Raw genomic sequence first — 115,343 nt, 5'->3', positions numbered from 1 at the left:
CACCTAAGTGATCTTCATCACCTAAGATGTCAGAAAGTACAACAAAGTCATCACCTTCTTTAACAAGACCCATGGCAATACCAGCAACAGAAGACTTAATTGGTACACCTGCATCCATTAACGCTAATGATGTACCACAAACAGAAGCCATTGAAGACGAACCATTTGATTCTGTGATTTCAGATACGACACGAACGGCATACGGAAATTCTTCAGCAGAAGGCATCACGGCTAACATACCGCGTTTTGCTAAACGACCATGACCAATTTCACGACGCTTAGGTGAACCAACAAAACCTGTTTCACCAACACAATATGGAGGGAAGTTATAGTGCAACATAAAGTTGTCAGTTTTCTCACCCATAATAGTATCAAGACGCTGAGCATCACGTTGTGTACCTAAAGTAGCCGTAACAAGTGCTTGGGTTTCACCACGAGTAAATACCGCGCTACCATGAGTACGAGGTAATACACCGGTCATCACATCTAATGCACGGATCATTTCAGGATCACGGCCATCAATACGTGGTGAGCCCTGTGTAATACGGCCACGAACGACTTGCTTCTCCAAATCATGGAATAAGTCTTTCGCTTCTTGCACATTAAGTTCCGCATCTGCTTCTTCTAGTTGTGCAATAACAGCATTACGAATTTCAGCAATTTTTTCATAACGCGCTGCTTTTTCAGTAATTTGATATGCTTCATTAACTTGTTCTGTCGCTAGTTCTGCAATTTTAGCGACTAAATCCGCATTTTTCTCTGGAGCCGTCCATTCCCAAGCAGGAGTAGCAACTTCAGCAGCGAACTCTTTAATCGCTGTAATAGCAGTTTGCATTTGCTCATGGCCGTATACAACAGCACCAAGCATGACTTCTTCAGATAAAACGTCGGCTTCAGATTCCACCATTAATACGGCAGAATCAGTACCTGAAACCACTAAATCTAATTGAGAAGTTTCTAACTCAGATTGTAACGGGTTAAGCACGTATTTACCGTCTGCATAACCAACACGCGCTGCACCAACCGGACCACTAAATGGCACGCCTGAAATAGCAAGTGCCGCTGAAGTACCTAATAAAGAAATAATATCTGGTGAGATTTCTGGGTTAGCAGAAACAACGGTGATAATAACCTGTACTTCGTTAGTAAACCCTTCTGGGAATAACGGACGAATTGGACGGTCAATTAAACGGGCGATTAAAGTTTCTTCTTCTGAAGGACGACCTTCACGTTTGAAGAAACCACCTGGAATTTTACCAGCCGCGTATGTACGCTCTTGATAGTTAACAGTTAATGGGAAGAAGTCTTGACCTTCAACCGCTTCTTTTTTACCTACTACTGAGACTAATACTGAGGTATCGTCCATGCTCGCCATAACAGCAGCCGTTGCTTGACGTGCGATAGCACCAGTTTCAAGCGTTACAGTATGCTTACCGAACTCAAATGTTTTTGTTACTGGATTGAACATAAAATCTGTTCCTTTAATTTCTGATTTATTCTTTATCCAATCTGTACAATTATTTACTCACTAAACCGCTAATCTATTAAAAACACATAACAATTAGCACATTTACAATAGGTAAATAATTATACAGTTTGGACCATTCATAATATGCTGCCAAATTGCAGCACGCACATTATACTGACCCTAAGCTTGATTGCTAGGTTTTATCAGTAATTAAACAAGGAAAAGTTAATTGTATATCCACAGAAAGTAACGAAGCACGAAAATATAAAAGTCGAAATGAACTTTGATCAGCAATTTAACCTCCAGTAATTCGTTCCAAAGCGCAGTGAAATATGACAGTAAAAAACAAAGCAACTTCGACATATTATGAGATCGTAGCTATTTGCTGACTTTCTAACCATTCGCTTAAATAAGCTATGATAAACATCAATCAAGTATTTTAATTAGCCCAACATTCCGTTACTGTTAATCAACAAGGAAATAAAAAACACTCGCCACAAACTGGTTTTGCAGGGGAAAATCTGAAGATGTCACAACATATCTGCTTAGTAAACATGCCTTATTCATCCGTTACCCGACCATCATTAGCATTGGGGTTATTAGAGACTTATATTAGAGAATATGATCATCAAGTTAACGCGATATACAGTAACTTAGAGTTTGCCAAAATAATTGGCCTAGCAGAATACGATGAAATAGATAACTCAAACTTTCAACATTTACTTGGCGAATGGATATTTTCACAAGCTGCTTTTCCCGATAAACCAAATACTGACGAACAATTTTTTGCATTATTTAACGATATAACTGAAGAACAAATCCAGCATATTTACCGTGTACGAGATAAAGCAGAGACTTTTATCGTTAAATTAGCAGAACGAATTGCTAAAACACCAGCAAAAATTGTCGCCTGTACCTCAACCTTCCAACAAAACTGTGCTTCTTTAGCACTGCTTAGAAAACTAAAAGAGCTCAACCCCAATATTATTACTATGATGGGAGGCGCTAACTGTGAAAGCATTATGGGGCAAACTCTTAGTGAAAACTTCACCTGGGTCGATTATGTGTTTTCGGGTGAATGCGATGCCGTCATAGGTGAATTTGTAGATAAATTAATGCGAGATGTACATATCAGCCCGCATAACCTGCCTCATGGCTTTATTGCCCAAGGCCATAGTGATTTATTGATAACCAATGCAGCAGAAAATAAAAAACCACCCCGCGGTTATGTTGAGGACATGAATCAAGTAAAAACGCCAACTTACGACACCTATTTTGAAACCCTTGAAAAACTTGGCTTAACAGAAAATATTACTCCAGGATTACTCGCAGAAACATCACGAGGCTGCTGGTGGGGTGCGAAAAAACATTGCACTTTTTGCGGTTTAAATGGTGTTAGTATGGAGCATAGATGCAAGCCAGCCGATAAGGTTATAGAAGAGTTTAAGCAACAATCAGAAAAGTTTAATATTCAAAATTTTGAGATTGTCGACAATATTTTTCCGCAGGAGTATATGAAAACTTTGCTTCCTGAGTTAAGTGAAGAACGTAAATATAACCTGTTTTTTGAAACCAAATCCAACTTAAGAAAAGAGCATGTAGAGCAATACGCTAAGGCGGGGATTAACTGGGTGCAGCCAGGCTTTGAAAGCCTTCATGATGACTTTTTAAAATTAGTAGGTAAAGGCGTTACCGGCATTCAAAATATCTCTGCTTTAAAATGGTTAAGAAATTACGGCATCCATGTGTTCTGGAATATATTATGTGGTGCTCCCGGCGAAAAAGAAGAGTGGTTTGATGAAATGGCGGAAATTATTCCGCTTATCACTCATCTACAACCGCCTTTTAAGCACCTTTTAAAAATTCTTTTCCCTCGTTTTAGCCCTTACCATAAAACTCCTGAAAAATTTGATCTTACTTTAGAACCTTTTAAAAGCTACCAGCATATTTACCCACTACGCGGCCAGGCATTATTGAATATTGCTTACTTTTTCGATCATCGTTCGGCAAGAAATGAAAAAGTATTTACCTTGAATGGCAATATTATTTTTGAAGTTGAATCACACAACAAAGTACAAGCTCAAGTCGATACATGGTTACAACAATGGAGTGGTTCTTCATTTCCACTGCTTTATATGAGTGACCAAGAGAATAAAGTTGTTATTATCGATACCAGAAAAGTAGCGACAAATTTCACTCATACTTTAACAGGATTAACAGCGGATATTTATCGTCTATGTGCTGAACCTGTAACCTTTCAACGATTGAAATCAAAATTAACAGCAATTCATGAAAGTGTGCTAGATAGCGAAATAAATCAGTCTCTTTCATTTTTAATTGATAATAAGTTATTACTATCATTAAGCAATTGTTATCTAGCACTGGCTTTAGTGGGAGAAACACCACCAATGCCTGATTTTAAAGATAGACCAGCAGGCGTGTTAAATTTAAATTAATGTAGGTTGTCACGAGCATAGCGAGGTACAACAAGCATAACATTATATCTTCATTGTCGAGTTTCGCTACGCTCAAATCGACCTACATATTGGCTCAATTTTGTAAGTTGACCTGAACGATATGAAGTTCAGCAAAAAACATGTAGGTTGTCACGAGCGTAGCGAGTCACAACAAGCATTTATTCATGGGTTAAACACCAATAACTAAAGGTGTTGTCTTGCTCTTCATCCCCTTGTTTGAATTTAGTACTGAAGAACTCATACGGCATATAACAATAGCCTTTATCACCAAACTCCTCGCCCCAGGAGTTTCTAACAATAAACATTTCACGTTTATCATCATAACCAACGGCTAATAGCGCGTGTCCGCCTAATCTTACATCCGTAGGACTTGGCATAGCCATAACACCATCTGCTTTAATAGCGTAGAAACTTCTTGGTACCATCATACCAAAAATAACCGGCATGCCTTTTGACAAAGCTAAACGCAGTTCAGTTAAATCATCTTCTTCATCTAACCGACAGTAGCGATTAATAATATGCTTTTGCGCTTGATCAACTGCCTGTTTAGAAGGCGTTTCTTTTATCGCTGCCTGAATTTCATCCTGATGCTCAGATAAAATACGGTTAACTTCCTGTTCTATCTGTTCAGCCGTTCCATTAGCCAGCACTTTCGTTAAGCTTGCAGGCATTGCCATTTCAGGATAGGGCCAGGATTTTTCAGAGCAAATGCCATATTTAAATAATGATTTAATACCATTACGAATAAAAACAGGTGCGTTAATATCGACCTTATCTTCGATTACCCGCTCATTGTAATAAACAAACATCTGTGAGGCATCTATATTACGGGCATTTTCATCAACGAAAGGCTGACGTTCTCGAACAAGATAAAGCTCGGACGCAACTGCAATCGCACAAGCAGAGCAGGAATTCAATAGTCCCTGATTAATAATCTCTGAGGTAAGCAATTCGCGCAAATCCACTTGCGGCTTTATTTGCTGGTAAATTTTTTCTTGTTTTTCGGTAAGGCAACTAATATTACAAAACTGAATAGCATTATGGCCATGAATATCACAAAAATGATGATCTCTTGCATCATAGGGATCAGGTAAAAGCGTTCTTCTATGCACTACTTCCATTATCTAAATTCTCATATCCTTCTAAAAAGAGCATCATAAGATGCTCTATAATTTAGTTTACTTACGCTATAGCTTTTTGAACAATAGGTGCGGTTTTACAAACATCCTCCATAACCAATGCAATATAACGATAAGTTTGAAACGCACTCATTTCTACTATCTTTAGTAGGTCTTCAGTCAATGGGAGACCATTCAATACATTAATAATGTCTTCTTTATGGTGAACATCAAGCTTAGCATGATGCATCAAACTGCTAAAACCTTCTGCTGGTAAACCAGAATTTGCAATTAGTTTTTCAACATATTCGACAGTGGGATGATGAGTTTCGGAGCAAAACAAATACCCCATAAATGCAACGGGATGAACATGGTTGATCCAATAATACTGTGAACCTATAAGTGAAGATATATTAGAGTTTGGTAATTTCGCTTTAACTTCTTCACGTGAAACACCAAGAACAGTTAAATCATCCAAAAACCACTCATCATGCCCAGCCTCTTCAGGAATATGTTTTTTCATATAACGAACTAACGGCTGTAACACTTCATTTTCATCATAACGAGCAGAGCAACGAATAACTTCTTTCATTAAAGCAACTGTTGCATTTGACACCCTATAATTCATTATTGCCTGTTCAATACAAACTTGAGGGTTAACAGATAATGCTAAAAACTTCCTATTTATTTCACACGCCCGGGCTTCCATTAAAGCCAGGCGGTGTGAAAGTTTTTCGTAATGGCTGCTCATTAAATTGCAATGCCAACTGGCTTATCTTTTCCTTTATTAGCATTTTTATTCATTGATTTTAGCTGTTCAACTTCTTCTTTTGACAAGCTATCAATCGCTTCTGTATGTTCTGCAGATAAATCGTCTTTATTCAAAACGCCTTCTTGATGCAAGTGTTCGGTATTAGTCATGCTGTTTATCCTTAAAATCAATTAGAAAGTTAATAATAGTTATTTTAAATAAATTACGCTACTTATCAAATAAGTATCCCCAGAATAGTTGTACTATAAAAAAGAAGTCAAGAAATAAATCGGGGAAATAGAGAAAAATAATTACTTGTTGTCATCCTATAATAAATTTAAGCTGTTTAGATAAAAAGCTAAAACTAGATAACCAATTTAAGAAGATAATTATATGCGCGTCATGCTTTTATTTTTTAGTGGATTATTATTTTCCCTTATTCAGTCTCCCGTTTTATCTACAGAATTTGAACACTTTTATCGGGAACAAGGACTATCCCAAGGATCCACTCAAGCATTATTATACGATAACCAAGGTTACTTATGGATAGGTACCGCGGACGGTTTAAACCGTTACGATGGCTATCAGTTTACCATTTATAAAAACGTTCCCGACAACAAGAGAGCTTTATCCAGCAATAATATTCTTGCACTATTTGAAGATCAAAATAATCAATTATGGATAGGAACAGATGGGGGCGGGTTAAATCGTTTCAATAAACAAACTAATACCTTTAAACATTATCTCAACGACCCATCAAATAGTAATAGTTTAATCAGTAACTCAATTAATGATATTATTCAAGATAGTAATGGCAATTACTGGATCGCAACCAGTAAAGGACTTGATAAGTTTGATGGACAAAACTTTACTCACTACTTAAGCAATCACAATATTAAAACAGTATTCATAGATGATACTGATATTCTATGGGTTGCAAGCAAAAAGAACGGCTTAAAACAATCAGATGTCAACAATATAGATTTTATATCTGTAAACTTCCCCCAAAATAGTCAAGCTGTAACAACAATCATTCAGGACAATAATAGCTTATGGCTAGGTAGTGAAAATGGCTTAGTATTATACGACATCAATACGCAAAAAGTGACCAGTCATGATGTGGTCACCAGCCACCTGGCAAATATCCATATCACTTCGCTATTAAAACATCACAATGACCTATGGATTGGCAGTAAAGCTAATGGCGTTTATCGTATAAGCTTAACAACAAATATCATTCAGCATTATCAAGCGGATGACCAAGACCCCACCAGTATCGGTCACAATGAAATCACCCAAATTATTGCAGATAACGCTACCAATATATGGATTGGAAATTTTGTTTGGGGTGTTGATAAGTTCAATATCTTAAACGAACAGTTTCATCATACAGTACAAAAAACAAATAAAAAAAACACTTTAAGCGGTAATACAATTATTTCCTTTTTAGAATACGATGATAAATTATTGATTGGTACTTACAATTCAGGTTTAAACGAGTATGAAAAAAGTACAGGGAAATATATTCATTACAAAAATATCCCTAATGATGCCAACAGCATTAGCTCAAATGGAATAGGAACTCTCATTTATGATGTCTCTCATGGCATCTGGATAGGTACTTTAGATAGCGGATTAAATTTATTTAATCCTGAAAACAAAACATTTACTCGCTATAGCAATGAGCCTAATAATATTAACAGCATTAGCCACAATATTGTTCTACCAATTTATCAGGAAAATAGAAATACCTTATGGCTGGGGACTTGGGGTGGCGGTTTAAACCGTTTCGATATTAAAAAACAAAAATTCACTCATTATAAGCATAATCCTAGTAGCAAAAATTCTTTATCCGATGATAATGTCTGGTCTATTCACCAAGATGAAAATGGAATACTTTGGCTTGGCACTATGAGAGGACTCAATAAATTTGATCCTGTTAATAATACCTTTAAACATTATCAAGCCACCAATAGTGAGTTAACCAACGACTGGGTGTTGGATATTCACCAAGATAAAAAAGGTAACCTATGGCTTGCTACTCAATCTGGTTTCAACAAGTTTAATCCGATAACTGAAACATTTGTTACTTATAAAGAAGAAGATGGCTTAGCAAATAATTTTATTTACGGCATTTTAGAAGATAATCAAGAAAACCTTTGGTTAAGCACAAATAATGGTATTTCAAAATTTAGCCCTACGACAGAAGCTTTTAAAAACTATGGTGAAAATGACGGTATATTAGTCAAAGAGTTTGCAACATTTTCTTTTTATAAAAATCAATCAGGTGAGTTCTACTTTGGCGGAAATAATGGTTATGTTCATTTTATTCCTGAAAATATCAAAGACGATACCACTTTACCAAACATAGTGTTAACCGACTTCAGGATCAACAATAACCACGTCAAGCTCAGCAATGAAATTGAAGACAAAAATACCTTTACCATAGACTCTGTGATTAACGAATTAGCTCGATTAACGCTAACCCATAATGAGAAACTGGTATCGTTTGATTTTGCTGCCCTGCACTTTTCCGACCCGATGAATAATCAATACGCCTATATGCTGGAAGGTTTTGATGATGAATGGATTTATACCGACGCGAGAAACCGCCGTGCTACTTATACCAATTTACCGTCAGGCCACTACACTTTAAGGGTCAAGGCCAGTAATGGTGATGGATATTGGAATGAGCAAGGTAAATCATTACCAATCACTGTACTGCCAGCGCCCTGGCTCTCCTGGTGGGCTTATACTTTATATGCCTTAACCTTCATCGGTATTATTGGTTTTATTTTATATCGTCAGAATTATCAACGGTTAAAAGAGCATGCAATCAATATTCGATTAACACGCGCAGATAGGCTAAAAGATGAATTTTTAGCCAATACCTCACACGAATTGCGTACCCCGCTTAATGGTATCATTGGACTGGCAGAGTCGCTTATCGACGGGGTTGCAGGTCAGTTACCAGATACCGCCAACCAAAACCTTGCAATGGTGGTTGCCAGTGGTAAACGATTGTCGCACCTGGTAAACGATATTCTTGATTTTTCTAAGCTTAAAAACCACAACTTAAAACTTAATACCAGTGGAGTTGAACTCCATAGCTTAACCGATGTCGTGTTAACCGTATCTACCCCGTTAATTGGTGATAAACCGCTGGTATTGAAAAATAACGTTGCCAATAACTTACCGTTAGTCAATGCCGATGAAAGCCGAGTTGAGCAAATTCTTTATAACTTAATTGGTAATGCCATTAAATTTACTGAACAAGGTGAAGTCACTGTAGATGCAGAACATATCGGTAATGTCATTAAAATATCAGTGACAGATACCGGTGTCGGTATTCCCGCTAGCAAGCATGCCATCATTTTTAACTCTTTTGAACAATTACAAGGCAGTGATGACCGTGGTCAGGGCGGCACGGGGTTGGGGCTTGCCGTAACCAAGCAATTAGTTGAATTACATGGTGGCAATATTTACCTGAGCTCAACTCCTGGCGAAGGCAGCTGTTTTAGCTTTACCTTACCGATTAACAGCGACCAGATAATCGACGCTACCAATGTGATTAAATCGACCAATCAGCAAAAACTCAACCGTTTACAATACTTAGAAAACGAAATAGAGTATGTCAGTGTTGAAGAACAAGAGGCAACACTCGACAAAGAAGCAACCATAGATCACAGTGATTTTCATATTTTGGTGGTTGATGATGATCCAATAAACCGCCAGGTGTTGATTAATCACCTAAATGTCATGGGTTATCAAATCAGTGAAGCATCCAGTGGCCCGCAAGCTCTAGCCCTCATAGATAAAGTTAATCTTAAGCATGATAATAATGACCCTGACCCGGAAAAAGAAAGTAAACGCCCATTCGATTTGATCTTGCTTGATGTGATGATGCCGAAAATGTCAGGTTATGAAGTATGTAAAAACTTGCGCAAAGCGTTCTCTATTAATGAATTACCTATCATATTCTTAACTGCCAAAAACCAAGTCATTGATTTAGTAGAAAGTTTTTCTGTTGGTGGCAATGACTATTTAAGTAAGCCAATTTCTAAGCATGAATTATTGTCTCGGGTTGAAAATCACTTAAGTTTGCTCGACATCAATCGTAATTTAGAATTTCAGGTAGCTAATCGTACCGCCGAACTGGAAAAGGCAACACAAGCGAAAAGTGAGTTTCTCGCGAAAATGAGTCATGAAATTCGCACACCGATGAATGCAATTATTGGCCTTAGTCATTTGGCGCTGAAAACCAAACTCGATAATCATCAAAAAGACTTAATTGAAAAAACTCAGGATTCGTCACAAGCCCTACTCGGATTAATCAATGACATTCTCGATTTCTCAAAAATCGAAGCGGGCAAAATGACAATAGAATCTGTGATGATGAATATCGAAGGTTTATTGAAAAAAACCGCCAACATTTGCGCCCTTAAAGCCCACAGTAAAGGGCTGGAACTGGTAGTTAAAGTTGCACCTAATGTGCCGAAACAAATCAAATCAGATCCGGTTAGACTACAACAGATCCTAGTGAACTTAGTCACTAACGCAGTGAAGTTTACCGATACCGGACATGTGCTAATCGAGGTAAAACTCAGTGAACAAGCATCAAATAAATTAGAGTTTAATGTCTCAGATACCGGTATTGGCTTGGAAGCTGAGTCAATGAACAAATTATTTAAGTCATTTAGTCAGGCAGATAGTTCAATCACCCGCAAGTTTGGCGGTACCGGACTGGGTTTATCTATATGCAAACAATTAACCACTTTAATGGATGGTGAAATTTGGGTAAATAGTACATTAGGCGAAGGTAGTACCTTCAGCTTTAACGTCACTTTTGAACAAGTAGAACAGAGTGAAATAATCGCCAGCAATACCATGATGATTGAAGGTATAAGTGTCTTGGTGGTTGATGATAATTCACTGTGTTTAAGTGTGATGGAAGACTTATTGCAACAATTTGGCTGTCAAATCACCAGTACTGACAATGCCCATGAAGCATTGGAGCTGATCAATAATGCTAACCTTGCTAATCAACCGTTTGATTTGGTGATCACCGATTGGCGCATGCCGAAAATGGACGGTATTGAGCTAGCCCATGCTATTACACAAACTGACAGCCCAAACGCTATTCCTGCAGTCTTGATGGTAACGGCATTTGATAAAAATGATGCTATGTCATTATCACGTTCAACCAGTATTGATGGTTTCTTAGAAAAGCCAGTAGATGCATCACTATTACTAGATGCGATGACCAATGCATTAAAAATTGATAGCGCTAAACCTCGTCCGCTAGTAAATAGAGGTTTATTAGATTTATCTAAAGATCATATTTTATTAGTTGAAGATAACGCTTTAAACCAACAAGTGGTCTTAGGCTTTTTAGAAGAAACTCATGTCAATATTGATGTTGCTGAAAATGGCAAAATAGCTCTGGAAAAACTCGCAAATAAACACTATGACCTGGTATTTATGGACCTACAAATGCCAGAAATGGACGGTTTAACCGCAACGACAGAGATCCGAAAACAGTCTCAATTTAAAGACCTTCCGATTATCGCAATGACCGCCCACGCGATGCAGGAAGAGTTACAACGTTGTCTGGATGTCGGTATGAACGACTACTTTACCAAACCTATCGATCCAAACGCTTTATTTACCTTAGTGTCAAAATGGCTAGATAAAAAGCCAAATAATAAATCAATGCCTATGGCTGCATTACCAGCAAAAACAGAGTCAAAGAAAAGCATTGAACCGAGGAAAAATAGCGAAGCCCCCAAGGCTCAAAGTGATGCATATATCGCGGCATTACGCCAACTTGATTGTTTAGATATCGACAGTGCGATTAAAGCCATGGGGGGTAGAAAACACATCTACCAAAAACTGGTACAAGACTTTAACAATAATTATCAACATACAGTGGATGGCCTAAGAGAGATCTATCACAATCAGCAATTTGAAGAAGCTTTTAGGATTGCCCACTCATTAAAATCAAACGCTAATTACATTGGTGCGGTTACTCTGGCAAAAAGAGCGACCCAACTGGAGGCTCAACTTAAGGAAAAACCTGAAGCTGCGAGCTTATTAGTCGCGGAAACCTGTATAGAACTAAACAATATAGTCATGGCACTTGCGACCATTCCTACCAGTGATGAAAACGTTAACGAAAGTAGCAGCGTTTCAGCTAGCAATAATAACAAGACAGACAGTTCTGAAAACAGCGCTCCTTGCGATCATAACAAGCTTACAGCGCTATTAGACTCGATGAAAATATTAGTTGAACAAGAAAACGCCGAAGCAGAAGATTTATTACCGCAACTGCTCATATTAACCAAAGGTACTAAACATAGTGCAACAGCAAAACAAATAGCGGATAATATTGAAGATATCGAATATGCTGATGCAATAAAGAAAATTAAGGCACTGGCGACGGAATTGCATTAACATATTATGGATGATAAAAATTGCCTAAGGGAAACTCCCTTTACATACCGCTATAGCGTAATAAATAAGAATACTAATAAAAGAACCATGGGACGTTTAGATCAAAAAGTTTTAATAGTTGATGATGAAAAAGCCAACAGGAAAATTCTAAAAGAGCTTTTACAAGAAGAAGCGACGATTATTTTTGCCAAAAATGGTGAGCAAGCGGTAGAACTTGCTAAAAAGCATGTCCCAGACTTAATTTTATTAGACGTCGTCATGCCTGACAAATCAGGCTTTGAAGTTATCGAAGAAATAAAAAACAACCCGATAACTATGGCTATTTCTGTCATTTTTGTCACCGGCTTAGCTAATAGTGATGACGAAGAGCGGGGCTTTGACCTTGGCGGCTGTGATTACATTTATAAACCGTTTAAAGCAAACATAGTGATCGCCCGAGTATTAATGCACTTAGAGTTGATCAGGCAAAGAAAAATGTTGGATAAGTTCGCTCACCTTGATGCCTTAACCGGCATATCCAACCGACGTAAGCTCGATATTGTCTTAAAAGATGAAATAGCAGCCAATAAGCGCGATCAAAAACAACTGGCCGTGGCCTTAATCGATGTCGATTTTTTCAAACAGTACAATGATCACTATGGTCATGGCGCTGGCGATATCGCCTTGAAAAAAGTCGCTACCACTATCAGGGAAAACTTACATCGACCCCGTGATTTTTCTGCCCGCTACGGTGGAGAAGAGTTTGTCGTACTGTTACCTGATAGTGATCTTGCCGGCGCGACGTTGGTGCTTAACAACATGCTGCAAGCAGTTGAGGACAAAGAGTTCCCACATGAGTTTTCCAAAATATCCGATCATCTGACTATCAGTATAGGGGCTGTTGTTATTGACGATAACCAGTCAAACACTCAGGAAGAAGTACTACTCAGTGCCGATAAATTGCTTTATCAGGCGAAAAAGAATGGTCGAAATCGATTAGTAATTGAATGCATTTAACGCTACAAAGCAATCCACATCGCTTTATTATCCACTGGTGCACTTTTCGGTAAATATGGGTTTTCAAGCTTTACCACCCGTTTAGATTGCCATTTAGACAATGGAAAAATGTCTGAGGTCAACGGATGATTCTCCATAAAATCGATAAAACTGCCGTCGTTAATTGCCCGATTTAATGAGTCAGTTAATAATTGGGCAAGCGCCTGATTATCTTGATGCACGAAAAAATATAGTGGAAATTTATATTCCAATATTAAATCATCAAATACCTCTAACATTGGATATTGCTGTTGAGCAACTTTCAATTCGTTATAGCCTTCAAAAATAGCTCGCGGATAGTAATCACAACGACCTTTAGCCAACATTTTAAAGATCAGATCAACACGATCAACACGTAATACATTGAAACCATTCCAAGATAAAATATCGGAATCTAGCCAATCACTGCCCTGACACGCCACTAGTTTTTTAAGCGCTAATAAACTACCTTGTTCAAACTCAGCCCGCCGTTTACCATGAATAATAAAAACCCTGTGCCCTAACAGGCCTTTCAGCAACGGAATTGGAATTGCACGCATTTCCTGTTCGTAATGCTTCTTGGTACCAGTCCAGGTCAAATCAATCAGTTTTTTCTGCAATAAGGTCAGTACCTGCTTATGAGTAGAGACATTTTCTTTCAAAGTAACAATTGAGATATCTTCACGTTCTGATTTATCGAGCAAAAAACGAAGTAATTCAACATAGTATTGGTGAGTTGGCGTTTTATCATAAGACGAGGCAAAGACAGTAATAGTTTGTGCATTAATGCGACAAGAAATACATAATGCAATAATAAAGACAAACCGATAAAAGCACATAATCATAACCTCTTATTAATCATAGCTAAGGCACTAGATTTATGCACCTTATCACCAAGCAATGATTTATTGTCTAAATGCTAAGTACTTAGGTAAATTATCGGTTAGTTTTAACCAGTCAACTTTAGATTGGGTATAGATGTGGGCCTGTGGCTCTATATGCTCTATGTTATCAAACACCGCAAGTGCCACTTCGATAGTATTTGCCTGACGATTAAATGTCGACTCAAACATTAAACTGGAACCACAGCATTGACAAAACTGCCTCACAGAGTCGTTTTCCGCACGATAAGATGACAAATACTCTTGACCACTTAACCAGTGTAAATGCTGATTTTTTACTTCGGCAAAAGTAGAAAAAGCGGCACCATGAAATTTACGGCACATAGTACAATGGCAATGGGCTACAGCAGGTAAGAATTCAGTCACAGCAAAGGTAATTTTACCGCATAAACAGCTGGCAAGGTTTTTATGTCCTGTTAGGAGTTGATTGCTTGATGTCATAACATACGCCTTTATCACTAACTGAGTTTTTATTGTTCAATTACTTTAACGGCAACTTCCATACCATCAACCGTCCACTGTGCCGTTAATTTGTTATAAATCACCCTTGCCAGCAATGACTTTTCTGAACCATCGTTATAACGAACAAACATATTGCAAAAATGATTATGAACCGCCTGGTAATCAGGAATACTAACACTAACGGGAGACAGTTCTTTACCTGTTAACTGTCGCCTCTTATACCAATCCTTTTCGATGATTTTAAATGTCATTCCTTGTTCAATCATACTGTTTAATTAGCCGTAAGTTTCTTTTGATAATATTCAGGATCATTAAACTGATTAATCATCTCCATGATCCGGTTAACGTCATAGTGCTCGGAAAATCGCTGAGAAAATCCGAGGTATGAGGATTCCTTATGATCAGATATTGCCATTATCTCAACTTGATTTTCAATCGACATAGTAGAAATAATATCATCAGCAACTAAACCATCTGCAACGACGAGATCGACTCGTTTTAGTAATAGCATATTTAGCGCATCTTCCAGCTGTGCCACTTCAGTAATAGTAATTAATGGGTTTTTCATGGCCCTATTAAAATTTTTACCAAATGACATCGCCCTGACTTTAGCGATACTCTTAGTGTCGGTAAGCTTATCAAAGCCATGAAATAAATAGCTGTCACTACTGCGTTTAACGATGACAGAGCCGTAAAAATTAATGAGCGGTGCTTGTGGATAGACCAGAGATTGTGCCCGCTCTTTGGTATATAACACCGGCATAATCGCATCTACTTGATTATTTTTCACCAGCTGCATTGCCCTAGCCCAAGGGACAATTTTTACCTGAAAATTTAAATGACTTTGTTGCTGAGCTTGTGATAATGCATCAATAAACAGGCCATCAGCCTGACCGTTAGCATTTTGATAGACCAATGGACGAAGTTCAGGAGCAACAATGTGAATGGTAAGCTCATTATCCTGTCCCCACGCAATCGCATGAGTCATAAAAAACAGTAAAAAACCACAAACTGCCCACTTCATATTAATCTATTTCTGGCGTCTCTTGCTTATCAATTTCACTGGTCGGTAACGCTTTTTTACGTCTAAGCACCGGCATGTCTCCAGCGTCCTGAGTAAATAAGGTTTGCTTTTTCACTTTCGCTTTAGTCGCTTTAGTACTTGCCTTGGCGTTAGCTGTCTTTTGTTGGGGTTGTTTATTAGCTGTTTTTACTTTTTTCGCTTTTAGCCCGTTAAATTTAGCAACTAAGCCATCCACCTGACTAAATGAAAAATGTTGCTGTAAAAACAGCTCAATATTTTTAAAACTAAGCCAGTCTTTCGGGCCAACCAAAGAGATGGCATCGCCCTTATTACCCGCTCGTCCTGTACGGCCAATACGGTGGACAAACTCTTCACTATGTTTAGGTAAATCAAAGTTAATGACATGAGAAACATTGACCAGATCCAATCCGCGCGATGCCAAATCGGTCGTGATCAAAATCTTTTGCTGTCCTTTCGCAAAACTGTCCATAATTTGATTACGCTGCCCCTGCGTTAAATCACCACTTAAAGCCGCTGTACTTAACTGCTTTTCCGCCAGCTCAGTAGCCAATCTTTGGGTATCCGCACGAGTGGCAGTAAAAATAATTAATTGTTGGTAGTTTTCATTTTCAAGAAAATGAGTCAATAACGCTTGTTTATGTGCTAAGTCATCAGCAAGATAAAAACGTTTATTAATATCTTTGTGTTCACTATGGGCTGCCCCTATTGCAATGCGTTTAGGTTTATTAAGCAATTGCATGGCAAATTCATTGACCTGAGCATGATCAAGCGTGGCAGAAAACATTAGAGTTTGACGTTTTCTATGATCAGCTTTGTTATTGATTAAACTAAGTTCTTTGGCAAACCCCAGATCTAACATACGATCGGCTTCATCTAAAATTAGTAATTCCAAGCCATTAAGATAAAAATGTCCTTTAGTTAAATGATCAGCTAAACGCCCGGGTGTTGCGACAATAAAATGCGGATCTTTTTCTAAGACTTTCACTTGATCATTAAAGTTCTCACCGCCAAGAATAAGCACTGATTTAAATTGCGTACCACCAGTAAATAATCGCAGCTGACCAAACACTTGCTTAGCTAACTCTCGAGTAGGCGTCAGGATAAGTACCCGAGGATCCCGTTTAGATAACGCCCGGTTTTTAATCAGTCTTTGCATCGCTGGTAAAATAAACGCTAAGGTTTTACCCGATCCAGTTTTAGATGATGCGATTAGATCTTGCCCTGTCATAGCAACCGGGATCGCCTGCTGTTGAATTTCCGTTGGCTCGGCAAAGCCCAAATGTTCAACCGTCGACATTAATCGTTTATCTAAACCAAAATCTTCAAATAGCAAAGTCTGCTCCTTAATAAAATATAACAACGCCGCTATTATACCCTGTTACAAAACAATTTCGTTAAACTATTTACCTACCCACAATATAATTGTAAAACATCACAATAAATATAATAACAAGGTTTATTACCGATGAAAAAAACACTGACCCTATCTTTATTAATGCTCTGCACTCTACCGAGTGTTGCTAATCAGCATCAAGCGGCAATAGCACCGATTACCAATTTATTTGATGCCATGCGGGCACACAACGGCGCTAAGTTAATCGCGCAATTTAGTGAAAACGCTAAGCTGGAACGAATCACCAAGGAAAATAACATCCATCCATCTGATTTAACCAAATTTGCCGACTTTGTTAGCCAATCAAACAAGTATTTGGATGAGCAACTCCTCGATATTCAGGTTTTACAAAGTGGTAATTTAGCCAGCGCCTGGACTCCTTTTGCCTTTTATCTCGATGGTAAATTAAGTCACTGTGGCGTAAATAGTTTTCAGCTAATTAAACAAGATAAGCAATGGAAGATCCAATACCTTATTGATAATGTCTACCAAGGAGACTGCGAGCAATTTATTAAACAATATCAAAAAGAGTAACCTCAGTACGTAAGAAATGATATAAACGCATATGTCGCCAAGTTACCATATCGGTGGCCATTGACCATATTTAGCGATGTAATTTTCGATTGGCTGACTTTTGTAGCCTGACTGATAACGCTTTTTAACACTACTATGCACATAAGTTGGGTTATCAGTTTGTCGAGGGATTTCTCGGATGCGTTTGCCTAATAATTTGTATTTCCCCTTATATTCATTATGCTGACTAGCGTGCACATTATGCTCAGCTTTTAATGCCCGCTGATGAATTAAACCATCAAAGGCTAAACCGCTATTTTCTGCTTCCGTCATTAGCCACTGCAATGGTATTTCTGATAAAAGCTGACCGTTGCTATCAGGCTTATAGCTGCCACCAACGTCAGAATGGACACCAGCAAACCACACCTGTGCCAAATCAACATTCGGCCTCGGCTGCCAAATAGTAGGTTCAAAGTCATCGCGTAATTCATCTAACGATAATGCATGACGAACAGTTTTCATATTAGAGCCAAGACTTCGATCATAAAAAAGGTGCTTATCTTTGATCAAACCAAATATACTAAATGGTAGGCCTAATGCACCAACGGTATCCCAAACACCAATAAAATGAATATTCGCTGTAGGTTCAATGGCATGCTCCGCCCGCCAATCAATAGCAAACTGACTTTTTGGGGTATGCTTTTTAGTTTTGTATATATCAAAGGCTTTTTCTACAAGATGTCCATGTGCACTTTTTAAAATACTGCAGTTATTGATAAGGCCAGCTAAACTACGTACTGTGTATGCGCCACGGCTAAAACCAAACAAATAGATTTCATCACCGATATCATAGTTATGCACCAAAAACCGATAACCATCCATGACATTTTTCTCTAATCCTGCACCAAATCCCCCTCCAGACAATTGGTCATGATAAGAACCGATCCCCCAGTCATAAAACACCACTTGCTTAATCCCGGTATTATCTTGAGGTAAAATGTGACGAGCAAACGTCAGTACATTGGTGGGATATTGCTCTTTACCCAACTGCTCTGGACGATTCCAAGTGCCGTCAGCACAGATAATAATACGTTTCACCGCTACTTCCTTGTTCGTTATCGTTGATTAAATAAACAATAGCTGAACTGGCACAGTAAAACAAACCTTAACTTAATTTTGATAACCGAGAATAAAAATATAAAAATCAAACACTTTGAGGCGTTAATTCAACCATACCGTTCGGTTTATCAGCAAAGTGCAACAAAATTAGGCATTCACTAATGCGTCTTTTAGCGCCGCTAAACACAAGGCAACATTTTCTTTACGGGCACTAAAGCCCATTAATCCAATACGCCATGCTTTGCCAGCAAATAGTCCTAAGCCGGCACCAATTTCTAAATTATAATGCTCAAGCAAGTACTGACGTACTTTCGCATCATCTGCACCTTGAGGAATATATACAGTATTTAATTGCGGTAGGCGTTCATTTGCCGGGACAACATATTCCAAGCCAAGCTCCTTCAGCCCTTGTGCCAACTGTTGATGCATCTGTTGATGGCGTTGCCAAGCGTTTTCCAGTTCTTCATTTTTTAACATCACTAACGATTCATGTAGTGCATAAAGCGAATTAACCGGCGCAGTATGATGATACACGCGCTTACCTTCACCAGACCAGTAAGCCATCACTAAAGATTGATCTAAAAACCAACTGGGCACGGGAGTCTTCCGCTGCTTAATGACTTGAACCGCCTGCTCACTAAAACTAATCGGAGAAATCCCTGGCACACAAGAGAGACACTTTTGACTGCCTGCATAAATAGCATCTATGCCCCACTCATCTACTTTTAGTTCAACGCCACCAAGAGATGTCACCGCATCAACTATGGTTAAACAATCATGGCGACGGGCGACTTCACATAATGTTTTTGCATCAGACAATGCACCTGTAGAAGTTTCAGCGTGAACAAAAGCGACAAATTTCGCCTCAGGATGCGCTAGCAACGCCTGTTGTAATTGCTGTGGATCAACGGCCCTTCCCCACTGCCTCTCAACTAGCACTAGGTTAGCCCCGATGCGTTTAACATTTTCGGCCATTCTGCTGCCAAAAACGCCATTTTGACAAACTATCACAGTATCTTCTGGGGTCACTAAATTGACAAAACACGCTTCCATTCCCGCCGAGCCGGGGGCAGATAAAGCAAGAGTAAATTCATTTTCCGTCTGAAAGGCATATTGCAGCAAAGATTTAACTTCATCCATCATACCAATAAATAACGGGTCGAGATGACCAATCGTCGGACGTGCCAACGCTGAAAGAACCTGAGCACTGACATCAGAAGGCCCTGGCCCCATTAAAGTACGCTGTGGAGGAATAAAAGAAGAAATCGTCATGGCTCACCTCAAATCAATAACTTAGCGCTACTTTATCACCTCTTAGCACATCAACTAAATTAATCAGGATTATTTTAGCTATTCATGTGAGAAATAAGTACGCAAGGACACAAAACCAGCGTAAAATAGAGTTAACGTAATTTTTGACCTTAAGCCAATGGCATTAAAATCTATTATTTATAAAGCAACCATACACTTATCCGATATGGATAGAGGTTACTACGACACTTTAAACTTAACTCTGGCACAACATCCATCAGAAACCGATCTTCGATTAATGACCCGATTAATGGCCTTTGTCTTAAACGCCAGCGACAGCTTAACCTTTGGAAAAGGTGTCAGTGACGAAGATGAAGCAGTGCTATGGCAAATTAATTACAGCGAAGAAGTCGAACTATGGATTGAACTGGGCCAGCCTGATGAAAAGCGGATAAAAAAAGCCTGCAATAAGGCACAAAAAGTGATCCTCTATGGCTATCAGTCAGCATTTGATGTCTGGTGGCAACAAAACCAAAATAAGCTTAATCAATACCCTAACCTGCAAATAGAACGTTTTGATTACGACGCATTAGCAGAGTTTGCCGAAATGCTCACTCGCACAATGGAGATCCAAGTCAGTATTCAAGATCGTCAATTATGGCTAACGGTTGGTGAACAAAGCTTGTCAATTGAACGAGAATGTTTACAACACCTCAGCCAATAGTTAGTGGCTTTCTCTGGTAAATTATTGCAAATTTGTTAATGTGCTAACTTTCACTGCGATGGATACTAACAATGACCTATAAATTGCTTAAAAAATCGAGCACTCTCGCTTTATCCCTCAGCTTGCCGCTAATTGCAGGCAGTTGTTTTGCCAATAACATTTCACTTGAGCAAGTGACAAAAGATATCAGTTATTTGGCAAGCGATGATTTAAACGGCCGGGCGAGCTTTACTCAAGACATTGATAAAGCCGCTGACTACATTAGTAATCGGTTTAAAGAAATAGGTTTGGTACCTATGGCGGGCAATAAAGATTTCAAACAGTCTTTTACTATTAGTCAAATTGCTCCAGTCACATTATCTGTGTCATTAAACGGCAAAGAAATAGCCGATAAAAACCTTGCTATGGCAAGTACCATGGCGAAATTGCACTGGCAAAGTGCCAAAGATTTTACCACACATACTGTCGGTCAAGCGGACAATATGCGTCAGGTGTTGGGGGAAATCAATCAGCAAGGTGGTCAACATTTAGTATTAGTCAATCCAGCACATGCAAAGTTATTTAACGGCTATCGCGGTTATTTCTCTAGAGGGTTAAACAAACTGGCCATCGAGCATCAAGGCGCAATCGTGATAGTGTTAACTGAGCAAGAGACAGTAAAAGATATTGATATAAGCGCAACTACTACAATAACTGAGCAGCGCTTAACCAATGTCGTAGGTGTATTACCCGGACAGCAACAAACAAACGAAATAGTACTTTATTCTGCCCATTATGATCATTTAGGTGCGACGCCATCAGATAGTGAAGACAATATATATAATGGCGCAGATGACGACGCATCAGGTACAACCGCCATTATCAATTTAGCACAGTACTTCGCTAAAGCAGGAAATAATAATCGTTCATTAATGTTTAGCGCTTTTACCGCAGAAGAAATTGGCGGCTTTGGTTCTAAATATTTTTCCCAACAGCTTAATCCTGATGATGTCATTGCTATGATCAATATTGAAATGATCGGTAAGCCTTCAAAATTTGGTCCGGGAAAAGTCTGGATGACTGGCATGGACCGCTCAAATCTTGGTCTGTTACTGAACCAAGGATTAAATAGCCAAGAGCCTGTGGTTTATCAGGACCCTTACCCTGAGCAAAATCTATTTTACCGTTCAGATAACGCTACTCTGGCACGTTTGGGAGTACCTGCACATAGCTTTAGCAGTACCCAATTAGATAAAGATCAGCATTATCATCAAACATCTGATGATTTAGCCAGTTTAAACCTCACCTCTATGCATCAGGTTATAGAGCACTTAGCTGTTGCTACACAAGGTTTAGTTGACGGTAAAATCACGCCGTCTCGGGTTGATGTTAATAATGTTAAAGGACACGGAAAAATTTATTAATTGTTAACTGATTATATCAAATAAAAAAGCCGTAATAAGCAAATTCTTATTACGGCTTTTTACTTGCTCCCAGAAGTACTCTAACTCATTCCTCCTAGTATCACAGCTCAACAAACTGTTACTAATTATTGCTTTTATGTCGAGGTTTCGACTTGTGTTTGCTAACGCTGTGTTTTGTCACTCGTGCATATTGCTTGCTTGAGTGACCTCCCTGAGCACGACGGTTACCAGATTGTGTGCTATTTTTTCTGGTAAAACTTTTATCAGCCCGAGCATAGCTTTTTACTTTATTATCTGAACGCTGTTTATGCTGAGGTGTAAACGACTTACCAGTCGACTGTTGTTGCCACTGGCGCTGAGTCTTTACTTTGCCAGTATGGGCTTTTTCTGATATTCGCTGCTTTCTGGAAATAAACTGTGCGGTTTGCTTACTCTTTTCAGGCTTTACAAAACGTTGCTTTTCCCTTGCTTTGCTGGTTAATTTTACCCGAGAATGATCCACTGGATTGACTTTAATGGCACGATTTAACGTAAGCTTTTGCTTCACTTTGTCATGCTTATTACTGGCGGATCTTGCGTTATTAGCCCGATAATGTTTGGCTGCTGGTTTTGCATTGATGCGTTGTCGCTCAATCGATGTTTGAGTTTTACTAGGGTGATGACTAACATAACGATGCTTCACTTTATTGCTGCGATAAGCGATACCTCTACGATGTTTTGGTTCATGATGCCATCGTTTTGCATGATGACTAGTCGCTATACGGCGATTTGAGTGGTAATAACGCTTTTTATGATGGTGACGTACCACATGATGATTATGCCAGTGAAAAGCACTAAAGAAAAAATCAAAGGCAATATCAACACCTGAGTGATAATAAAATGGCCCATGATAGTAATGAAATGACACAGGACGATGCCAATATACGGGCGGATAGTGCGACCAGTGCCAGTTACCATAAACGACTCGAGTATCATAATAAGGTACATAAACCACTTCAGGCTTTGCTGGCTCGATAATAATGGTTTGTTTTTCACGCACGACTTGCACATTATCCATTTGTGCTAAGTTTCCCGCCTGATCCGCTTGCGCTCTTAACGTTTGGATACTGGCTAATACTTGCGCTTCATCCTGTAAAAACGCATCGCCGAGTTTCTGCATCCACGCTAGGTCTTCACTTAGATTTGCCAATATCCGCGGAAAAGCCAATAAGGCCTTAACACTGGGATCCCAATCTATATCTTCGGCTTGAGCAAGTAATGTATGCTCACTCAGTCCCTGATGTTTTTTAACAAAGCGGTCCGCTTCAACGACTTCCAGCGGATAAGTTGCTGCAATTAAAATATGGGTTAATAACGTGTCGGGATACAAGGCAACAGGCGCTAACATTTGTGCCAGTTCTCCTTGACTAAACAGCACTTCTTGCTGATGCTCTTGCTCGGTTGTATTGGTATCTATACGGGTACCGGCAACGGCCGAAGAATTAGTGTAAAACAAGGCTGAAAACATTAGCGCCAGTATCGGTAAAGCGGCTTTATCATTACGTGTTATTATCATCTTAGTCACCTCTTTGTCAGCTATGACTGTGATATTAATAGAAGTAAACTGAATCAAGACTGAACAAGGTAAAGTTAATGCTATTGCGCAGCAGAAATGCTAGTGCGGAAAGGTTAAGGTAAACTGAGCCCCTTGTAATTTGACTGAACGGGATATCTCAAGCTTTCCCTGATAACTGTCAACCAGGTCGCGGACAATCGCTAAACCGATACCATGACCTTGTTGGTAGGTATCGGCACGAATACCTCGCTGTAAAATTTCTTCTACTTCGTTATCTGCAATACCACAGCCGTCATCTTCAATAACTATTTGCAATTGTTGTTCATGTTCGTTAATGCTAATGCTGACTGTTTCGCTCGCCGCTTTACTGGCGTTATCGAGCAGATTGCCCAAAATTTCCAACAAATCCGCTTCATCTCCCTTAAACACAGCACTAGCATTTATTTGACTGTGATATGACAGCTGTTTATCACGATAAATTTTCTCTAAACTGTTCACCAGCTTGGTTAACACCGGCTGAATTTCAACCCCTAAATGCCAGGATGACTGACCGGCACTTTGTGCGCGCTTTAATTGATGCTCAATCATAAGATTCATCACATCAATTTGTTCCTGTCCTTGTTTAACAAGTTCAAGGTTTTCTTGATTACTAACCTGACCTTGCAATACTGCCAGCGGCGTTTTCAGGCTATGGGCAAGATCGGACAATGAATTACGGTAACGTTTTCGTTGATTCTGTTCAGTAGTCAATAGCACATTAAGTTGTTCTTTTACTTGCTGTAACTCCTGAGGGTAATCTGCATTTAGTTTATTTGTCCGTCCCTGCTCAACATTTGCAATTTCTTTTTTTAGTATTGCTAATGGCTTTAAGCTCCATTTTAGCCAGATAAATTGCAGTAATAATAAAATCCCCATTAACAGCAATAATCCAAACCACAATTGACGTTTAAATTCATTCATTAGCACAATATGATCACGTTTTTGTTTAATAATATGCAACGTCATATCAAGCTGTTGTTCGACATCAAAAAAACTGACAGAAAAACTATAAATAAAATGAGAGTTCCCTTCGATATTGACACTATAAAAGCGTTTATCGCCAACTTCTGGAGCAGTTAAATGATCTGGCTCTCCCATGGCTAATAAAGATGATGAACGCCACAGCTCACGCGGCAAAGCTTCTCTCGAGGTGATCACGGCATAAAGACCTGATTCGCCGGTATTAAACCGACTTTCAGCCAAAGCTTCAGGCATCACTAACTTACCTTGCTCCACTTCTGCCACCGCTAATATTGAATAAGAATACGCGACTAATTCATTCTCGACGCTGGAGTTCATATGCTGTTGATAGGCGTTAAGAATAGTGATACCGACAATGGGGAGTAAAACAACCACCATCAGTAAGGCACTTAATAACAACCGAGATTTAAGAGAATTAAAGTAACCCGCTATCAAATGCATAACCCTAAGCTAGCTACTTTTCAGCTTCAGCAAACTGACGCAATTTATATCCTTGACCACGCAAGGTTTCTATAAATTGATATTGACCATCTGGATCGAGTTTTTTACGTAATCGGCGAATAAAGACTTCAATCACATTAGAGTCAAGATCAAAGTCTTGATCGTAAATATGTTCAGTAAGTTCAGTTTTTGATTTTACTTGTCCCTGATGCAGCATTAAATATTCAAATACCTTATATTCATAACTGCTTAAATTGACGGCTTGCTGATTAACCCGAACCTGCATACTCGCAGTATCAAGCTCAAACGGGCCATTCACCATTATCGGGCTTGCCTGACCGACACTACGACGGATCAAGGCATTTAATCTCGCTTGTAGTTCCTGATGATGAAAGGGTTTAGTCAGATAATCATCGGCGCCGGCATCTAGTCCTTCAACTTTATCCTGCCAACGATCACGTGCAGTCAACACGATAATAGGAAAGTCGATCCCCTGTTTTCTTAATGTTTGGATCAAGTCTTTACCGTCCAGTTTAGGTAAACCTAAATCAATCACCGCTGCATCATACTGATATTCAGTGCCCTGATAAAGTCCGATCTCACCGTCATCTGCAGTATCCACACTGTAATTAGCCAACTCCAACTGCTGCTTTAACTGAGTTTGTAAGCTTTTATCATCTTCAACTATTAATATACGCATTAGCTAATTTCCTGATACTTTCCCGGTTCTGGCATCAACCTTCACTGAAATCACGTGACCGTTATCCCTTAACACTTTCACTTTATAGCCTGAATTACCATTAACTTTCGTTCGCTGGACTTTAAGTACTTTCCCGCCATACTTCCCTTTCACCTTTCGCGCAGCCTGTTGCGCATTACTGACTTTATATGCCGGCGTGTTTGACCACGGTGTCGCTAATGCTCTATCAATGCTCAGCATGCAAAAACATGCTAACACCACAGATAACATCATTTGACGTACCACAACTAAAGCCTTCATTTCACCTTCCAATAACACCCAACAATTCACTGTTTCAGTGTAAAAGATCGTTTAAGTTAAACCAAGAAAAATCCCTTAGTAAGGCTATTTTACCCTTCTTAACTGAATGATCGCTGAACAATATTTAGCGTAAGTTTTAGTCATTTTGTTCAGCAATGGTTCAGGGTAATTCGCTTGTAATATGGTTAACTTTTTAAATAAGAAAGGACTTATTATGACTCACAAGTTAACGATGACCACTTTTTTAATAACGACTTTATTTACCTCTGCTCAAGTTAACGCCGATAACCTGTCACTTGGTGGTGTAAAAAATCAGTGGCAACAATCACAAGCACTTGAGCAATTAAAAACATTAACCCCAGCAGACGATAACCTAGATCAGTTCAAAGGAAAAACCAGAGAACAGGTAGCAACACTTAAAGCAACGTTAACGTCAAAACTAACCAGTGCAGTTAACAGTAAAACCAGCAGCCAAACAGCGATGGCACGCACCAACTTATATCATAATGAATTTAATATTTATCAGGGCTACGCTCAACTGATTGAAGATTATGACGGTGATAGCTTTTACCGGACCTTTAGTGTGACCTTTGATGCTGATGTTTATAGCCATGATATTATTAATGAAGCACGAGTTTATGCCGAGCTTTATTTAAGTGAAGATGGTGGTGATTGGGTCCACTATTACACCACAGATAACTTTACCATTTATGGTGAAAGTGAAGACGATGAATACGAGGTTTATACCACCTTAGATCAGGGCTATGTTCCTAACCACTACGATGTGCTCATTGATTTATATGAAGTCGGCTACAGTGATATTGTTGCCACTTATAGCTCAAACGATAGCAACGACTTATACGCACTGCCTTTAGAAAGTAGCGATTATGACCCTGAATACGTCGAACCTCATAGCAACAGCCACAGTCATGGCGGTAGTTACTCCTGGTTGATGATTGCCTTACTTAGCATCTGTTTAACACGAAAATTCAAATAGCTCACACAGTTAAGGTATTACTTAGCGGTAATATCTTAACTGCATTAAATTGAGCAAACTCACAGCCTAATGCCACCTAAACAAGGGCTATAGCGTTCCCAGCCAGACATTGTGAGTACAGCAAAAAAAGCTAAGCTGTTGATTTAGTTTGCCCTAAGCGATTACATAAACAGCGACATTATTTGCTACAATTAAAAATAAACATAAAGATAGGTGATATATGAGCGACCCGCATCAGAGGCATAGACCTAAATGGTTTTTAGTATTATCTATCCTCGCCCTGATCTGGAATATGCTAGGATTAATGGCATTTATTAGTCATGTCATGATGACACCAGAAATGATCGCCGAACTGCCAGAAGCTCAGCAGAGCTTGTATCAAGACACGCCAATTTGGGCAACATTAGCGTTTGCGCTAGCGGTATTTTCAGGGACATCCGGTTGTATATTTTTAGTATTAAAAAAAGCCTTTGCCAACGTTTTATTCGTTGCGTCTCTGATCGGAATTTTGCTACAAAACTACTATACGTTCTTCGTAATTGATTCTATTAGCGCATTAGGATTATCAAGCCTGATAATGCCACTGTTAGTGTTAACTATTGCTATTGCTTTGATTTTAATGACGTCAAAAGCTGAGCAAAAACAGTGGCTACAATAATTTAACCTTACTCTTCCTGTGCTAACCAGCGAGCAACCTCAGGAAAATGATCATCTATCGCGTATGGATGAGTAAGTATATTAATATGATCATAATCAATGGCATTCCCTGCAGATTTAGACAGTAACGAAAACGTTGCCTGAGCATTCGACTCTTCAATAAACGCCTTAACATCCTCTTTATAGCCAAGTAAATGATCAGAGGCACCAGTAATATGCCAAGTTCTTGGCCAATTGATCGACTGCGCCGCCTGATGATAATCAAAGCCGTCGACAGGATCACACCACTTACCAGGTTTCACCCATTCAATACTTTGATGTAAGAAATTTAAGCTTTCATTATCAGCACCAAATTTTAATTTAACGGCATCAATATAGCCTTTTTTTCGTGCTAACAGCGGCGCCAATCGGTTCCATAATAAATCCACCGTCCATCGTTTACTTAAAGTTTTCCGATAAATAGAGCGCTTGGTGCCAAAACAGAGGGTACTCGCTACCTGACGACAACGCTGAGGATAACGAGCTAATGTACTCGCCAGTAATACCCCTCCCCAGGAGTGGCAGATCAGATGCATTGGCTGATGGCAACGCTGTTCAATATAATCAAGAAACAGCGGAATATCTTGGGTGATCGCTTCATATTGGCCATGCCCAGCATCTTGTTTTAAGTTTGGTTTACTTTCACCTTTACCTCTAAAATCTGCGACATAAACATCAAATCCCTGCTTGGCTAAATAGCAGGCTAATCCTTTACCTGATAAGGTATAAAATATTTTGCCATTCTCTATGGTACCGTGCAGCATTAATACCGGGGTGCCGCCCTGATTCTGGTGGATATGCCTGAGGTGTAGCTGATGATGACCATCTTGAATATAGAGTGATTCTTGCTGCATATAAAAGTAAAAACCAATAAACCTTAGACTTAACATACCCAATAACAGGTCAGACCACAAGAGTATACTATTTAATTAGTTATTTTTGCTCGCTTAACAGTCATCCAAGTGCCTAAAATAGCTAACAAAGCTACGAGCAATAATCCTAAAACCCCTAGGTACTGATCTAACTGTTTATACCCAGTCCAGCGCAAATAGTGAATATCATAAATATTATTAATCAAGTCAGTGTCTTTGCCCTGCTGACGCATCGTCATTTGCGGCCAATTAACTGAAATCCTAACACCTGTTGAGGTTTCAGCCACTTGCTTATTAATACTGACAATTTCTCCATAGCGTGCTTTATCATCAGCAATCGCTTGCTCAATAAGTAACAATAATTCTGCATCAGAGAGTGCAGGTCGAGGCTTTAAAGTTTTACTATCAAGTTGATGCCAGCCGCTATCATCTCTCACTAATAAGTGTGGACCTAATACGGTTTGTAACTGCCGAACTTCTAACCACTGATGATGTTCAGGTAACGGAATAACGTGCTTAAGCGGATACAGTTTGACTGAAATAGGCTGATAAGCGGCCTGATAACCAGGTTTGAAAAAGAAAAATATCCCCGTTACCGTCCAGGCTAGAAAGGGTAACAACATGATCAAACCCAATACTTTATGAAATCTCTTCAAAATAACATCCTGCAAAAGTGACTGGTAATAAAAAAGCCTGCATAAAGCAGGCTTCTATCATTATAAAAACAGTTTAGGCCATATGCACTAACATATTCGACGGCTCTTCAAGGAAAGATTTCCACAAGTTGCTAAATCTCGCGATAGTGCCACCGTCAATAATACGGTGATCGCCAGACCAGCTTACCTGCATAATGGAGCGCGCTTCTACTTCACCTTTATCATTAAAACGAGGTAACGTCTGCAATTTACCTAACGCAACAATAGCCGCTTCTGGTTTATTGATAATTGGTGTCGCAACGGTACCACCAATCGCTCCAATATTAGAGATGGTAATAGTACCACCTTTTAAATCTTCAGTACTAACACGCCCTGAACGAGCAGCATCAGTTAATCGGCTAATATCCATCGCCAGATCAATAATCGATTTTGTTTGCACCTGCTTAACATTAGGCACTAATAAACCGACTTTTGAGTCAACCGCCATACCAATATTATGATCATCAAAATAAGTTAATTCAGTGCAATCTTCATTTGGCTGTGAATTAACCACAGGAAATTGTTTTAGCGCTAATGACATCGACTTCATAAAAAACGGCATCATCGTCAGTTTAATGTCTTGTTTAGCATAAACCTCTTTTAACTCACCACGTAGCTTAATGAGGTTAGTCATGTCGATTTCTTCACAGTAAGTAAAATGCGGAATGGTCGACACGGAATTCACCATGGCTTTCGCCATTGCCGCTTTTACGCCGCGAATTGGTTCTACACGCGTACCGCCTGCCTGAGCAACGGGAGCAGCGCTAGGCTGAGCTGCTGGTGCAGTTTCAGCATTAGTAAATGCTAATACATCTTCTTTGTAAACCCGGCCTTTTTTACCACTACCCGGTACCTGATGAATATTAACATTTAATTCACGAGCAACACGGCGCACAGCTGGGCTTGCCACCGCTTTTTCATTCAGCACTTTTTTCTGAGCTGGCGCGGTTTGGCTCGCTGGCGCAGTTTGCGTTTGCTTGGCAACTTCAGCTTTACCTTCGCTCGCCGCAGCTGTTGATGTCATAGCTGAGGGCGCAGTTCCGGCTCTTTCAAGTGCAAATAACGGCGCATGAACTTTCGCAATATCACCTTTGTTATAATAAAGTTTCACTACAGTACCTGCGTGCATTGCAGGAATTTGTACTAACGCTTTATCTGTCATTACATCAGCAATAGGTTGATCTTCTTCAATTTTATCACCTTCTGCGACTAACCATTCAACCACTTCACATTCAACAATACCTTCACCTATATCCGGTAAGATAAAATCTTCAACCATGGTGCCTGAGCTTTGTGCTGCAGTCGCTACTGGTGCGGCTTCCGCTTGCGAAGTAACGGTTTCTGATGTTTGGCTCTGTTCAACAGTAGCTGAGCCTGTTCCATCACTAGGTGTCATAGCAAATAATGGCTGATGTACTTTAGCAATGTCGCCTTTTTGGTAATAAAGTTTGTCAACGACACCAGAGTGCATTGCCGGAATTTGCACTAACGCTTTATCCGTCATCACATCAGCCACCGGCTGATCTTCTACAATCGTATCGCCTTCATTTACTAGCCATTCAACCAGTTCACATTCAACGATACCTTCGCCAATGTCTGGCAATATAAAATCAATGCTCATGTTCAATATCCTAGTAATTTACGCTCTGTTTAATCGCTTCATAAATTTTTAAATGATCGGCGACATATTCTTTTTCCAGTGCTAATGGGTATGGCGTATCCATTCCACAAACACGGGCAATCGGTGATTCTAAGTGCAAGAAGCATTCACTTTGAACTGTCGCAGCAATCTCACTGGCAAAACCTGCCGTTAACGGCGCCTCTTGCGAAATCACTAAACGTCCGGTTTTCAATACCGAGTTAGCTACAGTTTCAACATCCCAAGGTAATATGGTACGTAAATCGATAATTTCACATGAAATACCGTCATTAGCTGCTAATTCAGCAGCTTTTTCTACGATTTCTAACTGCGCCCCCCAGGCAAGTAAAGTAATATCACTGCCCTGTTGCATCACTTCAGCTTTACCTAGTGGTAATTGATAATCTTCTTCGGGTACTTCCCCAACCGAGGCACGATATAAACGCTTAGGTTCAAAAAACACTACCGGATTATCATCACGAATTGACGCCAATAATAAGCCTTTTGCCTGATAAGGATTACGTGGTACCACTAGTTTCAATCCCGGAGTATGAGCAAAATACGCTTCCGGTGATTGACTGTGATATAAACCACCTGCAATACCACCGCCATAAGGAGTACGAATAGTTAGCTGGCCTACGTTAAACTCGTTACCACTACGATATCTGAATTTCGCCGATTCATTAACGATTTGGTCAAACGCAGGGAAGATATAATCGGCAAACTGAATTTCAGCAACTGGGCGGCTGCCCTGCGCCGCTAAACCGTTAGCAAAACCAATAATGCCCTGTTCAACCAAAGGCGTATTGAAACAACGCGCTTTACCATATTTTTCTTGCAAACCACTGGTTGCGCGGAAAACCCCACCAAAATGCCCCACATCTTCACCAAAACATAAGGTGCTGTCATTTTCTGCCATGGCAATATCTAAAGCATTATTAATCGCTTGTAATAAATTCATTTGAGCCATTATTTAATTCTCCCAGCAGTAAATGGGTAAGAGTCAGGATATTTTTTAATATGAGTTTTCAAGCTGTCTAATTGTGCTTGTAAATGAGCAGGTACTTGATCGTAAACATCTGTGACTAAATCTTCGACTGGCGGCTTATCAATTTTTTCCGCGACTTTCACAGCTGCCAGTACTTGTTCACGTAAGCTTTCAAATAAGGCTGTTTCCTGTTCTTCATCCCACCAGCTTTGCGCTAGCATCCAATTTTTCATCCGTAAAATCGGATCATGCGCTTGCCATTTAGCTTCTTCTTCACGGGTACGATATCCAGAAGGGTCATCCGAAGTAGAATGCGCACCAAGACGATAAGACATAGCTTCAATAATCATAGGTTTATTTTCTTTTAATGCATATTCACGGGCAAACTGTACCGCTTTCACTACCGCTAAAATGTCATTACCATCAATACGAATAGTCTTAATGCCGTAACCTACACCACGAGAAGCAATACCATTGCCAACATATTGTTCATCTGATGGTGTTGAAATTGCGTAGCCATTGTTACGGCAAAAGAAAATTACTGGCGCCTGATGAACCGCCGCCATATTTAAACCGGCATGGAAATCACCTTCAGATGCGGCACCTTCACCAAAATAACAAATCGTCACTGCATCTTTACCTTGCAGCTTCTGGCCGTAAGCATAACCAGAGGCCTGTGGAATTTGTGTGCCAAGTGGTGATGAAATTGTCATATAATTCAATTCATTACTACCATAATGAATTGGCATTTGCCGACCTTTACCTAAGTCTTTTTCATTAGAGAACATCTGATTCATAAAGTCCTCCAACGAAAAACCACGATAAATCAATGCACCTTGCTCGCGGTATTGCGCCATGATCATATCTTGTGGTTTAAGACCTGCAGCACCACCAACGCTGGCAGCTTCTTCACCTAATGCCGCCATATAGAAACTGATACGTCCCTGACGCTGTGCCGCCACCATACGCTCGTCTAATACTCGGTGAAACGCTAATGCTTTATAGATTTTAACCGCATGGTCTTGATCTATTTCCGGCAACTCAGCACCGTCATAAACGCTACCGTCTTGTTGTAATATTTTAAGGATAGGGATTTCTACTGAATGACCGTCAATAAAAGCAGGCTGATGGACAACCGGGCTCTCTTTATATATTTCAGTGTTCATAGCATTCTCTTTATTATTGTCCTTGCTCACAAGGGAATTAATAAGCTTTGCTTACCTAGTATAGACAACTGATAAGAACTATTAATTTTGTTTTTTATAAGGGAGTTGTTGTAATAATTACTTGCGCTCACTTTACCTTTACGTAAACTGAAATACAAGTATTTCACCGTAAATAACAGCGAAAAACAGTAAGCTATTTATGCTATTTTTTCGCATCTATACCCATAAAAAATCAGCTAAATACTTGTTGGTATTACCGTTAATAGCGCACGTTGCCCTATTGCGACCTGAGCATTAGGAAAAATAATAGCTTCACCTGGCTGCTGAGTTTTAATTGCATTATCACCATCATAAGCGAGAATGGTACCGACAGGAAAATCAGTAAAATTTTCTACATCATCAGCAAAATTAAGCGTAAAGTTTTCGTGTGTGCGATCAATAATTTGCGAGATAACAAAAAGATTAAAGTCGTTTTCATCATAGGCTGCTAAGTTTAATGCTTGACCTGAAATAAACTGAGTGAGTGTTTGTTCAACCGCAGCAAAATTTGTCATATCATTTTCACCAAACGGGCGTACTTTCCCTAGTTCCACGGTAAAAGCATCTGCGCCAAACTGACGAGCAGAAAAATAACTAAAAGTTGTCGTCGGTGAATTAGATAATAAAATAGTATTAACACCACAGGCTTTTAAAAATTGTAATTGCTCTTTTTTTCTCGGCGCGCCATGAGTGTGCGGATATACGGCAAATTTATCATACTTGGCGCCACGAATAGCGGTATGAAGATCGTAATGATAACGCTGACGGTTCGGACCACATTTATCACCTTGTTCAAAAAAATCGCGCACCGTATTTTCCAATAATAACGCCCGATGACGCTCTTTATTGATCAGCCCCGCTCCCTGACCTTGATCAATAGAATGACCGCCAGAAAACAAGCGATTCATGTTTTCTTCAACAAAACGCTGGCCAATATTCATCGCCGCCGGGTTACCAAATAAAAATAATACTCGCTCTGCTAACGTTAGTTCACCCACAATAAGCTGCTGAACCAATTTAGCGCAGATTTCAATAGGTGCCGTTTCATTACCGTGAACACCACTGGAAAGTACAATATCTTTTGTTGTTTGGCGATCAAGCGGCTCGAATAAAATAATACCGGTATCAAGCACCGTGACTTTCGATTTTTGCTGTGATTGCTTATTTGTCACTTCAAAATCAAAACCAGGTAGTGACCACTCATGCGCTCGAGTAATAGTTAAAAAGTCACCGCTTTGTTGTAATTGTTGCTGTATCGTTTCCAAAACTATTTCTTATCTGTTGAAAGAATTTGGCACTATTGTAAGGGATCAGAGAACTAATTCGTAGATTACCCGAGCATTTATCCGAAATTTATCTGTAAAGATTTAGGGCGTGGAAACATTTCTACTGTTATGGCAGTCAATAAGTCTAATTTCCTTTAATTTGACCTTTGCCTGCATGTTTAGCATCCATTAATGCTTGTTCAACATCATGAAATAGCTCTTCCAACTGCTGATCATGCTGCCATATTTTATAACCAATAGATGCAGTTAAGTTCATGGTGTTTGCTAAGATTTTGCCATGAATAGCAGATTGAATTTGGTAGGCATACTGATGGGGATTATCGATGGCGTCTAAACGCACCGCGAGTAAAAAGGTATCATCAAGCCAACGACAGACCAATGCCGCCGGTGGTAAAAATTCAGTTAATATCAACGCCAGCTGCTTTAACACCTCATCACCAATCGATTGACCATAAATGGTATTTACTTGCTTAAAACCATCTAAATTCAGCTGATAAACAACAAAGGTTTTACCTTTACGCTGTGCTTTTTGACACCAGGCAAATAGGCGAACTTGCCCAGAACGACGATTTGGTAAGCCGGTTAGCGGGTCGACCAATGCCATTTTCTCCAGCGTATTTGCCATGACGCCAAGCTCTAATATCCTGCGATATGAAAATACCAACATGCTTAAAGAAATGCTAATACCTAACGGGATCAATTCATCAAACTGATAGGTTTCATGACGACGGGAAAATTGGTATATCCACTCTAAAACATCAAACTGACTAAAGACAATCATCAGCAAGGTGTTTATCACGACCAAAATGATCAGATCTTTAATCACCGTTGGCCGATGAATATACTTCTTATGAGACATAACTAATTCACTTGGTAATAATAAAAAGGCGTATAAAAATAGACGAATTAATATACACCTTTTTCAATAAACTTAAACTAGTTTGTATATTTTATATCAGTTACAAGCCACTTGCTTTAAAAGCCTGATCAATTAGTTGCTGCGCATCAGCAATAATTTGCTGTAAATGCTGCTCACTAATAAAGCTTTCAGCGTAAATTTTGTAGATATCTTCAGTGCCTGAAGGTCGGGCAGCAAACCAGCCATTTTCTGTCGTAACCTTAACGCCACCAATCGGCGCATCATTGCCTGGGGCATTGGATAACACTTGAGTAATTTTTTCTCCCGCTAACAGCTCTTGGTTAACGTCATCTCGTGTTAATAAAGTGAGTATTTTTTTCTGTTCAAAAGTGGCAACTGCTTCAACTCGGCCGTAAAACGGTTGACCTAGCTGTTCAACTAATTCGAGGTAATATTGGTACGGGTCTTTTTTGGTCACAGCTAGGATTTCTGCCGCCAATAGCGCCATAATAAAGCCGTCTTTATCTGTGGTCCAGCATTTGCCATCTTTGGTGATAAACGAAGCCCCCGCACTTTCCTCACCACCAAAAGCATAACTAGCGTCATGTAACCCATCAACAAACCACTTAAAACCAACAGGTACTTCGGATAATGGTCGATTAATTGAATTAGCCACCCGGTCGATCAATGAACTCGACACTAAGGTTTTGCCTATTTTACAAGTTACAGGCCATTTTCTGTGGGTCATCAAATAGTGAATAGCTACGGCAAGAAAATGGTTAGGATTCATTAAACCGCCAGATTTAGTCACTATACCATGACGATCAAAATCAGGGTCATTACCCACAGCAACATCATAGTCATCCTTCATTGCGATCAAACCAGACATTGCATAAGGTGAAGAGCAATCCATGCGAATTTTGCCGTCTTTATCCAGCGGCATAAAAGCAAAGCTCGGATCAACCTCTGGATTTACCACCTGTAAATTTAACTGATATTTTTCCGCTATAGCAGGCCAGTAATTAATGCCTGAGCCACCTAATGGGTCGACACCAATTTTAACATTAGCATTACTAATAGCTTCCAAATCTACTACCTGGGTTAACTGCTCAACATAAAAATGGATAAAATCTTGCTGAGTTAACAACTCACTCGATAATGCTTGCTGATAATTAGCCTGTTTCACATCTAACATGCCACGAGCAATAATATCGTTCGCGCGTTTTTCAATCAGCGCGGTCACTTCACCTTCGGCAGGCCCACCATGCGGCGGATTATACTTAATACCGCCGTCTGATGGCGGATTATGCGATGGTGTAATAATCATACCATCCGCCTGATCGGGATGACTATTATTATGAACAATAATTAAACGAGAAATCACAGGTGTCGGGGTATAGCCCTGATCTGACTGGATCACCACTGGCACCTTATTAGCAATCAATACAGATATTGCGGTAGCAAATGCCGGCTCAGATAAAGCATGAGTATCTTTACCTAAATATAGCGGCCCTTGATAACCCTGCTCTGTACGATATTCTGCTACGGCCTGACATATAGCAGCAATATGATATTCATTAAAGCTGATTTTTGCCGCACTGCCCCGATGACCTGAGGTACCAAAACTGACCCGTTGACCTTGAATACTGATATCTGGCTGCTTGATATAGTAATAACTTACCAATTGCGCAATATTCTCTCTATCTTCTGGTTTTGCTGGTGTTCCTGCCATAGGGTGCACTGACATTTTATTGTTCCTTATTACTACAAAAGATCGCGAATTCTTTCTATTTCACTTGCTTGATAACCTAAAGCTTTTGCAACTTCTGTGATCATCATCTTTTTACGTGTGGTATTCGAATTAGTCATCACCCAAAATGGGCTGTCAGGTATCTGCCGAGGTTTAGTACTGCTACCACTTGCCGCTAACTCTTGTTCAGAGCGTGCAAAATACAAGCGGTCACGACCGCGAATATCGATAACCGTTGAAAATTCATCACTATGAACACGATGTAAAGCAGATAATATCAATAAGAAGCGTCCAACAACGCCACGCTGAGTGGCTAACTCTTCTTTATTAATATAATTAAAAACAGACTCATTTGAAGTAACTTGAGTTCCTGTCGGGTCAGCTTGAGCAACTAATACAGACTCAACCTTGGCCGGTCTGGCCTTATCTTCAGCCTTAACGGCAGGAAGCGCTAATAATCGACGAAGTATCGATGAGGCACTTTCACCGATATATTGTGTTTGGGAAGCTAGATATTGATAAAGTTCTTCATCTATTTCTATATGTTTCATTCATATACCTAATAATTACGTTTGCGCGCAAGATTATACTGAGCTTAATTCAAAGACTCTAGCGCTTATCTTAAATTGTCGAAAGTTTTCTAAAATCCAGCTCATTTATGGTGAAATTTTGTATAATACCCACAAATTATTTCACTACGACGACATTAATGGCTGTTCTACATTTCCAACAATCCGGTAGCGGCGCTAATATCTTATTAATCCACGGCTTATTCGGCAGTTTAGAAAACCTTAACATGGTGGCAAAAGGACTCAGTGATAGCTATTGCGTCACTAACGTCGACGTGCGTAATCATGGCGGTTCTTTCCATGAAAATACCATGGATTATCCTTCTCTGGCGCAAGATATTATTGACACATTAGATCATCTCAATATTAATAGCACAGCCATTTTAGGGCATTCGATGGGGGGGAAAATTGCCATGCAGGTGGCACTAGACTTTCCACAACGCATTGAAAAACTAATAGTGGCCGATATTTCACCAATCGCTTATCCGCCTCATCATAACCAAATTATTGCAGGATTATTATCGATAGATATAGCGAATATCAATTCTCGTAAAATGGCAGATCAACAACTGGCTAATTATGTTGAGGACTCAGGCGTTCGGCAATTTTTACTGCGCAACATTGCTAAAAATTCGGATGGCTCTGGACTTAAGTTTAAATGTAACCTGCCATTTATTGCTCATTGTTACCCGCAAATAGTGAAAGGTTATCAAGGTGACAAAAAATTTAATAAAGCAACGCTATTTATTAAAGGAGGTAATTCCGACTATATCACCAACGAACATCAAGCAAGAATCTTACAACTGTTTCCACAAAGTAAAGCAAAAGTGATCCAGGGAGCTGGTCATTGGCTCCATGCTGAAAAAACAGTCGCGTTTAATAAGATCGTGAAGGATTTTTTGCAATAATAACTAGTTTATAAAAGCCAAGAGTTAGGCGCTATACATTACAAGCTAGCATTAATTTGACTCTTTATGATCAAAATCAACCAAAAATATTGCATATGCAATATAATTCATGGTAAAAATAATGTGTTTCAATGAGGCAATATGCTATAGTCCCGCCTGAATTTTTTAAGGTGAATTATGCTTGCAGAACATTTTGTACTAATTGAAACGATCGGGCTCAATCTGTTTTTTGCTTTTATCTTTATTTTCATTGGTTTATCTATTAATGATGTCATGAAAAAAAATGATGTACCTAAAATGGGACAATATGTGGTCTATTTTGTGTTATTTCTTGGCTGCGCCGGCTTTATCGCCAAAGGTGTCATTCAATTTATTTGGGAAAGCCAAGGTATAGGTTAACAATGGCAAAGCAAATATCAGATTTAACAACCATCGATTTATTTAATGATGAAAAACGCCCGGGTCGACCGAGAACCAACCCACACTCACGTAGTGTTCAGGTCAAAATTAATAAACGCAATCAGGTTAAGCGTGACAAAAATAACGGCTTAAAGCGAGTCGAATTTAAAATGCATCAGGACCTGATCAACAAATTAGATCAGTTAGCTAAAGATACGAATTGCAACCGTAGTGAGCTAATCGAATCATTGTTAGTAAAAGCACTAACGTTAAACGAAAATTAAAGTATTAAGAAAGGTTAAGCGCAATGGCAATTGTAGGTTTATTTTTCGGTAGTGATACAGGTAATACCGAAGCAGTCAGTAAAATGATCCAGAAAAAACTGGGAAAAAAACTGGTTGATGTTAAAGACATCGCTAAAAGCACTAAAGAAGAAATAGCAGAATTTGATCTGATTATTTTAGGTATTCCGACCTGGTATTATGGCGAAAACCAATGTGATTGGGATGACTTTTTACCTGAACTGGAAGAAATTGATTTTACCGATAAACTCGTTGCAATTTTTGGCCTTGGCGATCAAGAAGATTACGCAGAATACTTCTGTGATGCAATGGAACCACTCCGTGATATTTGTGAATCTAAAGGTGCCATTATTGTTGGTAACTGGCCAAATGAAGGTTATGAATTTGAAGCGTCAAAAGCATTGATCGATGAAAATACCTTTATCGGATTATGTATTGATGAAGATCGTCAGCCAGAGCTAACTGAAGAGCGAGTTGATAAATGGGTCAATCAAATTTATGACGAAATGTGTTTAGCTGAATTAGCTGACTAATAAAAGCCGCTTCTTACTAAAAAGCCTACAAAAATTGTGGGCTTTTTTCATTTTTACTCGCTATAAACACTCTAAAATCAAATAGCTGCCCACAATTATTAAACAATTGCCGTTATTTCCGACAATCTGACCAGATATCCTGATTTCTTCGTAATAAAGGCTTTAAACCGAGTAAAAATACCCCTATAATTTTACTCTATTTATATATTCGAGAAGTCACAATATGGCAGATCAAAATGAAGAGCTAAAAAGAGCTGGATTAAAAATTACTCTGCCTAGGGTAAAAATATTAACCATCTTACAAGAGCCTGATAATCAACACATCAGTGCCGAAGATGTCTATAAAATCTTACTTGAACAACATGAAGAAATTGGTCTGGCGACCGTGTATCGGGTATTAAACCAATTTGATGATGCCGGCATTGTCACCCGTCACCACTTTGAAGGTGGTAAATCCGTCTTTGAACTGAGTCATAAAAAGCATCATGATCATCTGGTTTGTTTAAAATGCGGTAAAGTGGTGGAATTTGAAGATCAAATGATTGAACAACGCCAACTCGATATTGCAAATTCACATAATATTAAGCTGACTAACCACAGCCTATACTTATATGGCGAATGTGAAGATCAAGACGCCTGTGAAGAATACCGTCAATCGAATCAATAATTTGATAAAACAAAGCGCCGAACTAAGGCGCTTTTTTATTTTCGCTAAACAATCCACTGCATCAGCCTCGCCAGCACATTTGATATTCCAGTTCATTTTTACCTTCAACCTCAAAACCATGTCGTTGGTATAAGTTAAATGCCGGGTTTTTTAACAGGACATTCAGGGTAATCGTCAGCTGCCGTTCCAACGCTTTTTTCTTTAATAAATGAAGTACCTGGCTTCCAATACCTTGACCATGAAACTCAGGCATAATTTGGAACTGTCGAATATGCATACGGTCCGTCAACAAAGCGAATTTAACTAAACCTATTTCTTGGCTATCTCGGCAAATCATAAAAGAATCATCAAAAAATTCACTAATACGCGCCAAATGTTGCTCGTCGTTAAGCACTAAGCCAGCAGCTTTCAAATGCTCATCCATAGTGAGCTTTCTCAGTCGCAACAAAAATTCTACGTCTTGGCGCTGAGCCCGACGAAAATGGATGGTATTTTTCATAAAGCAGTTAATATAAGCTGACGAAATAAAGCAACGCCCATTTAAACGAATTTCATTCACTAACACAATAAAAATCCGTTTATGTTCTAACTAAAGCAATAACTTAACGCCTCTTAACTCGTTTTTTCGCCAGCGTCATTGATACCTTTTGACTCCATTGAAAGCAAGTTAATCCAGACACAACAAAAACCGCTCCAATCAACAATTGTAACGATACAGGTTCATTATTGAGTACTGCACCTAAGGTCATTGCCATGACCGGCGTGATCATAGTCACCAGTGCCACGGTACTTGCGGTTAACTTCTGCAACACATAAAAATAGGCAATAAAGCCGACTAAAGAGCCGAATACTCCTAGGTAAACAATAGCCATTAAAGATTTTGTCTGCCATTGCTGATAAGGTAAGTTTGCATCAAAGACAAGCCAGACTATAAAGAACATTGGCGTACTCGCTAATAAAGCGCCAACAGTAGTCGCTATCGGATTAATGGTAATATCGACGCTTTTTACTAGCACACCGCTTAAGCTAAAAAAGAACACCGCTAGCAAGATAAAAATTATCCCTAAAATACCGTTAGTGTCAGCAGAGATCTTGTCATAACAAACAATCATTAATCCGGTTACCGAAATGGTTAAGGCAAACTTCTTTATCGAACAAAACTTTGTTTCATTAATCAGCTTTTGTGCCAGCAAACCAGATAAAATAGGCGCTAAACCAAAGATAAGCGACATTAAGCCAGAAGAAATATAATTGGCAGAAAAATACGAAAACGACATACCACCAAACACGCCAATAGCAGAATAACCATAGAGTCTTAGTGCATTTTTGTCTCTGGGTAACTTGATCTTAAGCGCTATCAATAACAGGCTACCAATTACTAGTGCAATTAGCATTCTCAAAAGCACAGCTAATGTCGGATGGACCGATTCACTGCTCCAAACAATGCCAAGCGGCGTAGTTGACCAAATCAATATCACTGCCAAATAAGCGACAGACACCTTCATTTTGACTCTCCTGCGTAAATAAGGGGTAAAGCAGAAAGAACACTGAGATTTATTGATAGCTAAACAAAAAACCGCAGTATTTTGACTGCGGTTTCTTTATAAATGATTAACAACTAATCAATGAGAGTTCCCGACAGCCAATACCGACCAATTCACCAGCCAATTGCTGGTGCGATTGAGGCTAAAGACAACGATATTTCGGGTTAAATTACTCATTATAGTTTCTTAGAAAAGTAGTTTCATTTTTATTAATTAACAGTCACATAATGACCAGCCGTAACACCTGTGTCAAGACAAAATAGCAGTCCTACATCTCTTTATTTTTACTCAGCCACAATTCAATCAGATGCCGGGCAATAGATTCTTTTTTAGGAATTTGAATATTATCGTCATCGTCTCCCCAGTCAGAAAACTGTGCCACCTGCTTCGCATCAAACCACTGGGCATGGCTAATTTCTTCTGCATCGATACAGATATCTTTCGTTATCGCTTTAGCAAAAAAGCCTATCATAATTGAGTGTGGAAATGGCCAGGGTTGTGATGCAATATACTCAACATCCCCCACTTGTATTCCCGCCTCTTCAAACACTTCTCTGCGTACCGCTTGTTCTAATGATTCTCCCGGATCAACAAACCCAGCTAAGGTACTGACTAAATTGCCTGGCGTACGATGATGCCCCGCCAGTAAGCAACGATTAGGCTGATCAGATGCCTGATATTCAACAAGCATAATCACCACAGGATCGGTACGAGGGAAAAACTGGTGTTGGCATTGATGGCATTCACGGCAGTGTCCCGCTTCAATGCTATGGGTTTCACCGCCACAATAGCCGCAATAGCGGGCACTTTGATGCCATAACGCTAATGACCGACCATAAGCTAAGTTTGCCGCAAGCGCTTTATCTAATAGCGGCACTTGCCAGCGAAAACCTGTATGTTTAATGGTATCTTCTGCTAGCTGAAAATGTGCAGCCAACAACGCGAGTGCTTGAGCCTGCTCATCTAAGACTAACGATAAATCCAACAGTAATACCGCTGAGTCGTTGAGATCATCAATGCCAAGTAAATAGCAACAACCAATAAGCAGCTCAATCGGGTAATCTAACTGCGCTGTCGTTAACTGCAATAACTCGTTATCAGCAAAGAAATACTCGCCCTGCCAAATGGGAATAAACTGTGTTGCTGATTGATTAAGCTGTAATGTTAACCACTCAATAGATTTTCGTTCGCTGGTTTTACGCTCTAATGACATATGGGTCAAAGCTAATTGGTTATTGTTCATGGTTAACCTCTCCAGCTTTTAAGGCTTTTTGCCAATCCCTTGCCCAGTCCCCCATTGGATAAATTAGCTGAAGCAATTCCTGCCCTAATTCAGTTAATGCATAACCAGCCATAGTTTTTTCAACAATTAATGCCTGCCGCAGCTCTTTTAACCGAGTATTAAGCAAGGTCGGGGAAATATTTTCACACACCCCCTGCATTTCTCTAAAGGTATAACTTTGTCGAGCCAGGTTCCAAATAATGCCTAATGACCAGGTTCGTCCTAATAAGTCTAATAATGCCATTATCGGCTTGCCGGTTTTAGAACCTCGCACTGGGGTACCGGGAAGTGGGATTGCCATACAACTCATCCTTACATGCTACAAATTATGTAGCATACTACAAAATTTGTAGCAAAATACCAAGCAGATTTAGAATTTCACTTTCGAGCGTAGTGATTTTTTCTGGCTGCGTAACGTCTTTTTCTCTAAACGTTTACGCTGAGATGATTTGGTTGGTTTAGTCGCTTTTCTTACTTTTTGTGTCACAGTACAAGATAAAATTAAAGCATTTAAGCGTTGCAGCGCATCGGCTTTATTCTGCTCTTGCGTCCTAAACTGCTGCGCTTTGATGATAATGTCTCCCTGCTTAGTAACACGAGAATCTTTTAGTGCCAATAACCGTTCTTTTAACTTATCCGATAAGCTGGAATGAAGAATATTAAAACGTAAATGCACCGCAGAAGAAACCTTGTTAACATTTTGTCCACCGGCTCCTTGCGCACGAATAGCACTTATTTCGACGTCAGCTAGTGAAAAGATGTATTCTTGCTCTGTAGTCATATTATTTATCTGTAAACATAAAAACAGGGACCTAAGCCCCTGTTTTTTTTAAGTGATTAAGCACTTAGGCTAAATTAAGCTCCTGCACTTTTTCATGCGCTATATCAGGCGCACTAGCGGCAGGTTTACTATGCAAATTAGCTTTAAGTTGCCCCTTGCGGTGTTTTAATGCGGAATCTAGTTTTTTTGCCGCGCTGGCAATAGCCGGATACATCACTTCTTCTGTAGCAGAAGCAGCTACTTTTGCTCCTTCATAGCTAGTACTCAGCTCTACGTGATGCTTACCATGCTCTTTGGATACAATAACGTCTAATGCAATAATAGTTGGGAAATGAGTGGCGATTTTTGAAAACTTTTCTTGAACATGTTCTCTAATTGAGTCAGTAACTTCTACATGATGACCAGAAAGATTTATTTTCATAGCTGTTCCTTTTTTGTTGTTACTCAGTATAAGACTTGGGGTTAAACGACAAAAACGCAAGTGAATTTCAAGAAAACTTTGACAAATATCATCAAACGATTATTTTTATTGCGAAAATAGTTTAAAGTTCAACCAGCCTCTAGTTCAAATTATCAAACAGTTTAACCCTCTTCGTTTGTCCAGGCAGTACAATATTACCAGTATACTGAAAAGCTAATTTGGTTAATAAAGCAATTGAAGCGGTATTATCTGGATTACATATTGCCTGCAACCGCGTTATTCCCAGTTGTTGCTTAGCATGCTCCATTACAGCTTTCGATGATTGATAGCCGAAGCCCTGACCACAATAACGTGCTAGAAATCCAAAGCCAACTTCAGGGTATTCAACACCATCTCGTTTAATCAAACCTGAAATGCCAATCGCTTCATTGTTACTTTTTAACTGACAACAATAGAGACTAAACCCTAGCTCCTTTTGCATCTTCAACGGCCCAGAGTTGATATAATTCAAAGCGCCGTTCAGGTCTCTGACACCTTTGTCCCCGATGTGAGTAATAAATGCCGGCTCATTCAGTAACTCAAGTATCATAGGAGCATCAGACTCATTTAATAACCGCATTATTAATTGCGGCGTGTCTATAGATACACTTACTGGGCTTGCAACACTTTCGTTCAAACGGCTACTCCTTGTTACATTAAAATAAAGTTTAACCCCTGCCATATCATAGCAAGTACCATCACATTACAATATATTTTTGAATAAAAAACCAACAATAAGATATTGAACTTAAAAACAATACTGAATTATTTTTAACTGAGAAACACTGTGGTTTTGATTATTTTATCGCTATAATAAACGCGTAAATTTTTTCCCGTTAAAGAGTTCCATCAATGTTTGACGATATTCGTCCCTATCACGATGATGAAGTAAATCAGGTTCTTCATCGCTTAATTAATGAAGCTGAGCTACAGTCTTCTATTGCACAGTTTTCCATTCCCCGACTAAAAAAGTATCTTCCTGACCTGGCTAATCTACTAGTTAAGTTGTCGTTATCATGGCGATTAAAGCATCTGCACAGCATTAACGATATTCAAAATGAAGTCGCGAAATATTTGCATAAAATTATCAAAAAAAGTACCGACGGCTTTAGTTATGACGGTATTAATCATATCGATTCCAGCAAGCCCTGCTTGTTTATCAGCAATCACAGGGATATTGTGCTGGACGTTGCCTTAGTCAATTATGCGCTGCACCAAAATAATATCGCTACTGTTGAAGCAGCCGTAGGTGACAATTTACTCGGTAAAACTTGGGTTGCAGATCTCATGCGAATAAATAAAAGTTTTATTGTTAAACGCGGAGAAAAAACTAAACGTGCGATGCTAACCGCATCGAAGCAATTATCAGCATATATTTATCACAGCCTGACCGAGAAAAAACAAAACATTTGGATTGCACAAAAAGAAGGCCGCGCAAAAGATGGGATTGATAAAACCAATGCAGCGCTAATTTCTATGCTGCTCCTCAATAAGGAAAAAAGCACCAGTATCGCGGATTATCTCGAACAGCTGAATATTATTCCGGTCGCCATTTCATATCAATATGACCCATGCGATTGTGATAAAGCGAAAGAGTTAGCAGAGATCCAAGCAACTGGCGTTTATGAAAAAGCGGAACATGAAGATTTAAAAAGCATCACCCAAGGATTGCTAGGTCAAAAAGGCAAAGTACATTTATCTTTCTGTCAGCCAATTAAAGGGGAGTTTACCGATAGTAAGGCCATTGCTATGGCGATTGATCAGCAGATCATTAACCACTACAAACTCTATGACAGTAATCTATCCGCCTTCCAGCAGCTGAGCGATAACGAAGCGCAAAGCTCATTAGGTTCACAAATGGCAGATCGAATGAAACCTTTAACTAAAGAACAGCAGCATTGGCTTTTAACTATGTACGCAAATCCGGTATTAGCAAAAAAAGCGCTTACTGAAGTGCAATAACTGTATTTACCCAAGTTAGTAATAATGACTTAAGATTCAGAACGACACTTCTTGCCTTCTATGGCACCGTGTACATACACGAAATAGTGCTCCTGCAATTTCGATATACCGTACTTCCTGTACATACACGAAATAATGCTCCTGCAATTTCGATATACCGTACTTCCTGTACATAAAAAACCCGCTACTAGTAGCGGGTTTTTTATTAACATCAATATTAACCGTATCGTTATTGTTGACGATAAAATGCTGACATTGCTTTGTATAATGAATATAAATCCACTTTTGACCCAACGGCATATGGTGAATGAATCGATAAAATTGGCACGCCAAAGTCAATCACTTCCATATTATCATTCGACAAATCACTTCCAATTGTGCCACCAGACGCTTTACCTTTGTAAGTAGAAGTCTGCCACTTTATCTTGTTGTTATCTAAATAATTACGGGTCCATGCCATGTATTCTGAGTTAGCGTTAAAACCGCCACCATAAAGTTTCAGATTGATCCCCTGGCCTAAGCGTGGTGCATTGCCTAATTCCCACACACTTGCCCAACTAGGATTCACCCCAGGGTTTACATCGGCAGAAATCACTTTAGTGTTACGTAACATTTTGCGCAATTGATAATCATTATATTTATCTCCTTGCTCGTTATAAAGCAGTCCGCTCATTAAATCGACTAAATAACTTGAACTTGCGCCGGTATTATTAATGTTACCTACCTCTTCGTTATCAACCAGATAAGCTATAGATGTATATTCAGGTGTACCTTGCTCTACGATCGCCTTTACTGCCGCAATTGAAGATGCTTTATCATCCTGTCCATACGCAGCAATCATGCTACGATCTAAACCAACATCACGCGGTTTAGTCGCTGGTACCAGAGCTAATTCAGCTGAAACTAAATCTTCTAAACTGATGTCATATTCTTTGGTTAAATAATCAGCCACCAAGTCTTTAATTTTTTTATCCAGATCGGGTTTAGATGCAACGATCACATCGAGTTCTTCTTTTTTAATCACCTCACGGCTAGTACGTTTCCTGTTAGGATAATCGACATGAGGAGCAAGATCAGGCACCATTAAAATAGGATCGTCTTCATTAAATCCAACGGAAATATTGACCACACTACCGTCTTTTTTATCAACACGGCCAATTAATGCCAATGGGATATTAACCCATTGATAAGTTTTAATGCCGCCATGGACATAAGTTTGAAACAAAGCAAATTTTTGCTTTTCATACAGTGGACGTCCTTTTAATTCTAAACGAGGCGAATCTATATGAGCACCAACAATACGCGTACCTTGCATTAAATCCTTTTTACCCACGACAATTAACGAAATAGTACGGTCGCGATTAACATCGTAAAAGCGCGCACCTGGCGTTAACTGGCTGCTTTCTTCTAGCTTTTTAAAGCCTTGTTTTTCTACTCGTTTGAGCGTTTCTTTAACAAACGCTAGCTCAGTCGGAACGCGATAAATATAATCTTTATAGTCTTGAGCATAAGCTTCAACTTTTTCTAATTCCTTTTTTGATAAGCTTAACCAGCTTGATTCCTTTGCCTTTTCATCACTTGATGATTTATCAGCCGCAACACTGATCGCTGAAAATGATAACGCACTGATAATCGCGAGGCTTGTTAGTTTTGTTCTTAATTTCATATGATTATTATTTCTCTTAGAAAAACTCGCGCCTATAATAAAAGCTAATGCTTGTTAATAACAAGGGGTACTCTGGCATTATTCGTTCAATTGACTGAATATGGAGATAAAAAAGATATTCTATTGATAAGCGCACTAAGCATGTTAGCCCGAAAGCAACGTCCTTTTGCGATTAGTGACTTTAACCTTAATAAAGCTTCAAATACCCCGGCAATTTTTATAATAATTGTAAGCCAACAAAAACGAATAAACTCACCACTAAGGTCCAGTATATATTGTGAGTTTTCCAGGCAATAACTATCGCCACCGATGATGCCAACAAGTAAGGATTAGAAAGCTGAGTGTTAAGCTGGCCATTTTCAATGAACACTATCGGAACCCATATCGCAGTAAGTACCGCCGGGGCACTAAAGCTTAAAAAGTTTACCATTTTAGCGCCAAGCTTCAGCGGTACTCTAGGGTGGATCAGTAAATAACGGCTTAAAAAGGTGATCATCGCCATTAACAAAATTGTCACTAACGTCATAAACTACTCCCTGTTAACGCGCAATTTAGTACGAGTTTGCCATGTTAAAGTGACATAGCCGGCATACATGGCAAATAGCGCCGCCAATACTAGGTCTAATTCGACTTGATAAAGTTTTAACACCACCGAGAGCAATGCAGATACCAATACCGTAACCAATACCGGTAAACTGGTAATGGTAGGGACCACTAATGCAATAAAAGTTACCGCGATGGCAAAATCGAGGCCAAGTGTGGTTAAATCCGGTAATAAACTCCCAGCAAAAATGCCGATAATATTCCAAAACAGCCAGCAAAGATAAAAACTTCCCCCCGCTGCTAAGGCATAACAAAGTCGATACTTGCCGTTAAACGCCCGACGATGAGATGATAAGGCAAATAATTCATCAGTTAACAAAAATCCTAACGGATAGCGCCAGTTACCCGGCAGCACTTTCATTTTATCACGCAGTGCCAAGCCATATAAAAAATGACGCGAGCTAATGATAAACGTTGTAAACAATATGGTTGCTAACGGCGCATTTGCGCCAATCAGCTCAGTTGCAACTAACTGCGCCGAACCAGCAAAAACAAGTAATGGCATTAACAGCGCTTCTAGCGCAGTAAAGTCACGTTGAATTGCCAACGAGCCACATAAAATTCCCCATGGAAGTACCGCCAAGTTTAACGGCAAGATATCCAATACCCCTTTTATCATCACTCTTTTAGCTAAAGTAGTTTTCATTATTTCTCACCCTTTATTAACTGCTATAGCAAACTGTCCAGGTGAGATACCGAGTGATTTTTTAAAGTGACGATGAAAGTGACTTTGGTCGTGAAAGCCCAACATCATAGATGTTTCAACCACACTATGGCCTTGTTTTAATAACTGCTTTGAGCGTTTTAGCTTTTGTTGTAATTGATAAGCATGAGGCGTTAAACCAAATTGTTGCTGAAATTGCTTAACCAAATAAAACACACTTAAATGGCTTATTTGCGCAAGCTGCTCTAACTGGATATTTTCCGTTAAATGGTCATTTAAATAATCACGGGCACGCACTAATGAAGAAAACCGTTTCGCTTTCGGTGTCACTTCTTGCTTTGTTCGACCATGACGTACCATTAACTTAGTTAACGACAGGTTTAACAACGTTTCTCTTTTTAAGCTGTTTGGCTCTGAATTTAAGCACTGAAACAAAGATCTAAGTTCAGCCGCCAGTTCTGGGTCGTAAACCACAGGTTGCGGAAAATATGGTGCAAAGTGATTCGACCAGCCAATATTTGCGGCCAACTGCTGAAAATGAGCTTCCGTCGGATATATCGCCTGATACGACCAACCAACACCATCTGCTGCCTGTCCCGTGTGAACATCATCCGCATTAACTAAAATAATGCTATGCTCAGGTGCAAAATGTTCGCCGCCACTGCGATAAAATTTTTGTACGCCAGTTTCAATTACGCTAATGGTGTAGGTTTCATGACAATGCTTAGCAAAATTTTTATGGCGATATTGTGCCCTGACCATTTCCAGGCCGCCTAATTCTCGATGATAAAGAAAATTAACTTGTTCTGCTAAATTCGTCATTGTTACTGTTATCTATTCAATCCCTAGTAAGCATTATAATCAATCAAATAACGCTGCCTTGTACAAAGTTGCTTTTTTATTGTGATAGACTGCGCAAAAAATAACATATTCAAGGCAGAAAGGTGACAAAGAAAATTGCATTAGTTACGGGTGGTAGTCGAGGTATTGGCGCAGCAACCGCTCAATTACTGGCACAACAAGGTATACAGGTTGTGATTAATTATCAGAAAAATCAGCTAGCTGCAGAGCAAATAACCGATAGTATCATTGCGCAAGGTTATCAAGCTATCGCTATACAAGCAGATGTTTCACAAGAAGAACAAGTCGTTGAGTTATTTAAACAAATCGATGTGTTAGATGGCAAACTTACCATGTTAGTCAACAATGCCGGTATCTTAATGCAGCAATCACCTGTTAGCGAACTAACTGCCGAACGCATTAATAAAATACTGTCCAATAACGTCACCAGCTACTTTCTTTGCTGCCGTGAAGCTATTAAGCGTATGTCTCCTAATAACGGCGGCCAAGGCGGTGCGATTGTTAATGTATCTTCAGCCGCTTCGCGTTTAGGCGCACCTAATGAATATGTTGATTACGCCGCAAGTAAAGGAGCAATCGACAGCCTAACTAAGGGGTTATCACTGGAAGTTGCTGCCGAAAACATTCGCGTCAATAGTGTACGACCTGGCTTTATTTATACTGAGATGCACGCCGATGGTGGTGAAGCGAATAGAGTTGAACGCGTTAAAGAAAACATCCCGATGAAACGAGGCGGTCAGCCAATCGAAGTTGCACAGGCAATCACCTGGTTGCTATCAGAGCAGGCATCCTATGTGACCGGTAGTCATATCGAACTAGCGGGAGGAAAATAAGTAGCTACGTTGATTCAGCTGAAATAAATCACTAAAATAAGTGCTTTATTTCAGCTTTACTCGCAATAATCTATGTTGAAGCAGCTCACTATTATACTGCCATCTTTTTTAAGACGGGTTTTACGCGCTTATGCGTTAAAAGCCGAGATCAGAGCATTGGGCTGTGAACTATCAAGAGTTGGACGTTCGCGTAACTGGCAACTTACCGCTTCCCCCGAACAAATCAATGAAGTTATCTTATTAATTGAACAATCAAATGAAGATTCTTGGCAATGGGTAGCCAAAAAATTAAGCCAAGATAACCAAAAACTAAGTCATCAACATTTACTTAATATTGCGAAAAAAAATAATGGTATCACCATCAATGAGTTAATCGCAAAAACCGACTGCACGGTATTAGAAGCAAGAAAAGTAATTGATGAATTAGAATGGTTAGAAGATTAATTCACTAGTCTCGTTCAAACAAAAAGTCTCTGATAATAAAAAAGCACCAACGCTGGTGCTTTTTGGTGATTAACAGTTCCGGCTATTTTTTCTTAGCTTTTGCTTTAGTTGCTTTTTTCTTTGCTAACGATTCAACCCACTTGCCATCTTGGTAAACAGCAGTCCAGCCAGTCGCTTTACCTTCAACTTCCGTCATCACATATTGCGATTTATTTTTACGGCTATAGCGCACTATTGCTAAATTACCTTCTGGATCTTGTGCTGGCGCATCAGCCAAATAATAAAACTTAGGTGAAATACGATCACGAAAGCGCTGCAATTCGGCCACTTTTGGCGCTCTTGTTTCTCGCGAGCGCGGAAAAGTACTAGCAGCTAAAAATATTCCTGCGGCACCATCTCTTAAAACAAAGTGAGCATCAGACTTTTCACACTGCAATTCAGGTAACTGTACCGGGTCTTCTTTCGGTGGCGCAGCTTCACCATTAGCTAATAATTTACGGGTATTTTTACATTCGCTATTAGTACAATCAAAGTACTTACCAAAACGGCCATTTTTAAGTTCCATATCAGCATGACAACGGTCACATTCTAATACCGGTCCATCATAACCTTTGATCTTAAATGTTCCTTGCTCCAGTTCATACCCGTCACAAACAGGATTATTACCACAGACATGTAACTTGCGTTTTTCATCGATTAAATAACTGTCCATTGCTGTTGAGCATTTAGGGCAACGATGCATGGCGCGAAGCGCTTCCGTTTCCTGATCTTCAGCCAATACGCTCACGGCTTCTTCACCCGGCGTTAAATTCATCGTGGTAGTACAACGCTCTTTTGGCGGCAATGCATAACCTGAACAACCTAAAAATACGCCTGTTGATGCGGTACGAATTCCCATTTTGCGACCACAACTTGGGCAATCGATGTCAGTTAACACCGGTTGATTATTCGGCATGCCACCTTCTTCAACCGGTTTGTCCGCCATCGTCAATTGTTTGGTGAAGTTTTGATAAAACTCATTCAGTACTTCTTTCCATGGGATCTTACCTTCCGCTATTTCATCAAGCTCTTGCTCCATTTCCGCGGTAAAGTTATAGCTCATTAAGTTTTTAAAGCTCTCCGATAAGCTATCAGTGACAATTTCGCCCATTTTTTCCGCATAAAAGCGCTTCTTATCCAGACGGACATAACCTCGATCCTGGATAGTAGAAATAATCGATGCATAAGTAGAAGGACGGCCTATAGAGCGTTTTTCTAATTCTTTCACTAACGATGCTTCACCGTATCGCGCAGGCGGCTTAGTAAAGTGCTGCGACGGCGTCAGTTTATCCAGCTGTAATTGTTCACCAACAGCGAGATCGGGTAAATGCGTGTCTTTATCGCCTTTTGACATTTGCGGATGAACTTTGGTCCAACCATCAAACTGCATCACTCGGCCCTTTGCTTTTAAGTCAAAACCTGCTGCGCCAACCGTGATAGTACTAACCGTGTAACGTGCAGCAGTCATTTGACAGGCGACAAACTGGCGCCAGATCAAATCGTACAGTTTTTTGCAGTCGGCATCTAAATTTTCTAGAAACGCCGCTTCTAATTTAACATTCGATGGACGAATCGCCTCATGCGCCTCTTGCGCATTAGCTTTACTACCATAAGTTTTAGGCTTTTCTGGTAAGTAGTTGTCACCAAAGTTCTTACTAATATAGCTGCGACACATATCTACTGCATCTTTACTCAAGTTAGTTGAGTCGGTACGCATATAGGTTATATGACCAGCTTCATAAAGCTTTTGTGCTAACCCCATAGTACGTTTGACACCATAACCTAAACGAGTACTAGCCGCCTGTTGTAAAGTCGAAGTAATAAAAGGTGCAGATGGCGAGCTTTTTGACGGCTTATCTTCCCGTTTACTCACCACGTAACTGGCAGGCGTTAATAATTCAACTGCGGCTTTAGCCTGCGCTTCATTTTTTGGTTTAAACGCTTTCCCCTGTTGATGAGTGACATCTAACGTCAATGCTTGCTTATCTTGCGTACTAGTATCAGCGCTAATTTCCCAAAACTCTTGTGGATCAAAAGCTTTAATTTCGCGCTCTTTTTCCACGACCAGTTTAACCGCCACTGACTGCACTCGCCCAGCCGATAAACCACGCGCTACTTTTTTCCACAATAACGGGCTGACCATAAAGCCAACCACTCGATCAAGAAACCGTCTCGCCTGCTGGGCATTTACCCCAGGCATACTTAATTCACCTGGTGTGGCAAATGCTTGCTGAATAGCATTCTCCGTGATCTCATTAAAAACCACACGTTTATATTTATCTTCTGTGCCGCCAATAAGCTCTTTCAAATGCCAGGCTATAGCTTCTCCTTCACGGTCCAAATCGGTTGCGAGATAAATAGTATCTGCTTTTTCGGCAAGCTTTTTCAGCTCAGTCACCACTTTTTCTTTACCAGGTAATACCTGATAAGTGGCTTTCCAGTCTTTGTCAGGATCAATCCCCATGCGATTGACCAGCGCCTGCTTATCTCGTTTCGCTTTATACTTAGCTTTTTCTTCCGGCGCCATTTTTCTCACTTCAGCCGGTGACTTGGTTGCTGCTTTTTTACCTGTACTACTGGTTGGCAGATCACGTACATGTCCAACACTGGACTTTACAACAAAGTTTTTCCCGAGATATTTGTTAATTGTCTTAGCTTTAGCTGGCGACTCGACAATTACCAGAGATTTTGACATATATTTATTTAACCCTACTATTGAACCCTATTTGGGCTGACATTTTTGTCAGAACACATCGTCGATTGTGGTGTATCTGCGTTAAATAATTAACGCTACAAGCGAGCATTGATTCATTGAAACTACAACGCAACAATGTGAATATTTAATTAATTTCTCAAATTACTATTAGATATATCTGTAATTTAGCAAGCTGACAAGCAATAATTTTTTTTAATTAGTTGCACTAGAAATTAGTTGTTTAAGTTTTGTTCATTCTGAAAACATAACAACATCTAGCCTATTAATCGCTTTTTGCTATAATGGTCTTGCTTGACTTTCGGCGTATCATAGTCGAGTTTTCAATAGAAATTAAGAGCTATTACACTAATTTTTTTAGTGCTGAATGTATATTTAGTTATAAGTTTTATAATTAATAACAATATTCCCCTCATAGTTAGAACAAATTGCTCCTGGGAACATCCAATAACAGTAAAGAGAGTTATTATGACAACGCAACCTCAATTTTTGACCAAGATTAAACAAAGCTTGTGCCCGCCAGGTAACGGAGTTTTTACCGTTAACACAGCTAAAGAACGTAAAGCCGCGCTTCACCAAGCGCTATATGGTCAGACTGACAATATCGAAGCCTTATGGAGCGAAAGCTTGGATACGCTGACTACGTCATCAAAAGCAGTAATTTTAGGTATAGCGTCTGATTGCGGCGGCGGTATCTTAAGAGGCGCAAACTGGGGGCCATTATTTGTTCGTTCAACCTTATTGGCTAATTATCCTCAGATAAATGCCTTTGATCTCGGTGATGTCCGCGTGATCCCGCATCTATTACACGATAAATATTTAAATCAACCAACCATTAGCAATTGCCGGAAGGCGCTTTATCAAGATCCAGAAAGTAAATTAGCAGTGAGTCCATTAACCATTACTGAAGATGTATTGCATGACTTTTACGCACTTTATCCCGACAAAGGCATTTTTGGTATTGGCGGCGATCATTCGATCAGCTATCCATTGACCAAGACCTATTTACAAGCGAAAAAAGCACAAGGCAAACGCTGCGCCATTATACATTTTGATGCCCATACCGATTTACTGGTAGAACGTTTAGGCATAGATTTATGCTTTGGCTCTTGGTGTACTCATATTCTTGACGATTTGCACGAGCACAATCACTTGATTCAAATAGGTATTCGCTCTAGCGGCAAACCTAAGGAGCACTGGGAAAGTACTTTTGGTGTTAGACAACATTGGGCACATGAAATCAGAGAAAATGGTGTAGCGCCAGTTATAGAGAGCATTCTGGCACAATTAAAAGAACAAGCAATCGATGAGCTTTATGTCAGTTTTGATATCGATGCCCTTGACGATGCGTTTGCTTCAGCAACCGGCACACCAGAGCCAGATGGGTTAACACCGGATGAAGCGATGGCAATATTAACATCACTTGCCGCCCAGTATCCGATAACCGGCGCCGACATGATGGAAATAGCCCCGTTTACTGACAGTTCAGGCAAAGGTGCTATCAGCTCAGAAACAACATTAAAAGTGGGCGCTGAGATTTCAGCATTTTTGATTGAGCAGATCAATCAATAGCTGCATATTTATTATCTTGAAATAACAAAAAACGCCACTGACATAGTGGCGTTTTTTATTGTTAACAAATCTCTTATTATTGAATGTCGATAATAGCAACTGTATGTAAACTAATAACTCCACTTGGCGTCGTCACTTTAACTATCAGTGAACCTTGTTTAGGTTCTTTCTCACCTTTAATCGTGACTCCTGTAATTAGACCGCCATTTTTAGCAGAATTTGGCCAATCACCACCACCATCAACAACACTACCAGCAGTTGCGATAAACTCAATAGTACTGCCCATAGGCATTTGTTGATTATGCAAATCACTAATAACTACATAAGCTGAATTTGATCCTTCACCAATAATTACCAATGTTGGAACACCGCCATCTGTAGATAAAGGACTAATAGTAGTAAAATATGCATTACTACCTGACATCACAATAACAATAGAGTCTCTAACATCTAATGATTTTACTTCTGAACAACCATCATGTTCAGGCAAGGCACACAACACACCGTTATACATACCATCTTTGGTATCAAAAAGACCATTAATATTAAAGTCAACCGGCTCTTCCAATTCTCCACCTACCATACCACCGCTTTGTGCAGGGTTAAATATCCAGTCTTCATTATGTTCTAAATGCGCCTCATCTAAATCATAAGGGTCACCACCGACATCATTACCTGTATAACTAATATCTTCACCACTTAAATCAAAAGTACCATCAGTATTACAAGGTTTGCCGGTGCCACCGGTAAATGCTGGCACTTCACATTCGTCAAATCGGCCATTACCATTGATATCTGGAAATGATTCCTCACCTATGGCCGTTGCTAAAATAGTTGTTCTGCCACCATATTTCTGCCCTAAATATTGAGTACTATGAGCACAGCCTAAAGTTGGAACAGTACTGTCTTGTGAATAACAATTAGAATAGCTTAATTCTTGTCCTTCAGGCTTAGGTTCTTGACTACGCCAAACGACAGAACATGCGCCATTATTATCAGTAATACAAGTAGCGTCTAAAGTTTCAATTGAACCACCTTCAGTGGTAAAAACCACGGCCGTTGGTGGTGGTGGATTATTAGAGGCATCCGCAAGTCTAATAGTAACGTTTACTTCAGTACCATCAATATCCCAAGCTTCAGGATTAAATACATCTGCGGAAATAGACATACTGTCTTGATCTGGTACACCCGTTGATACTTTTAATTCGTTTGATTGCGTTTGAATTAATGGATCGCTACCTCGAACTTTAGCAATTACGCTTACTGTTCGAGCAACGGTACCTGAATTCACGACTGTTCTTACTATCCCATCATTATCACTAGTTGCAAATGTTGGCTCTAATACAATACCGCCGCCTTCACTACTTAATGAAAAATCAACATCTTGATTACTGACATTTATCCCGTTAGTGTCTCGAACTCTAAAATACACAAGTGCTCTTTCAGGTCTTTCAGAACTTCCTGTTCCTTTTATTGCAATATGTTCTGGCTCTGCCAAAACAAATTCAATACTACCAACATCCGCAGGCAAAACATTAATAAGGGCATTTGCTGTTAATGATTCGCCATTTACAATGGCATTCACAGTGATTGGATCATCACCAACACATCCGTTGCCTGTATAAGTACTTGTATAAATACCACCACTTACAGGTTCTGTTGAATTTGACAATAATGCGGTAGGCTCTGTTTTTCCTGAACATACTGACTTAAAGCTAATTTCAACAGGATCGCTATAAAGTTCACCTTGCTCATCAATCAAGGAAACAGTTATAACAGAGGTTCCCCCCGCTGAAATTTGCGCAAGGCTAATACCAGCTTTTCCTTCATTAAATGGAGTACCACTACCTATACGAACTTTAACTTCAGAAGTTCCTTGGCTATTAAAATATATTGGCTCAGATGATTCTCCAGAGTCTAAAGTCGCAATAATTTGACCTGTACCAGCACTCTCTCCAACATTAAGTGTAATATTAGCTACACCTTCATCATTGGTTTTTTTAGTTCCTTTTTCAGGATTAAACGAGCCATAATCAGCATCATCAATAGCAAATGTTACTCGAACATCTTTTACAGGTTCGCTACCTTTCATCACTGTAGCTATCACGTTAGTTGATGTAACAACATTTAAATCTTCGATAGCTAACGTCACGACTATATCATCTGTAGTATCACCAGTTCCTGGGTCGGGTGTTGTTCCCCCGTCGGTAGAAAAGCCACCATCTCCACCGCCGCAACCAATGAGGCCGATGAAAAACATAATGAAACTTAAGCGTCTTAATAGCGCCATAAAGCATCTCCCTGATGATGTTTATTTGTTGACAACTCTTTAATATTAACCGAAAAAAAAGAAAAAGGTCACTAACTTATCAAAAAAAGCCTGCGAACTATGGTTTTTAATCATTTGAAATGCTGATAACCTATTAAGCTATACATTTTATTCATCCAACTATAAATATAACAATATGAGCAATAAACACACCTCTAGCTTAACTAGCCGTATCGTTATCGGTATGATTTCCGGTATTTTATTGGGTTTTGCCTTGCAAAAATTAATGCCTAATGGTTCTGATTTTTTGGTTCCGCTCGGCTTTTTCGACATTTCAATTCGTAATCTGTTTGTCGATGGTATTTTTGAAGTCGGCGGCCAAATATTTGTTGCCAGCTTAAAAATGCTGGTCGTGCCATTAGTCTTTGTTTCACTTATTTGCGGTACTTGTTCACTAAAAGACACCTCAAAGCTAGGGCGTATAGGTGGTAAAGCCATCGGGCTTTATTTAATCACGACAGCGATTGCCATTAGTTTTGCCATGAGTTTAGCGATGGTACTCAGCCCTGGTGAAGGAGTAAATATGGCCAACAGCAGTACTTTTGTTGCTAAAGAAGCTCCATCACTGGCGCAGGTATTGATTCAAATGTTCCCAAGCAATCCATTTGCCGCTTTTGCTCAAGGGAATATGCTACAAGTAATCATCTTCGCTTTGTTATTTGGTATCGCCATTGCCTTATCAGGCCAAGCTGGAGAGCGTATTGCTTCATTATTTGAAGATCTTAATGTTGTGGTGATGCGTTTAGTTACTATTTTAATGAATCTCGCACCTTATGGCGTATTTTGCTTATTAGCCGGGTTATTTACCGACCTTGATATTGGCACCATTAAAAACCTTGGTATGTATTTTGGCGTAGTATTTTTTGCACTTATCATTCACGCGACTGTAAGTTATTCGGTGATTCTTAAGTTACTCACTGGCTTAAATCCGATAATATTTATCAAAAAAATGCGTGACGCGATTTTATTTGCCTTTTCTACCGCCAGCAGTAATGCCACCATTCCAGTCACGATGGAAACTGCCACTAAGAAAATGGGAGTTAATAACTCTATCGCCTCATTTACTGTACCGCTTGGCGCAACCATTAATATGGACGGCACAGCTATCATGCAAGGGGTAGCAACAGTGTTTATCGCCCAAGTTTTTAATGTGGATTTATCAATTTCTGATTTTCTTACCGTTATATTAACAGCCACTTTAGCATCAATCGGTACTGCCGGTGTTCCTGGTGTTGGTCTGATCATGTTAGCCATGGTGCTTGAACAAGTCGGCTTGCCGGTTGAAGGTATTGCGATGATCATCGGGGTTGATCGTTTATTAGATATGACCAGAACCGCGGTTAATGTCACCGGTGATTGCATGGTCACCACAGTTGTGGGCAAATCAGAAAATCAACTGGATATTGCAACTTTTAATGATGAAAATGCTGGTCAAAAAATTGAAGAAATTGATTTTCATCATCTGAAAGAAAATCAATAACCAACTATAAGCAGCAACAATAAAAAAGGTTAGCCATTCGCTAACCTTTTTTATTACGCAATTTTAGTGAGTTCACTATAGAGTAAATGCTACTGCCAATCCAAAATCACTTTACCCGATTGACCCGAGCGCATGACATCAAAGCCCTGCTGAAAATCATCAACCGAAAAATGATGAGTGATTATCGGCGTTAAATCTAAGCCCGACTGTATTAAGCTCGCCATTTTATACCAGGTTTCAAACATTTCCCGGCCATAAATGCCTTTAATGGTTAAGCCTTTAAATATCACCTGAGACCAGTCGATTGCCATGTCTTTACCCGGAATGCCGAGCATGGCAATTTTGCCGCCATTGTTCATCTGGGCGAGCATTTCCTGAAACGCCATTGGTACGCCAGACATTTCCAACCCAACATCAAAGCCCTCTGTCATGCCAAGTTCGCTCATCACATCAGTAAGCTTTTCTTTGCTGACATTGACCACTCTGGTCGCCCCCATTTGTCTCGCTAGCTCTAAGCGGTAGTCGTTCACATCGGTGATTACCACGTGACGGGCACCAACGTGTTTGGCCACCGCGGCTGCCATTATACCTATCGGTCCGGCGCCGGTGATTAATACATCTTCCCCAACTAAATCAAACGATAAGGCGGTATGCACGGCGTTGCCAAATGGGTCAAATATCGCGGCTAAATCATCAGAGATTTCATCCGGCAGCTTAAAGGCATTGAACGCGGGAATCACCAAGTACTCAGCAAAACAACCCGGTCTATTAACGCCAACCCCGACGGTATTTCGGCATAAATGGGTACGGCCACCACGACAGTTACGACAATGACCACAAGTGATGTGCCCTTCACCCGAGACTCTATCACCGATTGCAAAGCCCTTAACTTCCTGACCAATCCCCACCACTTCACCAGCGTATTCATGCCCCACTACCATAGGCACAGGAATGGTGTTTTGTGACCATTCGTCCCAGTTGTAGATATGGATGTCGGTACCGCAAATCGCGGTCTTTTTGATTTTGATTAGTAAGTCATTATGACCGAGTTTTGGTTTCTCGGTCCGGGTCATCCAAATGCCTTCTTTGGCATGCAGCTTCGCTAGCGATTTCATTTAAATCACTCCCATCTCAGTACCAATGCGAGTAAAAGCCGCAATGGCTTTATCTAATTGCGCTTTAGTGTGCGCGGCAGAAATTTGCGTACGAATACGGGCTTGCCCTTTCGGCACCACCGGGAAAGAAAAACCGATGACATAAATACCCTCGCTTAATAAACGATTCGCCATCTCACTGGCGACTTTCGCATCACCCAACATCACCGGCACAATGGCATGGTCAGCACCAGCGCAAGTAAAGCCCGCCGCTTCCATTTGCAAGCGAAAATACTGAGCATTATCTTTTAAGGTTTGGCGTAAGTCATCGCCGTCAGCCAATAACTCAAGCACTTTAATTGAGGCATTAACAATCGCCGGCGCTAATGAATTGGAAAACAAATACGGGCGTGAACGTTGACGCAGCCAGTCGATGACTTCCTTTTTACCAGAGGTATAGCCACCAGACGCACCGCCCATCGCTTTACCTAAGGTGCCAGTGATAATGTCGACTCGGCCCATCACATCACAATATTCATGACTGCCTCGGCCTTTATCACCGACAAAACCGACGGCATGGGAGTCATCCACCATCACTAGCGCGCCATATTTATCGGCTAAATCACACACGGCAGATAAGTTAGCAATCACGCCATCCATTGAAAACACCCCATCGGTGGCGATTAATTTAAACCGTGCACCCGCAGCATCGGCCTCCTGTAACCGCGTTTCTAATTCCGCCATGTCATTATTGGCGTAACGAAAACGTTTTGCCTTACACAAACGCACACCATCGATAATCGAGGCATGGTTAAGTGCATCAGAGATAATCGCATCATCCGGCCCAAGTAAGGTTTCAAACAAACCCGCATTGGCATCAAAGCACGAAGAATACAAAATAGTGTCTTCCATGCCTAAAAATTCCGATAGCTTCTGCTCAAGCGTTTTATGAATATCTTGGGTACCGCAGATAAAACGCACTGACGCCATACCAAAGCCATGGTCATCTAAACCGACTTTTGCGGCCTCAATCAATGACGGGTGATTCGCTAAACCTAAATAGTTATTGGCGCAAAAGTTAATCACTTCTTCACCGGTCGTGACCGCAATCTCCGCTTGCTGCGCCGTGGTGATAATACGTTCAGCTTTGTATAAACCGTCTTGTTTAACCTGTTCAAGTTGTTGTTCAAGGTGAGTATAAAAATTAATAGCCATTATTCATTCCAGATAAAAGTGTCATAAGCCTATTATCTTCATTACATTTCAAAACAAAAAGTTTACTAATCACTCTACATACAAATATAATCACCATTTAGCAACCATAAAACTTCAATTTAACACCTAGCGAGCTAAATTTAATGATCAGTGAAAAAGATGAAGAAATATTGGCAATTTTACGGTGCAATGCCAGAGCCAGCGTGTCAGACATCGCCAAAGCATTAAATGTGTCCAGAACCGCGATTCAAAAGCGTATTAGCAAATTGGAAGATAACGGCGTGATAAAATCCTATACCGTTGAGTTAGGCAGCCGCTATACCAATGACTTGATCAATGTTAACGTCTCGCTAAAAGTTAAGCCTAACTTAAGAAAGCATGCCAGCATTGCGCTGCGAAAAATTCATCAAATTACCCACATTTATTCGATCAGTGGTGATTATGATCTACTAATGACCATAGCCGTACAGTCACTAGAACAACTAAGTGATATCCTAGAAAAGATCTGCAGTTTAGACGGTGTTGAACGCACTAACTCTTCGATTATCCTCGACACAGTATTTAAACGTTAACTAACGCTTTAATAGTTATAAAGTAAAAAGCCCGCTAGCTCAATGAGCTAGCGGGCTTAATTTGGTGCGGAAAGCGGGACTTGAACCCGCACGGCCGAAGCCACCACCCCCTCAAGATGGCGTGTCTACCAATTCCACCACTTCCGCAAATTCTAATCTTTCCTATTAATTAGGAACGTCGCTCTCTGAGCCTTTGCTGCTATCTGTTGATGCAGGCACATCATTATTTTCAGCCGCTGGTTCAGCGCTAGTTGCAGGAACATCCGTCGCTGCACCTTGTTCAGCTACTGGCACTGATAAATCATCGAATTCATTACCAGATTTTACTCGATTTGCCGTTAAGTTACCTAAGACTAAACTAATAACAAAAAAGGCAATTGCTAACCAGGTAGTTGCTTTAGTTAGAAAGTTACCTGAGCCACTTGAACCAAAAATGGTTGCTGAAGAACCTGCGCCAAATGAAGCGCCCATATCAGCACCTTTACCTTGCTGGATCAACACTAAGCCAATCAAACACAAAGCAACAATTAGGTATATTACAATTAATACTTGATACAACATTATTACTATCCTTTAGCAGCCGAACAAATCACTTTAAATTCGTCGACCTTCAGACTTGCACCGCCAATTAACCCACCGTCAATATCCGCTTGCGCAAGTAATTTTTCACAATTAGCGGCATTCATACTACCGCCATATAACAATGGTACTTTCTCCGCCACATCAACTTGGTTATCCGCTAAAAACGTGCGAATAAAGTGATGGGTTTCCTGTGCCATTTCAGGAGATGCTGTTTTGCCTGTTCCAATCGCCCATACGGGCTCATAAGCAATAACAACATCAGCAAATTTTTCTATACCAATCTCATCTATTACCGGCTGTAATTGCGCTGATAATACCGTATTGGTCTGATCGCTATCTCGTTCCATTTCACTTTCACCAATACAGATAATCGGTGTTAAGCCTGACTCAAGCGCTTTTGCTACTTTATGTGCGATTAAGGTTGAAGTTTCTTTATAGTAATTACGACGTTCAGAATGCCCGATGATAACATACTTCACCCCGCATTCTTGCAACATTTGCGTTGAAACTTCACCTGTATATGCACCGCTTTGATGTTCACTAACATTTTGTGCGCCAAGCTGAATCATTCTTTGTAAGTTTTCATCTTGAGCAGCATAGCTAAATGCTGGTAAATAAGGAAAGCTAGGACAAACAACAACTTCAACATTTTCATTAAGCTGTAATTGATTCAGTCCACTAACCATGTCGCTAACTAATGATAAATTACCATTCATCTTCCAGTTAGCTGCAATAATTGAACGTCTTTTCATTTGTCTTTCCTAAATCAAAGCGGCGAGATATTAACTAACCTCTACGCAAGATACAAGTATTTCAGAAAAAGATCTGATTCATTTGCTCAATATTCAGGCTATTCGCATGCTTTTTTAACAGCATCAGCAATTTCATTCGCAAAACTGGTCACTTCTTCGACATCAGGACCTTCCACCATCACACGAATTAATGGTTCAGTTCCTGATTTTCTCAGCAATACCCTACCTCGTCCGGTTAATTTTTCATTGACTGCATGCACTGACGACACCACGCTGTCAGCGGTTAGTGGATTACTGTCACCTGAAAAACGCACGTTCACCAAAACTTGCGGTAACTTTTTCATTCCTTGACGCAGTTCAAATAAATTCTTTTTGGTCGCACAAATTGCAGTCAATATATTAAGCGCAGCAATTATGCCATCACCGGTTGAAGTATGATTTAAGTTAATCACATGCCCCGAATTCTCAGCGCCTAATTGCCAACCGTTTTGTTTTAGCATTTCCATCACATAGCGATCACCCACTTTACTACGAGCAAAAGGGATACCCATATCAGCTAATGCTAATTCAAGTCCCATATTACTCATTTGAGTACCGACAACACCACCGCGAATTGTGCCTGACTTGACATCATTTTGCGCAATGACATAAACACACTCATCACCGTCAACGACATATCCGGTGTGATCGACCATCATTAAACGATCACCATCTCCATCTAAAGCAATACCTAAATCAGCCTGATGCTCAATTACCGCTTCACTAATCGCCTGCATTGATGTTGCGCCACAGCCGTCATTAATATTAGTACCATTAGGCTTAGTACCGATCTCCACTACTTCAGCACCTAGCTCTCTGAAAACATTAGGCGCAATGTGATAAGTCGCACCATGGGCGCAATCAACAACAATTATTAAACCGGATAATGAATATTGACTCGGGAAGTTACTTTTACAAAACTCGATATAACGGCCTGCAGCGTCATCTATCCGGTTTGCTTTACCAAGTTTTGCCGATTCAACGCAGCCCATCGCTTTATCCATCTCAGCTTCTATCGCAAGCTCAACTTCGTCCGGTAATTTTTGACCGTCTTGTGAGAAAAATTTAATGCCATTATCATAATACGGATTATGCGACGCACTAATCACTATGCCCGCCTCAGCGCGGAATGTTTTAGTTAAATATGCAATGCCTGGGGTTGGCATAGGACCAAGCAAACCAATATCTACACCTGCTGCAGAAAAACCAGCTTCCAATGCAGATTCGAGCATATAGCCTGATATTCGGGTATCCTTACCGATTAAGACTTTTTTAGTACCTTGTGCGGCTAACACTTTACCTGCAGCAAAACCTAACTTCATGACAAAATCAGGGGTAATAGGATACTGGCCAACAAGTCCACGAACGCCATCCGTGCCAAAATATTTTCTTTCAGACATATAAATTCCTAACTGGGTCTTATTTTTAAAACTATTGTAGTTTTAACCGCAAGTTGCCGTTAAAACGAGTGTGTTAACGTTAATATTTTCAACGCATCCATTGTTTCTCTAACATCATGCACCCGAACAATAGATGCACCATTTTGTACTGCTAAAATAGCGGTTGTTATACTTCCTGACAAGCGTTCTGCTACTTCACGGTTTAATAACTTGCCTATCATCGACTTGCGAGAAGTCCCTGACAATATTGGCAAGCCTAACGGTTTAAAGCGACTAAGCTGAGCTAACAACTGATAATTTTGCTCGACTGTTTTACCAAAACCAAAACCCGGGTCAAGGATCAAACGGGACTTGTCAATCCCCGCTTGCTCGCACGCCGCAATACGTTGCAGAAAAAAGCCTTCGATATCTGTGATTAAATCTGCATACTGAGGATTGGCCTGCATCGTTCGCGGCAAACCTTGCATATGCATTAAACAAACAGGTAGATCAGAGTTAGCAACAACCGCTAAGCATCCCTCGTTTTGCAATGCTCTCACATCGTTAATTAAATCAACGCCAGCATTAATCGCTTCCGCCATAACGCCAGCTTTACTAGTATCGATAGATACGGCAACATCAAAATGTTGTTTAATGGCTTTTAATACCGGTATAGTGCGGTTAATTTCATCGCTTTCAGAAACATCAAGCGCGCCTGGACGAGTGGATTCACCGCCAATATCAATAATGCTAACGCCATTGGTTATCATCTGCTCAACTTGGCGCAAAGCACTGTCTAACTGAGTAAACTGTCCGCCGTCAGAAAAAGAATCCGGGGTCACATTTAAGATCCCCATGATTTGTATATCATCAGGATTTAAAGAAAGTGCTGCCGGACTGGTTAAAATATTCACGATTATTACTTATTTTTGATTAAGATTACTTTACTTAAGCATCAGATAAAATAAAGCCCCGAAAGACGAGGCTTAATAGATGGTTATTTCGCCGGTATATCTGTCGGCTTATTCAAATCAGGCTCAACCTTTTTATCGTCTGTTTTTCCTGCTTTGGGAGGTTCATTTGAATTTGAGTTATCACCATGATAATCAGAAGGTGGACGCACTTCACGACGTTCCATTAAATCATCAATTTGATTAGCATCGATAGTTTCATAGTGTATCAAAGCATCTTTCATCGCATGCAAAATATCCATATTCTCTTTTAAGATATTCTCTGCACGTTTATAGTTGCGATCGATAAACTCTTTGATCTCTTCATCAATGGCTTGCGCTGTTTCATCAGACATATGTAATGACTTGGCTGAAGTGCGTCCAAGGAAAACTTCGCCTTCTTCTTCAGCAAACAACATAGGACCCATTTTTTCAGATAAGCCCCACTGGGTCACCATTTTACGTGCTAAGTTAGTCGCACGCTCAATATCATTCGATGCACCAGTGGAAACTTTATCTGGACCATAAATGATCTCTTCGGCAATACGACCGCCATAAAGAGAAGAAATATTACTTTCTAAATGCTGCTTCGAATGGCTGAATCTATCTTGCTCTGGCAAGTACATAGTGACACCTAATGCACGACCACGAGGAATAATTGATACTTTATAAACTGGATCATGCTCTGGTACTAGGCGACCAACAATCGCATGCCCTGCTTCATGATAAGCGGTCATTTCTTTCTCTTCTTCGCTCATCACCATCGACTTACGTTCGGCACCCATTAAGATTTTATCTTTCGCTTTTTCAAATTCTTCCATTGAAACTACACGACGTGACGAACGCGCCGCAAATAGCGCTGCTTCATTAACTAGGTTAGCTAAGTCAGCCCCTGAGAAACCAGGAGTACCACGCGCAATAACCGATGCTTTAACATCATCACCAATTGGCACTTTACGCATATGCACTTTCAAAATTTGTTCACGACCACGAATATCTGGTAAACCGACCGTTACCTGACGGTCAAAACGACCAGGGCGTAATAATGCCGGATCTAATACATCTGGACGGTTAGTCGCGGCAATCACGATTACCCCTTCATTACCTTCAAAGCCATCCATCTCTACCAGCATTTGGTTTAACGTTTGTTCACGTTCATCATGACCACCGCCAAGACCCGCACCACGCTGACGACCAACAGCATCAATTTCATCAATAAAAATAATACAAGGTGCAGACTTTTTCGCTTGTTCAAACATATCACGCACACGCGAGGCACCGACACCAACAAACATTTCAACAAAATCTGAACCAGAAATAGTGAAAAATGGTACTTTCGCTTCACCAGCAATAGCTTTCGCTAATAAAGTTTTACCTGTACCCGGCTGACCAACCATTAATACACCTGATGGAATACGCCCACCAAGTTTTTGGAATCTAGACGGATCTTTTAGGTAATCAACCAGTTCTGATACTTCTTCTTTCGCTTCATCACAACCAGCAACATCAGCAAACGTGGTTTTAATTTGATCTTCACTTAATAAACGCGCTTTCGATTTACCAAACGACATCGCACCTTTGCCGCCGCCACCTTGCATCTGGCGCATAAAGAAAATCCAGACACCGATCAATAAGATCATTGGAAACCAAGAAATGAAGATAGTGGTTAAGAAACTGGTTTCTTCTGGTAATTCACCAGAAGCATTAACTCCTTGCTTAACTAAATCATTAATTAAATCACGATCATAGCCGCCAGGAATAACCGCAACAAATGTTTCACCACTGCGTTTTACGCCTTTGATCACGCCATTACGGTCTACATTAACTTCTCGCACCTGCCCCTGACGAACATCCTGGATAAAACGGGTGTAATTCACTTGTTGATCACTGCCACTTCCCGGAGTAAAACTCTGAAATACTGACATCAACACTACGGCTATTACTAACCACAAAATAAGATTTTTTGCCATATCGCTCAACTTAATGACCTCTTGATAATTTTCACGTTAGTAGCCGTATAAATGACAACTGATTCCAACGCGCTCACATACTACTTGCTAATTTACTACAATTTAAAACCAGTCGCCACTAGATAAACTTCTCTAGATCTTGCTCTTGACGAGTTTGGCTTCCTAGTTTTCACTACCTTAAATACTGACCTGACTTCTTTGATAAACTGTTCAAAGCCCTCTCCTTGAAATACTTTGACCACAAAAGCGCCATTTTTTTTCAATACCTGATGACACATATCTAGCGCTAATTCCACTAAATACATGCTACGGGCAGAGTCAGCACTATCATTACCGGTAAAGTTTGCTGCCATATCTGACATAACTACATCGATGTTTTTACCATCTATACGAGTTAAAAGAGCATCTAGTACCGCTTCCTCACGAAAATCCCCCTGGAGAAAATCAACACCCGCGATAGGATCCATAGGTAAAATATCACAGGCAACCACCTGACCCTTATCACCCACAGCTTTTACCGCGTATTCTGACCAACCACCTGGTGCGGCACCTAGATCTACGACTTTCATGCCTGGCTTAATTAACTTATCCTTGTTATTAATTTCTTCAATTTTAAACACCGCTCGCGATCTTAAGCCTAATTTTTGCGCTTTTTTTACGTATTCGTCTTCAAAGTGTTCTTGCATCCACTTTTGACTACTGGTGGTTAACTTCTTTTTACTCATTTACCTAGAGCCTATTTACTCAATACCAAAACAAAATAAAACATCACAGACAGCAAACTGTCGTCACGTTTTATTAGTATTACAGAGAAGATGAGGGTAAAATAGTTGAATTCAAGCTAACTTGTAACGAAATTTATTCATGAGTCTAAATAAAAAACAAATTCAGTACCTTAAAGGGCTTGCCCATTCACTAAAACCGGTAGTGTTATTAGGCAGTAACGGCCTGACAGAAGCGGTGGTAGCAGAGATCGACTATGCCCTGAATCATCACGAATTAATCAAAGTCAAAATCCCAACCGATGACAGAGAAACTAAAGGCTTAATTGTCGAGGCTATTTGCCGCGAAACTTCATCGACTAAAGTGCAGGTTATCGGTAAAACCTTAGTGCTTTATCGTCAATCGGATGAAAAAAAGATCAGCATTCCTAAATTGTAACACCAAATGTAAAACTAAAAAGCCGTGAGCAACTAACACTCACGGCTTTTTTAATTATACGTTATTCAGGATTAGCTGCCCATTTTTAGCTACCAATGTTACGGTGAAAATCACCGCCCCTGCCTGTTTCCTGTAACAAACCGTCAACAAAATACAAGTAAGTACATTCGTCACGCGTGGTTAAGCCGTCTTTATGAACACGGTTAGTTCGATAAAATAATACCTGAATTTGTTTACCATCTTTCTGATAACTTTCATTAAAATCAGAAACGCCCAACTGACTATTAACATCAACAAAGCTGGAATTTAATGGAATACGAGCAATTTTTTGTCGATTACTATATTCTCGATCATCAAAATCACCTGAAATAAAGTGCGCCCCATCATCATCACCGCCAACAGCAACAACACAACCAGTTAATGACAATACTAGCGGCGCTCCGACTAAAAAGGTTAATAAGGATTTTTTCATAATTTTCCCTGACTAAAACTAAAAGTTGTTATTTGCTTATCAACAAAGCAAAAGTCGCTCCAAAAAGCTTAACTCCATGTAAAATATAACTTTTACCTTAAATCAGCTATTTTACTACAAGACTTAGTTTGTTTTATTCGCTAAAATATCGTTTATTTAACAAAGATGAAATAATCAATATGACCATCAATGATGAAATATTAGCCATAGCTAACCAACTCGCCAATAACGGGCAAAAACCTACGGTCGCTTTGATCAAAACCCGATTATCACAATCGGTGCCCTTGCCTAAAATAATTTCTGTACTCAAAAGCTGGCAACATCAACCGGAATTCACCGAGGTAGAAAACGGCTCAGCTGACTCAACTGAGCTGCCACGCCAAGAGCATATTCATGCCCAAATCAGCCAAGCGGTTGAACAAGCCATTCAACCATTAAAAAATGAAATTTACGAACTAAAAGCGCTTATTCAAACACTTATCGATAAGCAACATTAAATATTCAAACGGCATTATTCAAATACGCTGTTGCCATGTTACGAGCGACTTTTGCTCATAAGGTTATTTTGCTCGGGCTTGGCAAGCGTAAACGAGACAACAACTGCTACTGAAAATATATCAGCTCTAGCGAACTCCAACTCTTCGACATCCAAAAAATTGCAGCTAGCCAAATTTTAGGGGAAATAATTTTACTGCCCCCACCGCTTTTGCTCTGGTTAAAATCTGGCTAAGTCTCAACCTTCTCATTGCCAAGATATATATCCGGTTGTAATTGATGGATAAACTCAAGTAGCGAATCTGCAATTTTTTTATGAGGTTTTTGCCCAACTCGTTCAGCCCAAACTTCACCACTAGTGTTATCCAACGATAAAATAATATCGTCATTATCTGTCACGGCAAAAAACAAAGTCACTTCCTGCTTGAGTTTTTGTTTCATTAACACATGACCAATAATATTTTGTTGTAATCTAGCAAAATCATCTTCGCTCCAGGCAAACAACAGCTGCAAATGTCCTTCATCGCAACTTACCGGCAAGCTTTCACTAAAAATCACATTAAAATAAGCTTTAAATGACGAATGCAAGGTTAACTCTAACGCTTGCTCAACATTTTCAAACGATAACTCCTGCTCTAAAGCTACTGGCAACCATTCATTAAAGTCTTGATCAAATTGCCTTTGCACACAGGGAGATGGCCACTGGTCATCAATTTCCACTAGCGGTAAATGTGATAGCGCTTGCTGGTATTGCGCGACATATTGTTCGCTCAATTTAATAATGGCAGTCGATAAATCATTGTTTGATGTTTTCATCTATTATAAAAATCCTTTAAAATATAGGGCTAGCCACAATTAATTAAGAGTTGCACAGCGATTTATGAGCCATTATACCAACGCTTCCGAGTTAGATAAATTAACTTTAGGTAAAACAACTGACTACAAAAACCAATACGATAGCAGTTTGTTACAAGCTGTACCTCGCAGCCTTAATCGAGATGAACTTAATTTATCCGCGGATAATTTACCTTTTCATGGTGCAGATATCTGGTATGGCTATGAATTATCCTGGCTCAATAACAAAGGTAAACCTATGGTTGCCGTTGCTGAATTTAGCTTTCCTGTCGACAGCCCCAATATTATCGAATCAAAATCATTCAAGTTATATTTAAATAGCTTTAATCAAACTAAATTTAGCGATATTGAACAAGTCGAACAAACCCTAGCCCAAGATTTATCTGCCACTTGTGGCAGCGCTGCAACAGTTAAATTATCTAACGTGGACGATTGCCCTGCCCTAATGATCAAGCCATTAAAGGCAGAATGCATTGATGATCTTGATATCACAATCGCTCAGTATCAACTTGAGCCTGCACTACTTAAGCTGAGTCAAGAAGCAAAAATTGTTGAAGAATCACTGGTTTCTCACCTATTAAAATCCAATTGCTTGATCACTAACCAGCCGGATTGGGCCAGCATTTATATTCAATACCGCGGCAAGCAGATCGATAAAAGTGCGTTATTACAATATTTAATTTCATTTCGTCAACACAATGAATTTCATGAACAATGTGTTGAACGTATTTTTTGTGACATCCAGCAATATTGCCAGCCTGAAGAATTAACGGTTTACGCTCGTTATACTCGGCGCGGTGGATTAGATATTAACCCATATCGCACCACAACTAAGCAATCACCGCCTAATGCCAGAACAATCAGACAATAGCGTGAACATTGACCAAGACTAATCAGCAGAAGTCGAACTATTTCGTATAAATTTCATTCAAAACGTACAAAATATCAGATAAATTAACGGGATATTAACTTTCTTTACTGACATTTTTCAATCTAGTGTATATGATTAATTATTAGGTAATTATTAACGGTGAGTTTGTCTGTTACGGCGATAAAAATATCCCTTTTATTAGCCAGTAATAAAAATTCAACTTACAAGGACTTCGATTTTTGTATGAGTAATAGCTCAACAATTGATAGAGAATTAATCGCGTTAAAACGTAAACTTGAATCTGCTATTGACTCCAAAACAATAACTGATGATCAGTTAAAGCATCAACATCAGTTATTTACAGACTTTATCATCAAATTAAGCCAAACCTGTAAAGGTATTGATATATCCCTTGATAATAAATTGGCTAAACTAAGAACGCTTTTTAATAAGTCTGCAGATATCGAACAGATTGAAGTATTGACTAACGATATATCTCATTCGCTACAAAACTTCTCACTGAAAAATGATAATGATATTCGCCAGCTGCAACATGAGTTTCTAACCGCTGGTGGTGCGTTGCAAAAGATTAACGGTCTACCAAGCGACCTGAGAAGAAAACTTAGAACCTTGTTAAAAGATAATCAGGAAAGCAAAGATGCACTAACGCAGTATGTGCCATTGCTCACTCAGTTACTAAGCTTTTATCAGGCAACGTTAAAAAAAGGCAATATAACCGATCAGGCAAACGTGCCAATTAGCACAAGTATCATACCCGCGACAAATACTCAACCGGTGACGGATCTGCGAGTGATCAGACGTTTCTCTGAATTTCTAGACAAAATTAATGTTTCGCAAAAATATCAAACTAAATTACGTAAAATTCGCGCAGAACTAAAAGAAAACATGCCAAACGAGCAATTGCTCGATAGTTTTCTCGCTGCATTTGATCTGCTTAGCCATGATTTATTACAACAGCGCAACAGTGCTAAAGTGTTTTTATCGACCTTAAGTGAAGCCTTAACTACAGTGCAAACGGCCGTTGGTAAAACCTTGCATGTACACCAAAAGCATAAACAACAACATCAACAGCTCAATCAGCAATTACAAGGTCAGCTCAGAGAATTATCCAGTGGTTTAGAACAAGCAAACTCACTGGTGGATATTAAGGTTGATATCAACAGTAAACTTAAAGCGATCGCAGCGACAATCGAACAAAAGTCACACTTTGAAACAGAACAGCAAGGTGAACTAGAACATAAATTGATTGATATGCAAAGCAAGGTTAATGACTTAGAGCAGCAAAGTAAAAATTTTGAACAGCGCATTAAAGAGCAACATGCGAAAAGCCTGCAAGACGCATTAACTAAACTGTATAACCGAGCGGCATTTGATGAACACTTCGCCAGAGAGATTGTTCGTTGCCAGCACAATCGTACCCCATTAGCCTTAGTGGTTGCCGATCTCGATAATTTCAAACGTATTAATGATACCTATGGCCACACTGCTGGCGATAAAACCCTGCAAGTTATCGCTAATACCTTTAAAAAGTATTTAGAAGACATCAGCTTTATCGCCCGTTACGGCGGCGAAGAGTTTGTTGTCATCTTTACCGATCAGGATAAAACCTCCTTACTCAATGCATTAAATTCACTGCGAGAAAAAGTCGAAAAGCTCCCTTTTAAATTTAAAAATAATAAAGTCAGTATGACTTTCTCTGCGGGGGTAACCTTTGTAAAGCAAGAAGATAATGTTCATATTGCCTTTGAACGGGCAGATACTGCATTGTACCAAGCCAAAGCAAATGGAAAAAACCAAGTTATTTATCTTGAATAGACACCTATTTCAGCCATTTTTCACTGCTTCACAAGGAGTTGCCTATGAATATACAGCTTAACCCTGTTGGTAATATGAAATTACTTTCTCCGGTGGAAGTGGAGCATTTACAGCAGTCCGCCACCAGTCAACTTTACCAGCTCTACCGAAATTGCTCATTAGCAGTACTAAATGCTGGCAGTCATACTGATGACGCTGAAGAAATTTATCAGCAGTACCAAGACTTTCATATTCAGGTTTTACGCCGTGAGCGTGGCGTAAAAATTGCGTTAGAAAACCCACCTCAGCACGCATTTGTTGACGGCAAAATCATTTTTGGAATACAAGAACATTTATCCGCTGTACTACGTGATATTTTATTTGCCAATACACGATACAAACAACATATTGAAGATGGCGTTAATATCACTCATGTCACCTTTGATATTCTCAGAAACGCCAACGTGATCATGCCCGATACTGTTCCAAACCTAGTCACGTGCTGGGGCGGTCATTCTATTAATGAAGTCGAGTATAAATATACCAAGGAAGTCGGTTATCAATTAGGACTTCGTGGTTTTAATATTTGCACCGGCTGTGGCCCAGGTGCAATGAAAGGGCCGATGAAAGGAGCCACGATTGGTCATGCTAAACAACGCAATAGCCAAGGACGCTACATTGGCTTAACTGAGCCCAGTATTATCGCAGCTGAGCCACCAAATCCGATAGTCACCGAATTAGTGATCATGCCAGACATCGAAAAAAGGCTGGAAGCCTTTGTTCGCATTTCCCATGGAATTATCATTTTCCCTGGTGGGGTCGGTACTGCAGAAGAATTACTTTATATTCTTGGCATTATGCTTAATCCAAAAAATCAGGCACAGAAACTGCCGATTATCCTGACTGGGCCAGCAAGCAGTGCAGAATATTTTAATCAAATCGATAAATTTATTGCTGCCACCTTAGGTAGTAAAGCACAATCGCTTTATCAAATTATTATTAGTGACGCTGAACAAGTAGCAAAAACTATGAAATCAGGTTTGGAGGATGTATTAACTTACCGCAAACAAACTGGGGATGCTTACCACTTTAACTGGTCACTAGTAATTGAAAATGATTTTCAACTACCGTTTGCACCAACCCACGCCAATATGCTGGCCAATAATATTAGTTTTGATCTTGATACCGCTACCTTGGCCGCAAATCTCAGACGTATTTTTTCTGGCATTGTTGCTGGTAACGTAAAGTCAGAAGGTATTAAAGAAATCCGTCAACACGGCCCCTATAAAATCAAGGGAGACGGGAAAATTATGGCGTTGATGGATGAATTACTGGCTTCTTTTGTCAAACAGCAACGAATGAAATTGCCTGGTAGCCAATATACCCCTTGCTACCAAGTACTCAGGAAATAACGATGTCATCTGTTCATTTAGTACTGATTGACGCTCTTAATTTAATTCGGCGTATTTATGCAGTACAAGAGCGTCCGTTTTTATTAAACAATGAGCTGGCAGAGAATACTAAGCAGCAGGTACTGTTTAATACCCAGCAAGCGTGCTGCCAGGCATTGACTAAAATCCTAGATTTACAGCAACCTAGCCATGGGTTAATGGTATTTGATAGTGTGCGTCCGTGCTGGCGTTATAAGCTCTATCCCGACTATAAAAAAGGTCGAAAAAAAATGCCTCAGCATTTAGCGGATCAGTTACCAAACCTGCAAGATGCCTTTATGTTACAACATGTTGACTCACTAGAGTCAGAGGAAGATGAAGCAGATGACTTGATCGCGACATTAGCGGTCAAAGTAGCACTACGCGGGCAGAAAGTCACAGTGATCTCAACCGACAAATGTTTTTTATCTTTGCTTAACCATAATATTCAGGTCTACGATTACTTTAACCGCCGTTATCTGGATCAGGATTACGTTAAGCAAAAATTTGATGTCAAACCAACACAGCTCATTGATCTTTGGACTCTCACCGGAGATTCCACCAATAAAATTCCAGGGATCCAAGGCGTTGGTCAAATCACCGCGGCAGAATTACTTAATAAATACGGTTCGCTTAACGCGTTATTATCAGCAACAGATATCAAAGCCAGCCTCAAAGAAAAGCTCGATACCAACATTCAGCAAATCGAGCTCAGTAAACAGCTACTGCAACTCAAACAAGATATCCCGCTTGGCTTCAACTTAAAAGATATTCGTTTACCGTGTGAATTTTCAGCACAATAACGCAATTTTAATACGATTGAACGCGAGACGCTTCCAATCATTTTAACATCTCGCTATCCTATAGCGAGTTAACACTATTTTCATTATTAAAGGTCATCAATGAACAAAAAGGTCGTATCGCGCATCTTGTTAGCTTTAGCTGCTTACGGAGTCTTCGTGCTGTTAGTGGTTAATTTTTATGATGACAGTCCAGCAAATATGAAGTGGGAAGATCGAGAAGCCTATAACCGCCAATTCATTAACAGTTTAGAGCTTGGAAAATTTACTTTTGAACAAGCACTAGAAAAATTAGGCAGCCCAGATATCACAGAAGCAAAGCTAGTCGATAATAATCACTTTCAAGCGCTGTTTTATCGCACTCATCATGTAAAATCCGATGGCATTACCACACAGGAAGAATGCTCATACCTGTTATTTGTTAATAATGAATTAGTAGAATATGCCAAAGCAGAACATTACAAGGGCTTGGATGATGCTATTACTGAATACACGATTAAACACGCACTCACCAGGCAAAATCAACAGCTAGATACCCTACAAAATTAATTCCAGCAAACTTGGGCTAAGCAATACTTAGGTCTTATTGCATTAAATTTGCATCAGGTCAAAATATAGTAAGTCGCAGCATGTTAGACTTTCTATACTAAACTTATGGCGAGTTAATGAAAAACACCGTGATATCAGCGAACGTAGACCAAGCTTTTAAATTTTGATCTACAATTTAAAAGTTTTCACGCTGGATCACACTGGTACGACATGATATAAACCAGCGCAATTCCACTTTGCCAGACTGTCAAGCGAAAGTGGGTAAAGATATTTCTATTAGAAAAGGCAAAAACAATGGCTAAACAAACTATCACAGTAATTCCCGGTGACGGCATCGGTCCTGACATTATCGACGCAACAATTAAAGTACTAGATAAAGCAGGTTGTGATTTTAATTATGAATATGCAGATGCAGGTTTAGTTGCTTTAGAAAAACACGGCGAACTTGTGCCAGAAGAAACGCTGAAATTAATCGAAAAAAACAAGATCACGTTAAAAGGCCCACTAACAACGCCTGTTGGCGAAGGTTTTACTTCAATTAACGTGACACTACGTAAACAATTTCAATTATATGCCAATGTTCGTCCGGTATTGTCTTTTAAAGGCACTAAAGCGCGATACGACAACATAGATATTATTACTATTCGTGAAAATACCGAAGGCATGTATTCTGGCTTAGGTCAAACAACAACGGAAGATGGTTCAGAAGCAGAAGCAAAAAGCTTGATCACTCGAGAAGGTGCAGAGCGTATCGTAGAGTTTGCCTATCAAACAGCCCGCAAAGAAGGTCGCAAAAAGGTCACTGCGGTACATAAAGCAAACATCTTAAAATCTACTTCAGGCCTATTCTTAAAGGTAGCCCGTGAAGTAGCGGAACGTTACCCTGATATCGAATCAACAGAAATGATCGTTGATAACTGCTGTATGCAATTAGTTATGAACCCAGAGCAATTCGACGTTATCGTTACAACTAACCTGTTTGGTGATATTTTATCTGACTTATGTGCCGGCCTTGTTGGCGGCTTAGGCATGGCACCAGGCGCTAATATCGGGAAAGATTGCGCTATTTTTGAAGCGGTACATGGCAGTGCACCTGATATTGCCGGTAAAAATCTAGCAAACCCAACTTCCGTTATTTTAGCCGCTATTCAAATGCTAGAATATTTGGAAATGGGCGATAAAGCAGAAAAAATTCGCGCAGCTATCACTGATGTGATTGAATCTGGCGATCGCACTACTCGTGACTTAGGTGGCAGCCACGGTACTACTGACTTTACTCAAGCGTTGTTAGATCGCCTATAACCCAAGTAAAAAATAACGAAATAAAAAAACGGCTAATGTTAGCCGTTTTTTTATCATTGCTAGTTATCACGGTTATTATCCGCGAGAGAAATTACATCTGAGGTGGCGGTGATAACAACCTTGCATGCACTGTTACTTCTTCACGATCATAATATAAGTGCTTAGCGTAAAGTTCATATTTCACCTGATACTCAGCAAACATGTCTTTCATGGTCTGTAGATCATCCACTACTTGCTGATAGCGCCCTTTCATCGGCAATTTCAAATTAAACATCGCCTCTTTACAGTAGCCATGTAACAACCAATTAGCCATGAGCTTAGCAACACGCTGTGGTTTTTCTATCATGTCACATACTAACCAATAAACATTTTGCTTTTGTGGCACATATTTAAAGCCATCAAACAATTTATGCTTAACCTGACCGGTTTCCATTAACGATTCAGCCATCGGCCCATTGTCTATTGCAGTAACCATCATACCACGACGCACTAACTGATAAGTCCAGCCTCCTGGTGCTGCTCCTAAATCGACCGCATTCATCCCCGAGGTTAAGCGAGTTTCCCACTCTTCCTTAGGAATAAAATGTAAAAACGCTTCATCAAGTTTTAAGGTTGAACGGCTCGGCGCTTGATTAGGAAACTTTAACCGTGGAATCCCCATCACATGAGGTGAACTGTTATCACCTAACGAGTAACCAAGAATCACTTCACTGCCACTAAAAAATAACGCATGTAGTATAGCGCCATGTTTATCATGCTGTTGTGTTAGTATTTTTTGTTTACGTAACGCCTGACGCAGTGGCACCGCAAGTTTTCGGCAAAACTTAGATAACGCTTTACCATCATTAGTATCAGGAGTTTCCATCCTTAAATCCGCATACTGCCACTCTGTGCCCAGCTGCTCTGTAATAGCTTCTACTCGGTTGAAATCTGGTAAAGTCATTTTGTCCGTTAAACTGACAAACCATTGGCGAGCAAAAATCAGTCGTTTTAATGGTATACGCGTAATTAAACGCTCACCGTCTTCACTATTATTTAAATGAAAAAACACGACCCCTTGGTTTTTACTGAGCTGCAAATACCCATAAACCTCATTCCAGGCGGCTTTTTCTTGAATTTCAGCACCACACTCTTTTTCAAAGCCTGGCCTGCAATATAAAACTATCGATGTCATTTATTTTTAATACCTACAAATGCCAGTGTGAGCCAGCCTAACGTTAATGTTACCCCACCTAGAGGTGCCAGTTGACCTAAACTTGTTATCCCAGTATAAGTTTTAAGATATAAACTACCACTAAACAACAGCATGCCAGCAATAAACAGCACCGACGCTAACAGTAAAACTCGCGACGCGTTACTTCGATACGATAAAATCGCAGCAAGAGCAGCTAAGGTATGAATGATCTGGTAATGGTGCGCAGTAATTAAACGCGTTTTATCCGTTAACAGTAACTCTTGCCCAGCGTGGGCTAACCAAGCGCCGAATAATACCGAAAAAGCGCCACTAAGTGCAATAAAAACCAAACTTAGCTTCATTATATTATCGCTGTTCATTAATAAAGCTCTCTATCATGTCTACGGCACTGTCTAAATGTGCCTGATGGCTAAAACCAGATTTTTTTCTCGGCTTTAGATCGTGGTCACCATCAGGCAAAAAATTAATTTGGCATAACTCAGATAACTGATAATCAGCTATTTCGGCCCGACAACCTAATGCATCTCTGTCCCCTTGCACGACTAAAACAGGCAACTGCGTTTGCTGCAGCGGCTCTAATCGAAGCTTTTGTGGCTGTTTTTGCGGATGAAATGGATAACCTAAGCAGATAACGCCCTTAACGCCTTTGAGTACTTGCCCAGCGATAGTCGCTGCAACTCGTCCTCCCATCGACTTTCCCATAAGAAATATTGGTAATTCCGTTGTTACTTGAGTTAAAACCTGTTCAAAGCAACTAAGTAATTTAGGCATGCGATCAGGCGGATAACGCTTACCATCGAGTAGCCGTTTATCCATATAGTAAAAATTAAAACACAGAACATTAATCGCCCGCTGATTGAGTCGTATCGATATTTGCTCAATAAATTCGGAATCCTTATCTGCACCTGCGCCATGAGCAAACACTACATAAGCACGGGCATTATTTACTTCTTTTTTTAATAATGATGGCGTGGTCATAACGCATTAACCTTACAACACATGCTCTTCTTCCCCTAGTTCTTCCTGCTCTTGTGCAACAGTATCTAACACCCAGTCACGAAATGCTGCAATTTTTCCCACTTCAACCTGACTCTCTCTACAAACCAGATAAAACGCATCTTTACTCACCAGCTTATGTTCCACTGGCATGATCAACCGCCCAACATCTATTTCAGGTTTAGCTAAGATACTTTGAGCCAGCGCTATACCCTGACCATAAACCGCTGCCTGTACTACCATAGCCGAATGACTAAAAATAGGCCCATGATTCACATTCGTTGCCTTAATTCCGGCATCTCTAAACCAGCGCTTCCAGTCTCGACGAGAAGTGTCATGTAGCAAGGTATGTTGAGTAAAATCTTCTATGCAAGTTAACGGTTTAGTCCCTTGTAATAATAATGGTGAGCAGACAGGAACCAAGTATTCTGTATGTAATTTATCTGCATGAATATTTGGCCAACGCCCCCGTCCATGATAAATCGCAACATCGACGTCTTCAGTGAGCGAACCATCTTCTTGATCCACAGCTTTGATCCTGACATCTATCTCAGGATTTAACTGATTAAATTTGCTTAAGCGCGGCACTAACCATTGAATAGCAAAACTTGGTTGTAAGCTAACAGTGATCGCCCCTTTCGCCCCACGGGCCAATAATCGTTCGGTAGCATCATTTAATGAATTGAAGACATCTTTAATATCTAAGTAATAAGACTGACCTTCTTCTGTTAATAACAGCGCCCGGTTCTTTCGCATAAATAGTTTTAACCCTAAATACTCTTCCAAAGACTTAATCTGATGACTTATCGCCGCCTGAGTGACGAATAACTCTTCAGCAGCTCGGGTAAAACTCAACTGGCGAGCAGAAGCCTCAAAGGCTTTCAAAGCGTTGAGTGGAGGTAAACGGACAGCCAAATTAACACCTATTATAAAGCATGAATATGACACTTTTTTGAATATTTACTCTAGTCATTCAAAACCACCTCTTATTCATTAGTTTTTCTAATGCAAAACATTATAAATTGTCATTTTTCTTTTTGCCAGCATTAACTTATTATTCGCACCGTAGATGAAGGACACCATCTTTACCCTGCTAAAAGTAAGTAAAAGTAGGCTAACAAATGTTCGCAAACATAGATGAACATTTATTACGAGAGCAAAGAAAAGGTCCAAATACATCTATATGTATATTTGACGTTTTTACAGGTGATATAACCATGAAATTATTTAAAGCACTCTCAACCATTACATTAGCACTATTGGCTACATACGCAAATGCCAAAACCAATGATGTTAAAACCACAGATTTAGCACAATTAGAGCCAGTTAATAAAGCGGAATTAATGCTATCAGTAGAGCTACACTTAGCAGACTCAATCAAGCAAATGAATAGCGCCTTAACCACTCAAGCAGCTAAGAAGCTCGTATTGGCACAAAATGACAAGGCAGCAGTGAAAAAGCCATTTGAAGCTAAAATTGCGCTATTAGCGGAATAATAGATAAAAATTTAAAGGGCTGTTTACCCCCAACCAAACAGTTCTTTTCAAGACGTTAATGGCTTCTCTAGGGCTGGCAACGTAATATAAAATGCTCGCGCATAAAAAACTAAGGGTGCTCTCTAGGCACCCTTTTTCTTTCGCTAAGAACCGCCCTTAGATACTAACCAGTAATTAACGGCTCAAAGCTTTTCACCAGTTCATCAACGGCCTTCATTTGTGCTAAATAAGGTGCTAGTTTAGCTAATGGTAACGCACAGGGCCCATCGCATTTAGCAACGCTCGGCTCTGGGTGTGCTTCAATAAATAACCCGGCAATCCCTAATGCCATACCGCTACGGGCTAACTGTGCCGCCTGAGCACGACGACCATCTGCTGAATCTTCTCGTCCACCTGGCTTTTGCAATGCATGAGTCGCATCAAAAATGACAGGGGCAAACCCCTTCATTTCTTCCATCGCCAGCATATCAACAATAAGATTGTTATAACCAAAACAGCTACCACGTTCACATAGCATCACTTGCTCATTACCGGCTTCAGCAAACTTTTTAATAATATGACGCATTTCATGTGCCGCCAAAAACTGTGGCTTCTTAATATTAATCAGCGCATTGGTTTTTGCCATGGCAACCACTAAATCTGTCTGACGGGCTAAAAATGCCGGCAGCTGGATAACATCGGCCACTTCCGCCACCGGCTGTGCCTGATAAGGTTCGTGCACATCAGTGATCACCGGCACATTAAAAGTTGATTTGATTTCCTGAAAAATCTTTAAGCCCTCTTCCATACCAGGGCCACGATAAGAAGTGATCGAAGAACGATTTGCTTTGTCAAACGACGCCTTAAATACATACGGAATGCCTAACTTCTGGGTAACTTCGACATAATGTTCGGCAATGCGCATCGCCATATCACGCGATTCAAGCACGTTCATACCACCAAACAGTGTAAATGGCTTGCTGTTACTTATTTCAATATCACCGAGTTGAACTTGTTTAATTGTCATCTTAATTCCTAATACTTCATTACCAAGTTATGCACCTATCACTTGTAAGACCTGGCCACATAACCAAGCCATATAGGTACCTAAGGTATAACCTAATACCGCTAATAATACACCAACTGGTGCTAATGATGGATGAAATGCCGAAGCAACAATTGGTGCTGAAGCGGCGCCACCAACATTGGCTTGACTGCCAACTGCCATATAAAACAATGGCGCTTTAATAATTCTAGCAATCACCAGCATTAAGCCAGCGTGAATCGTCATCCAGATAACGCCAATAACAAAGAATAGTGGTGTATCCATGATCATTCTGATATCCATTTTCATGCCGACAGTAGCAATTAGCACATAAAGAAACGAACTCCCTACTTTTGATGCGCCAGCTCCTTCAAGCTTTCTTACTTTAGTAAAAGATAAAATAATACCGGCAGTACTGGCGAAAATAATCATCCAGAAAAATTTACTGTGAAAACTAAACTTCGCTAAATCTGGATGATTAGCAACAAAGTATGGTGTAACAATATCGGCAAATAAATGGGCAAACCCTGTCACCCCAAGGCCAACAGCAACAATCAACATTAAATCCGCTAACGTTGGAATACGTGCATGTTTGGCGTGAAACTGCTCAACTTTTTCTTTCAATTCAGCAATCGCACTGACATCGGCGCCAGACTTTGCATCTATCTGCGCAGCACGCCCCGACATAATTAACAGTACTGCCATCCATAAGTTTGCTACGATAACATCAACAGTTACCATGGCTGAAAAGATTTGATCGCCTGCGCCATAAATTTCTTTCATTGCAGCCTGATTAGCACTACCGCCGATCCAACTCCCCGCGACAGTTGTCATTCCTCGCCACACAGCATCAGGACCTGACACACCGATAAGTTCAGGTACAAATGTCGCCACAATCATTAATGCTATCGGGCCACCGATGACGATACCAACAGTGCCGGTTAAAAACAAAATAACCGCCTTGCTCCCGAGGCGCTTAATCGCAGGCAAATCAATACTAATGGTTAACAACACTAAACAGGCGGGTAACAAGTAGCGTGATGCAACAAAATATAAATTAGAATCTTCACCGCGAATAATATCAAAAGTATTCAATAGCGAAGGTAAAAAATAGCAAAGTAGTACCGCCGGAACGACTCCATAAAACTTTTTCCAAAATGCTGATTGGCTGTGTGAAGTGTAAAATACCCAGCCCAACATCAAAGCAAAGATCCCTAAAATCGTCGCATCATTAGTGATTAATGGCGCGTGCTGAACCGCTTCAGTTGCTGAAGATGACGCAAACATGCTTTCTCCCAAAATTGTTTGTCTAATTATTATTATATTGATGTCTGCCTGAACTCTTCATCAAAAAATCAACCAGGCAGTAAATTTGATTAGTGTAACACGGTTTCAGCGATAGTAATTTGATCTAGTTGTAATTTCAGTAATTGGGCTGCGGGATCTTTCGGGCATTGCTTAACAAAAAACTGATAATCATCATACGCTACTTTAAAGCAATCTAATTGATGAAGCAGAAAGCCGCGGTCACGGCGCTCAAAGGGGTCATCAGGACGTAGCGCTAATAATAAATCAACACACTTTAACGCTTTATCAAATAATAACTCATTAATTAATGCTTGCTTAAGCGAAGAAAGATACTCAACAATAATACTTTGCGGCTCCATTGCATTTAAATACGCTTGCCCCGGTTCAACCTCAAGTTCATCTAATCGTTCATCCAGCTGCTGACCAGTGATAGATTCCCCTGAAATAGGATCAAAAATAATAGAATAAATATCATCACAAATAATACGCACCATGACTTTCTCTGGCACATAGACCAGCTCAGCCTCTAGCTCACAGGCATTAGCGATATGCTGCAACACCGCAGCTTTGAGCACAGGCGCAATAATTTTGTAATCTATCGCTGCCGTTAACTGATGCGAAATAACCGGCCATAATACACGCTCGTTATCCAAAAATAACTGGCCGACATAGAGCTCATTAATCAAACACTCTGCTCGGGCCATTGGTTCTTCGATGCCTTCTATCGCTAGCTGGCATTCACTTATCAATGGTGCCAATACTTGCTGAGTTTTTGGCGCCTGTCCAAAGACATGCTCTTCAATTAATGCCAGAGATGAAAGTAACGCTTTTTGTTCTGAATGTAATTCAGACAACAACAAATCATTCATTTAAATAAAACTTAACTTTAAATTGCTAACGCTTTAATTTATTTATAAGGGCAAATTGCTATTTTTAAAGCCCTTAACCAACAAAAAGCAACGCTTGTTTAGTGATGGCTAAACGTACGATAAGTAACACCCAGCCGATAGCGCCAAGATAACCTAATATTTGCATCATACGATTACGTGCCAGTTTTAAGGTATAATAGCCAGTAAAAATATAGGCGAGCACCGCTAATAATTTTTCACCTAACCATAATTGCTCAAAAGGATTTAGTGCCAGCTTGACCATCATGATCACACCAAGCACTAATAAAAGAGTATCCACAAGATGTGGCGTTACCTTCACCCATTTTTTGGTTAACAATGACGAATCAACTAAAGTCCAAGCAAACCTTAAGGTAAAAAACGCGACACTAATCAGCGCCACTGTCATATGCAAATGTTTAAGCAACATCTATTAACTCCTTTAATTTATTATTGTTTAGCTAATGTCAAACTAGTTATAACACGCATAAGTAATACGATCATTAGCGTTATAATCTTTCATTGTTTGAATATTCTGATAACCCGCATCAGCAAATAACTGACGCACCGCTTTTGCCTGTTCAAACCCATGTTCAAAATACAGCATGCCCTGTGGTGCTAGAAAATTTTGACTCTGATTGATAATATCAGCAATATCTGCCAGCCCACTATTATCGGCTACTAATGCACTTTTCGGTTCAAATCTGACATCTCCTTGAGCTAAATGCTTATCGCTAGCGTCAATATACGGTGGATTTGACACGATCAGTTGATATCTTTTGCCTTCAGGCACATTACCAAACCAATCACTTTGAAAAATATTAACTTGAGTTAAAGATAGCTGACGAGCATTTTCCTGAGCAAGTGCCACTGCCTGTTCACTATAATCTACAGCATCAATCGACCAGTGCTGTCGCTCTGATGCTAATGCCAGTGCAATAGCCCCTGTTCCGGTACCAAGATCAAGACAAGCTAAGTGTGACTGCGGATGATTATCCAGAATAAGTTCAACTAAAACCTCAGTATCAGGACGTGGGATCAAAGTTGCTGGCGAAACTTTAAAATTTAGCGACCAAAATTCCTTATAGCCTGTGATATAGGCGATAGGTTGCCCCTGCTCACGCAACGCCAACAATTTTAGAAATTCGGCCTGTTGCTGCGCCGTGACTTGCTTTTCAGGCCAGGTATAAAGATAACTCAACTCTTTATCTAACACTTGAGCCAGTAAAATTTGCCCGTCTAACTTGGCACTATCAGAAAGTGAAGCAAGTCGCCGAGTACTGTAATCAACAGCCTCAGCGATAGATGTGAATAAATACTGACTCATAAATACAGCGAAATAAGCTTAAACGAACAGCCTAGTTAGCCTCAGATAACGCCGCTAACAGATCTGCTTGGTTCTCTTGCATTATCGGCTCAAGCACTAACTGTAAATTACCTTCTATCACTTCATTTAACCTATATAAGGTTAAGTTAATACGATGGTCTGTCATTCGCCCTTGCGGATAATTATACGTGCGAATACGTTCAGAGCGATCACCACTGGCTACTAAGCTGCGACGCGATGACTCTTCTTCACTACGACGCTTCTCATCTTCCGCTTGCTGTAACCTTGCCTGCAATACAGACATAGCTTGTGCCCGGTTTTTATGCTGTGAACGTTGATCCTGACATTCCACGACAACGCCTGTTGGAATATGAGTAATACGAATCGCAGAGTCTGTTTTATTAACGTGCTGCCCACCGGCGCCAGAGGCTCGAAAAGTATCAATACGTAAATCAGCTTTGTTAATTTCAATCGCTTCTGATTCAGGAATTTCCGGCATTACAACGACTGTACAGGCCGAAGTATGTACTCGCCCTTGAGACTCAGTTTCTGGTACCCGTTGTACCCGATGACCGCCTGATTCAAATTTCATCTGACCATAGACGCCATCACCGATGATCTTAAAAATAACTTCTTTAAAGCCGCCCTGCTCACTTTCGCTTAAGTTCATCGCTTCAGTGCGCCAGCCCTGCTTCTCACAATAACGGCTATACATGCGATACAAATCACCAGCAAAAATAGCGGCTTCATCGCCACCGGCACCAGCGCGGATCTCAACAAAGCAGTTATTGTCATCATTAGGATCACGAGGCAACAACAAAATTTGTAATTGTTCAGAAATTTCTTCGACCGCTTTTTTCGCGTCTTTGTATTCTTCTTGCGCCATTTCGCGCATATCAGGGTCATCATCTTTGAGCATTTCTTCTGCGGTAGCAAAATTACTCTCTGCTTGCTGATATTGATGAAATACGCTGGTAACTTCTTCTAATTGCTTGAATTCTTTTGATAAGTTTTGGAACTTTTCTTGATTGGCAATAGTTTCAGGATCCGATAATAACGCCTGAACCTCTTCAAAACGTTCAACTAAGCCTTCAAGTTTTTGATAAACTGATTCTTTCATTAAATTATCTTTTCAGTAACAGTAATAACAACTCACCGGCTATTATAACCTAGTTATTATTTAACATGGGACGAATTTTATCTGGGATGGCGGCAGTGTAAAGATTTAGTCACCGAGTTGCAATGCAAGCTAGATTATTTATCGATATTAAAGATATCGCGTAAATAAACCAATTTATCTAACTCGCCACCTTGTGCGGCTGATTGAATCGCACTGGTTGGAGCATGCATAAATTTATTGGTTAACTTCGTTGCCAGCTCGGCAAGTACCGCCTCAGGGTCTTTATCACTTTGTAATTGCTGTTTTGCTTTTTCCAGTAACAAATCTCGCTCAGTGAGACATTGGTTACGATAACTAACGACCGTATCCTGAGTATTTAACCCTCTCAGCCAGGACATAAATCCTGAGGTTTGCGTATTAACGATAGCTTCAGCTTCCACTGCCGCTTTACGACGATTTTCCAGGTTTTTCGCAATAATGCCCTGTAAATCATCAACCGTATATAAAAAGACATCTTCGAGATCTGCAACTTGTTCTTCAATATCACGCGGTACTGCTAAATCGACCATAAAAACAGGTCTGTGCTTACGCTTAGCCAATGCTTGCTCTACCATCCCTTTGCCTATAATAGGTAAAGTACTGCCGGTTGAGCTGATCACTATATCTGCATCAGCCATTCTTTCTGGGATTTGCGCAAGGGTAATAACATCAGCCCCTATTTGCTGAGCCATTAATTCAGCCCGCGATAGCGTTCTGTTAGCTACCGTAATTTTCCCGACTTTATTTTCGTATAAATGCTTAGCAACTAATTCAATGGTTTCACCCGCACCAACAAGCAAAACTTTCGCAGTTTCCAGACTGGCAAATATATGTTTTGCCAAATTTACCGCAGCAAATGCGACGGAAACGGCACTAGCGCCGATATCTGTCTCTGTTCTAACCTGTTTAGCGACCCCAAATGTCCGCTGAAACAAACGATCCATCACCAGTGACATTGAGCCACTTGCTTTTGCTTGATTATAGGCTTGCTTCATTTGCCCTAAGATCTGCGGCTCGCCCAATACTAAGGAGTCCAAACCACAAGCCACTCGCATCATATGATTAACGGCTTGCTGATCATTGTGCCAATATAGGCTAGGAATAAACGTTGATGCTGGAATATTATGATGATGTGCTAACCAGGCCACCACTTTTTCTTGTGTGATGTCTAATTTTTCACTTTGCACTAAGTAAAGTTCGGTACGGTTACAGGTAGATAAAATCGCTGCTTCTTTACATTGCACATAATGCAGCATTTCCTGTAATGCTGACGATAACTTATCCGGGTTAAAAGAAATTTTCTCCCGAACAGCTACAGGTGCAGTTTTATGATTAATTCCGACAGCAACAATAGACATAACGTTAACGATTCAACCTAGCTCACAAATTTAAAATAGCGAATATGTTTGTCGTGATAAAAAACACTGAAAATAACACCGACTCGTGTATTATGACCTGACGATAACGGGTAAGATCTGATCTATCACAAACTATGGTGACAATTTTACGTAATAATCACCATGAATAAAAGAAAATCCCTGTATTTTGCAAGGAATTAGCATAAACGACTAAATTATGAGCAATATTTTTCGCCTCTGGCCATTCATACTTTTAATCACGATCACCGCCTGTAGTTCACTTAAACAGCCAAGTCCACTTCCCGTTGATATGCAATTAACTAAAGCACAACGCCAGCAGCAACTAAACAATATTTCGCAATGGCAAGTCACAGGGAAGCTAGCGTTTATCACCCCTGAAAAGCGTGAAAGTGCCAATCTGTTTTGGCAATTAAACCAAAAACAAAAAAGTCAGCAATTAACACTAACCTCCTATTTGGGGATAAACGTTTTATCACTCTCATCAAATAACGACTATCACACCGTCGAAGTAGACGGCGAACAATATCAGGGAAATGATTTAGAACAGCTCATCTATCAACTTACCCAACTTAATTTACCGACGCAAGCAATGCAATACTGGCTCAAGGGACTAACCTGGTCTGAACAAGATCAGATCAGCTATGATGCAAATACAGGACTGCCAACGCAGTTACTCAGTTACTATAATGGCAGGCACTGGCAAATAAGTTTCGATAATTACCAATTGTATTATCAACTGCCAATGGCAAGAAAAATCACCATCAGGCAGGGGCAGCTGACAATTAAGCTCTTGATAAACCAGTGGACATTTTAAACTAGCGCTAACAAGTAAAATTTTTATGGCACATTCTAAGTTTCACCATTTTCCTTCACCGGCAAAATTAAATTTATTCCTTCATATCGTTGGCAGAAGAGCAAACGGCTATCATGAGCTTGAAACTGTTTTTCAGTTTTTGGACTATGGTGACGATATTGCCATTTGTGTCACCGAAGACTCGGAGATAACACTATTAACCCCTATTGCCGGTGTTAACAATGACGATAACCTAATAGTAAAAGCGGCAAAATTACTACAAAAAGAAACCCAAATTCCTTTAGGGGCTGAAATAAAGCTTAATAAAAAGCTGCCAATGGGGGGAGGCCTAGGTGGAGGTTCTTCTAATGCCGCTACCGTATTAATTGCCCTCAACCTACTGTGGCAAACAAAATTAACATATCAACAACTGGCTGAACTTGGGCTGACACTAGGTGCCGATGTACCCATTTTCATCCTTGGTTCTGCTGCTTTTGCGCAAGGCATCGGTGAACAACTCACTCCTGTTACGCCGAAAGAATATATCTATTTAGTCACTAAGCCTGATTGCAGTATTTCAACCCAAGCGGTTTTTACCGCCAAAGAGTTAACCAGAGACACAGCTAAGCTCAATTTAAATATTAGCTCGATCGACCAGCTGATTGAACAATCCCATAACGATTGCCAACCTTTAGTGATAAAACACTATCCTGAGGTTGCCAACTTACTTGCTTGGTTGGTAGAATACGCGCCGTCTCAAATGACCGGAACCGGGGCGTGTATTTTTTCTCGTTTTGAATCAGAGCAGGAAGCGCGTCGGGTCGCTGATTTGCTACCACAGTCAGTACAGTCGTTTGTTGCAAAAGGTGTGAATCAATCGAGCCTTCATCGCTATTTAGCAAGTGTAGAGCTCAACTAAACACCTGAATAAGTTACGTTAAAAAGCGGTTATTTACTGGCTTTTTTTAAATATTGTGCTGATATTAAACAACATGTTAATTCAGTATTTAAATCCAATGTCAAAAGTTTCTGAGGAACTGATAGTGCCTGACATGAAAATCTTTGCGGGTAACGCCACCCCTGAACTGGCCAAACAAATTGCTAATCGCCTTTATATTACTCCAGGCGAAGCCAAAGTCGGCAGCTTTAGCGATGGCGAAATAAGTGTTGAAATTACCGAAAACGTGCGTGGTGCTGACGTATTCATAATTCAATCTACTTGTGCCCCAACCAATGATAACTTAATGGAATTGATCGTCATGATCGATGCATTACGCCGTGCATCAGCGGGTCGTATAACGGCTGTTATGCCTTACTTTGGTTACGCACGCCAAGATCGTCGTGTTCGTAGTGCCCGTGTACCTATTACCGCAAAAGTAGTTGCCGATTTCTTATCGAGTGTTGGTGTTGACCGAGTACTTACCGTTGATTTACATGCAGAACAAATTCAGGGCTTCTTTGATGTCCCCGTGGACAATGTCTTCGGTACCCCTATCTTATTAGAAGATATGAAAGAGAAAAATCTTGAAAATCCAGTGGTTGTTTCTCCTGACATTGGCGGTGTTGTTCGTGCCCGTGCAGTTGCGAAGTTACTCGATGATGCTGATCTAGCAATTATCGATAAACGTCGTCCTAAAGCTAACGTTGCCCAAGTAATGCATATTATTGGTGATGTCGAAGGCAGAGACTGTATTATTGTTGATGATATGATCGACACGGGTGGCACCTTGGCAAAAGCAGCTGAAGCATTAAAAGATCACGGCGCTAAACGAGTATTTGCTTACGCAACTCACCCAGTACTTTCGGGTAATGCTGCTGAGAACTTAAGAAACTCAGTGATTGATGAAGTAATAGTTACCGACTCAATTCCATTAACCAAAGAGATCCAGGCATTAGGCAAAGTACGTCAATTAACCTTAAGTGGTATGTTATCTGAAGCCATTCGCCGCGTTTGTAATGAAGAATCAATTTCAGCGATGTTTGACAGCTAAACTCTGAAACTCAATCCATTTATTAAAAAGCACCTGATGGTGCTTTTTTTATCTTTAGCTTGCCCGTTATAGATTACTTATTAAGCACCCAAGTTTATTTTACTTTAAAACCCAACAACCGCTAATTAATATTGGATCTCCTCCGGTTCAAGTGTTATTATGCCGCGCCTTTTTATCAGAGCGTTATTATTATTTTCTGGTGAAGATAGGCCTAGCGTTGTTTTTGGTCGCAAAAAACAACAACATTTTATTTATATAAGGTATTAAACCATGACTGATTTATTTACTTTGGATGCTGAAGTACGTACTGACTTGGGGAAAGGTGCGAGCCGCCGCCTTCGTCACGCGAACAAAGTTCCAGCTATCCTTTACGGTGAAGGCCAAGAGCCAGTTTCTTTAACTTTAGCGCACAACAAAGTATTCCGTGCTCAAGAAGAAGAAGCATTTTACTCTCACGTTTTAACATTAAACGTAGATGGTAAGCCAGTTGAATGTCTGATCAAAGACATGCAACGTCACCCGTTCAAGCCAATTATCATGCATATGGACTTTATGCGTATCGATGCAACTCACGCAGTTCATACTAACGTTCCTGTTCACTTCATCAACGAAGACGCAGTAGTTAAAAAAGGCGGCGCGGTAGCTCATCACATTGCTGAAATCGCAATCACTTGTTTACCTGGTAACTTACCTGAGTTTATCGAAGTTGATCTTGCAGATTTAGAAGTTGGTCAAACTTATCACTTATCTGATATTAAATTACCAGAAGGTGTTACCTCTGATGAGTTAGATAAAGGCGAAAGCCATGACCAAGCTGTTGTAACTGCCAATGCCCCTAAAGGCGCTAGCAGCGACGAAGATAGCGAAGAAGAAGAAACTACTGAAGAGTAATTAAGGATTTATCCTTAAATGACTATTCAACTAGTTGTGGGCCTGGGTAATCCAGGCCCCGAATATGCAAAAACTCGCCACAATGCTGGTGTCTGGTTCGTTAACGAACTTGCTTCCCGATATAATATTCAGCTCCGGCCAGAGAAAAAGTATGCTGGTTTATATGGTAAAGGCTATATTGGTGATCATTTAGTTCACTTATTAGTGCCGACAACGTTTATGAACCGAAGTGGCCAAGCAGTAGCGCCTCTTGCTAATTTTTACAAAATTCCCGTAGAAGAAATACTTGTTGCTCACGATGAGTTAGACATGTTGCCGGGTGTTTGCAAAATCAAAAAAGGCGGTGGTCATGGCGGCCATAATGGACTACGTGACATTATCGCACGTATGGCCAATAACAAAGATTTTTACCGTTTACGCATCGGTATTGACCATCCGGGTCATAAAGATCGTGTAACCGGACATGTTCTTGGTAAAGCTCCTTCGCAAGAACAACAATTAATTGATCAGGCAATCGACGAAGCCAGTCGTTGCTTTGAAATTTGGATGAAAGACGACTTAAAGAAAGCGCAAAACAGATTGCACTCCTTTAAGGCACAATAAATAGGTATTCATTATGGGTTTTAAATGTGGCATCGTTGGTTTACCTAACGTTGGAAAATCAACTCTTTTCAATGCATTAACTAAAGCAGGCATTGAAGCGGCAAACTTTCCGTTTTGTACAATCGAACCAAATACCGGGGTTGTGCCTGTACCAGATCCGCGTTTAGATAAGCTTGCCGCTATTGTAAACCCAGAACGTGTACTACCGACCACAATGGAATTTGTTGATATTGCCGGACTAGTTGCAGGTGCATCTAAAGGTGAAGGTTTAGGTAATAAGTTTCTCGCTAATATCAGAGAAACCGATGCCATCGGTCATGTAGTGCGTTGTTTTGAAAATGAAAATATTGTCCATGTTGCTGGTGGTGTTAACCCTGCCGACGATATTGAGGTCATTAACACCGAATTAGCACTAGCAGATATGGATACCGCAGAACGCGCGATTTTACGCCAAACCAAAAGAGCTAAAGGTGGCGACAAAGACGCTAAGTTTGAATTACCGGTATTAGAAAAAATATTAAAACACGTTGAAGACGGTCATATGATCCGCTCGTTAGATTTAACTAAAGAAGAGTTAAATGCGGTGAAATACCTGAACTTTTTAACGGTTAAACCCACCATGTATATAGCCAACGTTAATGACGACGGTTTCGAAAACAACCCTTATTTAGATACAGTGCGTGAAATTGCAGAAAAAGAAGGGGCTGTTGTCGTGCCAGTATGTGCCGAAATTGAAGGCGAACTGTCAGAAATGGACGAAGAAGATCGTGCAATCTTTATGGAAGAAATGGGATTGGATGAGCCAGGATTAAACCGAGTGATCAATTCCGGTTATGGCCTGTTAAGTCTGCAAACTTATTTCACTGCCGGAGTAAAAGAAGTACGCGCCTGGACAGTTAAACAAAATGCTACCGCTCCTCAGGCAGCAGGTGTGATCCACACCGACTTTGAAAAAGGCTTTATTCGCGCAGAAGTGGTCAGTTACGATAACTTTATCCAATATAATGGTGAGTCAGGCGCGAAAGAAGCGGGTAAATGGCGCCTCGAAGGTAAAGATTATCAAGTACAAGACGGTGATGTCGTCCACTTTAGGTTTAACGTTTAATCACCGCTCGATCAAACACTACAAATCTCACTGAACAAGGAGCTTAGCTCCTTGTTTTTTTTTAATTATCTACCACACTTATAACTAGCAATAACAACAACCCTTCTTTTTTAGGAATCCAATATGAAAATATTATTAACTTCTGTCGTCTGTGCAGCTGTCCTTATTAGCGTTACTCCAAAAAGTTATGCCGATGACTCAATGGCTTTAAGGATCTGTGAATATGTGCAAGCTAATGATAAACAGCGACTGAGAAAGTTTTTAAAAAAACAAAAAATTAAAATCCGTAATATTTATGACGATCTGCGTTGCAATGGTGATAATTTACTAATTTTTGGTGCTAAAGCGAGTGCATTGGATGTAGGTGAATTTATTATTGGTCAACTACCTACTAAAAAAGTGGCTGCTGATATAGAAAGCCTTGATAAACATTCAAAACACTTAGCCGCTAAAGCAAAAGAACGCGTCGGTAGTTAAGCCCAGAGCTTAAAGCTAGGCTAATGAGAAAATCATTAACCTAGCTTTATCACTTTTATTGCGCTAGATCGCCGCATAGCTAATTTTCTAGCGTTATCCTATAAAAAACAGGCAAGACCAAAACTCTATGCCTACACTTACTAGCAAGAGCGTTAAATTTATTAAAGGTGATCAAATGAAAAAATATTATCCATTAATATGTCTTATTATCTCTCTCGGTTTGTTTACCCCTTATGCACAGGCGTTTAATATTGCGCAAAACATCTGTGAATATATAGCTGCCGACGATAAGAAGCGTTTACGTAAGTTATTAAAGACCAATCATCTAAAATTGAGAAAGCTATATGGCGAAATCGCTTGCAACGGTCAAAACATGATGGTGTTTTCTGCCAAACGCCAAGCCAAAGACATTGGTGAGCTATTAACAAAAAAATTACCTAAGTCTGTATTAAAAGAAAATTTAGCTGAAGTCGAAGGTTTATCCCCTGATATTGCCAATTTCATGAAAGAAAGAATCCAATAACACTCAAAACTGAGCATAATAGCAGCGTTTTGCTGAGAGATTAGCCAAACAGGCAAAAAGTCGCATTTTTTTGAAAAAAAACAGTTGACGTTGCCCAAGCAGATTTGCATAATACGCGCCACTTGCTGAGAGGCGAGTTGGAAAGGCTACATAGCTCAGTTGGTTAGAGCACATCACTCATAATGATGGGGTCCCAGGTTCAAATCCCGGTGTAGCCACCATAGAAAAATGCGGGGTTGGCGGAATTGGTAGACGCGCTGGATTTAGGTTCCAGTATCGCAAGATGTGAGAGTTCAAGTCTCTCACCCCGTACCATTTCTAGCAACATCAGTTGCGAAGAAAGTAGATACATTGTTGGGGTATAGCCAAGCGGTAAGGCAGCGGGTTTTGATCCCGTCATTCCAAGGTTCAAATCCTTGTACCCCAGCCACTTTCTTTTCACTTCTTGTAAAAGAAAGTCTCACAATGTAACAACTCCAGTTGGGGTATAGCCAAGCGGTAAGGCAGCGGGTTTTGATCCCGTCATTCCAAGGTTCAAATCCTTGTACCCCAGCCACTTTCTTTATTCTCTCTTATATTCAGATAACTACCTTATAAACCTTTATCACAATAAATTATTACTCTTAGCATATGCTATATCGAGACTTAAATACCACAGGCGTAGGCCAATGCTTTACTTTTTACCCAAGGCAATTGATTAGCTAACGCTAGACCACTGTTTCGTATCACTTTCATTAATGGTGATGGATGGCTAAAGCCTGCGTATAGAGCATCCATTGTCGACATCATTAATAAATTATCAGCACGACGTGTTTTTTCATATTGCGTTAACACGCTTGAGTCATGCCAAGAGAGTCCATCACCAATTGCTTTTGCAATTACAGTTTGTAATGCCTTAACATCTTTAAAGCCTAAATTAACGCCCTGTCCTGCCAGCGGATTAATCGTATGAGCAGCATCTCCGAGTAGTAATACTCGACCTTTTTGATACTGATTGGCATGACGCCGGGTTAATGGAAAACTCGCTTTATCTATAACGTTAATATCCCCTAAGCGATTTGGAAAATGATTCAAGATCTCTTGCTGTAAAGCAGAGTGAGGTAACTGAGATAAACGCTTAATTTCATCTTTTTGGTGATACCACACTAATGACGCGTGATTCCCTGGCATTGGCAACATAGCCATAGGACCTGTTGGGGTAAATTGTTGCCAGGTAATATCTTGCTGCTCTGCTGCGGTTTCTACATTGACCAACAGACATGCTTGCTGATAGTCCCAGCCAGTAATACCAATATTAGCAAGTTGTCTTACTTGTGAGTTTGCGCCATCAGCAGCTACTAATATTTTGCAACCAATGGATTGTTCAGCTAGTTGCACAATAACTTCTTGATCGTTTTGACTAAAGTTAACCAAAGATTCAGGGCACAATAAGGTAATATTGTCCTCTACAGTGATTTGCTGCCATAGCGACAATTGAATTAAGCGATTTTCAATAATATGACCAAGATAGGGTTGTGCGATTTCATCTGCCAAAAACTCAGTATTAACAAAATCATGCTCCCAAACGCCTAATCGATGGTAAGGACAAAGCCGCCACTTAACCAATTGTTGCCAAGCCCCAAGCTGCTCTAGTAAATGCTGAGAGCCAAGGGATATTGCCGACACTCTTAAATCAAACGCTTGGTCACTTGAAAATGTGGCAGGTGCAGATTTTTCAATCACAGCAACGGTTAACCCTAGTTGCGCCAACGCTAACGCACTGGCTGCTCCTACCATACCGCCGCCGACAATCACACAATCAAATTTTTTCATCTTAACAAGCTCTTTCATCTAATCTCATTATTCTAACCAAGCAAGCAAACTAATACGATAGTTCCTACTGAGATAAGCAAAATTTTTCCAAATTGCTTCACGTTACCTACTAAAATTCCAATAACATAGGAATAATTTTTAGCATCAAATAGTCACGCGATAAACTGGCGTAGAGCGAAAAGAAAGAGTAAAATACGCCCCCTAAAATTCTCTAGCAAAAACTAGAATCAATTTCATAGATAAGATCAGGCGTAAATAAATGAGTAAAAAGCTGTATATCAAAACTTGGGGCTGTCAAATGAACGAGTATGACTCGCAGAAAATGGCAGAACTTTTAGATTCAACTCATGGCTATGAGTTAGCTGAAGAAGCTGAAGATGCGGACGTTATATTACTTAATACCTGTTCTATCCGTGAAAAAGCTCAAGAGAAAGTATTCCATCAATTAGGGCGCTGGAAAAACCTGAAGAAAGACAAACCTGAGCTGTTAATTGGTGTTGGCGGTTGTGTTGCTTCACAAGAAGGAGATGCTATTCGCCAACGTGCGCCATTTGTCGACATGGTCTTCGGTCCACAAACCTTGCATCGCTTACCGGAAATGATCCAACAAGTCACTGGTGAGCATAACCCAGTGGTTGATGTTAGTTTCCCAGAAATTGAAAAATTTGACCGTTTGCCAGAGCCTAAGGCCGAAGGTGCAACCGCCTTTGTTTCTATTATGGAAGGTTGTAGTAAATATTGTACTTTCTGTGTAGTGCCCTATACCCGAGGTGAAGAAGTCAGTCGTCCGCTTGATGACGTACTTTATGAGATAGCACAACTTGCAGAGCAAGGGGTACGCGAAGTCAATTTACTTGGCCAAAACGTCAATGCATATCGAGGTCATACACATGATGGGACAATCTGCCGATTTTCTGAGTTAATCCGCTTAATAGCGACAATAGATGGCATCGACCGCATTCGTTATACCACTTCTCACCCGGTTGAATTTACCGATGATATTATCGACGTCTATAAAGATGTACCTGAGTTAGTCAGCCATTTACATTTACCGGTACAAAGTGGATCAGACCGTATTTTAACGCAAATGAAACGCGGTCATACTGCACTGGAATATAAATCGCAAATTCGTAAATTACGTAAAGCTCGCCCGGACATTTGCATGTCATCAGACTTTATCGTGGGTTTCCCAGGTGAAAGTGATGCTGACTTTGAAGCAACAATGGATCTGATCAAAGCCGTTGATTTTGATTTAAGCTTCAGCTTTATCTACAGCGCTCGCCCGGGGACACCGGCAGCCGATATGGTCGATGATATTGACGATGATGTGAAAAAACAGCGTCTGCAAATATTACAAGATCGTATCAACCAGCAGGCATTACGTATCGCCAGACAAATGCTCGAGACTGAACAACGTATTCTGGTAGAAGGTCCGTCGAAGAAAAACCCAATGGAATTAAGAGGCCGCACCGAAAATAATCGTATCGTTAACTTTGAAGGCCCACATTCAGTGATCGGACAATTTGTTGACGTTAAAATCACCGATGTTTACGCTAACTCATTACGTGGTGAATTAATTCGCCAGGAAAGCGAAATGGGCTTACGTATTGCGCACTCTCCGGCAGATATATTGTCTAATAGTCATCATCAGGCAAAACCTGCCAATATTGATGATCTTGGTGTCGGTGTATTCACTCCATAACTTTGCAATGAGCGGACAAGACTTTTGAGTAAAAATAGTAATCACAGTTTAGTATTAGAGCCAGTTGATAACTCCAGACAAGCGAATTTATGCGGTCCTATGGATGACAATCTAAAAACCATAGAGCGTCGTCTAGGCGTTGAGATCAGTTATCGAAGTAATGAATTTAAAATTGTCGGCGAGCCGAATAACGCAAACGCGGTGATCAAATTACTAAAAGATCTCTACTTGGAAACCGAAACTATCAAAGGCAAGGCAAAAGCCATTACCGACGAAATGGTTCATCTCGCTATTTTAGATGCCAATGTCTTAGAGCAAGCACCGACAAAAGTTGATGTTGATTATGAGCAAATGGTGACCATAAAAACCAAACGTGGCATCATTAAACCTCGTAATAAAAATCAGTCAGCCTATGTGCAAAATGTACTGACTAACGACATCAGCTTTGGTATTGGCGTAGCAGGTACAGGGAAAACTTATCTTGCCGTTGCCTGTGCCGTAGACGCATTGGAACGTCAGGAAATCCGCCGTATATTACTGACTCGCCCTGCGGTTGAAGCGGGTGAAAAACTTGGTTTTTTACCCGGTGATTTATCTCAAAAAGTCGACCCCTATTTACGTCCATTGTATGACGCCTTGTTTGAGATGCTTGGCTTTGAAAAAGTAGAAAAACTAATCGAACGTAATGTCATTGAAATTGCACCACTAGCCTATATGCGTGGCCGAACGTTAAATGACGCTTTTATCATCTTAGATGAGAGCCAAAATACTACGGTCGAGCAGATGAAAATGTTCTTAACTCGTATCGGTTTTAATTCTCGCGCGGTGATCACCGGAGATGTCACTCAGGTAGACTTACCACGCGGACAAAAATCAGGTCTGCGTCATGCCATCGAAGTGTTAGAAAATATTCCCGGGGTCAGTTTTAATTTCTTCCAGTCAAAAGATGTCGTCAGACATCCTGTGGTCGCCCGTATCGTTGAAGCTTATGATGCCCATGAGCAAAAGGTTAACCGCTTAAAGGCCCAGAAAAAGGCACAAGAACAACAAGCTAGCGAACAAAAAGCACCAAATAATAAGGATGAACATCACTAATGGCAATTACATTAGATTTACAGCTTGCCTGTGACAACAGTAATTTACCAAGTGAGACACAATTTAACTCTTGGCTCAATACTGCGTTAGCCGCATATAATCAGTCATTTGAAATCACTATCAGAGTGGTTGGTCCCGAAGAAAGCCAATCACTTAATCAACAATATCGCGGCAAAGATAAACCGACTAATGTATTGTCGTTCCCATTTGAAGTGCCAGAAGGGCTTGAACTTGATTTACTTGGTGATCTGGTCATTTGTGCAGACATCGTAGAACAAGAAGCACAGCAGCAAAATAAGCCTTTACTTAATCATTGGGCACATATGGTAATACATGGCTGCTTGCATTTACTTGGCTATGACCATATATCAGATGAAGACGCCGACGAAATGGAAGCGTTAGAAATCAAATTGTTAGCAAATTTAGCCATTGCTGATCCATATCAAATCAGTTAAGTGCTAAGTTATGACATATTTAGTTGCGTTATTTTGTCATTAACACTTGAATTCGATCGATTTTGATTAGAAACTAAACAACTCACTGTAAAAAAGGTAAATAAAAAGCTCCATGAGCGACGACAATCCCCACTCTAGCAACGGCTCTGCAAATAAAACGATATTGGATAAACTTGTTCAAATATTTACTGGAGAGCCGCAAAATAAAGAAGAATTGGTTGAAGTATTAAATGATGCGAAAGATCGCGATTTAATCAAACCAGAAACCAAACAAATGATCGAAGGCGTATTAGGGGTATCTGATATGCGTGTTCGAGACATAATGATCCCTCGCTCGCAAATGGTCACTTTAGACATAAATGCACCATTAAGCGAATCATTACCAATTATTGTTGAATCCGGCCACTCACGCTTTCCTGTGGTCAATGAAGACATCGACCATATCGAAGGGATCTTACTGGCAAAAGATTTATTAGCCTATAACATCAATCAACAGCAACAACCGACTACATTAGCAGATATTATTCGCCCCGCTATCATAGTACCTGAGAGTAAGAAAGTAGAACCCTTGCTGAAAGAATTTCGTTCTCAGCGCTACCATATGGCCATCGTTGTCGATGAATACGGTGGCGTTTCGGGTGTTGTAACCATTGAAGATATCTTAGAATTGATCGTTGGGGAAATCGAAGATGAAACCGATGATGAAATCGCCGAAGACATTAAGCATTTGGCAGGCAATGTCTACCAAGTAAAAGCGCTAACAGAAATTGCTGATTTTAATGAATACTTTAGCTGCGATTTTGATAAAACCGATGCCGATACTATCGGTGGCATTATTTTGCATAAATTTGGTCATATGCCGAAAAAAGGTGAAGAGATCGCCATAGATGATTTTGAATTTAAGATCACCTCTGCCAATAGCCGACGCATTCAAATGTTGCAAATTGCCATTCCGAAAGGTTTTCAAATAAACGGAAAAACAACAGACTAAAACACCGGTTATACGGATACGGATTATTTGAAAGCATTATTAACCCGCTTGGCTATGCGCTTAAAAGCCCATTTTAAAGATACTACTCTTTGGCTCAGCTTATGTGCTGGGCTTAGTTTAGTCTTTGCCTATGCGCCATTTTCACATTGGTGGCTGCCATTTATTGTCTTACCTGTCTGGTTTATCCATTTAGAAAAGCTAATAGAAAAGCAGCGACCAAGTCCTAAGGAAAACTTAACTAAATTACTAGCAAAACACAGCTTTCTTTTTGGCTTTGGCTGGTTTGCCAGTGGCATCAGCTGGGTGCACGTCAGCATCGCAGAGTTTGGCGGTATGCCATTAATTGCTTCTTTACTGTTGATGTTATTACTTTGTTTATACCTTGCTATTTTTCCGGCACTTTGCGGCTATTTAACCGCAAAATCATTACAGCTCTTCAATAAACCGTTAACTCAGATAACGTGGCTGTTTTCAACGTTCTGGTTATTAACGGAATATTTACGCTCTATCATGCTCACGGGCTTTCCCTGGCTTTCGTTAGGATACAGCCAGATAAACGGCCCACTAGCCTCGCTGGGGCCAGTGATTGGCGAAGTTGGTATCACCTTTTGCCTATTGCTAATTACCAGCGCTGTTGCCAATTTAGCTATGAAGCAACAATTAAAATCCTCAATAGTGGCTATTTTATTTATTGCCGGGGCTAGTTTTATTTGTCAGCAGCAGCAATGGGTCAAACCGACCGGTGAAACCATTACCACCGCCCTCGTTCAGGGAAATATTGAACAATCAATAAAATGGCAGCCCGAGCAACAATGGCCCACGATGTTAAAATATCTCGATTTAACCCGGGTAAACTATGACGCCAGTTTAATCATCTGGCCTGAATCTGCAATTCCGGCAATAGAAACCATGAGTACCACTCAGGAGTTTCTGGAAATCGCCGATAAGTCTGCCGCCATTAATCATGCCGCAATTATTACCGGTATTATTAATTATAATTTTGAATCCAGAGAATATTTTAACTCTCTAATCGTACTAGGTAAAAAACATCAGGAAGACGACAACGGCAGCTATTATTACAACCATAGCAACCGCTATAACAAAAATCACCTGCTACCTATTGGTGAGTTTGTCCCCTTTGGCGATTTATTAAGACCACTAGCCCCAATTTTTAATCTGCCAATGTCTTCTTTTACCCGAGGCAATTATCAGCAACCAAATTTAGTCGCTAATGATATTCATTTACTGCCATTGATCTGTTTTGAAATTGCCTTTACTGAGCAATTAGCTGCTAACTTTTCCAATAATAGCAACATATTATTAACTGTCAGTAATGATGCCTGGTTTGGTAACTCTCACGGCCCACATCAACATATGGAAATCGCCCGAATGCGCGCGCTGGAATTTGGTCGCCCGCTATTAAGAGCAACCAATAATGGCGTCACGGCAGTCACTGATCATCGCGGTCAAATCACAGAGCAATTAGCTCAATTTCAACAGGCGGTGCTAACGACCAAAGTACAATTGGTCGACGGCATGACACCCTATAGTCGTTATGGTAACTATCCTGTCTGGATATTAGCCTTTATCCTAGTGTTCATTCACTTACTCAAAAAGTAATTGTCGTTAAAAACATTACCATAGCGCACGCCCCATAAAATTAATTAACTTATAAAACAATAGGTTATTTAAAAGCTAAAAGTTTTATCCGCTAAACTTAAACCTTTTTTCAACTTGCCCCGACTTAATTACTAGTTCAAAGGATCATCTAATTCGGGGGAATAAGCATGGCGATCAGGGATACCAGTGATCAAGATACCAAAGTCATTATTAAAAAATCTAAGTCGAAACAATGGCTAACCATTACCAGCGCGCTCATTGTATTAATTATTATTGTTTGGCAAGTTGCACCGGCAGCAAGTCGCTGGAGCCAAGCCAGCGAATCTATTGCTCGGGAGCGGGTACGAGTAGCAACAGTAACACGCGGTGACTTTACTCGCGAAATTTCAGTGCTCGGCCGAGTAGTAGCGGCAGTGAGTCCGACGGTTTACAGCCCAGCCGATGGCACTATCACATTAATGATAGAAGCAGGGCACGAAGTAAAAAAAGATCAGGCTTTAGCAAGCCTAGATAGTCCTGAATTAACCAGTCGTTTATCACAACAACAAGCCATACTTGCTGGGTTAAAATCTAGTTATGAACGCCAACAAATTCAGGCGAAAAAACAGCATCTTATCGACCAAAAAGCGATAGATTTAGCAGATGTGCGTTTGACCTCAGCCAAACGGGAAAAGCGCCGAGCCGATCAGGGCTATGAAAAAAATGCTATCAGCCAGATTGATTACGAGAAAGCTCAGGACGAGCTCGAAAATGCCAGATTACAACATCGACATACAAAACAAGATGCGGCATTAAATATTGAAAGTCTGGATTTCGATAGTAAATCATTACAGCTTGATATTCACCGTCAAGAGCTGCTAGTCAGCGAATTGCAACGTCAGGTTGATGCACTCACCATTCGCTCACCAGTTAATGGCATTGTCGGTAACCTTAACACCGACAATAAAACCTTCTTAAGTAAAAATCAGGCCATTCTTACCGTGGTGGATTTAAGCCACTATGAAATTGAAATTGAAATTCCAGAAAGCTATGCAGATGATTTAGCTATCGGCATGGACGTCAGCGTACAATTTGAACAGCAAGGCTTTAGTGCCCGCTTGGTGGCCATTTCCCCCGAAATACTAAACAATCAGGTTACCGGGCGGGTACGCTTTACTCAAGCTACACCAGCCAAATTACGTCAAAATCAACGGCTAAATACTCAAATCATTCTCGAACATAAATCGGATGTACTGCAGGTCAAGCGTGGTCAATTCTTAGAAAGCAGCGGCGGCCGCTTTGCTTACTTAGTCAATAATGGTTTGGCACAAAAAACAGCCATTAGCTTAGGTGCCAGAAGCCTGAGTCATGTCGAAATACTCAAAGGTTTAAGCGAAGGTCAGCAGATCATTATTTCAGGCACAGATATTTTCAATGCCGCCGAACAAGTACTCATAAACGATTAATTTAGATACAAATTTACGTATCCGTTAGAAGGAATATCCTATGTTATCAATGAACAACGTCAACAAAGTATTTCAAACTGCAGACATTCAGACCCATGCGCTGCGCGATTTTAACCTCACAGTAAACGAAGGCGACTTTGTCAGTGTTACCGGTCCGTCAGGCTCAGGAAAAACCACATTTCTCAATATTGCGGGCCTATTAGAAACTTATACTAGCGGTGAGTTTCTACTCGATGGCAAAGATGTCAGTCTACTCAATGATAATGCCCGTTCACGCATGAGAAATGAAAAGATCGGTTTTGTCTTTCAAAGTTTTAACCTGATCCCTGACCTTAACTTATTCGATAATGTCGATGTACCACTGCGTTATCGTGGCTTCAATGCCAAAGAGCGTAAACAACGAATAGAAGCCAACCTAGACCGTGTAGGCTTAGCGTCACGAATGAAACACCTGCCCAGTCAACTCTCTGGTGGGCAGCAGCAACGTGTGGCGATAGCTCGCGCACTTGCTACTGACCCACGTTTTTTATTGGCGGATGAGCCAACCGGTAATCTTGACTCGTCAATGGCCGCCGGGGTAATGAGTTTGCTAGAAGAAATCAACAGCCAAGGCACTACTATCATTATGGTGACTCATGATCCTGAGCTCGCAATGCGCGCCTCTCGCACCATCCAAGTCAAAGATGGCAGAGTCAGTGAATTAGATGTGATTGCTGATAAAGCCATCGCATAGCCGGCACCAGTAAAAGGAAATAACATGTTTAATTACTATATAAAAGTTGCCTGGGTCAGCATCATGCGCCACTGGGGTTTAAGTTTACTTATGGTATGCGCCATAGGCCTTGGGATAGGCGCAACTATGACAACAGTCACGGTAAACTACCTGATGTCAGCCAACCCAATCCCGCACAAAAGCGAACAGTTATTTAATGTTCAGCTTGACAGTTGGGATGCAAACGATCCCTTTGATGACGGTCAAAATCCACCAACGCAAATGACCTATATTGACTCAACTAATTTATTTAAAGCCAATAAAGCATTTCGACAAACCATCACATCACAATCTTATGGCGTAATTGAGTCACAAGATCCGGAAATGCGACCATTGTTTGTCTCTGGCAGAGCCAATACTGCTGATTTTTTCCCAATGTTTGATGTCCCTTTTATTTACGGCAGTGGCTGGGACGATTCAGCCGATCAAAGTAAAGCGCAAGTCGTGGTGCTAAGTAAAGTCACTAATGATAAATTATTTGGTGGTGAAAACTCTGTTGGTCAGTCGATACGTTTAGACGGCAATGTCTTTAAAGTAGTTGGTGTTATTGACAACTGGCAGCCCAAACCACGCTTTTATGATATCAGCACTGGCGCCTTTGATGATACCGCCGATTATTTTGCGCCGTTTAGCTTAGTCGCCGAAGAAAAGTTAAAGCGTTCCGGCAATACTAACTGTTGGAAGCCTTTTGGCGATGGTTTTCAGGCATTTTTAAATTCAGAGTGTATTTGGAACTCATTTTGGGTCGAACTACGCAATGATGAAGAAAAAGCGAATTACCAAACCTTTATCGATGCATATGTCCAGGAACAAAAACAATATGGTCGCTTTCCCCGACCATTAGACAATCGTCTCAGTACAGTCACCGAGTGGTTAGAAAATCAAGAAGTGGTCGCCGACGATGCCCAAATGATGATGGCAATGTCATTTATGTTTCTCGTGGTCTGTCTTTTAAATACCATAGGATTATTACTAGCAAAATTCTTAGGTAAAGCACCGGAAATCGGCTTGCGTCAGGCTCTTGGTGCCAGTAAAGAGACATTATTTGCCCAATATATTATCGAATCTGGCTGTATTGGTCTGGCCGGTGGTATTTTAGGGTTAGCATTAGCTTATCTCGGTTTAAATGCCGTTGAAGTTATGTATGGCGACTATATGCAAGGGTTAGCAACACTCGATGTCAATATGATAGTACTGGCAATGCTAATGTCCTTGGTCTCAACAATAATAGCAGGACTTTACCCAACCTGGCGTGCTTGTAAAGTACAGCCTGCCTATCAATTGAAATGCCAATAAAGTAAGGATGTCACTATGTTAGAAACAGGATTAATCATTCGCGCTTTAATGCGTAACAAAGTCGGCGCCTTACTGATCGCCCTACAAATTGCTTTTACTCTGGCAATTATGGTCAATGCTATTTTTATGATCCAAGATCGTAATCAGCAAATGAGTCGCGCCAGTGGTCTAGATGAAGCCAATACCTTTTATTTAACCAACACTATTTTTGGTCAGGATTATAATTATCAGGCACAGCTACAGACCGACCTGCATGCGATCCGAAATACCCCAGGGGTCATTGATGCCATACAAATTAATGCCATTCCGTTAAGTAACGGTGGCTGGTCAATGGCATTGCAACATGAACCAGGGGAAGACAAAGATACCTTGGGAAGTGCCCTATATATGGTGGATGAACACGGTATTAATACCCTAGGCGTTAACTTAATCGCCGGTGAAAATTTTCGCCAGCAAGATATTCAATGGCGGGAGCCTTCACAATCAACCTGGCCACCGAAAACCATCATCACCAAAGCATTTGCCCAGGACTTGTACCCGGATGATTGGCAATCAGCGATCGGTAAAACCGTCTATATTTCACAAACTCAGCCAATGCAGATCATTGGTATTATCGATAAATTACAAGCACCATGGGTTGGCTGGAATAGCGTCGAACGCAGTATGTTAGTGCCATTTCAGTTGGAATCCAATAGCGCTCGTTATTTGATCCGCACTGAAGCGGGACGTCGTGACGAACTTATGCCTGAAATCGAAAAACTTCTGGCAGAAAGTGACAAACAACGCATTATTCGCCGCGTTACCACGTTAGCAGATACCCGCAAAAAAAGTTATCAGAGACACAATGCCACCAATAATATTTTAACAACAGTGATCATCACCTTAACCTTGATCACTGCATTTGGCATAGTCGGTCTGGCAATCTTTAGTATCAATCGTCGTACTAAACAAATCGGTACCCGTCGCGCATTAGGCGCCACTAAATGGCAAGTAATGCGTTATTTTATGGTGGAAAACTTTATCATTTCTTTGCTTGGCGTCACTATCGGCATTATCGGAGCCGTTGGGGTCAACATGTGGTTGGTCAGTACCTTTGAATTATCCCCTATTGGCGGTAAGCTTATTGTTATTGGCGCTATGACTTTATTTATTGTTGGTCAACTTGCTGTGCTATACCCGGCAAGGCGTGCATCGCTGATCCCGCCGGCAATCGCAACCCGTAGCGTTTAATTTTAAAGCGATGGCTGTATTTAACTCAACCTGTTGTCTGGTAAGCAAGCAAACGGAGCAAGTTCTTCCACGCAAACTCAACCCTATAGCAGCATTAGAGGATGATCACAGACCATAAGCTAATACCAAATAAAAAGGCGTAGTGAAATAACTACGCCTTTTCACACGATTTCATACCAACACTATTTTATCAATATTCCCTAGCACTGTTAAAACATTGCCATCATGCTATGATGAAGTTCCATTGCGACAATAATAAACGTCTATTTTATGAAGATAATCAAGCAACTTAACCTCGGCACCAGCTTATTATTACTTTCCTGGTGCGTGCAAGCACAAACCACATTAATCAACAATATTAAAGGTTATACCTTAGATGCCAGCGGCCAGCATTTAGCTCAGTTTTCAGCATTACAATTTACCGATGATAAAATCGATAAGCTCTATCAGTCAGATGATAACATTGCCACTGGCAAAGACTGGCAAGTGATCGATGGTAAAGGGGCAACCATGCTTCCTGGGCTTATCGACGCCCACGGTCACGTGCTCAGTTTTGGTCAAAGTTTAATGACGGCAGATCTCGTCAATAGTCGCTCTGAGCAAGCCGCAGTAAAAAGCACCTTAGTATTTGCTAAGGCTAATCCAACACTCGCCTGGATCACAGGGCGAGGCTGGAATCAGGTGCAATGGCCGAACAAACAGTTTCCTAGTGCTCAATCATTAGATAAATACTTTCCCGATAAACCAGTCTGGCTCAGGCGAGTAGATGGTCATGCAGGTTGGGCTAATTCAAAAGCAATGCAATTAGCGGGCATCACATCAAGTACTAAAGCACCTGAAGGAGGCGACATTATTCGCGATGCCAATGGCAAACCTAGCGGTATCTTTGTTGATAATGCCATGGCGCTGATAGAGCAAAAAATACCACCATTGAGCATAAAGCAGCAAAAAACAATTTTAGTTAAAGCGATGAAGGCGTTAGCCAGTATGGGATTAACCAGTGTCCATGATGCCGGTATCGACAGCCAAAACTTAGCCGCTTTTCAGCAACTCAGTAATGAGCAACAAATGCCAATTCGCATCAATGCGATGTTGTATTTACCCAGTGAAGGCTGGCAACAAACACTAGCGCAAGGCAGCTTCCATTCACCAGATAGTATGCTCAACTTTAACAGTGTAAAAATTCAAGCAGATGGTGCGTTAGGTAGTCGAGGTGCAGCACTTATCGAAGATTACTCCGATCATCCGGGCCATAAAGGCTTATTACTGCATGATAAAAAATCTCTTAATCAGTATGTTAACTTTGCTATGGCAAAAGGCTTTCAAGTCAACACCCATGCCATTGGTGATAACGCCAATAAAATAGTACTCGATTTGTATCAAGATGCGATTAAAAAACACGACAGTAAAGCACTGCGTCACCGGGTAGAACATGCACAAGTATTGCGTATTGAAGATATTCCTCGTTTTCATCAACTTGGGGTGATTGCTTCAATGCAGGCAACTCATGCCACCAGTGATAAAAATATGGCCGAAAACCGGTTAGGTAGTGAACGTATTTTAGGTGCTTATGCCTGGCGAAAATTACTGGATGCTAACGCCATTATCGCCGCAGGTTCAGATTTTCCTGTAGAGTCCCCTAACCCATTTTTTGGCTTACACGCATCAATGACTCGCCAAGATAAAAACAATCAACCGGATAACGGTTGGTATCCAGCAGAGAAGATGACTCGCCTGGAAGCATTTAAGAGCTTTACCTTAGACGCCGCCTACGCAGGTCACCAAGAGCAACTTATCGGCAGTTTACTGCCAGGTAAAAAAGCTGACTTTATCTTATTGCGAGATAACTACTTTACCAGCGAAGCTGAGCATATCTGGCAAAATATCGTTTTATCAACTTGGGTAAATGGCCAAAAAGTCTATCAGGCGATTTCTAAATAGTGATTTTAAGGTTGTGCATTATTTCTCAAATGCGCAACCTTTTTTGTAGGCAGAAAAAGAGGTTATTTTCAGATAAATAGTAACAGCTATTGTACTGACGGCGCGTTTTTATATACTAGAACTTCATAATAACAATATATTAACAGCAAGCTTATGAAAAAGACCTTCACTCAATCAGGGATAGCACTGTGTGTTATGCTGGCATTATCCGCCTGTAACCAAGACTCCCAATCTTCAAACACTCAAAACCCAGCAGCTGAAAATCAAAATTCAGTGGCAACTAAGAAACTAGATGTTGCTAAATTTCTCGCTGATGTAGAAAAAGAGCAAGTGGCATTAAACCTGGAGAATTCACGTGCTAATTGGATTTATGCCAATTTTATTACCGACGATACTGCAGCATTAGCAGCTGCTGCCGATCAAAAATCAACTGAAGCCGGTGTCCGCTTTGCGATGGAAGCAGCAAAGTTTGACAATATTGACGTTACTGCCGATCAACGCCGAAAACTCAATACCTTAAAACAAAGCTTAGTGATGCCTGCGCCACAAGACCCTGCCAAATCTGCAGAGCTAGCAAAAATAGGCTCTCAACTCGGTGGCATGTACGGCAAAGGTAAATACACCAATAAAGATGGTGAAACGTTAAGCTTGGGCGATATGACAGCAACCATAGCAACTTCTCGTGATTACGATGAACTACTGGAGTTATGGCAAGGCTGGCGTACCATTAGCCCTGAAATGAAGCCGTTATTTACCCGGCAGGCTGAACTGGCTAACGAAGGGGCTCAAGGCTTAGGTTATAAAGACTTAGGCGCGATGTGGCGCTCGAACTATGATATGCCTGCGGATGACTTTGCTAAAGAGCTCGACCGTTTATGGGGCCAGGTCAAACCTTTATATGACGATTTACATTGTTATGTTCGCAGTGAACTGGCAGACACTTATGGCGAAGACAAAGTACCATTAGATCAACCTATTCCAGCGCACTTATTAGGCAATATGTGGGCGCAGTCCTGGGGCAATATCTATGACTTGGTAGCACCGGAAGATGCCGATCCTGGTTATGATGTCACTGAACAACTGGAAAAAAATGGCTATGATGAAATCAAAATGGTTAAAGGTGCTGAAGCATTTTTTACCTCTTTAGGTTTTGAACCGTTACCGGAAACTTTCTGGCAACGTTCATTATTCACTAAACCTGAAGACCGTGATGTTGTTTGCCATGCTTCTGCGTGGGATTTAGATGCGAAAGACGATATCCGTATCAAAATGTGTATCCAGAAAACTGGCGAAGAATTTAATGTTATTCACCATGAATTAGGCCATAACTTTTATCAACGTGCCTATAAAAACCAACCAGTATATTATCAAAACAGTGCTAATGATGGCTTCCATGAAGCAATTGGCGATACTATCGCGTTATCTGTTACCCCGAAATACTTAAAGGAAATCGGTTTAATCGATACCATTCCAGATGAATCAAAAGACATTGGTTTACTAATGAAAATGGCGCTGGAAAAAGTAGCCTTTATTCCATTTGGTTTAATGGTCGATCAATGGCGCTGGAAAGTATATTCAGGTGAAATCACCCCGGAAAATTACAATAAAGCCTGGTGGGAATTACGCGAAAAATATCAAGGAGTAGCGGCGCCAGTTGACCGCCCTGCTGATGCCTTTGATCCTGGCGCTAAATACCATGTACCTGGCGGCGTACCTTATTCTCGTTATTTCTTGGCACATATTCAGCAATTTGAGTTTCACAAAGCCTTGTGTGAAATTTCCGGTAATACCGACCCGATTCATCGCTGTTCAATTTATAACAGCAAAGAAGCCGGTAAAGCACTTAATACCATGTTAGAAATGGGTTCTAGCCAACCTTGGCAAAAAGCGTATAAAGTCTTAACAGGTAACGAGCAAATGAATGCTACTGCGGTTCTTGATTACTTTGCGCCATTACAAACTTGGCTAAAAGAGAAGAACCAAGGGAAACAGTGCGGTTTTTAACATCCGTTAATTACTATGACCCGTCCTAGGACGGGTCATTCTTTTATTATGAGTCATTAATACTTAGTTATATCCTCATAGCTAGAATATTTAATCCCCGATAACGTTGCCAACTCCTCTTAATTAAACTAACTAAGCTGATTCTGTCGACAGGCTCATGCCATGACTTGCATCAGCTCTACGGAGGCTTGAAAGTAATTACTTAATTATTGAGCCAAATGAAGACTTCAGCACTAATGTTGTCACTCGTGCTAAAAGTCTATTTACCGCTATGCCGCAAGATACCGCATTAATTAGCTGGAATGCGCAAAACTCATTAACTAAAACAGCAACAGTTTCTCAATATGACAGTAACTTTTGCGATTAAGCCTATTATGAAAAATAATTTCAGCTCATCATTGTCCAACGCCATTTAAGTTGGGCTTTTCATTTCCACCAGAGGCCGCTACAGCAATACTAATCTTCTACACGAACGCTCCACACATCGTGTTTATCGGCATGAATAATATGTCCCCAGATTTGATCGCCAGACTCAACATCAAACTCATCGGTTAAATAAACTTTACCATCTATTTCCAGCGCATCTATGTATGAACGTCCAATTGCTCCTTCACTGTTCACTTCGTCAACCAATACTCAATGACTTTTTGTTAAATACCATAGAAAACACAACTAAGGTTTAAATTACACTTTCGAATGTTAAAGCTAACATCAATTCAAATACATACAGAAACGTCTATCAATCAGAATAACTTGATCTTAAACATTTATTTTCAGCATTATTCAATAAACCACTTGCAATACAAACAAGAATCGTTATCATTCGCACAAATTTATGTATTGTTCAATTATTAAGGATCCTAGTCAGTGAATTATAAAAGATACTCTCTCCTTGCTCTTGCGGTTTGCACCAGTTTGTCGATTAATGCTCGAGAAACAAATAAGTTAATCGATACTAATGATATTGAAAGGCTTGTGGTTACAGGGAGTCGTATGCAAGAAAGCCTAGATGAAGTGCCAGCCTCAGTCTCAATCATCGATAACAAAACCATCACTCAAGATTTGTTAACATCACCAGAATTACAAACCATGTTAGCACTTCATGTACCAGGCATGGGAGCAGCAAATACCGGCACTAACACTAACTCAGGTCAAACACTGCGAGGAAGAAATGCATTAGTAATGATAGATGGTGTACCTCAATCAACGCCATTGCGTAATGGTAAGTTAGGTATACGCTCATTAGATCCCAGTGTTATCGAGCGCATCGAAGTTATTAAAGGAGCGACTTCAATATATGGTAATGGCGCCGCTGGCGGTATTATTAACTACATCACCAAAACGGCCAGTAGTAAAAAAGCATTATCAGGCCGAGTAGCTATTAGCAGTAACTTTTCCGCGGTTAAACTTGAAGACAGTTTTGGTCGACGTATTGAATCTGCGATAGATGGTACTCTAGGAAAGTTTGACTATGTGATCAGTGTGGTGAGTGATGAAAACGGTGTTATACGCGATGCTGATGGCGATATACTAGGTTTAACCTATGGTTTATCTAACTTTAAATCAGACAATTTTTTTACCAAATTTAATTATTACCTTGATGACTTACGCTCATTGCAATTTAGTTATAATTATTTTGAAGGTCAGCAACGTAATGATCTTATTGCTGTCGAAGGTAATGTCAATACAGGCATAAAAAGCCATGCAATTGAAAATACAAACAACATAGACTTACCTGGAGATCCGCAAGGGCCACGTGGTAATCACAATGTAAAATTACAATATCGCGATATGGAAATTTTCAATAATACTGATTTTACTGCAGATGCCTACTGGCAAAAAATTGAAAACGTGTTTTTCTATCATGAAAAATTCAAGGATGAAAGCCTTGGCTTTACCGGTGGGCAGTCAATGATCACGTCCGATAAAACCGGCCTACGACTTAATTTTAATACCACTTTTGACCTAGATAACTTAGAAACCACACTGATATATGGTATCGATATTTTAAACGACACAACCGCACAGCCATTGGTAGACGGCCGAATGTGGACCCCAGAAATGGATATGGATAATATTGCCGGATATTTACAAGCCAAACTAATCTTTACAGAAAATTGGGTAGTGAAAGCAGGTATACGCCAAGAGTCTATTGAAATTGACGTTGACGATTATAGTACCCTGATGATTTGTAAACCCGGTAAGAATTGTACCGTACCAGTTGCAGTATCAGGCGGTACACTAAAATACGACGCGACAACATATAACCTTGGGCTACGTTATAGTAATAACGAACTTTTTAGTCCATTTATCAGTTATTCTGAAGGATTTGATATTGCTAATATTGGTAGTTTATTACGTAATGCAAAATTCGCTAAACTCGATATGCTGGATACCGAAGCCGCTATTGTTAAAAATTCAGAAATTGGCTTTAGCAGTGACTATGAAAATGCTCATTTTGAAGTAGCTGCTTTTTACTCCACCAATAATTATGGTGGCAACATGATAGAAGACATTGCGACAGGCACTTATCGATTAGCACGTGTACCGCAAAAAATATGGGGTTATGAAGCAGCGCTAAACCTTACTTTAAACGATGATCTTGATGTTGGCATTAGCTATAGTTGGTCAGAGGGTAAGAATAAAGAAAGCAATACTTACCTCGATGGTGGCTCTATTAACCCACCTAAAATAACCGCTTATGCTAATTATCAAGCCAGCGAAAATTTACACTTGGCGATAAACTATTTAGGCGTGCAAAGCCGCAATCGTTTTCAAGCGATAAACGGTAAATACAGTGGTAGAACAGCCCCAGTATCTTCCTATAACGTGGTCAATGCATCTGCCAGTTACCAGGTTAATAATGCGATAAAATTATCGCTCGGCATTGAGAACCTATTTAACAACGATTATTTCTCGCACATTGCTCAGTCACATACATTTTCTGGCTGGAATGTTAAAGGTAAAGGCCGTAGCGCGAATGTAGGTTTGGCTTATAGCTTTTAATAGTCAAATTAATGAATAATAACATGGCTTTATCTTCGCTAGATAGTGCAGGATGATATTCAATGTTTAAGCATTGGTTTAGGCGTATTCATCTGCTCTTAGCAGTACTTTTGGCTTTTTTTCTCATTAACCTGAGTATTTCAGGTGCTTTATTAGTGTTTGGCAAAGAAATCCAAAACTATGCGCAACCAAATAATTGGCAGATTTGTGAGGGCTCTGCACTTCTGCCTTTATCCCGCTTAGTCACTTTAATTGAAAGCAATAGTGGTAAAACAGTAAAGCAAATTCAGCTACCGCTACAAAAGAATCAAGCGTGGCAATTTAAGCTAGATAACGGGCAGTATATAAGTGTTGATCCTTTTAACGGTAATATACTGCATCGTTATAATGAGCAAGACAGCTTTTATGGTTTTATAATGGCGTGGCACCGCTGGTTATTGTTACGCGATAATACCGGAGGAAAACCACTTAAAGTATTGGTATCAATCGCCAGTTTATTATTTATTATCGAAATGCTCTTGGGGTTATTTCTTTGGCTTAAACCGAAAAAACGCCTCAAACGCCTAAAGATAAAAATTAAAGCGAAGCCAAGGGTTAGATATTACCAATTACACACAGTAGTGGGTGTATTTACCTTGCTCCCTTTATTACTTATCGCACTGACAGGCATGGCTTTTCACTGGCAAAGCCAAACAAAAACGATGCTCGAGGCAATCGTTGCGGAGTCAGTTGAGCAATATAAGCATCCGGTTATTACTGCCGGATTAAATAAAACTTATCAGCTAGATTTAGCGTTTAATCGCGGAATAC

General features: G+C 40.2%; 109 protein-coding genes and 5 tRNA genes (2 of these 114 only partly in view). 53 read left to right on the top strand and 61 right to left on the bottom strand.

From position 1 onward, the window contains the following. Positions 1 to 1,468 carry the 5' portion of a polyribonucleotide nucleotidyltransferase gene (pnp, locus tag QQK06_RS17055; protein WP_284246006.1) on the bottom strand. 665 nt of this gene lie to the left of the window's left edge, so the window shows 1,468 of its 2,133 coding nt (coding positions 1–1,468); the start codon lies at positions 1,466 to 1,468; its stop codon lies beyond the left edge, outside the window. A gap of 527 nt (positions 1,469 to 1,995) precedes the next feature. Here pnp and QQK06_RS17050 point away from each other — a divergent pair. Then, entirely contained in the window at positions 1,996 to 3,924 is a 1,929-nt protein-coding gene (locus QQK06_RS17050) for a RiPP maturation radical SAM C-methyltransferase (protein ID WP_284246005.1), read from the top strand. A gap of 179 nt (positions 3,925 to 4,103) precedes the next feature. Here QQK06_RS17050 and QQK06_RS17045 read toward each other — a convergent pair whose 3' ends face one another. The 3 genes from QQK06_RS17045 to QQK06_RS17035 all read right to left on the bottom strand — a co-directional run bounded on the left by QQK06_RS17045 (position 4,104) and on the right by QQK06_RS17035 (position 5,984). After that, a complete protein-coding gene (locus QQK06_RS17045; protein ID WP_284246004.1) occupies positions 4,104 to 5,066 on the bottom strand; it encodes a C1 family peptidase in 963 nt (320 codons plus the stop codon). Between the two features lie 61 nt (positions 5,067 to 5,127). Further along, a complete protein-coding gene (locus QQK06_RS17040; protein WP_284246003.1) occupies positions 5,128 to 5,814 on the bottom strand; it encodes an iron-containing redox enzyme family protein in 687 nt (228 codons plus the stop codon). Then, positions 5,814 to 5,984 (bottom strand): hypothetical protein, encoded by a 171-nt coding sequence (locus tag QQK06_RS17035; RefSeq protein ID WP_284246002.1) that lies wholly within the window; start codon positions 5,982 to 5,984, stop codon positions 5,814 to 5,816. Before QQK06_RS17035 ends, QQK06_RS17040 begins: the two co-directional genes overlap by 1 nt. A gap of 223 nt (positions 5,985 to 6,207) precedes the next feature. Here QQK06_RS17035 and QQK06_RS17030 point away from each other — a divergent pair, with 223 nt between their 5' ends. After that, positions 6,208 to 12,267 carry a response regulator gene (locus QQK06_RS17030; protein WP_284246001.1) on the top strand — a complete coding sequence of 2,020 codons (6,060 nt, stop codon included), beginning with the start codon at positions 6,208 to 6,210 and terminating at the stop codon, positions 12,265 to 12,267. 87 nt (positions 12,268 to 12,354) lie between these two features. Beyond that, positions 12,355 to 13,263 (top strand): GGDEF domain-containing response regulator, encoded by a 909-nt coding sequence (locus QQK06_RS17025; protein ID WP_284246000.1) that lies wholly within the window; start codon positions 12,355 to 12,357, stop codon positions 13,261 to 13,263. Between the two features lie 2 nt (positions 13,264 to 13,265). Here the strand turns inward: QQK06_RS17025 and QQK06_RS17020 are convergent, their stop codons facing one another. From QQK06_RS17020 to QQK06_RS17000, 5 genes are all read right to left on the bottom strand, one after another. Further along, positions 13,266 to 14,120 carry a type 2 periplasmic-binding domain-containing protein gene (locus QQK06_RS17020; RefSeq protein ID WP_284245999.1) on the bottom strand — a complete coding sequence of 285 codons (855 nt, stop codon included), beginning with the start codon at positions 14,118 to 14,120 and terminating at the stop codon, positions 13,266 to 13,268. Between the two features lie 66 nt (positions 14,121 to 14,186). Next, a complete protein-coding gene (locus tag QQK06_RS17015; RefSeq protein ID WP_284245998.1) occupies positions 14,187 to 14,624 on the bottom strand; it encodes a GFA family protein in 438 nt (145 codons plus the stop codon). A 29-nt stretch (positions 14,625 to 14,653) separates the two neighbouring features. Further along, complete coding sequence (locus QQK06_RS17010; protein ID WP_284245997.1) at positions 14,654 to 14,896, bottom strand: hypothetical protein; 243 nt, start codon at positions 14,894 to 14,896, stop codon at positions 14,654 to 14,656. A gap of 20 nt (positions 14,897 to 14,916) precedes the next feature. Continuing rightward, on the bottom strand, positions 14,917 to 15,669 hold the full coding sequence (locus QQK06_RS17005; RefSeq protein WP_284245996.1) for a substrate-binding periplasmic protein: 753 nt from the start codon (positions 15,667 to 15,669) through the stop codon (positions 14,917 to 14,919). A 1-nt stretch (position 15,670) separates the two neighbouring features. Further along, positions 15,671 to 17,023 carry a DEAD/DEAH box helicase gene (locus tag QQK06_RS17000; RefSeq protein ID WP_284245995.1) on the bottom strand — a complete coding sequence of 451 codons (1,353 nt, stop codon included), beginning with the start codon at positions 17,021 to 17,023 and terminating at the stop codon, positions 15,671 to 15,673. A 132-nt stretch (positions 17,024 to 17,155) separates the two neighbouring features. Between QQK06_RS17000 and QQK06_RS16995 the strand changes: the two genes are divergently transcribed. Beyond that, positions 17,156 to 17,617 carry a hypothetical protein gene (locus tag QQK06_RS16995; protein ID WP_284245993.1) on the top strand — a complete coding sequence of 154 codons (462 nt, stop codon included), beginning with the start codon at positions 17,156 to 17,158 and terminating at the stop codon, positions 17,615 to 17,617. A 42-nt stretch (positions 17,618 to 17,659) separates the two neighbouring features. On the opposite strand, the gene QQK06_RS16990 is transcribed toward QQK06_RS16995, so the two are convergent. Both QQK06_RS16990 and QQK06_RS16985 read right to left on the bottom strand, forming a co-directional pair. Continuing rightward, the gene (locus QQK06_RS16990; protein ID WP_284245992.1) at positions 17,660 to 18,694 is read right to left on the bottom strand and encodes a T6SS phospholipase effector Tle1-like catalytic domain-containing protein; all 1,035 of its coding nucleotides are present in this window, start codon (positions 18,692 to 18,694) and stop codon (positions 17,660 to 17,662) included. Positions 18,695 to 18,862: 168 nt separating this feature from the next. Next, on the bottom strand, positions 18,863 to 19,987 hold the full coding sequence (locus tag QQK06_RS16985) for a pyridoxal-phosphate-dependent aminotransferase family protein (RefSeq protein ID WP_284245991.1): 1,125 nt from the start codon (positions 19,985 to 19,987) through the stop codon (positions 18,863 to 18,865). Between the two features lie 157 nt (positions 19,988 to 20,144). Between QQK06_RS16985 and QQK06_RS16980 the strand changes: the two genes are divergently transcribed. Beyond that, positions 20,145 to 20,690 carry a YaeQ family protein gene (locus tag QQK06_RS16980; RefSeq protein WP_284245990.1) on the top strand — a complete coding sequence of 182 codons (546 nt, stop codon included), beginning with the start codon at positions 20,145 to 20,147 and terminating at the stop codon, positions 20,688 to 20,690. Between the two features lie 71 nt (positions 20,691 to 20,761). Further along, the gene (locus tag QQK06_RS16975) at positions 20,762 to 22,093 is read left to right on the top strand and encodes a M20/M25/M40 family metallo-hydrolase (RefSeq protein WP_284245989.1); all 1,332 of its coding nucleotides are present in this window, start codon (positions 20,762 to 20,764) and stop codon (positions 22,091 to 22,093) included. Between the two features lie 121 nt (positions 22,094 to 22,214). Here QQK06_RS16975 and QQK06_RS16970 read toward each other — a convergent pair whose 3' ends face one another. The 4 genes from QQK06_RS16970 to QQK06_RS16955 all read right to left on the bottom strand — a co-directional run bounded on the left by QQK06_RS16970 (position 22,215) and on the right by QQK06_RS16955 (position 26,109). Beyond that, entirely contained in the window at positions 22,215 to 23,648 is a 1,434-nt protein-coding gene (locus tag QQK06_RS16970; RefSeq protein WP_284245988.1) for a DUF3300 domain-containing protein, read from the bottom strand. Positions 23,649 to 23,747: 99 nt separating this feature from the next. Then, a complete protein-coding gene (locus QQK06_RS16965; protein ID WP_284245987.1) occupies positions 23,748 to 25,109 on the bottom strand; it encodes an ATP-binding protein in 1,362 nt (453 codons plus the stop codon). Positions 25,110 to 25,122: 13 nt separating this feature from the next. After that, the gene (locus QQK06_RS16960) at positions 25,123 to 25,809 is read right to left on the bottom strand and encodes a response regulator transcription factor (protein WP_284245986.1); all 687 of its coding nucleotides are present in this window, start codon (positions 25,807 to 25,809) and stop codon (positions 25,123 to 25,125) included. A gap of 3 nt (positions 25,810 to 25,812) precedes the next feature. Continuing rightward, on the bottom strand, positions 25,813 to 26,109 hold the full coding sequence (locus tag QQK06_RS16955) for a PepSY domain-containing protein (protein WP_284245985.1): 297 nt from the start codon (positions 26,107 to 26,109) through the stop codon (positions 25,813 to 25,815). Positions 26,110 to 26,323: 214 nt separating this feature from the next. Here QQK06_RS16955 and QQK06_RS16950 point away from each other — a divergent pair, with 214 nt between their 5' ends. Both QQK06_RS16950 and QQK06_RS16945 read left to right on the top strand, forming a co-directional pair. Further along, on the top strand, positions 26,324 to 27,106 hold the full coding sequence (locus tag QQK06_RS16950) for a choice-of-anchor H family protein (RefSeq protein ID WP_284245984.1): 783 nt from the start codon (positions 26,324 to 26,326) through the stop codon (positions 27,104 to 27,106). Positions 27,107 to 27,326: 220 nt separating this feature from the next. Further along, on the top strand, positions 27,327 to 27,764 hold the full coding sequence (locus QQK06_RS16945; protein WP_284245983.1) for a hypothetical protein: 438 nt from the start codon (positions 27,327 to 27,329) through the stop codon (positions 27,762 to 27,764). 7 nt (positions 27,765 to 27,771) lie between these two features. On the opposite strand, the gene QQK06_RS16940 is transcribed toward QQK06_RS16945, so the two are convergent. From QQK06_RS16940 to seqA, 9 genes are all read right to left on the bottom strand, one after another. After that, positions 27,772 to 28,656 carry an alpha/beta fold hydrolase gene (locus QQK06_RS16940; protein WP_284245982.1) on the bottom strand — a complete coding sequence of 295 codons (885 nt, stop codon included), beginning with the start codon at positions 28,654 to 28,656 and terminating at the stop codon, positions 27,772 to 27,774. Between the two features lie 71 nt (positions 28,657 to 28,727). Next, on the bottom strand, positions 28,728 to 29,330 hold the full coding sequence (locus QQK06_RS16935; protein WP_284245981.1) for a PepSY domain-containing protein: 603 nt from the start codon (positions 29,328 to 29,330) through the stop codon (positions 28,728 to 28,730). 73 nt (positions 29,331 to 29,403) lie between these two features. After that, positions 29,404 to 30,990, bottom strand: a complete 1,587-nt coding sequence (locus QQK06_RS16930; RefSeq protein WP_284245980.1) for a dihydrolipoyllysine-residue acetyltransferase — start codon at positions 30,988 to 30,990, stop codon at positions 29,404 to 29,406. Positions 30,991 to 31,000: 10 nt separating this feature from the next. Continuing rightward, entirely contained in the window at positions 31,001 to 31,978 is a 978-nt protein-coding gene (locus QQK06_RS16925) for an alpha-ketoacid dehydrogenase subunit beta (protein WP_284245979.1), read from the bottom strand. Beyond that, positions 31,978 to 33,162, bottom strand: a complete 1,185-nt coding sequence (locus tag QQK06_RS16920) for a thiamine pyrophosphate-dependent dehydrogenase E1 component subunit alpha (RefSeq protein WP_284245978.1) — start codon at positions 33,160 to 33,162, stop codon at positions 31,978 to 31,980. The genes QQK06_RS16925 and QQK06_RS16920 overlap by 1 nt, the downstream gene beginning before the upstream one ends. Before the next feature lie 236 nt (positions 33,163 to 33,398). Next, on the bottom strand, positions 33,399 to 34,466 hold the full coding sequence (astE, locus tag QQK06_RS16915; RefSeq protein ID WP_284245977.1) for a succinylglutamate desuccinylase: 1,068 nt from the start codon (positions 34,464 to 34,466) through the stop codon (positions 33,399 to 33,401). Between the two features lie 145 nt (positions 34,467 to 34,611). Then, complete coding sequence (locus QQK06_RS16910; RefSeq protein WP_284245976.1) at positions 34,612 to 35,346, bottom strand: GGDEF domain-containing protein; 735 nt, start codon at positions 35,344 to 35,346, stop codon at positions 34,612 to 34,614. 100 nt (positions 35,347 to 35,446) lie between these two features. Then, the gene (gene pgm, locus QQK06_RS16905) at positions 35,447 to 37,093 is read right to left on the bottom strand and encodes a phosphoglucomutase (alpha-D-glucose-1,6-bisphosphate-dependent) (RefSeq protein ID WP_284245975.1); all 1,647 of its coding nucleotides are present in this window, start codon (positions 37,091 to 37,093) and stop codon (positions 35,447 to 35,449) included. A 17-nt stretch (positions 37,094 to 37,110) separates the two neighbouring features. Then, positions 37,111 to 37,647, bottom strand: a complete 537-nt coding sequence (gene seqA / locus QQK06_RS16900) for a replication initiation negative regulator SeqA (protein ID WP_284245974.1) — start codon at positions 37,645 to 37,647, stop codon at positions 37,111 to 37,113. Between the two features lie 158 nt (positions 37,648 to 37,805). Between seqA and QQK06_RS16895 the strand changes: the two genes are divergently transcribed. From QQK06_RS16895 to fur, 5 genes are all read left to right on the top strand, one after another. Beyond that, positions 37,806 to 38,573, top strand: coding sequence for an alpha/beta fold hydrolase (locus QQK06_RS16895; protein ID WP_284245973.1), 768 nt, complete (start codon positions 37,806 to 37,808; stop codon positions 38,571 to 38,573). Between the two features lie 177 nt (positions 38,574 to 38,750). Next, a complete protein-coding gene (locus QQK06_RS16890; protein ID WP_284245972.1) occupies positions 38,751 to 38,972 on the top strand; it encodes a DUF2788 domain-containing protein in 222 nt (73 codons plus the stop codon). 2 nt (positions 38,973 to 38,974) lie between these two features. Next, positions 38,975 to 39,256 carry a LexA regulated protein gene (gene ybfE / locus QQK06_RS16885; RefSeq protein ID WP_284245971.1) on the top strand — a complete coding sequence of 94 codons (282 nt, stop codon included), beginning with the start codon at positions 38,975 to 38,977 and terminating at the stop codon, positions 39,254 to 39,256. Positions 39,257 to 39,279: 23 nt separating this feature from the next. After that, the gene (fldA, locus tag QQK06_RS16880; protein WP_284245970.1) at positions 39,280 to 39,807 is read left to right on the top strand and encodes a flavodoxin FldA; all 528 of its coding nucleotides are present in this window, start codon (positions 39,280 to 39,282) and stop codon (positions 39,805 to 39,807) included. 223 nt (positions 39,808 to 40,030) lie between these two features. Continuing rightward, positions 40,031 to 40,474 (top strand): ferric iron uptake transcriptional regulator, encoded by a 444-nt coding sequence (gene fur, locus QQK06_RS16875; protein ID WP_284245968.1) that lies wholly within the window; start codon positions 40,031 to 40,033, stop codon positions 40,472 to 40,474. A gap of 61 nt (positions 40,475 to 40,535) precedes the next feature. Here the strand turns inward: fur and QQK06_RS16870 are convergent, their stop codons facing one another. The 7 genes from QQK06_RS16870 to QQK06_RS16840 all read right to left on the bottom strand — a co-directional run bounded on the left by QQK06_RS16870 (position 40,536) and on the right by QQK06_RS16840 (position 45,178). After that, positions 40,536 to 40,973: a GNAT family N-acetyltransferase gene (locus QQK06_RS16870; RefSeq protein WP_284245967.1), complete on the bottom strand. Its 438-nt coding sequence runs from the start codon at positions 40,971 to 40,973 to the stop codon at positions 40,536 to 40,538. 103 nt (positions 40,974 to 41,076) lie between these two features. Further along, positions 41,077 to 41,979, bottom strand: a complete 903-nt coding sequence (locus tag QQK06_RS16865; RefSeq protein ID WP_284245966.1) for a DMT family transporter — start codon at positions 41,977 to 41,979, stop codon at positions 41,077 to 41,079. A 307-nt stretch (positions 41,980 to 42,286) separates the two neighbouring features. Next, positions 42,287 to 43,261 carry an NAD(+) diphosphatase gene (gene nudC / locus QQK06_RS16860; RefSeq protein ID WP_284245965.1) on the bottom strand — a complete coding sequence of 325 codons (975 nt, stop codon included), beginning with the start codon at positions 43,259 to 43,261 and terminating at the stop codon, positions 42,287 to 42,289. Next, on the bottom strand, positions 43,251 to 43,601 hold the full coding sequence (locus QQK06_RS16855; RefSeq protein WP_284245964.1) for a winged helix-turn-helix transcriptional regulator: 351 nt from the start codon (positions 43,599 to 43,601) through the stop codon (positions 43,251 to 43,253). Before QQK06_RS16855 ends, nudC begins: the two co-directional genes overlap by 11 nt. Before the next feature lie 69 nt (positions 43,602 to 43,670). Further along, the gene (arfB, locus tag QQK06_RS16850; RefSeq protein ID WP_284245963.1) at positions 43,671 to 44,081 is read right to left on the bottom strand and encodes an alternative ribosome rescue aminoacyl-tRNA hydrolase ArfB; all 411 of its coding nucleotides are present in this window, start codon (positions 44,079 to 44,081) and stop codon (positions 43,671 to 43,673) included. A gap of 64 nt (positions 44,082 to 44,145) precedes the next feature. Then, positions 44,146 to 44,502 (bottom strand): ribosome hibernation-promoting factor, HPF/YfiA family, encoded by a 357-nt coding sequence (gene hpf, locus QQK06_RS16845; protein WP_284245962.1) that lies wholly within the window; start codon positions 44,500 to 44,502, stop codon positions 44,146 to 44,148. Between the two features lie 139 nt (positions 44,503 to 44,641). Continuing rightward, the gene (locus QQK06_RS16840; protein WP_284245961.1) at positions 44,642 to 45,178 is read right to left on the bottom strand and encodes a GNAT family N-acetyltransferase; all 537 of its coding nucleotides are present in this window, start codon (positions 45,176 to 45,178) and stop codon (positions 44,642 to 44,644) included. 215 nt (positions 45,179 to 45,393) lie between these two features. Here QQK06_RS16840 and QQK06_RS16835 point away from each other — a divergent pair, with 215 nt between their 5' ends. Then, entirely contained in the window at positions 45,394 to 46,503 is a 1,110-nt protein-coding gene (locus QQK06_RS16835; protein ID WP_284245960.1) for a 1-acyl-sn-glycerol-3-phosphate acyltransferase, read from the top strand. A gap of 229 nt (positions 46,504 to 46,732) precedes the next feature. On the opposite strand, the gene QQK06_RS16830 is transcribed toward QQK06_RS16835, so the two are convergent. The 4 genes from QQK06_RS16830 to QQK06_RS16815 form a co-directional block, all read right to left on the bottom strand. Continuing rightward, the gene (locus tag QQK06_RS16830) at positions 46,733 to 48,169 is read right to left on the bottom strand and encodes a zinc-binding metallopeptidase family protein (protein ID WP_284245959.1); all 1,437 of its coding nucleotides are present in this window, start codon (positions 48,167 to 48,169) and stop codon (positions 46,733 to 46,735) included. Positions 48,170 to 48,386: 217 nt separating this feature from the next. Further along, on the bottom strand, positions 48,387 to 48,695 hold the full coding sequence (locus QQK06_RS16825; protein WP_284245958.1) for an AzlD domain-containing protein: 309 nt from the start codon (positions 48,693 to 48,695) through the stop codon (positions 48,387 to 48,389). Positions 48,696 to 48,698: 3 nt separating this feature from the next. Beyond that, entirely contained in the window at positions 48,699 to 49,418 is a 720-nt protein-coding gene (locus QQK06_RS16820) for an AzlC family ABC transporter permease (protein ID WP_284245957.1), read from the bottom strand. Positions 49,419 to 49,424: 6 nt separating this feature from the next. Continuing rightward, a complete protein-coding gene (locus tag QQK06_RS16815) occupies positions 49,425 to 50,258 on the bottom strand; it encodes an AraC family transcriptional regulator (protein ID WP_284245956.1) in 834 nt (277 codons plus the stop codon). Between the two features lie 122 nt (positions 50,259 to 50,380). Here QQK06_RS16815 and QQK06_RS16810 point away from each other — a divergent pair, with 122 nt between their 5' ends. Beyond that, positions 50,381 to 51,130 (top strand): SDR family oxidoreductase, encoded by a 750-nt coding sequence (locus QQK06_RS16810; RefSeq protein ID WP_284245954.1) that lies wholly within the window; start codon positions 50,381 to 50,383, stop codon positions 51,128 to 51,130. 72 nt (positions 51,131 to 51,202) lie between these two features. Continuing rightward, positions 51,203 to 51,574: a ribosome recycling factor family protein gene (locus QQK06_RS16805; protein ID WP_284245952.1), complete on the top strand. Its 372-nt coding sequence runs from the start codon at positions 51,203 to 51,205 to the stop codon at positions 51,572 to 51,574. An 82-nt stretch (positions 51,575 to 51,656) separates the two neighbouring features. On the opposite strand, the gene topA is transcribed toward QQK06_RS16805, so the two are convergent. Further along, positions 51,657 to 54,308: a type I DNA topoisomerase gene (gene topA / locus QQK06_RS16800; protein WP_284245950.1), complete on the bottom strand. Its 2,652-nt coding sequence runs from the start codon at positions 54,306 to 54,308 to the stop codon at positions 51,657 to 51,659. A 486-nt stretch (positions 54,309 to 54,794) separates the two neighbouring features. Here topA and QQK06_RS16795 point away from each other — a divergent pair, with 486 nt between their 5' ends. Further along, the gene (locus QQK06_RS16795) at positions 54,795 to 55,898 is read left to right on the top strand and encodes an arginase family protein (protein WP_284245949.1); all 1,104 of its coding nucleotides are present in this window, start codon (positions 54,795 to 54,797) and stop codon (positions 55,896 to 55,898) included. A gap of 76 nt (positions 55,899 to 55,974) precedes the next feature. Here the strand turns inward: QQK06_RS16795 and QQK06_RS16790 are convergent, their stop codons facing one another. Continuing rightward, positions 55,975 to 58,188 (bottom strand): Ig-like domain-containing protein, encoded by a 2,214-nt coding sequence (locus QQK06_RS16790; protein WP_284245947.1) that lies wholly within the window; start codon positions 58,186 to 58,188, stop codon positions 55,975 to 55,977. A 175-nt stretch (positions 58,189 to 58,363) separates the two neighbouring features. Between QQK06_RS16790 and QQK06_RS16785 the strand changes: the two genes are divergently transcribed. After that, a complete protein-coding gene (locus tag QQK06_RS16785; RefSeq protein WP_284245945.1) occupies positions 58,364 to 59,707 on the top strand; it encodes a dicarboxylate/amino acid:cation symporter in 1,344 nt (447 codons plus the stop codon). A gap of 89 nt (positions 59,708 to 59,796) precedes the next feature. Here the strand turns inward: QQK06_RS16785 and tdh are convergent, their stop codons facing one another. After that, positions 59,797 to 60,822, bottom strand: a complete 1,026-nt coding sequence (gene tdh / locus QQK06_RS16780) for an L-threonine 3-dehydrogenase (protein ID WP_284245943.1) — start codon at positions 60,820 to 60,822, stop codon at positions 59,797 to 59,799. Next, a complete protein-coding gene (locus QQK06_RS16775; RefSeq protein WP_284245942.1) occupies positions 60,823 to 62,016 on the bottom strand; it encodes a glycine C-acetyltransferase in 1,194 nt (397 codons plus the stop codon). Positions 62,017 to 62,159: 143 nt separating this feature from the next. Between QQK06_RS16775 and QQK06_RS16770 the strand changes: the two genes are divergently transcribed. Next, positions 62,160 to 62,588: an Lrp/AsnC family transcriptional regulator gene (locus QQK06_RS16770; protein ID WP_284245941.1), complete on the top strand. Its 429-nt coding sequence runs from the start codon at positions 62,160 to 62,162 to the stop codon at positions 62,586 to 62,588. Between the two features lie 62 nt (positions 62,589 to 62,650). On the opposite strand, the gene QQK06_RS16765 is transcribed toward QQK06_RS16770, so the two are convergent. From QQK06_RS16765 to rlmE, 7 genes are all read right to left on the bottom strand, one after another. Further along, positions 62,651 to 62,735, bottom strand: a tRNA-Leu gene (locus tag QQK06_RS16765). A gap of 18 nt (positions 62,736 to 62,753) precedes the next feature. After that, positions 62,754 to 63,149, bottom strand: a complete 396-nt coding sequence (gene secG, locus QQK06_RS16760; protein WP_284245940.1) for a preprotein translocase subunit SecG — start codon at positions 63,147 to 63,149, stop codon at positions 62,754 to 62,756. Positions 63,150 to 63,154: 5 nt separating this feature from the next. Then, positions 63,155 to 63,922, bottom strand: a complete 768-nt coding sequence (gene tpiA / locus QQK06_RS16755; RefSeq protein WP_284245939.1) for a triose-phosphate isomerase — start codon at positions 63,920 to 63,922, stop codon at positions 63,155 to 63,157. A gap of 98 nt (positions 63,923 to 64,020) precedes the next feature. Then, complete coding sequence (glmM, locus tag QQK06_RS16750; RefSeq protein WP_284245938.1) at positions 64,021 to 65,361, bottom strand: phosphoglucosamine mutase; 1,341 nt, start codon at positions 65,359 to 65,361, stop codon at positions 64,021 to 64,023. A 59-nt stretch (positions 65,362 to 65,420) separates the two neighbouring features. Next, positions 65,421 to 66,257 carry a dihydropteroate synthase gene (gene folP / locus QQK06_RS16745; protein ID WP_431313666.1) on the bottom strand — a complete coding sequence of 279 codons (837 nt, stop codon included), beginning with the start codon at positions 66,255 to 66,257 and terminating at the stop codon, positions 65,421 to 65,423. Positions 66,258 to 66,337: 80 nt separating this feature from the next. Further along, the gene (gene ftsH / locus QQK06_RS16740; RefSeq protein ID WP_284245937.1) at positions 66,338 to 68,260 is read right to left on the bottom strand and encodes an ATP-dependent zinc metalloprotease FtsH; all 1,923 of its coding nucleotides are present in this window, start codon (positions 68,258 to 68,260) and stop codon (positions 66,338 to 66,340) included. A gap of 95 nt (positions 68,261 to 68,355) precedes the next feature. Beyond that, a complete protein-coding gene (gene rlmE, locus QQK06_RS16735) occupies positions 68,356 to 68,985 on the bottom strand; it encodes a 23S rRNA (uridine(2552)-2'-O)-methyltransferase RlmE (protein WP_284245936.1) in 630 nt (209 codons plus the stop codon). Between the two features lie 139 nt (positions 68,986 to 69,124). On the opposite strand from rlmE, the gene yhbY reads away from it, so the two are divergent. Next, positions 69,125 to 69,421 (top strand): ribosome assembly RNA-binding protein YhbY, encoded by a 297-nt coding sequence (gene yhbY / locus QQK06_RS16730; RefSeq protein WP_284245935.1) that lies wholly within the window; start codon positions 69,125 to 69,127, stop codon positions 69,419 to 69,421. Between the two features lie 85 nt (positions 69,422 to 69,506). Here yhbY and QQK06_RS16725 read toward each other — a convergent pair whose 3' ends face one another. Continuing rightward, the gene (locus tag QQK06_RS16725; protein WP_284245934.1) at positions 69,507 to 69,893 is read right to left on the bottom strand and encodes a DUF3192 domain-containing protein; all 387 of its coding nucleotides are present in this window, start codon (positions 69,891 to 69,893) and stop codon (positions 69,507 to 69,509) included. 179 nt (positions 69,894 to 70,072) lie between these two features. On the opposite strand from QQK06_RS16725, the gene QQK06_RS16720 reads away from it, so the two are divergent. Further along, a complete protein-coding gene (locus QQK06_RS16720) occupies positions 70,073 to 70,390 on the top strand; it encodes a hypothetical protein (RefSeq protein ID WP_284245933.1) in 318 nt (105 codons plus the stop codon). A gap of 229 nt (positions 70,391 to 70,619) precedes the next feature. Here the strand turns inward: QQK06_RS16720 and syd are convergent, their stop codons facing one another. After that, the gene (gene syd, locus QQK06_RS16715) at positions 70,620 to 71,204 is read right to left on the bottom strand and encodes a SecY-interacting protein (protein ID WP_284245932.1); all 585 of its coding nucleotides are present in this window, start codon (positions 71,202 to 71,204) and stop codon (positions 70,620 to 70,622) included. Between the two features lie 64 nt (positions 71,205 to 71,268). Between syd and queF the strand changes: the two genes are divergently transcribed. The 6 genes from queF (at position 71,269) to QQK06_RS16685 (ending at position 78,010) form a co-directional block, all read left to right on the top strand. Beyond that, positions 71,269 to 72,114, top strand: coding sequence for an NADPH-dependent 7-cyano-7-deazaguanine reductase QueF (queF, locus tag QQK06_RS16710; RefSeq protein ID WP_284245931.1), 846 nt, complete (start codon positions 71,269 to 71,271; stop codon positions 72,112 to 72,114). A gap of 243 nt (positions 72,115 to 72,357) precedes the next feature. Next, positions 72,358 to 73,950, top strand: a complete 1,593-nt coding sequence (locus QQK06_RS16705) for a GGDEF domain-containing protein (RefSeq protein WP_284245930.1) — start codon at positions 72,358 to 72,360, stop codon at positions 73,948 to 73,950. Between the two features lie 44 nt (positions 73,951 to 73,994). Then, positions 73,995 to 75,341 (top strand): nucleotide 5'-monophosphate nucleosidase PpnN, encoded by a 1,347-nt coding sequence (gene ppnN, locus QQK06_RS16700; protein ID WP_284245929.1) that lies wholly within the window; start codon positions 73,995 to 73,997, stop codon positions 75,339 to 75,341. Between the two features lie 2 nt (positions 75,342 to 75,343). Continuing rightward, a complete protein-coding gene (gene xni / locus QQK06_RS16695; RefSeq protein WP_284245928.1) occupies positions 75,344 to 76,162 on the top strand; it encodes a flap endonuclease Xni in 819 nt (272 codons plus the stop codon). A gap of 99 nt (positions 76,163 to 76,261) precedes the next feature. Next, on the top strand, positions 76,262 to 76,708 hold the full coding sequence (locus tag QQK06_RS16690; RefSeq protein WP_284245927.1) for a DUF3192 domain-containing protein: 447 nt from the start codon (positions 76,262 to 76,264) through the stop codon (positions 76,706 to 76,708). Between the two features lie 294 nt (positions 76,709 to 77,002). Further along, positions 77,003 to 78,010, top strand: a complete 1,008-nt coding sequence (locus tag QQK06_RS16685; protein WP_284245926.1) for an isocitrate dehydrogenase — start codon at positions 77,003 to 77,005, stop codon at positions 78,008 to 78,010. Between the two features lie 91 nt (positions 78,011 to 78,101). Here the strand turns inward: QQK06_RS16685 and rlmM are convergent, their stop codons facing one another. From rlmM to QQK06_RS16665, 4 genes are read right to left on the bottom strand one after another with little or no spacing between them, the layout of a single operon-like run. Further along, positions 78,102 to 79,184, bottom strand: a complete 1,083-nt coding sequence (gene rlmM / locus QQK06_RS16680; RefSeq protein WP_284245925.1) for a 23S rRNA (cytidine(2498)-2'-O)-methyltransferase RlmM — start codon at positions 79,182 to 79,184, stop codon at positions 78,102 to 78,104. After that, on the bottom strand, positions 79,181 to 79,564 hold the full coding sequence (locus QQK06_RS16675) for a DUF423 domain-containing protein (RefSeq protein WP_284245924.1): 384 nt from the start codon (positions 79,562 to 79,564) through the stop codon (positions 79,181 to 79,183). Before QQK06_RS16675 ends, rlmM begins: the two co-directional genes overlap by 4 nt. Beyond that, positions 79,551 to 80,183 carry an alpha/beta family hydrolase gene (locus tag QQK06_RS16670; RefSeq protein WP_284245923.1) on the bottom strand — a complete coding sequence of 211 codons (633 nt, stop codon included), beginning with the start codon at positions 80,181 to 80,183 and terminating at the stop codon, positions 79,551 to 79,553. Before QQK06_RS16670 ends, QQK06_RS16675 begins: the two co-directional genes overlap by 14 nt. A 12-nt stretch (positions 80,184 to 80,195) precedes the next feature. Continuing rightward, positions 80,196 to 81,116, bottom strand: a complete 921-nt coding sequence (locus QQK06_RS16665; RefSeq protein WP_284245922.1) for a transcriptional regulator GcvA — start codon at positions 81,114 to 81,116, stop codon at positions 80,196 to 80,198. A 302-nt stretch (positions 81,117 to 81,418) separates the two neighbouring features. Between QQK06_RS16665 and QQK06_RS16660 the strand changes: the two genes are divergently transcribed. Continuing rightward, a complete protein-coding gene (locus tag QQK06_RS16660) occupies positions 81,419 to 81,697 on the top strand; it encodes a hypothetical protein (protein ID WP_284245921.1) in 279 nt (92 codons plus the stop codon). Positions 81,698 to 81,860: 163 nt separating this feature from the next. On the opposite strand, the gene kdsA is transcribed toward QQK06_RS16660, so the two are convergent. From kdsA to hemA, 7 genes are all read right to left on the bottom strand, one after another. After that, a complete protein-coding gene (gene kdsA / locus QQK06_RS16655; protein ID WP_284245920.1) occupies positions 81,861 to 82,703 on the bottom strand; it encodes a 3-deoxy-8-phosphooctulonate synthase in 843 nt (280 codons plus the stop codon). Positions 82,704 to 82,730: 27 nt separating this feature from the next. Beyond that, entirely contained in the window at positions 82,731 to 84,008 is a 1,278-nt protein-coding gene (locus QQK06_RS16650) for a DUF819 family protein (protein WP_284245919.1), read from the bottom strand. An 89-nt stretch (positions 84,009 to 84,097) separates the two neighbouring features. Beyond that, positions 84,098 to 84,898, bottom strand: a complete 801-nt coding sequence (locus QQK06_RS16645) for a tetratricopeptide repeat protein (RefSeq protein ID WP_284245918.1) — start codon at positions 84,896 to 84,898, stop codon at positions 84,098 to 84,100. A gap of 73 nt (positions 84,899 to 84,971) precedes the next feature. Next, positions 84,972 to 85,346, bottom strand: coding sequence for a SirB2 family protein (locus tag QQK06_RS16640; protein ID WP_284245917.1), 375 nt, complete (start codon positions 85,344 to 85,346; stop codon positions 84,972 to 84,974). 42 nt (positions 85,347 to 85,388) lie between these two features. Further along, positions 85,389 to 86,243 (bottom strand): peptide chain release factor N(5)-glutamine methyltransferase, encoded by an 855-nt coding sequence (gene prmC, locus QQK06_RS16635; protein ID WP_284245916.1) that lies wholly within the window; start codon positions 86,241 to 86,243, stop codon positions 85,389 to 85,391. A gap of 31 nt (positions 86,244 to 86,274) precedes the next feature. Next, on the bottom strand, positions 86,275 to 87,363 hold the full coding sequence (prfA, locus tag QQK06_RS16630; protein ID WP_284245915.1) for a peptide chain release factor 1: 1,089 nt from the start codon (positions 87,361 to 87,363) through the stop codon (positions 86,275 to 86,277). Between the two features lie 134 nt (positions 87,364 to 87,497). Next, positions 87,498 to 88,760 carry a glutamyl-tRNA reductase gene (hemA, locus tag QQK06_RS16625; protein ID WP_284245914.1) on the bottom strand — a complete coding sequence of 421 codons (1,263 nt, stop codon included), beginning with the start codon at positions 88,758 to 88,760 and terminating at the stop codon, positions 87,498 to 87,500. Positions 88,761 to 88,977: 217 nt separating this feature from the next. On the opposite strand from hemA, the gene lolB reads away from it, so the two are divergent. From lolB to QQK06_RS16565, 12 genes are all read left to right on the top strand, one after another. Beyond that, positions 88,978 to 89,595, top strand: coding sequence for a lipoprotein insertase outer membrane protein LolB (lolB, locus tag QQK06_RS16620; protein ID WP_284245913.1), 618 nt, complete (start codon positions 88,978 to 88,980; stop codon positions 89,593 to 89,595). A 25-nt stretch (positions 89,596 to 89,620) separates the two neighbouring features. Then, positions 89,621 to 90,493, top strand: coding sequence for a 4-(cytidine 5'-diphospho)-2-C-methyl-D-erythritol kinase (gene ispE / locus QQK06_RS16615; protein WP_284245912.1), 873 nt, complete (start codon positions 89,621 to 89,623; stop codon positions 90,491 to 90,493). A 124-nt stretch (positions 90,494 to 90,617) separates the two neighbouring features. Beyond that, positions 90,618 to 91,565, top strand: coding sequence for a ribose-phosphate pyrophosphokinase (locus tag QQK06_RS16610; RefSeq protein WP_284245911.1), 948 nt, complete (start codon positions 90,618 to 90,620; stop codon positions 91,563 to 91,565). A 270-nt stretch (positions 91,566 to 91,835) separates the two neighbouring features. Then, positions 91,836 to 92,456, top strand: a complete 621-nt coding sequence (locus tag QQK06_RS16605) for a 50S ribosomal protein L25/general stress protein Ctc (RefSeq protein WP_284245909.1) — start codon at positions 91,836 to 91,838, stop codon at positions 92,454 to 92,456. Positions 92,457 to 92,474: 18 nt separating this feature from the next. Then, positions 92,475 to 93,059: an aminoacyl-tRNA hydrolase gene (pth, locus tag QQK06_RS16600; RefSeq protein ID WP_284245907.1), complete on the top strand. Its 585-nt coding sequence runs from the start codon at positions 92,475 to 92,477 to the stop codon at positions 93,057 to 93,059. Between the two features lie 13 nt (positions 93,060 to 93,072). Then, complete coding sequence (ychF, locus tag QQK06_RS16595) at positions 93,073 to 94,164, top strand: redox-regulated ATPase YchF (RefSeq protein ID WP_284245906.1); 1,092 nt, start codon at positions 93,073 to 93,075, stop codon at positions 94,162 to 94,164. A gap of 123 nt (positions 94,165 to 94,287) precedes the next feature. Next, positions 94,288 to 94,641: a DUF3718 domain-containing protein gene (locus QQK06_RS16590; protein ID WP_284245905.1), complete on the top strand. Its 354-nt coding sequence runs from the start codon at positions 94,288 to 94,290 to the stop codon at positions 94,639 to 94,641. A gap of 175 nt (positions 94,642 to 94,816) precedes the next feature. Then, positions 94,817 to 95,164, top strand: a complete 348-nt coding sequence (locus QQK06_RS16585; RefSeq protein ID WP_284245903.1) for a DUF3718 domain-containing protein — start codon at positions 94,817 to 94,819, stop codon at positions 95,162 to 95,164. A gap of 144 nt (positions 95,165 to 95,308) precedes the next feature. Then, positions 95,309 to 95,385, top strand: a tRNA-Met gene (locus QQK06_RS16580). Between the two features lie 9 nt (positions 95,386 to 95,394). After that, a tRNA-Leu gene (locus QQK06_RS16575) sits at positions 95,395 to 95,479 on the top strand. A 40-nt stretch (positions 95,480 to 95,519) separates the two neighbouring features. Continuing rightward, a tRNA-Gln gene (locus QQK06_RS16570) sits at positions 95,520 to 95,594 on the top strand. A 51-nt stretch (positions 95,595 to 95,645) separates the two neighbouring features. Beyond that, positions 95,646 to 95,720, top strand: a tRNA-Gln gene (locus QQK06_RS16565). An 89-nt stretch (positions 95,721 to 95,809) separates the two neighbouring features. Here QQK06_RS16565 and QQK06_RS16560 read toward each other — a convergent pair. Continuing rightward, on the bottom strand, positions 95,810 to 96,976 hold the full coding sequence (locus QQK06_RS16560; protein WP_284245902.1) for an FAD-dependent oxidoreductase: 1,167 nt from the start codon (positions 96,974 to 96,976) through the stop codon (positions 95,810 to 95,812). Between the two features lie 259 nt (positions 96,977 to 97,235). On the opposite strand from QQK06_RS16560, the gene miaB reads away from it, so the two are divergent. The 11 genes from miaB (at position 97,236) to QQK06_RS16505 (ending at position 111,527) form a co-directional block, all read left to right on the top strand. Then, the gene (miaB, locus tag QQK06_RS16555; protein ID WP_284245901.1) at positions 97,236 to 98,678 is read left to right on the top strand and encodes a tRNA (N6-isopentenyl adenosine(37)-C2)-methylthiotransferase MiaB; all 1,443 of its coding nucleotides are present in this window, start codon (positions 97,236 to 97,238) and stop codon (positions 98,676 to 98,678) included. 24 nt (positions 98,679 to 98,702) lie between these two features. Next, positions 98,703 to 99,773, top strand: a complete 1,071-nt coding sequence (locus QQK06_RS16550; RefSeq protein ID WP_284245900.1) for a PhoH family protein — start codon at positions 98,703 to 98,705, stop codon at positions 99,771 to 99,773. Next, complete coding sequence (gene ybeY, locus QQK06_RS16545; RefSeq protein WP_284245899.1) at positions 99,773 to 100,228, top strand: rRNA maturation RNase YbeY; 456 nt, start codon at positions 99,773 to 99,775, stop codon at positions 100,226 to 100,228. The genes QQK06_RS16550 and ybeY overlap by 1 nt, the downstream gene beginning before the upstream one ends. Before the next feature lie 112 nt (positions 100,229 to 100,340). Continuing rightward, positions 100,341 to 101,219, top strand: a complete 879-nt coding sequence (locus QQK06_RS16540; RefSeq protein WP_284245898.1) for a CorC family transporter — start codon at positions 100,341 to 100,343, stop codon at positions 101,217 to 101,219. Positions 101,220 to 101,273: 54 nt separating this feature from the next. After that, positions 101,274 to 102,839, top strand: a complete 1,566-nt coding sequence (gene lnt, locus QQK06_RS16535) for an apolipoprotein N-acyltransferase (protein ID WP_284246638.1) — start codon at positions 101,274 to 101,276, stop codon at positions 102,837 to 102,839. A gap of 167 nt (positions 102,840 to 103,006) precedes the next feature. After that, a complete protein-coding gene (locus QQK06_RS16530; protein WP_284245897.1) occupies positions 103,007 to 104,284 on the top strand; it encodes an efflux RND transporter periplasmic adaptor subunit in 1,278 nt (425 codons plus the stop codon). Between the two features lie 40 nt (positions 104,285 to 104,324). Beyond that, positions 104,325 to 105,017, top strand: a complete 693-nt coding sequence (locus QQK06_RS16525; protein WP_284245896.1) for an ABC transporter ATP-binding protein — start codon at positions 104,325 to 104,327, stop codon at positions 105,015 to 105,017. 24 nt (positions 105,018 to 105,041) lie between these two features. Continuing rightward, positions 105,042 to 106,352 carry an ABC transporter permease gene (locus tag QQK06_RS16520; protein WP_284245895.1) on the top strand — a complete coding sequence of 437 codons (1,311 nt, stop codon included), beginning with the start codon at positions 105,042 to 105,044 and terminating at the stop codon, positions 106,350 to 106,352. A gap of 15 nt (positions 106,353 to 106,367) precedes the next feature. Beyond that, positions 106,368 to 107,582, top strand: coding sequence for an ABC transporter permease (locus QQK06_RS16515; RefSeq protein WP_284245894.1), 1,215 nt, complete (start codon positions 106,368 to 106,370; stop codon positions 107,580 to 107,582). Between the two features lie 270 nt (positions 107,583 to 107,852). Beyond that, the gene (locus QQK06_RS16510) at positions 107,853 to 109,523 is read left to right on the top strand and encodes an amidohydrolase (RefSeq protein WP_284245893.1); all 1,671 of its coding nucleotides are present in this window, start codon (positions 107,853 to 107,855) and stop codon (positions 109,521 to 109,523) included. A gap of 153 nt (positions 109,524 to 109,676) precedes the next feature. Continuing rightward, positions 109,677 to 111,527, top strand: a complete 1,851-nt coding sequence (locus QQK06_RS16505) for a M2 family metallopeptidase (RefSeq protein ID WP_284245892.1) — start codon at positions 109,677 to 109,679, stop codon at positions 111,525 to 111,527. Positions 111,528 to 111,983: 456 nt separating this feature from the next. Here QQK06_RS16505 and QQK06_RS16500 read toward each other — a convergent pair whose 3' ends face one another. Beyond that, entirely contained in the window at positions 111,984 to 112,160 is a 177-nt protein-coding gene (locus QQK06_RS16500) for a hypothetical protein (RefSeq protein WP_348541178.1), read from the bottom strand. 234 nt (positions 112,161 to 112,394) lie between these two features. Here QQK06_RS16500 and QQK06_RS16495 point away from each other — a divergent pair, with 234 nt between their 5' ends. Further along, positions 112,395 to 114,533: a TonB-dependent receptor gene (locus tag QQK06_RS16495; RefSeq protein WP_284245890.1), complete on the top strand. Its 2,139-nt coding sequence runs from the start codon at positions 112,395 to 112,397 to the stop codon at positions 114,531 to 114,533. A 62-nt stretch (positions 114,534 to 114,595) separates the two neighbouring features. After that, a protein-coding gene (locus QQK06_RS16490) for a PepSY-associated TM helix domain-containing protein (RefSeq protein ID WP_284245889.1) crosses the window boundary here: on the top strand, positions 114,596 to 115,343 show its 5' portion. The gene runs 335 nt beyond the window's last position; the window shows 748 of its 1,083 coding nt (coding positions 1–748); the start codon lies at positions 114,596 to 114,598; its stop codon lies beyond the right edge, outside the window.

It is taken from the genome of Thalassotalea insulae, from assembly GCF_030161395.1.
In the GTDB taxonomy this organism is placed as follows: domain Bacteria; phylum Pseudomonadota; class Gammaproteobacteria; order Enterobacterales; family Alteromonadaceae; genus Thalassotalea_E; species Thalassotalea_E insulae.
Note: the sequence above shows the minus strand (reverse complement) of the source record. Positions and strands in the feature narration are given on the sequence as shown.

What these genes read in the sequence shown, in the direction of transcription:
- ybeY (WP_284245899.1), top strand. Translation starts at nt 99,773, where the DNA reads ATGGCAATTACATTAGATTTACAGCTTGCCTGTGACAACAGTAATTTA.
- arfB (WP_284245963.1), bottom strand. Translation starts at nt 44,081, where the DNA reads ATGACTACAGAGCAAGAATACATCTTTTCACTAGCTGACGTCGAAATA.
- QQK06_RS16980 (WP_284245990.1), top strand. Translation starts at nt 20,145, where the DNA reads ATGGCATTAAAATCTATTATTTATAAAGCAACCATACACTTATCCGAT.
- QQK06_RS17035 (WP_284246002.1), bottom strand. Translation starts at nt 5,984, where the DNA reads ATGACTAATACCGAACACTTGCATCAAGAAGGCGTTTTGAATAAAGAC.
- QQK06_RS16910 (WP_284245976.1), bottom strand. Translation starts at nt 35,346, where the DNA reads ATGTCTCATAAGAAGTATATTCATCGGCCAACGGTGATTAAAGATCTG.
- QQK06_RS16965 (WP_284245987.1), bottom strand. Translation starts at nt 25,109, where the DNA reads ATGCATTTGATAGCGGGTTACTTTAATTCTCTTAAATCTCGGTTGTTA.
- ychF (WP_284245906.1), top strand. Translation starts at nt 93,073, where the DNA reads ATGGGTTTTAAATGTGGCATCGTTGGTTTACCTAACGTTGGAAAATCA.
- QQK06_RS16895 (WP_284245973.1), top strand. Translation starts at nt 37,806, where the DNA reads ATGGCTGTTCTACATTTCCAACAATCCGGTAGCGGCGCTAATATCTTA.
- QQK06_RS16795 (WP_284245949.1), top strand. Translation starts at nt 54,795, where the DNA reads ATGACAACGCAACCTCAATTTTTGACCAAGATTAAACAAAGCTTGTGC.
- seqA (WP_284245974.1), bottom strand. Translation starts at nt 37,647, where the DNA reads ATGAAACATATAGAAATAGATGAAGAACTTTATCAATATCTAGCTTCC.
- rlmE (WP_284245936.1), bottom strand. Translation starts at nt 68,985, where the DNA reads ATGAGTAAAAAGAAGTTAACCACCAGTAGTCAAAAGTGGATGCAAGAA.
- QQK06_RS16645 (WP_284245918.1), bottom strand. Translation starts at nt 84,898, where the DNA reads ATGAATGATTTGTTGTTGTCTGAATTACATTCAGAACAAAAAGCGTTA.
- QQK06_RS16925 (WP_284245979.1), bottom strand. Translation starts at nt 31,978, where the DNA reads ATGGCTCAAATGAATTTATTACAAGCGATTAATAATGCTTTAGATATT.
- QQK06_RS16720 (WP_284245933.1), top strand. Translation starts at nt 70,073, where the DNA reads ATGACCATCAATGATGAAATATTAGCCATAGCTAACCAACTCGCCAAT.
- QQK06_RS16530 (WP_284245897.1), top strand. Translation starts at nt 103,007, where the DNA reads ATGGCGATCAGGGATACCAGTGATCAAGATACCAAAGTCATTATTAAA.
- secG (WP_284245940.1), bottom strand. Translation starts at nt 63,149, where the DNA reads ATGTTGTATCAAGTATTAATTGTAATATACCTAATTGTTGCTTTGTGT.
- QQK06_RS16970 (WP_284245988.1), bottom strand. Translation starts at nt 23,648, where the DNA reads ATGATAATAACACGTAATGATAAAGCCGCTTTACCGATACTGGCGCTA.
- kdsA (WP_284245920.1), bottom strand. Translation starts at nt 82,703, where the DNA reads ATGACAATTAAACAAGTTCAACTCGGTGATATTGAAATAAGTAACAGC.
- QQK06_RS16985 (WP_284245991.1), bottom strand. Translation starts at nt 19,987, where the DNA reads ATGACGATTTCTTCTTTTATTCCTCCACAGCGTACTTTAATGGGGCCA.
- QQK06_RS16685 (WP_284245926.1), top strand. Translation starts at nt 77,003, where the DNA reads ATGGCTAAACAAACTATCACAGTAATTCCCGGTGACGGCATCGGTCCT.
- QQK06_RS16995 (WP_284245993.1), top strand. Translation starts at nt 17,156, where the DNA reads ATGAAAAAAACACTGACCCTATCTTTATTAATGCTCTGCACTCTACCG.
- ppnN (WP_284245929.1), top strand. Translation starts at nt 73,995, where the DNA reads ATGAATATACAGCTTAACCCTGTTGGTAATATGAAATTACTTTCTCCG.
- QQK06_RS16520 (WP_284245895.1), top strand. Translation starts at nt 105,042, where the DNA reads ATGTTTAATTACTATATAAAAGTTGCCTGGGTCAGCATCATGCGCCAC.
- QQK06_RS17030 (WP_284246001.1), top strand. Translation starts at nt 6,208, where the DNA reads ATGCGCGTCATGCTTTTATTTTTTAGTGGATTATTATTTTCCCTTATT.
- fur (WP_284245968.1), top strand. Translation starts at nt 40,031, where the DNA reads ATGGCAGATCAAAATGAAGAGCTAAAAAGAGCTGGATTAAAAATTACT.
- QQK06_RS16690 (WP_284245927.1), top strand. Translation starts at nt 76,262, where the DNA reads ATGAACAAAAAGGTCGTATCGCGCATCTTGTTAGCTTTAGCTGCTTAC.
- hpf (WP_284245962.1), bottom strand. Translation starts at nt 44,502, where the DNA reads ATGAAAATAAATCTTTCTGGTCATCATGTAGAAGTTACTGACTCAATT.
- QQK06_RS17010 (WP_284245997.1), bottom strand. Translation starts at nt 14,896, where the DNA reads ATGACATTTAAAATCATCGAAAAGGATTGGTATAAGAGGCGACAGTTA.
- QQK06_RS16585 (WP_284245903.1), top strand. Translation starts at nt 94,817, where the DNA reads ATGAAAAAATATTATCCATTAATATGTCTTATTATCTCTCTCGGTTTG.
- QQK06_RS16870 (WP_284245967.1), bottom strand. Translation starts at nt 40,973, where the DNA reads ATGAAAAATACCATCCATTTTCGTCGGGCTCAGCGCCAAGACGTAGAA.
- queF (WP_284245931.1), top strand. Translation starts at nt 71,269, where the DNA reads ATGAGCCATTATACCAACGCTTCCGAGTTAGATAAATTAACTTTAGGT.
- tpiA (WP_284245939.1), bottom strand. Translation starts at nt 63,922, where the DNA reads ATGAAAAGACGTTCAATTATTGCAGCTAACTGGAAGATGAATGGTAAT.
- QQK06_RS16705 (WP_284245930.1), top strand. Translation starts at nt 72,358, where the DNA reads ATGAGTAATAGCTCAACAATTGATAGAGAATTAATCGCGTTAAAACGT.
- QQK06_RS16540 (WP_284245898.1), top strand. Translation starts at nt 100,341, where the DNA reads ATGAGCGACGACAATCCCCACTCTAGCAACGGCTCTGCAAATAAAACG.
- QQK06_RS17005 (WP_284245996.1), bottom strand. Translation starts at nt 15,669, where the DNA reads ATGAAGTGGGCAGTTTGTGGTTTTTTACTGTTTTTTATGACTCATGCG.
- QQK06_RS17020 (WP_284245999.1), bottom strand. Translation starts at nt 14,120, where the DNA reads ATGTGCTTTTATCGGTTTGTCTTTATTATTGCATTATGTATTTCTTGT.
- QQK06_RS16790 (WP_284245947.1), bottom strand. Translation starts at nt 58,188, where the DNA reads ATGGCGCTATTAAGACGCTTAAGTTTCATTATGTTTTTCATCGGCCTC.
- QQK06_RS16605 (WP_284245909.1), top strand. Translation starts at nt 91,836, where the DNA reads ATGACTGATTTATTTACTTTGGATGCTGAAGTACGTACTGACTTGGGG.
- QQK06_RS16955 (WP_284245985.1), bottom strand. Translation starts at nt 26,109, where the DNA reads ATGAAGGCTTTAGTTGTGGTACGTCAAATGATGTTATCTGTGGTGTTA.
- xni (WP_284245928.1), top strand. Translation starts at nt 75,344, where the DNA reads ATGTCATCTGTTCATTTAGTACTGATTGACGCTCTTAATTTAATTCGG.
- QQK06_RS16890 (WP_284245972.1), top strand. Translation starts at nt 38,751, where the DNA reads ATGCTTGCAGAACATTTTGTACTAATTGAAACGATCGGGCTCAATCTG.
- pth (WP_284245907.1), top strand. Translation starts at nt 92,475, where the DNA reads ATGACTATTCAACTAGTTGTGGGCCTGGGTAATCCAGGCCCCGAATAT.
- nudC (WP_284245965.1), bottom strand. Translation starts at nt 43,261, where the DNA reads ATGAACAATAACCAATTAGCTTTGACCCATATGTCATTAGAGCGTAAA.
- QQK06_RS16650 (WP_284245919.1), bottom strand. Translation starts at nt 84,008, where the DNA reads ATGTTTGCGTCATCTTCAGCAACTGAAGCGGTTCAGCACGCGCCATTA.
- lnt (WP_284246638.1), top strand. Translation starts at nt 101,274, where the DNA reads ATGCGCTTAAAAGCCCATTTTAAAGATACTACTCTTTGGCTCAGCTTA.
- QQK06_RS17045 (WP_284246004.1), bottom strand. Translation starts at nt 5,066, where the DNA reads ATGGAAGTAGTGCATAGAAGAACGCTTTTACCTGATCCCTATGATGCA.
- QQK06_RS16785 (WP_284245945.1), top strand. Translation starts at nt 58,364, where the DNA reads ATGAGCAATAAACACACCTCTAGCTTAACTAGCCGTATCGTTATCGGT.
- QQK06_RS16660 (WP_284245921.1), top strand. Translation starts at nt 81,419, where the DNA reads ATGAAATTATTTAAAGCACTCTCAACCATTACATTAGCACTATTGGCT.
- QQK06_RS16815 (WP_284245956.1), bottom strand. Translation starts at nt 50,258, where the DNA reads ATGACGAATTTAGCAGAACAAGTTAATTTTCTTTATCATCGAGAATTA.
- prfA (WP_284245915.1), bottom strand. Translation starts at nt 87,363, where the DNA reads ATGAAAGAATCAGTTTATCAAAAACTTGAAGGCTTAGTTGAACGTTTT.
- QQK06_RS16510 (WP_284245893.1), top strand. Translation starts at nt 107,853, where the DNA reads ATGAAGATAATCAAGCAACTTAACCTCGGCACCAGCTTATTATTACTT.
- QQK06_RS16505 (WP_284245892.1), top strand. Translation starts at nt 109,677, where the DNA reads ATGAAAAAGACCTTCACTCAATCAGGGATAGCACTGTGTGTTATGCTG.
- QQK06_RS16950 (WP_284245984.1), top strand. Translation starts at nt 26,324, where the DNA reads ATGACTCACAAGTTAACGATGACCACTTTTTTAATAACGACTTTATTT.
- QQK06_RS16945 (WP_284245983.1), top strand. Translation starts at nt 27,327, where the DNA reads ATGAGCGACCCGCATCAGAGGCATAGACCTAAATGGTTTTTAGTATTA.
- topA (WP_284245950.1), bottom strand. Translation starts at nt 54,308, where the DNA reads ATGTCAAAATCTCTGGTAATTGTCGAGTCGCCAGCTAAAGCTAAGACA.
- QQK06_RS16640 (WP_284245917.1), bottom strand. Translation starts at nt 85,346, where the DNA reads ATGTTGCTTAAACATTTGCATATGACAGTGGCGCTGATTAGTGTCGCG.
- QQK06_RS17025 (WP_284246000.1), top strand. Translation starts at nt 12,355, where the DNA reads ATGGGACGTTTAGATCAAAAAGTTTTAATAGTTGATGATGAAAAAGCC.
- QQK06_RS17015 (WP_284245998.1), bottom strand. Translation starts at nt 14,624, where the DNA reads ATGACATCAAGCAATCAACTCCTAACAGGACATAAAAACCTTGCCAGC.
- QQK06_RS16725 (WP_284245934.1), bottom strand. Translation starts at nt 69,893, where the DNA reads ATGAAAAAATCCTTATTAACCTTTTTAGTCGGAGCGCCGCTAGTATTG.
- tdh (WP_284245943.1), bottom strand. Translation starts at nt 60,822, where the DNA reads ATGAAATCGCTAGCGAAGCTGCATGCCAAAGAAGGCATTTGGATGACC.
- QQK06_RS16805 (WP_284245952.1), top strand. Translation starts at nt 51,203, where the DNA reads ATGTTGAAGCAGCTCACTATTATACTGCCATCTTTTTTAAGACGGGTT.
- QQK06_RS16975 (WP_284245989.1), top strand. Translation starts at nt 20,762, where the DNA reads ATGACCTATAAATTGCTTAAAAAATCGAGCACTCTCGCTTTATCCCTC.
- fldA (WP_284245970.1), top strand. Translation starts at nt 39,280, where the DNA reads ATGGCAATTGTAGGTTTATTTTTCGGTAGTGATACAGGTAATACCGAA.
- ftsH (WP_284245937.1), bottom strand. Translation starts at nt 68,260, where the DNA reads ATGGCAAAAAATCTTATTTTGTGGTTAGTAATAGCCGTAGTGTTGATG.
- glmM (WP_284245938.1), bottom strand. Translation starts at nt 65,361, where the DNA reads ATGTCTGAAAGAAAATATTTTGGCACGGATGGCGTTCGTGGACTTGTT.
- lolB (WP_284245913.1), top strand. Translation starts at nt 88,978, where the DNA reads ATGAGCAATATTTTTCGCCTCTGGCCATTCATACTTTTAATCACGATC.
- QQK06_RS16820 (WP_284245957.1), bottom strand. Translation starts at nt 49,418, where the DNA reads ATGAAAACTACTTTAGCTAAAAGAGTGATGATAAAAGGGGTATTGGAT.
- QQK06_RS17050 (WP_284246005.1), top strand. Translation starts at nt 1,996, where the DNA reads ATGTCACAACATATCTGCTTAGTAAACATGCCTTATTCATCCGTTACC.
- QQK06_RS16525 (WP_284245896.1), top strand. Translation starts at nt 104,325, where the DNA reads ATGTTATCAATGAACAACGTCAACAAAGTATTTCAAACTGCAGACATT.
- QQK06_RS17040 (WP_284246003.1), bottom strand. Translation starts at nt 5,814, where the DNA reads ATGAGCAGCCATTACGAAAAACTTTCACACCGCCTGGCTTTAATGGAA.
- QQK06_RS16930 (WP_284245980.1), bottom strand. Translation starts at nt 30,990, where the DNA reads ATGAGCATTGATTTTATATTGCCAGACATTGGCGAAGGTATCGTTGAA.
- pgm (WP_284245975.1), bottom strand. Translation starts at nt 37,093, where the DNA reads ATGTCAGTGCACCCTATGGCAGGAACACCAGCAAAACCAGAAGATAGA.
- QQK06_RS16940 (WP_284245982.1), bottom strand. Translation starts at nt 28,656, where the DNA reads ATGCAGCAAGAATCACTCTATATTCAAGATGGTCATCATCAGCTACAC.
- QQK06_RS16960 (WP_284245986.1), bottom strand. Translation starts at nt 25,809, where the DNA reads ATGCGTATATTAATAGTTGAAGATGATAAAAGCTTACAAACTCAGTTA.
- ispE (WP_284245912.1), top strand. Translation starts at nt 89,621, where the DNA reads ATGGCACATTCTAAGTTTCACCATTTTCCTTCACCGGCAAAATTAAAT.
- QQK06_RS16825 (WP_284245958.1), bottom strand. Translation starts at nt 48,695, where the DNA reads ATGACGTTAGTGACAATTTTGTTAATGGCGATGATCACCTTTTTAAGC.
- prmC (WP_284245916.1), bottom strand. Translation starts at nt 86,243, where the DNA reads ATGAGTCAGTATTTATTCACATCTATCGCTGAGGCTGTTGATTACAGT.
- syd (WP_284245932.1), bottom strand. Translation starts at nt 71,204, where the DNA reads ATGAAAACATCAAACAATGATTTATCGACTGCCATTATTAAATTGAGC.
- QQK06_RS16675 (WP_284245924.1), bottom strand. Translation starts at nt 79,564, where the DNA reads ATGAACAGCGATAATATAATGAAGCTAAGTTTGGTTTTTATTGCACTT.
- QQK06_RS16830 (WP_284245959.1), bottom strand. Translation starts at nt 48,169, where the DNA reads ATGAAATTAAGAACAAAACTAACAAGCCTCGCGATTATCAGTGCGTTA.
- QQK06_RS16670 (WP_284245923.1), bottom strand. Translation starts at nt 80,183, where the DNA reads ATGACCACGCCATCATTATTAAAAAAAGAAGTAAATAATGCCCGTGCT.
- QQK06_RS16835 (WP_284245960.1), top strand. Translation starts at nt 45,394, where the DNA reads ATGTTTGACGATATTCGTCCCTATCACGATGATGAAGTAAATCAGGTT.
- hemA (WP_284245914.1), bottom strand. Translation starts at nt 88,760, where the DNA reads ATGTCTATTGTTGCTGTCGGAATTAATCATAAAACTGCACCTGTAGCT.
- QQK06_RS16770 (WP_284245941.1), top strand. Translation starts at nt 62,160, where the DNA reads ATGATCAGTGAAAAAGATGAAGAAATATTGGCAATTTTACGGTGCAAT.
- QQK06_RS16515 (WP_284245894.1), top strand. Translation starts at nt 106,368, where the DNA reads ATGTTAGAAACAGGATTAATCATTCGCGCTTTAATGCGTAACAAAGTC.
- miaB (WP_284245901.1), top strand. Translation starts at nt 97,236, where the DNA reads ATGAGTAAAAAGCTGTATATCAAAACTTGGGGCTGTCAAATGAACGAG.
- ybfE (WP_284245971.1), top strand. Translation starts at nt 38,975, where the DNA reads ATGGCAAAGCAAATATCAGATTTAACAACCATCGATTTATTTAATGAT.
- QQK06_RS16590 (WP_284245905.1), top strand. Translation starts at nt 94,288, where the DNA reads ATGAAAATATTATTAACTTCTGTCGTCTGTGCAGCTGTCCTTATTAGC.
- yhbY (WP_284245935.1), top strand. Translation starts at nt 69,125, where the DNA reads ATGAGTCTAAATAAAAAACAAATTCAGTACCTTAAAGGGCTTGCCCAT.
- QQK06_RS16560 (WP_284245902.1), bottom strand. Translation starts at nt 96,976, where the DNA reads ATGAAAAAATTTGATTGTGTGATTGTCGGCGGCGGTATGGTAGGAGCA.
- rlmM (WP_284245925.1), bottom strand. Translation starts at nt 79,184, where the DNA reads ATGACATCGATAGTTTTATATTGCAGGCCAGGCTTTGAAAAAGAGTGT.
- QQK06_RS16775 (WP_284245942.1), bottom strand. Translation starts at nt 62,016, where the DNA reads ATGGCTATTAATTTTTATACTCACCTTGAACAACAACTTGAACAGGTT.
- QQK06_RS16855 (WP_284245964.1), bottom strand. Translation starts at nt 43,601, where the DNA reads ATGGCAATCCCACTTCCCGGTACCCCAGTGCGAGGTTCTAAAACCGGC.
- QQK06_RS16865 (WP_284245966.1), bottom strand. Translation starts at nt 41,979, where the DNA reads ATGAAGGTGTCTGTCGCTTATTTGGCAGTGATATTGATTTGGTCAACT.
- QQK06_RS16920 (WP_284245978.1), bottom strand. Translation starts at nt 33,162, where the DNA reads ATGAACACTGAAATATATAAAGAGAGCCCGGTTGTCCATCAGCCTGCT.